Annotated in this window: 114 protein-coding genes and 1 tRNA gene (2 of these 115 only partly in view); 66 read left to right on the top strand and 49 right to left on the bottom strand. The window is 58.8% G+C overall.

What is annotated here, in order from left to right:
* Window positions 1-997 carry the 3' portion of an MFS transporter gene (locus tag AB8880_09355; GenBank protein ID XDZ65130.1) on the top strand. It extends 185 nt beyond the left edge of the window, so only the last 997 of its 1,182 coding nucleotides appear in the window; its start codon lies off the left edge, out of view; it ends in the stop codon at window positions 995-997.
* A gap of 19 nt (window positions 998-1,016) precedes the next feature.
* Here AB8880_09355 and moaA read toward each other — a convergent pair whose 3' ends face one another.
* Window positions 1,017-2,024 carry a GTP 3',8-cyclase MoaA gene (gene moaA, locus AB8880_09350; GenBank protein ID XDZ65129.1) on the bottom strand — a complete coding sequence of 336 codons (1,008 nt, stop codon included), beginning with the start codon at window positions 2,022-2,024 and terminating at the stop codon, window positions 1,017-1,019.
* Between the two features lie 336 nt (window positions 2,025-2,360).
* Window positions 2,361-3,215, bottom strand: a complete 855-nt coding sequence (gene gluQRS / locus AB8880_09345; GenBank protein ID XDZ65128.1) for a tRNA glutamyl-Q(34) synthetase GluQRS — start codon at window positions 3,213-3,215, stop codon at window positions 2,361-2,363.
* Between the two features lie 111 nt (window positions 3,216-3,326).
* On the opposite strand from gluQRS, the gene AB8880_09340 reads away from it, so the two are divergent.
* Entirely contained in the window at window positions 3,327-4,001 is a 675-nt protein-coding gene (locus AB8880_09340) for an alpha/beta hydrolase (protein ID XDZ65127.1), read from the top strand.
* Window positions 4,002-4,124: 123 nt separating this feature from the next.
* The gene (locus AB8880_09335; GenBank protein XDZ65126.1) at window positions 4,125-4,757 is read left to right on the top strand and encodes an HNH endonuclease; all 633 of its coding nucleotides are present in this window, start codon (window positions 4,125-4,127) and stop codon (window positions 4,755-4,757) included.
* Here the strand turns inward: AB8880_09335 and AB8880_09330 are convergent.
* From AB8880_09330 to AB8880_09320, 3 genes are read right to left on the bottom strand one after another with little or no spacing between them, the layout of a single operon-like run.
* On the bottom strand, window positions 4,754-5,275 hold the full coding sequence (locus tag AB8880_09330; protein ID XDZ65125.1) for a demethoxyubiquinone hydroxylase family protein: 522 nt from the start codon (window positions 5,273-5,275) through the stop codon (window positions 4,754-4,756). The two genes, AB8880_09335 and AB8880_09330, sit on opposite strands and share 4 nt — an antisense overlap.
* 7 nt (window positions 5,276-5,282) lie before the next feature.
* The gene (locus AB8880_09325) at window positions 5,283-5,804 is read right to left on the bottom strand and encodes a disulfide bond formation protein B (protein XDZ65124.1); all 522 of its coding nucleotides are present in this window, start codon (window positions 5,802-5,804) and stop codon (window positions 5,283-5,285) included.
* Window positions 5,801-6,400: a YqaA family protein gene (locus tag AB8880_09320; protein XDZ65123.1), complete on the bottom strand. Its 600-nt coding sequence runs from the start codon at window positions 6,398-6,400 to the stop codon at window positions 5,801-5,803. Before AB8880_09320 ends, AB8880_09325 begins: the two co-directional genes overlap by 4 nt.
* Before the next feature lie 266 nt (window positions 6,401-6,666).
* On the opposite strand from AB8880_09320, the gene AB8880_09315 reads away from it, so the two are divergent.
* Both AB8880_09315 and AB8880_09310 read left to right on the top strand, forming a co-directional pair.
* Window positions 6,667-6,888: a hypothetical protein gene (locus AB8880_09315; GenBank protein ID XDZ65122.1), complete on the top strand. Its 222-nt coding sequence runs from the start codon at window positions 6,667-6,669 to the stop codon at window positions 6,886-6,888.
* Window positions 6,863-7,309, top strand: a complete 447-nt coding sequence (locus AB8880_09310; protein XDZ65121.1) for a hypothetical protein — start codon at window positions 6,863-6,865, stop codon at window positions 7,307-7,309. The genes AB8880_09315 and AB8880_09310 overlap by 26 nt, the downstream gene beginning before the upstream one ends.
* Before the next feature lie 93 nt (window positions 7,310-7,402).
* Here AB8880_09310 and AB8880_09305 read toward each other — a convergent pair.
* The 3 genes from AB8880_09305 to AB8880_09295 form a co-directional block, all read right to left on the bottom strand.
* Window positions 7,403-7,489, bottom strand: a tRNA-Leu gene (locus tag AB8880_09305).
* Window positions 7,490-7,547: 58 nt separating this feature from the next.
* Window positions 7,548-8,225 carry a gamma-glutamylcyclotransferase gene (locus AB8880_09300; GenBank protein ID XDZ65120.1) on the bottom strand — a complete coding sequence of 226 codons (678 nt, stop codon included), beginning with the start codon at window positions 8,223-8,225 and terminating at the stop codon, window positions 7,548-7,550.
* Between the two features lie 9 nt (window positions 8,226-8,234).
* Window positions 8,235-9,059, bottom strand: coding sequence for a mechanosensitive ion channel family protein (locus AB8880_09295; GenBank protein ID XDZ65119.1), 825 nt, complete (start codon window positions 9,057-9,059; stop codon window positions 8,235-8,237).
* A gap of 183 nt (window positions 9,060-9,242) precedes the next feature.
* Between AB8880_09295 and ribF the strand changes: the two genes are divergently transcribed.
* From ribF to mutL, 5 genes are read left to right on the top strand one after another with little or no spacing between them, the layout of a single operon-like run.
* Complete coding sequence (gene ribF, locus AB8880_09290) at window positions 9,243-10,232, top strand: riboflavin biosynthesis protein RibF (protein XDZ65118.1); 990 nt, start codon at window positions 9,243-9,245, stop codon at window positions 10,230-10,232.
* A gap of 2 nt (window positions 10,233-10,234) precedes the next feature.
* Window positions 10,235-13,042: an isoleucine--tRNA ligase gene (gene ileS / locus AB8880_09285; protein XDZ65117.1), complete on the top strand. Its 2,808-nt coding sequence runs from the start codon at window positions 10,235-10,237 to the stop codon at window positions 13,040-13,042.
* Window positions 13,042-13,572 carry a signal peptidase II gene (gene lspA, locus AB8880_09280; protein ID XDZ65116.1) on the top strand — a complete coding sequence of 177 codons (531 nt, stop codon included), beginning with the start codon at window positions 13,042-13,044 and terminating at the stop codon, window positions 13,570-13,572. Before ileS ends, lspA begins: the two co-directional genes overlap by 1 nt.
* Window positions 13,569-14,096, top strand: a complete 528-nt coding sequence (locus AB8880_09275) for a DUF3035 domain-containing protein (GenBank protein XDZ65115.1) — start codon at window positions 13,569-13,571, stop codon at window positions 14,094-14,096. Before lspA ends, AB8880_09275 begins: the two co-directional genes overlap by 4 nt.
* A gap of 3 nt (window positions 14,097-14,099) precedes the next feature.
* Window positions 14,100-15,941, top strand: a complete 1,842-nt coding sequence (gene mutL / locus AB8880_09270) for a DNA mismatch repair endonuclease MutL (protein ID XDZ65114.1) — start codon at window positions 14,100-14,102, stop codon at window positions 15,939-15,941.
* 4 nt (window positions 15,942-15,945) lie between these two features.
* On the opposite strand, the gene AB8880_09265 is transcribed toward mutL, so the two are convergent.
* Together AB8880_09265 and AB8880_09260 are read right to left on the bottom strand one after the other, a co-directional pair.
* Complete coding sequence (locus AB8880_09265; GenBank protein XDZ65113.1) at window positions 15,946-16,518, bottom strand: RsmD family RNA methyltransferase; 573 nt, start codon at window positions 16,516-16,518, stop codon at window positions 15,946-15,948.
* Window positions 16,469-17,506 (bottom strand): pseudouridine synthase, encoded by a 1,038-nt coding sequence (locus tag AB8880_09260; GenBank protein ID XDZ65112.1) that lies wholly within the window; start codon window positions 17,504-17,506, stop codon window positions 16,469-16,471. Before AB8880_09260 ends, AB8880_09265 begins: the two co-directional genes overlap by 50 nt.
* A gap of 114 nt (window positions 17,507-17,620) precedes the next feature.
* Between AB8880_09260 and AB8880_09255 the strand changes: the two genes are divergently transcribed.
* Window positions 17,621-18,082, top strand: coding sequence for a nucleoside deaminase (locus AB8880_09255; GenBank protein ID XDZ65111.1), 462 nt, complete (start codon window positions 17,621-17,623; stop codon window positions 18,080-18,082).
* On the opposite strand, the gene purD is transcribed toward AB8880_09255, so the two are convergent.
* On the bottom strand, window positions 18,079-19,341 hold the full coding sequence (gene purD / locus AB8880_09250) for a phosphoribosylamine--glycine ligase (GenBank protein ID XDZ65110.1): 1,263 nt from the start codon (window positions 19,339-19,341) through the stop codon (window positions 18,079-18,081). The genes AB8880_09255 and purD overlap by 4 nt on opposite strands.
* A 54-nt stretch (window positions 19,342-19,395) precedes the next feature.
* On the opposite strand from purD, the gene xseA reads away from it, so the two are divergent.
* Window positions 19,396-21,000, top strand: coding sequence for an exodeoxyribonuclease VII large subunit (xseA, locus tag AB8880_09245; protein XDZ65109.1), 1,605 nt, complete (start codon window positions 19,396-19,398; stop codon window positions 20,998-21,000).
* 9 nt (window positions 21,001-21,009) lie between these two features.
* Here xseA and AB8880_09240 read toward each other — a convergent pair whose 3' ends face one another.
* The 4 genes from AB8880_09240 to AB8880_09225 are packed head-to-tail and all read right to left on the bottom strand — an operon-like array spanning window position 21,010 to window position 24,916.
* Window positions 21,010-21,906 carry a lysophospholipid acyltransferase family protein gene (locus AB8880_09240; GenBank protein XDZ65108.1) on the bottom strand — a complete coding sequence of 299 codons (897 nt, stop codon included), beginning with the start codon at window positions 21,904-21,906 and terminating at the stop codon, window positions 21,010-21,012.
* Between the two features lie 9 nt (window positions 21,907-21,915).
* Window positions 21,916-22,905: a tetraacyldisaccharide 4'-kinase gene (lpxK, locus tag AB8880_09235; protein ID XDZ65107.1), complete on the bottom strand. Its 990-nt coding sequence runs from the start codon at window positions 22,903-22,905 to the stop codon at window positions 21,916-21,918.
* On the bottom strand, window positions 22,902-24,203 hold the full coding sequence (locus tag AB8880_09230; protein ID XDZ65106.1) for a 3-deoxy-D-manno-octulosonic acid transferase: 1,302 nt from the start codon (window positions 24,201-24,203) through the stop codon (window positions 22,902-22,904). The genes lpxK and AB8880_09230 overlap by 4 nt, the downstream gene beginning before the upstream one ends.
* Window positions 24,200-24,916 (bottom strand): lysophospholipid acyltransferase family protein, encoded by a 717-nt coding sequence (locus tag AB8880_09225; protein XDZ65105.1) that lies wholly within the window; start codon window positions 24,914-24,916, stop codon window positions 24,200-24,202. Before AB8880_09225 ends, AB8880_09230 begins: the two co-directional genes overlap by 4 nt.
* Before the next feature lie 170 nt (window positions 24,917-25,086).
* Between AB8880_09225 and AB8880_09220 the strand changes: the two genes are divergently transcribed.
* From AB8880_09220 to AB8880_09210, 3 genes are all read left to right on the top strand, one after another.
* A complete protein-coding gene (locus AB8880_09220) occupies window positions 25,087-25,866 on the top strand; it encodes a glycosyltransferase family 25 protein (protein XDZ65104.1) in 780 nt (259 codons plus the stop codon).
* A 222-nt stretch (window positions 25,867-26,088) separates the two neighbouring features.
* Complete coding sequence (locus tag AB8880_09215; GenBank protein ID XDZ65103.1) at window positions 26,089-27,102, top strand: glycosyltransferase family 9 protein; 1,014 nt, start codon at window positions 26,089-26,091, stop codon at window positions 27,100-27,102.
* A complete protein-coding gene (locus AB8880_09210; protein ID XDZ65102.1) occupies window positions 27,099-28,853 on the top strand; it encodes an ABC transporter ATP-binding protein in 1,755 nt (584 codons plus the stop codon). Before AB8880_09215 ends, AB8880_09210 begins: the two co-directional genes overlap by 4 nt.
* Here the strand turns inward: AB8880_09210 and AB8880_09205 are convergent, their stop codons facing one another.
* Entirely contained in the window at window positions 28,854-29,504 is a 651-nt protein-coding gene (locus AB8880_09205; GenBank protein ID XDZ65101.1) for a sulfur transferase domain-containing protein, read from the bottom strand.
* A gap of 4 nt (window positions 29,505-29,508) precedes the next feature.
* Window positions 29,509-30,846, bottom strand: a complete 1,338-nt coding sequence (locus AB8880_09200; protein XDZ65100.1) for a TldD/PmbA family protein — start codon at window positions 30,844-30,846, stop codon at window positions 29,509-29,511.
* A gap of 114 nt (window positions 30,847-30,960) precedes the next feature.
* On the opposite strand from AB8880_09200, the gene argC reads away from it, so the two are divergent.
* Together argC and AB8880_09190 are read left to right on the top strand one after the other, a co-directional pair.
* Complete coding sequence (argC, locus tag AB8880_09195) at window positions 30,961-31,932, top strand: N-acetyl-gamma-glutamyl-phosphate reductase (GenBank protein XDZ65099.1); 972 nt, start codon at window positions 30,961-30,963, stop codon at window positions 31,930-31,932.
* A gap of 2 nt (window positions 31,933-31,934) precedes the next feature.
* Window positions 31,935-32,735, top strand: a complete 801-nt coding sequence (locus AB8880_09190; protein XDZ65098.1) for a hypothetical protein — start codon at window positions 31,935-31,937, stop codon at window positions 32,733-32,735.
* 34 nt (window positions 32,736-32,769) lie between these two features.
* Here AB8880_09190 and ubiA read toward each other — a convergent pair whose 3' ends face one another.
* Entirely contained in the window at window positions 32,770-33,711 is a 942-nt protein-coding gene (gene ubiA / locus AB8880_09185) for a 4-hydroxybenzoate octaprenyltransferase (protein ID XDZ65097.1), read from the bottom strand.
* A 123-nt stretch (window positions 33,712-33,834) separates the two neighbouring features.
* Between ubiA and AB8880_09180 the strand changes: the two genes are divergently transcribed.
* The 4 genes from AB8880_09180 to AB8880_09165 all read left to right on the top strand — a co-directional run bounded on the left by AB8880_09180 (window position 33,835) and on the right by AB8880_09165 (window position 37,800).
* Window positions 33,835-34,593 (top strand): 16S rRNA (uracil(1498)-N(3))-methyltransferase, encoded by a 759-nt coding sequence (locus AB8880_09180; protein XDZ65096.1) that lies wholly within the window; start codon window positions 33,835-33,837, stop codon window positions 34,591-34,593.
* Complete coding sequence (locus AB8880_09175) at window positions 34,583-35,944, top strand: glutamate--cysteine ligase (protein XDZ65095.1); 1,362 nt, start codon at window positions 34,583-34,585, stop codon at window positions 35,942-35,944. The genes AB8880_09180 and AB8880_09175 overlap by 11 nt, the downstream gene beginning before the upstream one ends.
* Before the next feature lie 24 nt (window positions 35,945-35,968).
* Complete coding sequence (locus tag AB8880_09170; GenBank protein XDZ65094.1) at window positions 35,969-37,159, top strand: MFS transporter; 1,191 nt, start codon at window positions 35,969-35,971, stop codon at window positions 37,157-37,159.
* Between the two features lie 119 nt (window positions 37,160-37,278).
* Window positions 37,279-37,800, top strand: coding sequence for a thermonuclease family protein (locus AB8880_09165; GenBank protein XDZ65093.1), 522 nt, complete (start codon window positions 37,279-37,281; stop codon window positions 37,798-37,800).
* 8 nt (window positions 37,801-37,808) lie between these two features.
* Here the strand turns inward: AB8880_09165 and tldD are convergent, their stop codons facing one another.
* Complete coding sequence (gene tldD, locus AB8880_09160; GenBank protein ID XDZ65092.1) at window positions 37,809-39,251, bottom strand: metalloprotease TldD; 1,443 nt, start codon at window positions 39,249-39,251, stop codon at window positions 37,809-37,811.
* Between the two features lie 260 nt (window positions 39,252-39,511).
* On the opposite strand from tldD, the gene coxB reads away from it, so the two are divergent.
* Genes coxB through AB8880_09110 form a run of 10 tightly spaced genes read left to right on the top strand, consistent with a single transcriptional unit; the run spans window position 39,512 to window position 48,324 of the window.
* The gene (coxB, locus tag AB8880_09155; GenBank protein XDZ65091.1) at window positions 39,512-40,378 is read left to right on the top strand and encodes a cytochrome c oxidase subunit II; all 867 of its coding nucleotides are present in this window, start codon (window positions 39,512-39,514) and stop codon (window positions 40,376-40,378) included.
* Window positions 40,379-40,406: 28 nt separating this feature from the next.
* The gene (gene ctaD, locus AB8880_09150; protein XDZ65090.1) at window positions 40,407-42,002 is read left to right on the top strand and encodes a cytochrome c oxidase subunit I; all 1,596 of its coding nucleotides are present in this window, start codon (window positions 40,407-40,409) and stop codon (window positions 42,000-42,002) included.
* A gap of 24 nt (window positions 42,003-42,026) precedes the next feature.
* Window positions 42,027-42,941 (top strand): heme o synthase, encoded by a 915-nt coding sequence (cyoE, locus tag AB8880_09145; protein ID XDZ65089.1) that lies wholly within the window; start codon window positions 42,027-42,029, stop codon window positions 42,939-42,941.
* A complete protein-coding gene (locus AB8880_09140) occupies window positions 42,941-43,096 on the top strand; it encodes a hypothetical protein (protein XDZ65088.1) in 156 nt (51 codons plus the stop codon). Before cyoE ends, AB8880_09140 begins: the two co-directional genes overlap by 1 nt.
* Window positions 43,093-43,662, top strand: a complete 570-nt coding sequence (locus tag AB8880_09135; GenBank protein ID XDZ65087.1) for a cytochrome c oxidase assembly protein — start codon at window positions 43,093-43,095, stop codon at window positions 43,660-43,662. Before AB8880_09140 ends, AB8880_09135 begins: the two co-directional genes overlap by 4 nt.
* 48 nt (window positions 43,663-43,710) lie before the next feature.
* Entirely contained in the window at window positions 43,711-44,496 is a 786-nt protein-coding gene (locus AB8880_09130; protein ID XDZ65086.1) for a cytochrome c oxidase subunit 3, read from the top strand.
* A gap of 6 nt (window positions 44,497-44,502) precedes the next feature.
* The gene (locus AB8880_09125; GenBank protein ID XDZ65085.1) at window positions 44,503-44,862 is read left to right on the top strand and encodes a DUF983 domain-containing protein; all 360 of its coding nucleotides are present in this window, start codon (window positions 44,503-44,505) and stop codon (window positions 44,860-44,862) included.
* A 28-nt stretch (window positions 44,863-44,890) separates the two neighbouring features.
* Window positions 44,891-45,628, top strand: coding sequence for an SURF1 family protein (locus AB8880_09120; GenBank protein ID XDZ65084.1), 738 nt, complete (start codon window positions 44,891-44,893; stop codon window positions 45,626-45,628).
* A complete protein-coding gene (gene thrC, locus AB8880_09115; protein ID XDZ65083.1) occupies window positions 45,625-47,031 on the top strand; it encodes a threonine synthase in 1,407 nt (468 codons plus the stop codon). The genes AB8880_09120 and thrC overlap by 4 nt, the downstream gene beginning before the upstream one ends.
* Window positions 47,032-47,034: 3 nt before the next feature.
* Window positions 47,035-48,324 (top strand): M16 family metallopeptidase, encoded by a 1,290-nt coding sequence (locus AB8880_09110; protein ID XDZ65082.1) that lies wholly within the window; start codon window positions 47,035-47,037, stop codon window positions 48,322-48,324.
* Between the two features lie 56 nt (window positions 48,325-48,380).
* Here the strand turns inward: AB8880_09110 and AB8880_09105 are convergent, their stop codons facing one another.
* Window positions 48,381-48,866, bottom strand: a complete 486-nt coding sequence (locus AB8880_09105; protein XDZ65081.1) for a YqgE/AlgH family protein — start codon at window positions 48,864-48,866, stop codon at window positions 48,381-48,383.
* 207 nt (window positions 48,867-49,073) lie between these two features.
* On the opposite strand from AB8880_09105, the gene AB8880_09100 reads away from it, so the two are divergent.
* Together AB8880_09100 and AB8880_09095 are read left to right on the top strand one after the other, a co-directional pair.
* Window positions 49,074-50,966, top strand: coding sequence for a protein-disulfide reductase DsbD family protein (locus tag AB8880_09100; GenBank protein XDZ65080.1), 1,893 nt, complete (start codon window positions 49,074-49,076; stop codon window positions 50,964-50,966).
* 73 nt (window positions 50,967-51,039) lie between these two features.
* On the top strand, window positions 51,040-51,522 hold the full coding sequence (locus AB8880_09095; protein ID XDZ65079.1) for a peroxiredoxin: 483 nt from the start codon (window positions 51,040-51,042) through the stop codon (window positions 51,520-51,522).
* Here the strand turns inward: AB8880_09095 and rnhA are convergent.
* Genes rnhA through ispH form a run of 3 tightly spaced genes read right to left on the bottom strand, consistent with a single transcriptional unit; the run spans window position 51,519 to window position 53,893 of the window.
* Entirely contained in the window at window positions 51,519-51,959 is a 441-nt protein-coding gene (gene rnhA, locus AB8880_09090; protein ID XDZ65078.1) for a ribonuclease HI, read from the bottom strand. The two genes, AB8880_09095 and rnhA, sit on opposite strands and share 4 nt — an antisense overlap.
* On the bottom strand, window positions 51,959-52,924 hold the full coding sequence (locus AB8880_09085) for a homoserine kinase (protein ID XDZ65077.1): 966 nt from the start codon (window positions 52,922-52,924) through the stop codon (window positions 51,959-51,961). The genes rnhA and AB8880_09085 overlap by 1 nt, the downstream gene beginning before the upstream one ends.
* A gap of 3 nt (window positions 52,925-52,927) precedes the next feature.
* On the bottom strand, window positions 52,928-53,893 hold the full coding sequence (gene ispH / locus AB8880_09080) for a 4-hydroxy-3-methylbut-2-enyl diphosphate reductase (protein XDZ65076.1): 966 nt from the start codon (window positions 53,891-53,893) through the stop codon (window positions 52,928-52,930).
* 98 nt (window positions 53,894-53,991) lie between these two features.
* Between ispH and AB8880_09075 the strand changes: the two genes are divergently transcribed.
* Complete coding sequence (locus tag AB8880_09075) at window positions 53,992-54,492, top strand: hypothetical protein (GenBank protein XDZ65075.1); 501 nt, start codon at window positions 53,992-53,994, stop codon at window positions 54,490-54,492.
* Window positions 54,493-54,575: 83 nt separating this feature from the next.
* On the opposite strand, the gene AB8880_09070 is transcribed toward AB8880_09075, so the two are convergent.
* The 8 genes from AB8880_09070 to AB8880_09035 form a co-directional block, all read right to left on the bottom strand.
* Entirely contained in the window at window positions 54,576-55,073 is a 498-nt protein-coding gene (locus tag AB8880_09070; GenBank protein XDZ65074.1) for an ATP synthase F0 subunit B, read from the bottom strand.
* A gap of 1 nt (window position 55,074) precedes the next feature.
* On the bottom strand, window positions 55,075-55,692 hold the full coding sequence (locus AB8880_09065) for a F0F1 ATP synthase subunit B' (GenBank protein ID XDZ65073.1): 618 nt from the start codon (window positions 55,690-55,692) through the stop codon (window positions 55,075-55,077).
* Between the two features lie 92 nt (window positions 55,693-55,784).
* Window positions 55,785-56,012, bottom strand: a complete 228-nt coding sequence (locus AB8880_09060; protein XDZ65072.1) for a F0F1 ATP synthase subunit C — start codon at window positions 56,010-56,012, stop codon at window positions 55,785-55,787.
* Between the two features lie 67 nt (window positions 56,013-56,079).
* The gene (locus AB8880_09055) at window positions 56,080-56,823 is read right to left on the bottom strand and encodes a F0F1 ATP synthase subunit A (protein ID XDZ65071.1); all 744 of its coding nucleotides are present in this window, start codon (window positions 56,821-56,823) and stop codon (window positions 56,080-56,082) included.
* The gene (locus AB8880_09050) at window positions 56,823-57,290 is read right to left on the bottom strand and encodes an AtpZ/AtpI family protein (GenBank protein XDZ65070.1); all 468 of its coding nucleotides are present in this window, start codon (window positions 57,288-57,290) and stop codon (window positions 56,823-56,825) included. The genes AB8880_09055 and AB8880_09050 overlap by 1 nt, the downstream gene beginning before the upstream one ends.
* 115 nt (window positions 57,291-57,405) lie before the next feature.
* On the bottom strand, window positions 57,406-60,831 hold the full coding sequence (gene smc / locus AB8880_09045; protein ID XDZ65069.1) for a chromosome segregation protein SMC: 3,426 nt from the start codon (window positions 60,829-60,831) through the stop codon (window positions 57,406-57,408).
* A 17-nt stretch (window positions 60,832-60,848) separates the two neighbouring features.
* The gene (locus AB8880_09040) at window positions 60,849-61,526 is read right to left on the bottom strand and encodes a thioredoxin domain-containing protein (GenBank protein XDZ65068.1); all 678 of its coding nucleotides are present in this window, start codon (window positions 61,524-61,526) and stop codon (window positions 60,849-60,851) included.
* Window positions 61,527-61,617: 91 nt separating this feature from the next.
* Window positions 61,618-62,133, bottom strand: a complete 516-nt coding sequence (locus AB8880_09035; GenBank protein ID XDZ65067.1) for a DUF721 domain-containing protein — start codon at window positions 62,131-62,133, stop codon at window positions 61,618-61,620.
* Between the two features lie 111 nt (window positions 62,134-62,244).
* Here AB8880_09035 and AB8880_09030 point away from each other — a divergent pair, with 111 nt between their 5' ends.
* Window positions 62,245-63,381, top strand: coding sequence for an A/G-specific adenine glycosylase (locus AB8880_09030; protein ID XDZ65066.1), 1,137 nt, complete (start codon window positions 62,245-62,247; stop codon window positions 63,379-63,381).
* Here the strand turns inward: AB8880_09030 and purH are convergent.
* The 3 genes from purH to AB8880_09015 are packed head-to-tail and all read right to left on the bottom strand — an operon-like array spanning window position 63,378 to window position 68,028.
* Window positions 63,378-64,961, bottom strand: coding sequence for a bifunctional phosphoribosylaminoimidazolecarboxamide formyltransferase/IMP cyclohydrolase (gene purH / locus AB8880_09025; protein XDZ65065.1), 1,584 nt, complete (start codon window positions 64,959-64,961; stop codon window positions 63,378-63,380). The two genes, AB8880_09030 and purH, sit on opposite strands and share 4 nt — an antisense overlap.
* Window positions 64,962-65,008: 47 nt before the next feature.
* Complete coding sequence (locus AB8880_09020) at window positions 65,009-66,688, bottom strand: heparinase II/III family protein (GenBank protein ID XDZ65064.1); 1,680 nt, start codon at window positions 66,686-66,688, stop codon at window positions 65,009-65,011.
* A 2-nt stretch (window positions 66,689-66,690) separates the two neighbouring features.
* Complete coding sequence (locus AB8880_09015; protein ID XDZ65063.1) at window positions 66,691-68,028, bottom strand: RsmB/NOP family class I SAM-dependent RNA methyltransferase; 1,338 nt, start codon at window positions 68,026-68,028, stop codon at window positions 66,691-66,693.
* Between AB8880_09015 and AB8880_09010 the strand changes: the two genes are divergently transcribed.
* The 3 genes from AB8880_09010 to AB8880_09000 are packed head-to-tail and all read left to right on the top strand — an operon-like array spanning window position 68,027 to window position 68,973.
* Window positions 68,027-68,368, top strand: a complete 342-nt coding sequence (locus AB8880_09010) for a DUF1674 domain-containing protein (protein XDZ65062.1) — start codon at window positions 68,027-68,029, stop codon at window positions 68,366-68,368. The genes AB8880_09015 and AB8880_09010 overlap by 2 nt on opposite strands.
* 7 nt (window positions 68,369-68,375) lie before the next feature.
* Window positions 68,376-68,711: a DUF1491 family protein gene (locus tag AB8880_09005; protein XDZ65061.1), complete on the top strand. Its 336-nt coding sequence runs from the start codon at window positions 68,376-68,378 to the stop codon at window positions 68,709-68,711.
* 16 nt (window positions 68,712-68,727) lie between these two features.
* A complete protein-coding gene (locus AB8880_09000; protein ID XDZ65060.1) occupies window positions 68,728-68,973 on the top strand; it encodes a hypothetical protein in 246 nt (81 codons plus the stop codon).
* Window positions 68,974-68,992: 19 nt separating this feature from the next.
* Here AB8880_09000 and AB8880_08995 read toward each other — a convergent pair whose 3' ends face one another.
* Window positions 68,993-69,208: a hypothetical protein gene (locus AB8880_08995; GenBank protein XDZ65059.1), complete on the bottom strand. Its 216-nt coding sequence runs from the start codon at window positions 69,206-69,208 to the stop codon at window positions 68,993-68,995.
* Between the two features lie 140 nt (window positions 69,209-69,348).
* Between AB8880_08995 and dusA the strand changes: the two genes are divergently transcribed.
* From dusA to AB8880_08960, 7 genes are all read left to right on the top strand, one after another.
* The gene (gene dusA, locus AB8880_08990) at window positions 69,349-70,359 is read left to right on the top strand and encodes a tRNA dihydrouridine(20/20a) synthase DusA (protein ID XDZ65058.1); all 1,011 of its coding nucleotides are present in this window, start codon (window positions 69,349-69,351) and stop codon (window positions 70,357-70,359) included.
* A gap of 3 nt (window positions 70,360-70,362) precedes the next feature.
* Window positions 70,363-70,944, top strand: coding sequence for an inner membrane-spanning protein YciB (locus tag AB8880_08985; GenBank protein XDZ65057.1), 582 nt, complete (start codon window positions 70,363-70,365; stop codon window positions 70,942-70,944).
* A 147-nt stretch (window positions 70,945-71,091) separates the two neighbouring features.
* Window positions 71,092-71,781 (top strand): corrinoid protein, encoded by a 690-nt coding sequence (locus tag AB8880_08980; GenBank protein XDZ65056.1) that lies wholly within the window; start codon window positions 71,092-71,094, stop codon window positions 71,779-71,781.
* An 8-nt stretch (window positions 71,782-71,789) separates the two neighbouring features.
* Window positions 71,790-72,104, top strand: coding sequence for a virulence factor (locus AB8880_08975; protein XDZ65055.1), 315 nt, complete (start codon window positions 71,790-71,792; stop codon window positions 72,102-72,104).
* 96 nt (window positions 72,105-72,200) lie between these two features.
* Window positions 72,201-73,100, top strand: a complete 900-nt coding sequence (locus tag AB8880_08970; protein ID XDZ65054.1) for a metFprotein — start codon at window positions 72,201-72,203, stop codon at window positions 73,098-73,100.
* A gap of 60 nt (window positions 73,101-73,160) precedes the next feature.
* Entirely contained in the window at window positions 73,161-74,060 is a 900-nt protein-coding gene (locus AB8880_08965) for a methyltetrahydrofolate cobalamin methyltransferase (GenBank protein ID XDZ65053.1), read from the top strand.
* Window positions 74,061-74,094: 34 nt separating this feature from the next.
* Window positions 74,095-76,152 carry an ASKHA domain-containing protein gene (locus AB8880_08960; protein ID XDZ65052.1) on the top strand — a complete coding sequence of 686 codons (2,058 nt, stop codon included), beginning with the start codon at window positions 74,095-74,097 and terminating at the stop codon, window positions 76,150-76,152.
* Window positions 76,153-76,170: 18 nt separating this feature from the next.
* On the opposite strand, the gene ccmB is transcribed toward AB8880_08960, so the two are convergent.
* Together ccmB and ccmA are read right to left on the bottom strand one after the other, a co-directional pair.
* Window positions 76,171-76,848, bottom strand: coding sequence for a heme exporter protein CcmB (gene ccmB / locus AB8880_08955; protein ID XDZ65051.1), 678 nt, complete (start codon window positions 76,846-76,848; stop codon window positions 76,171-76,173).
* Window positions 76,845-77,516: a heme ABC exporter ATP-binding protein CcmA gene (ccmA, locus tag AB8880_08950; GenBank protein ID XDZ65050.1), complete on the bottom strand. Its 672-nt coding sequence runs from the start codon at window positions 77,514-77,516 to the stop codon at window positions 76,845-76,847. Before ccmA ends, ccmB begins: the two co-directional genes overlap by 4 nt.
* A 15-nt stretch (window positions 77,517-77,531) precedes the next feature.
* Between ccmA and AB8880_08945 the strand changes: the two genes are divergently transcribed.
* A complete protein-coding gene (locus AB8880_08945) occupies window positions 77,532-77,672 on the top strand; it encodes a hypothetical protein (GenBank protein XDZ65049.1) in 141 nt (46 codons plus the stop codon).
* On the opposite strand, the gene AB8880_08940 is transcribed toward AB8880_08945, so the two are convergent.
* Window positions 77,651-77,875, bottom strand: a complete 225-nt coding sequence (locus AB8880_08940) for a BrnA antitoxin family protein (protein XDZ65048.1) — start codon at window positions 77,873-77,875, stop codon at window positions 77,651-77,653. The genes AB8880_08945 and AB8880_08940 overlap by 22 nt on opposite strands.
* Window positions 77,853-78,089 carry a BrnT family toxin gene (locus AB8880_08935; GenBank protein XDZ67052.1) on the bottom strand — a complete coding sequence of 79 codons (237 nt, stop codon included), beginning with the start codon at window positions 78,087-78,089 and terminating at the stop codon, window positions 77,853-77,855. The genes AB8880_08940 and AB8880_08935 overlap by 23 nt, the downstream gene beginning before the upstream one ends.
* Before the next feature lie 323 nt (window positions 78,090-78,412).
* On the opposite strand from AB8880_08935, the gene acnA reads away from it, so the two are divergent.
* The 14 genes from acnA to AB8880_08865 all read left to right on the top strand — a co-directional run bounded on the left by acnA (window position 78,413) and on the right by AB8880_08865 (window position 93,597).
* A complete protein-coding gene (gene acnA, locus AB8880_08930) occupies window positions 78,413-81,091 on the top strand; it encodes an aconitate hydratase AcnA (protein XDZ65047.1) in 2,679 nt (892 codons plus the stop codon).
* Between the two features lie 212 nt (window positions 81,092-81,303).
* On the top strand, window positions 81,304-82,164 hold the full coding sequence (locus tag AB8880_08925; protein XDZ65046.1) for a site-specific DNA-methyltransferase: 861 nt from the start codon (window positions 81,304-81,306) through the stop codon (window positions 82,162-82,164).
* A complete protein-coding gene (locus AB8880_08920) occupies window positions 82,161-82,994 on the top strand; it encodes a DUF3883 domain-containing protein (protein XDZ65045.1) in 834 nt (277 codons plus the stop codon). The genes AB8880_08925 and AB8880_08920 overlap by 4 nt, the downstream gene beginning before the upstream one ends.
* Before the next feature lie 62 nt (window positions 82,995-83,056).
* Entirely contained in the window at window positions 83,057-85,663 is a 2,607-nt protein-coding gene (locus tag AB8880_08915) for a helicase-related protein (protein XDZ65044.1), read from the top strand.
* Window positions 85,664-85,666: 3 nt separating this feature from the next.
* The gene (locus AB8880_08910) at window positions 85,667-86,062 is read left to right on the top strand and encodes an RNA-binding S4 domain-containing protein (GenBank protein ID XDZ65043.1); all 396 of its coding nucleotides are present in this window, start codon (window positions 85,667-85,669) and stop codon (window positions 86,060-86,062) included.
* 67 nt (window positions 86,063-86,129) lie between these two features.
* The gene (fdxA, locus tag AB8880_08905) at window positions 86,130-86,468 is read left to right on the top strand and encodes a ferredoxin FdxA (GenBank protein ID XDZ65042.1); all 339 of its coding nucleotides are present in this window, start codon (window positions 86,130-86,132) and stop codon (window positions 86,466-86,468) included.
* 213 nt (window positions 86,469-86,681) lie between these two features.
* Complete coding sequence (locus AB8880_08900; protein XDZ65041.1) at window positions 86,682-87,188, top strand: CarD family transcriptional regulator; 507 nt, start codon at window positions 86,682-86,684, stop codon at window positions 87,186-87,188.
* A gap of 111 nt (window positions 87,189-87,299) precedes the next feature.
* Complete coding sequence (locus tag AB8880_08895) at window positions 87,300-88,178, top strand: RNA polymerase factor sigma-32 (GenBank protein ID XDZ65040.1); 879 nt, start codon at window positions 87,300-87,302, stop codon at window positions 88,176-88,178.
* A gap of 9 nt (window positions 88,179-88,187) precedes the next feature.
* A complete protein-coding gene (pip, locus tag AB8880_08890; protein XDZ65039.1) occupies window positions 88,188-89,144 on the top strand; it encodes a prolyl aminopeptidase in 957 nt (318 codons plus the stop codon).
* A gap of 77 nt (window positions 89,145-89,221) precedes the next feature.
* Window positions 89,222-89,686 carry a helix-turn-helix domain-containing protein gene (locus tag AB8880_08885; protein XDZ65038.1) on the top strand — a complete coding sequence of 155 codons (465 nt, stop codon included), beginning with the start codon at window positions 89,222-89,224 and terminating at the stop codon, window positions 89,684-89,686.
* Window positions 89,687-89,703: 17 nt separating this feature from the next.
* Window positions 89,704-89,958 (top strand): exodeoxyribonuclease VII small subunit, encoded by a 255-nt coding sequence (gene xseB / locus AB8880_08880; protein XDZ65037.1) that lies wholly within the window; start codon window positions 89,704-89,706, stop codon window positions 89,956-89,958.
* Window positions 89,959-90,867 carry a polyprenyl synthetase family protein gene (locus AB8880_08875; GenBank protein XDZ65036.1) on the top strand — a complete coding sequence of 303 codons (909 nt, stop codon included), beginning with the start codon at window positions 89,959-89,961 and terminating at the stop codon, window positions 90,865-90,867.
* 49 nt (window positions 90,868-90,916) lie between these two features.
* A complete protein-coding gene (gene dxs / locus AB8880_08870) occupies window positions 90,917-92,833 on the top strand; it encodes a 1-deoxy-D-xylulose-5-phosphate synthase (protein ID XDZ65035.1) in 1,917 nt (638 codons plus the stop codon).
* Window positions 92,834-92,847: 14 nt separating this feature from the next.
* The gene (locus tag AB8880_08865; protein XDZ65034.1) at window positions 92,848-93,597 is read left to right on the top strand and encodes a TlyA family RNA methyltransferase; all 750 of its coding nucleotides are present in this window, start codon (window positions 92,848-92,850) and stop codon (window positions 93,595-93,597) included.
* Here AB8880_08865 and aroC read toward each other — a convergent pair.
* The 3 genes from aroC to AB8880_08850 all read right to left on the bottom strand — a co-directional run bounded on the left by aroC (window position 93,587) and on the right by AB8880_08850 (window position 96,147).
* Entirely contained in the window at window positions 93,587-94,684 is a 1,098-nt protein-coding gene (aroC, locus tag AB8880_08860) for a chorismate synthase (GenBank protein ID XDZ65033.1), read from the bottom strand. The two genes, AB8880_08865 and aroC, sit on opposite strands and share 11 nt — an antisense overlap.
* A 3-nt stretch (window positions 94,685-94,687) precedes the next feature.
* Entirely contained in the window at window positions 94,688-95,500 is an 813-nt protein-coding gene (gene fabI / locus AB8880_08855; GenBank protein ID XDZ65032.1) for an enoyl-ACP reductase FabI, read from the bottom strand.
* A 101-nt stretch (window positions 95,501-95,601) separates the two neighbouring features.
* On the bottom strand, window positions 95,602-96,147 hold the full coding sequence (locus AB8880_08850; GenBank protein ID XDZ65031.1) for a hypothetical protein: 546 nt from the start codon (window positions 96,145-96,147) through the stop codon (window positions 95,602-95,604).
* 214 nt (window positions 96,148-96,361) lie between these two features.
* On the opposite strand from AB8880_08850, the gene pdxH reads away from it, so the two are divergent.
* From pdxH to AB8880_08835, 3 genes are all read left to right on the top strand, one after another.
* Window positions 96,362-96,949: a pyridoxamine 5'-phosphate oxidase gene (gene pdxH / locus AB8880_08845; GenBank protein ID XDZ65030.1), complete on the top strand. Its 588-nt coding sequence runs from the start codon at window positions 96,362-96,364 to the stop codon at window positions 96,947-96,949.
* A 212-nt stretch (window positions 96,950-97,161) separates the two neighbouring features.
* On the top strand, window positions 97,162-99,600 hold the full coding sequence (locus AB8880_08840; GenBank protein ID XDZ65029.1) for an FAD-dependent oxidoreductase: 2,439 nt from the start codon (window positions 97,162-97,164) through the stop codon (window positions 99,598-99,600).
* Between the two features lie 37 nt (window positions 99,601-99,637).
* Window positions 99,638-101,188, top strand: a complete 1,551-nt coding sequence (locus tag AB8880_08835) for a trimethylamine methyltransferase family protein (protein XDZ65028.1) — start codon at window positions 99,638-99,640, stop codon at window positions 101,186-101,188.
* A gap of 84 nt (window positions 101,189-101,272) precedes the next feature.
* On the opposite strand, the gene AB8880_08830 is transcribed toward AB8880_08835, so the two are convergent.
* The 4 genes from AB8880_08830 to AB8880_08815 are packed head-to-tail and all read right to left on the bottom strand — an operon-like array spanning window position 101,273 to window position 106,600.
* Window positions 101,273-101,884, bottom strand: a complete 612-nt coding sequence (locus AB8880_08830; protein ID XDZ65027.1) for a sarcosine oxidase subunit gamma — start codon at window positions 101,882-101,884, stop codon at window positions 101,273-101,275.
* On the bottom strand, window positions 101,877-104,918 hold the full coding sequence (locus AB8880_08825) for a sarcosine oxidase subunit alpha family protein (GenBank protein XDZ65026.1): 3,042 nt from the start codon (window positions 104,916-104,918) through the stop codon (window positions 101,877-101,879). The genes AB8880_08830 and AB8880_08825 overlap by 8 nt, the downstream gene beginning before the upstream one ends.
* Entirely contained in the window at window positions 104,915-105,277 is a 363-nt protein-coding gene (locus tag AB8880_08820; protein ID XDZ65025.1) for a sarcosine oxidase subunit delta, read from the bottom strand. Before AB8880_08820 ends, AB8880_08825 begins: the two co-directional genes overlap by 4 nt.
* A 27-nt stretch (window positions 105,278-105,304) precedes the next feature.
* Complete coding sequence (locus AB8880_08815; protein ID XDZ65024.1) at window positions 105,305-106,600, bottom strand: sarcosine oxidase subunit beta family protein; 1,296 nt, start codon at window positions 106,598-106,600, stop codon at window positions 105,305-105,307.
* Between the two features lie 270 nt (window positions 106,601-106,870).
* Here AB8880_08815 and AB8880_08810 point away from each other — a divergent pair, with 270 nt between their 5' ends.
* Window positions 106,871-108,043: a M20 aminoacylase family protein gene (locus AB8880_08810; protein XDZ65023.1), complete on the top strand. Its 1,173-nt coding sequence runs from the start codon at window positions 106,871-106,873 to the stop codon at window positions 108,041-108,043.
* A 21-nt stretch (window positions 108,044-108,064) separates the two neighbouring features.
* Here AB8880_08810 and AB8880_08805 read toward each other — a convergent pair whose 3' ends face one another.
* The 3 genes from AB8880_08805 to AB8880_08795 form a co-directional block, all read right to left on the bottom strand.
* Window positions 108,065-109,402 (bottom strand): Y-family DNA polymerase, encoded by a 1,338-nt coding sequence (locus AB8880_08805; GenBank protein ID XDZ65022.1) that lies wholly within the window; start codon window positions 109,400-109,402, stop codon window positions 108,065-108,067.
* A 51-nt stretch (window positions 109,403-109,453) separates the two neighbouring features.
* Window positions 109,454-110,011: a LexA family protein gene (locus AB8880_08800; protein XDZ65021.1), complete on the bottom strand. Its 558-nt coding sequence runs from the start codon at window positions 110,009-110,011 to the stop codon at window positions 109,454-109,456.
* A gap of 194 nt (window positions 110,012-110,205) precedes the next feature.
* On the bottom strand, window positions 110,206-111,453 hold the full coding sequence (locus tag AB8880_08795; protein ID XDZ65020.1) for a D-alanyl-D-alanine carboxypeptidase: 1,248 nt from the start codon (window positions 111,451-111,453) through the stop codon (window positions 110,206-110,208).
* Window positions 111,454-111,725: 272 nt separating this feature from the next.
* Here AB8880_08795 and clpS point away from each other — a divergent pair, with 272 nt between their 5' ends.
* Together clpS and clpA are read left to right on the top strand one after the other, a co-directional pair.
* Window positions 111,726-112,052 carry an ATP-dependent Clp protease adapter ClpS gene (clpS, locus tag AB8880_08790; GenBank protein XDZ65019.1) on the top strand — a complete coding sequence of 109 codons (327 nt, stop codon included), beginning with the start codon at window positions 111,726-111,728 and terminating at the stop codon, window positions 112,050-112,052.
* Between the two features lie 4 nt (window positions 112,053-112,056).
* Window positions 112,057-114,221: the 5' portion of an ATP-dependent Clp protease ATP-binding subunit ClpA gene (gene clpA / locus AB8880_08785; GenBank protein ID XDZ65018.1), read on the top strand. The gene runs 193 nt beyond the window's last position; 2,165 of the gene's 2,358 nt are visible here — the first part of the coding sequence; it begins with the start codon at window positions 112,057-112,059; its stop codon lies beyond the right edge, outside the window.

Genomic DNA, 114,221 nt, shown 5'->3' with positions numbered 1-114,221 from the left:
ATCTCTCGCCATGGGGAGATTCGGCCGCAAGCCTGTCTTCATCACGGGGGTGTTTTTCGCGGCCCTGGGCATGTTTGGCCAGGGGATTTCGCTCATGGCCGGGAAATTCATCTGGTTTGTCGTCTCGGCGGTGTTCATCGGGATGGCGCATGGGATTGCCCAGTTCTACCGCTACGCTGCCGCGGACAGCGTGGCGAATGAGAAAAAACCGGTGGTGGTCTCGCTGGTGCTGGCAGGCGGTCTGATTGCCGCTGTTTTCGGCGCCACCATCGTCAAGGAGACAATCGGGCTTGCCTCCACCATCTATGTCGGATCCTTTTTCGCGGCAGGTCTGCTTCAGATTCTTCTTCTTGGCGTGCTGCTCTCGCTCAGGATGCCGGCTTTCGTCCGGCCGGAAGCCTCGGGTCGCCCGCTTGCCACGTTTTTCCGCATGCCCCGGTTCCAGACCGGGCTGGTGGGGGCGGCGCTCGGATATGGCGTGATGACCTTTCTGATGACGGCAACCCCGCTCCAGATCGTCAATGTCAGCAAACTTGGCGATGCCGCCAACGCGACGGTGATCCAGTGGCATGTGATCGCCATGTTTGCCCCTTCCTTTATCACCGGGCCTCTCATCCGCCGTTTCGGGGTGGAAAAAGTGATGGCGACAGGATTGCTGCTGTATCTGGTGGCGGTGCTTTTCCTGATCAATGGCAGCGGGTTCTGGAATTATTTCACCGTGCTGCTGCTGGTGGGACTGGGGTGGAATACGCTTTATGTGGGCGGCTCATCGATTGTGGCGGCGGTGGCCGAGCCGGATGAACGGCCAAAAGTGCAGGGCATTACCGATTTCATCATCACCTTTATCGTGGCGCTGGCCTCGCTTTCCGCCGGGGCGATGCATTACCTGATCGGCTGGCATGCCATGGGGATTGCCGTGCTCTTGCCCGTGGGGATTATCGCGGGGTTCATCATCATGATGATACTGGCCGAAAAACGGGATGCCCGCCTCGCCTGACACACCGGGTTAAAGCTGCTTAGCCGCCGGTCACGTTCATGTGCCGTTCCACGGCAGGCCCTTTGTTGCGGCGGTCGATGATGAAATCATGTCCCTTGGGCTTGCGGCCGATAGCCTCGAGAATGGCGTCATTGAGCCCGGCTTCGCCCCCCTGCCGCAGGGCCTTGCAGAGATCAGCGCTGTCATCCTGGCCAAGGCACATATACAGCATGCCGGTGCAGGTCAGCCGCACCCGGTTGCAGCTTTCGCAGAAATTATGGGTCAGCGGCGTGATAAATCCCAGTTTGCGGCCGGTTTCCTCAACCCGGACATAGCGGGCAGGCCCGCCGCTGGAATAATCGAGATCGGTAAGGGTGAATCTCCTGGCCAGACCGGCGCGGACAAGTGAGACCGGCAGATACTGATCCACCCGGTTCTCACTGCCGATATCCCCCATGGGCATGACCTCGATGATGGTCATGTCAAAGCCTTCGCGGCCGCACCAGGAGACCATATCGGCAAGTTCGAGATCGTTGAAGCCTTTGAGCGCCACCGCGTTGATCTTGATATCAAGCCCGGCTGATCTGGCGGCATCAAGACCGTCCATCACCTTGCCGAGATCCCCCCAGCGGGTGATCTCCCGGAACTTTTCCGTGTCCAGCGTGTCGATGGAGACATTGACCCGGCGCACCCCAGCACGATAGAGATCATCGGCCATCTTGTGAAGCTGACTGCCATTGGTTGTGATGGTGAGCTCATCAAGATTGCCGCGGCCGACCTCCGCCCCGAGATTGCCGATCAGCTGCATGATGTTGCGCCGCACCAGCGGCTCACCACCGGTGAGGCGAATCTTGCGTGTCCCCACCGCCATGAAGCGGCGGCACACCGTTTCCAGCTCTTCCAGCGTCAACAGATCGGCCTTGGGCAGAAAGGTCATCTCTTCGGCCATGCAGTAAACACAGCGAAAATCGCAGCGATCCGTTACCGAGACGCGCAAATATGTAATCGGCCGGCCATAAGGGTCAACAAGCGGCGAAGGCGTGGCCATGGAAATCCTCAACGTATCAAATATATCAACCCTGATTAGACGCGATCCAAACTGCCCGCGTCAAGATATTAACCTCATCTGTCCGGTTGATTGCCGCAGCGCCGGTCCCGGGGCACAAAACTGGGGGCACAAAACTGGGGGCAAAAAAAAGGCCGCGGGCGAACCGCGACCGAGTTTAGGGAGGAAACGTGCGCCATATGGGCGCAACACGCGTGTAATGCTCCTTTTTGCTTAATGTGTCAACAAGGCTGACCTAAATTTCGATTGAAAATTCTGTGGCAGAATGACGCAACATCATCTGCCGCCTTTCCCCGCTGATCTCGGCCTGAAAAAAGATCAGCCAGCGCTTTGTTTCGGGCCAAGTCTGGGCTGGTCCTGCATCAGGGAGATTACAGCCTCTTTTGTCATGCCGGTGGCGCGCAAATGGCGGATGGCCAGCGCATCATCACGTTTGGCGAGCCGCTTGCCGGCAGCATCGGCAAGAAGGGGATGATGTAGCCAGCGGGTTTCCGGCAATTCCAGCAGCACGCCAAGCACCCGATGTAGCGGTGTCGATGCCAGCAGATCAGCCCCGCGGGTGACCAGCGTTACCCCCTGGGCGGCATCATCCAGCACCACGGCAAGGTGATAGCTTGTACCGATATCTTTGCGCGCGATGACCGCATCACCGATCTGGTCCGGATCGATGCGCTGATCGCCAAGATGGATATCGTGAAAGTGAAGGTCACGGATCAGCGGGCGGACGGTTTCCATGCGCAGCCGCCAGGCCGGCGCATCCCCGCGCGCAATCCTCTCGGCCTTGAGGGACGGGTTGATCATGGTATCGGTATTGGCCGGTACCGCATGGGGAGCAGAAAGAAGCCCGTCAAGTTCAGCCCTGCTCAGATAGCATGGGTAGACCAGCTCCCGCCGTTCAAGCTCGGCAAGGGCCTCGCGGTATGAAGGCAGGCGTTCCGACTGGATGAGGACAGACCCGTCAACCCGGATACCCAGGAAATCGAGATCCTCGAGAATGGCAGACCTCAATTCCACCCGGCAGCGGGTATGGTCGATATCCTCAATCCTGAGGCGCATTTCACCGCCATGTGCATCGGCGATGCGCCTCGCTTCAAGGGCCGAGAAAACATGCCCGAGATGCAGAAACCCGGTCGGGCTCGGGGCAAAACGGGTGATGACATCGGGGGCACTCATCTGATCTGGATCTTCTGATGGCTCATTCGGCTGATGCGAGGTTGCGCTTACATGATCTTAGACCCAATATAAGAAGAAGGAACAGACTTTTGCACGCGAAAGGAACATCGCATGACGACAATCATCCGCGAAACAAAAGGCGGGCTTTCCACGCTTGTTCGCCAGCCGCAGGAAGAAGGTGATCCCAAGGGCGTGATCATCTTCCTGCATGGATGGGGGGCTGATGGCGCCGATCTGATGGATCTGGCGCCGGTGATGGCGCGCCGTTTTCCGCATCACATCTTCGCATCACCAGACGCGCCTGCGCCATGTTCCGCCAACCCGATGGGCCGCCAGTGGTTTGACCTCAATCAGGATCAGGCCGGGCTGGATAACGGGCCGGATGAGGCCCAGGGCCATATCAGGGACCTGATCGACGAGCTCTGCCGGGATCATGGCGTCGGGCTTGAGCGGGTTGCGCTGATCGGTTTTTCCCAGGGCGGGATGATGGCGCTTCACACCGGGATGCGCCTTTCATCACCGATTGCGGGTATTGTCAGTTTTTCCGGCGCGCTGCTGGCGCCCGACAGGCTTGAGCGCGAAAAGACCGCCGCGCCGCCGGTGCTGCTGGTTCATGGCCGGGAAGATCAGGTCGTGCCCTATCAGGCGCTGACGATCGCCGAAGCCGTGTTGAAACAGGCTGAAATCAAGGTCACCAGCGTAACCCGGGATGGCCTCGGGCACGGTATCGATGGCGAGGGCCTTGAAGCTGCGATGAGCTTCCTCGGTGAGATATTCCCCGAATAAATCAGGATTTGCTGATATTTTTTGTCTCACCCACAAGATCTTGTGGTTAAAGCCGCGCCCCGGGGTTGATTAGCGCCGGGTTTCGTGGTTTCATGCTTCCATGATGAGACGAAGGTTGAAATAATGACCAGCGGTTCCTGCCCAACCCCCTATGACGGATTGGCGCCGGCGCTGGCACTCAATGCAGATTTCAGGCCTTTGAGCTATTTTCCGCTGTCGCTGTGGTCCTGGCAGGATACCGTCAAGGCGGTCTTTCTTGATCGCGTGACCATCATCTCCGAATACGACAGTTATATCCATTCCCCCAGCCTGACCATGCGGCTGCCGAGCGTCATCGCGCTCAAGGATTATGTCCAGCAGAGCCCCAACCCGGCATTTACGCGGTTTAACGTCTTTTTGCGGGACCGGTTCAACTGCCAGTACTGCATGCAGGAATTTCAGGCCCAGGACCTGACTTTCGATCACGTCATCCCGAGGTCAAGAGGCGGGCGTACCACCTGGGAAAATGTTGTTGCCGCCTGTTCGAGATGCAACCTGCAGAAGGCCAATAAACTGCCCCGGGAATGCGGTATGCATCCTCGCAGGAGACCCGCGCAGCCGACGACATGGCAGTTGCAGGAAAACGGCCGCAGATTTCCGCCCAACCACCTGCATCACAGCTGGCGCGATTATCTCTACTGGGATAGCGAGCTTGAAAATGACGGCAGTCCGGACCCTGAGGATATCGTTGTTCCGGCAACTGCGCTTTCGATCTAGTAGCGTTCGGCAATCCGGATCGCTGTCCGGCACCCGGCCTGGATGATTTTTCGCATCACCGGATAACCGATGGCTTTTTCCCCATCATGGTCACGGGCGGTGTCACGATGTTCGAGTTCCTCATCACGGAACCGGGCAAGGGTGGCCTTGAGCTCGGCGTGGCTGTCATCAAGGGTCTTGACCTGCCTGTCGTAATGCTCCCCGATCACTTCCTCGACCGCGATGGTGCAGGCCATGGCAGCTTTCGGCCCCATGGCGGCGGTCACCGCGCCAAGGATGAAGCCCGCGCCATTCCAGAAAGGCGAGAAAACCGATGGCCGGACTTCGTGATCCCGAAGGAGGTTTTCAAACGTATCCAGATGATGCTGTTCCTGATCTTTCATATGTTCGATTTCAGGCGCAACAGGATGATTGCCAAGGACGGCAAGCTGGCCTTCGTAAATGCGTCTTGCCCCGACTTCGCCGGCATGGTCAACCCGAAGAATTCGATCAATTTGGCTTTCCTTGATATCCGTCATGGTATGTTCAGCTTCCCTGTGGTTTCCTGCCCGCAAAATGGCCAGGCTGTAAGGCAATGGCGATAAACCCTGCCAGACCGAGACTTGCGATACCGTTCCAGTTTGCCATCGAAAGGCCGAAGAGAGACCATGGCACCTCGTCGCACCGCACCGGCTCCGATGCCAGCAGGGCATCGAGGGCCGCGGCGGGATCGCCATCAAGCGGAACACCGCCACTGCAGGCGCTGGGACCCGGGAGAAGGCCCCATTCCACCCCGCTATGCCAGAAAGCGACGCCCGCACCGGCCAGCAGAACCACAAGGCCGCCGATCATCATGAGGCGAGCCCCGCCCGAAGGCAGAAGAAGCCCGGCCAGGCCAAGGCCCGCCATGATCCCGTGCGGCCAGCGCTGCCAGATGCACAAGGTGCAGGGCTCAAGACCCATGACATATTCAAAAAAGAAGGCCGCGCCAAGAAGAAAGGTCGAGCCTGCGGCGGCCATACCAAGGGTGATTCTCGGATCAGCACAGAAGATAGATGAAAAGTTCATGCTTTGATGTACCACCAGAAGAAGGCAAAAAGAACAAGCAGAAGGGAAAGGATCGACATGGCCTTGCCGGTATCCTGCCGATAACGGACAAGGGCGGCGATCAGCACGAATCTGCAGGTCCGGCCAATCAGGGAGGTGATGATCAGGGGAATGACCCCGATCCCGAGGAAGCCGGCACTCACCACCACCACTTTATAGGGAAGAGGGGTGAAGGCACCGACCAGCATCAACAGCCAGCCATGCCGGGCAAAGGCGGCCGCAACCTCGGCAAAGGCGCCCTCTTCACCGATCCAGCCAAGCCCGATCACCGCCTGGCCAAGCCAGAGCCCGATAGCCCAGCCCGCTACGCCGCCAAGGGTCGAGGCCAGCGCCGTCAGGACGCCAAGGCGGATATATTCACGCGGGCGCGCCAGCACAAGGCCGGCGAGAAGGGGATCGATGGGGACAGGAAAGATGATCGATTCCAGAAACGACAGACCCATCAGCCAGGGCAGGGCCGCCCGGTGGCTTCCCAGCCGGATCACCCAGTCCTGCAGCCGTGCCAGAAATGGGATGGCCGTGAGAACTCGATCATAAAGACCAGGGCGCTCGTTCACTTAAAGGTACTCCGGTTTTTGGGAACATGAATAGTTGAATTATACGTAAAGTCAGCAGAAAAGTCACATAAATCAATCTAGAACAAGTGATCACATCTGACGTATCCCTGATTTAGCCATAAAGAGTGTGTATTTATGTCACCATATTTCTGCCCCAGATATATCTTATAGCGTTTCTTTATTGACATTTTGTTTTCTGGGGAAAAAATGAAACTTAAAGAGGAATTGTGCGGTTTTACGATTTCTCAGTATAGGGAGCATGTGTTATGGGCATTCAATCCTTCTGGACTGATGATGCACGCTATGTAACTCTTGACCCAATGCGGGCCACGGAGGGCATGAAGATCCGCCCTGAACATTCATGGCTTTCGCAAATTGATGAGCTGCCTGCCACCATTGTCATCTCACTACTTGATTCCATTAATCAATCAGACGCTCTTCGGAAAATGAAAGTTGCGTCTGATGGCAAAAGCAAAGCATCGAACTGACAAAAAGATCATAGAAAATGCTGATATCCCGGCGCAGTCCGTGCGGGATATCTATGTAAACACCCAGAATATTCTTGCTCAATATCAGGAGAGGTCAGATTTGCTGATCGAAGCACTGGAAAAGCATGACCCTGGCTTTGTGCAACGCATGAACAAGATGACGGAAGAAAAAACCGCACGAAGTCATGAGTCAATCTTGAGATTTCATGAGCGTCAAGCTTACGTGATTATTGTACTTTCAGTTGTTGGGGTTGTTTTTCTTCTCGGTTTGTTTGCTGTTCTTGCGCTTCAGGGAAATATCGATTTCACCGTGGGATTATTGATCATCATTTTAATTTCGGTCATTCAATCAGGGCCAGGCGGATTAATGGCCATTGCCAGTGCCGTTGTCAGGTTGATCGACAGGATCAGAAAAGAATAGATAGCCGCAATTTGTTAAAGTGATCCACGCCCGGTTTTAAATTTGAGCACAATGGCGGTTAGTTATCTTTAGTATAGATAGAAAAACTGGAGATGGTGCGAGTGGAGAGACTCGAACTCTCAAGATGTTGCCATCGGTGGATTTTGAGTCCACTGCGTCTACCGATTCCGCCACACTCGCTTACTGCTGCACCTTAAGGCCAAAGCCGCTTGTGTTCCAGTTTTTTTTCCGCGCCTCTTCAGGACCCGGTATTGCCCTTGATGATGGCGCATAACTCGGCAAGATACCGATCACGTATCCCCAGCTCCTCGAGGCTTTCGCAGGTCAGTTCCAGATATTCGCGGCTGGTGCCGACAAACCCGCTTGCATTGGTGATCATCCGGGCCTTTTCATCGAGCGGCATGGCGGCAACATAGCTCGGGCTTTCCTCATTCATCACAAAGGTGATGGCGCTGATCTGTTTTGCCCCGCAATGCACCTGAACCCGTTTCGGATGATAGGACGCGTTCAGCATCTCCCGTTTCCAGAGCAGATCAAGCTCCCGAACCGCGATGGAACCGTCAATGCAGAGGGCAACCCCCATGCAGGAACCGCCACGCGCAAGGCCCAGGACAAGGCCGGGGTTTTCCGGTGTCCCCCTGCCGATGCGTGTCTTGAGGCAGAACCGGCGGTGATAGCCGTAAATCCGCCCCAGAACTTGCGTCTTGATTTCAACCACCGGATTCCAGATCAGCGAGCCGTATCCGAACAGCCACACATCATCCTTATTGTCATCCGCCACAAGGTTGCGCCGGGAAGATTTGAGCTGCTCTTCGTTCAGGATATCGGCACGGTCCCCGTCGCGTTGAAGCACCATCTGCTGAATGGTGCCATCTTCCAGCGTCTGGCGAGAGATCGTGTATTTCTGATCCGCCATGGCCCGGGTTTATCCTGAAATCTGCCTGTATTCACGCTGCGGGAAGGGAATCTCGATCGAGGCACGGTCGAGAACAGGTTTGACTTTGCGCATCAGATCCCAATAAAGCTGCCAGTACACGTCGTTGCGGGCATAAAGACGCAGCCGCACGACGATCGCGCTGTCCTCAAACCGGACCACCAGAAACTGCGCGGCGGGTTCCTTCAGCACCCGTTCATCTTCCGCAAGGCTGAGCAGGGTCTTTTCCGCAAGGTCAAGATCGGTGTTGTAGGCGATGCCGATATCGATATCCATGCGCCTTGTATCGTTGCGCGAATGATTGATGATCGTGTCGCTCCAGATCGTGGAATTCGGCACCGAGATGAACACATTGTCAAAGGTGGTGATAACCGTGGTGAAAAGCCCGACTTCGGTCACCGTCCCCGAATGGCTGGCGCTCTCGATCCAGTCCCCCACCTGGAAGGGCCGCAGCAGGATCAGCATGACGCCTGATGCGACGTTCGAAAGCGTCCCCTGGATGGCAAGGCCAATGGCAAGACCGGCGGCGCCGAGGACGGCGATGATCGATGTTGTCTGGATGCCGAAACTGCCGAGGGCAGCAACCAGCGCGACCAGCAGAATGGCATATCGCGTCACCGATGCCGCAAGCGGGATGAGGGTTTTGTCAAAGCCCTTGATCCGGCCCAGATTCTTTCTGAGTGCCTGATTGATCCGGCGGCTGATGAAAATCCCGATGGCCAGAATCAGAAAACCCGACAGAGCATTGCCTGTCCATCCCATCAGGGTACTGAAATCCAGCCGGTCCAAAACTCTTAAAAAAATATCCATATCCATGGGATTCTCCATTTCAATACCATGCCAGAGCATTAATCCCTGTCAACAGGTATCCCGGGAAAGGTTGGCGCCATGGCCTTACGGGAAATTCAGGGATGGGCGAGGTGAGGTATAGTCAAGCCGGTTCAATTTTGCTACATGATCTTTGCTTCTGCTACGGGTTTTTTCTCAATGGATCACGCGATGTCCAAGCCTTTTCTGTTCCCTGCCACCGATCAGGTGAACGCCATCCCGGTGATTGACTGGGCGGTGGGTGATGCGCCCCTTGCCGCAGATCGGGGCAGGGCGGCGGCCATCGGCAATTTCGACGGCGTGCATCGGGGCCATCAGGCCCTGATTGCCCGCGCCTGCGACATGGCAGGGCTTGATCCGGTGGTGATCACCTTTGCCCCGCATCCGCGGCTCTATTTTCGCCCGGATCAGCCGGGGTTTTTCCTGGCCGATGAGATCGATAAACACGCATTCCTCGCCATGACCGGAATTTCGGCGATCATCCGGCTCAGATTTGATGATGCCATGCGCGGGACCAGCGCGGAAGACTTCATCACCTCGATCCTGCCCGCGCTCGGCGTCAAGACCCTGCTGGCCGGGGCGGATTTCGCCTTTGGCAATGACCGCAGCGGTGACATGGAGATGATCCGCGAAATCGGTGCGCCGGTCGGCATTTCCGCCCGTTCGGTTGATCTGCTGGCCGAAGATGGTGATGCGGTATCCTCCACCCGTATCCGAAAAGCGCTGGCGCTCGGCGATGTCCCTTTGGCCGGGGCGATGCTTGGCCGCCCCTATGTGATCAGCGCCACGGTTGAAAAAGGAGATCAGCGCGGCCGGACAATCGGCTTTCCCACCGCCAATATCCGCCTCGGGATGATGCAGGAACCTGCCTTCGGGGTCTATACGGTGCTGGTGCGCCTTGCGGATATCCCGGGGACGCCGCTGGTGGCGGGTATTGCCAATATCGGACGCCGCCCTACCGTGGAAGACAGGGGTGTCTTGTTGGAAGTGCATCTTTTTGACTATGATGGGGATCTTTACGGGCAACGGCTTAATGTCATGCTGCTCGATTTTATTCGCCCCGAACAGGCCTTTGACGGTCTGGACGCCTTGAAGGACCAGATTGCCCGGGATGTGGAAAGTGCGCGCGCCTTCCATGCCCAGAACACAGGAATGATGTGATCATGACAAAGGATCTCAAAGCCACGGTATTTCTGCCGAAGACTGATTTTCCCATGCGTGCCGGCCTGCCCAGGAAAGAGCCGGAAATCCAGGCCATGTGGGATGAGATCGGATTCTTTGATAAACTCAGGCAGAAACGTCAGGGATGCCCCAAGTTCATCCTTCATGACGGCCCGCCCTATGCCAACGGCAATCTTCATATCGGCCATGCGCTCAACAAGATCCTGAAGGATCTGATCAACCGGTTTCAATCCGCCATCGGCAAGGATGCCAATTACGTCCCGGGGTGGGATTGCCACGGCCTGCCCATCGAATGGAAGATCGAGGAAAGCTATCGCAAGAAAGGCCTTGATAAGGATGAGGTGCCCATCGTCGAATTCCGCAAGGAATGCCGCGATTTCGCCGCCCATTGGCTCAATATCCAGTCCGAGGAATTCCAGCGACTGGGGGTGATGGGCAACTGGGCTGATCCCTATACGACCATGGCGCATTCTTCCGAAGCCGTCATTGCCCGCGAGATCGGCAAGTTTCTGATGAACGGCTCGCTTTTCCGCGGCTCCAAGCCGGTGATGTGGTCGGCGGTGGAGAAAACCGCGCTGGCCGAAGCTGAAATCGAATATTTTGACCGTACTTCGACGACGATTTTTGCCCGCTTCCCGGTGAAGACCGCAGGGCATGCTCTTCTTGAGGGGGCCAGCATTGTCATCTGGACGACCACCCCCTGGACGATGCCGGGCAACCGCGCCACCGCCTATGGTGAGGATATCGCCTACGGCGTTTATCGCGTCACCGGCATTGCCGACGGGTCTCTTGCAAGGGAAGGTGAGCGTCTTGTCTTGGCCGATGCGCTCAAGGACAGCCTGATGGATGAATGCGGGATCACCAGCCTTGAACATGAAGGCAGCGTGCCGCCTGCCGCTTTTGCGGAAACGGTGCTCATGCATCCGCTCCATGGCGAGGGCTATACCCATGAGGTGCCGATGCTGGCCGCGGATTACGTCACCACCGATCAGGGAACAGGGATTGTCCATATCGCGCCGGGCCATGGCGCCGAAGACTACCTGCTCGGCATTGCCAATGGCGTGCCGGTGCCGGAAACAGTCGGGGCAGATGGCCGGATCATGGAGCATCTGCCGCTATTTGCCGGCATGTCGGCGCTCAAGGATAATGAAGCCATCGCCGATATTCTGGCGGAAAAGGGCGGGCTGGTCGGGCGCGGCAAGATCACCCATTCCTACCCCCATTCCTGGCGGAGTCACGCGCCGCTGATTTTCCGCAATACGCCGCAATGGTTCATTTCGATGGAAAGCCACGGGTTGCGTGATACGGCGCTCAAAGCTCTTTCCGAAACCGTTTTCTACCCGCCGGCGGGGCAGAGCCGGCTGACCAGCATGATTGCCGGCCGTCCGGACTGGTGCATCAGCCGCCAGCGTGCCTGGGGCGTGCCTATTCCTGTCTTTGTCCATAAGGCCAGCGGTGAGCCGCTGCGTGATCAGGGCGTCATTGACCGGGTGGCTGAAGCCTTTGAACTGGAAGGCGCCGATGCCTGGTTCAGCAGCCCGCCTGAGCGTTTCCTCGGCCCGGATCATGATCCGGCCGAATACGAGCAGGTGACCGATATCGTCGATGTCTGGTTCGACAGCGGCTCAACCCACGCGTTTCTCCTCGAAGGCAACGAGGATATGTCCTGGCCCGCGGATATGTATCTCGAAGGCTCGGACCAGCATCGCGGCTGGTTCCATTCCTCGCTGCTCGAATCCTGCGGAACCCGCGGCCGGGCGCCGTATAACAGCGTGCTGACACATGGCTTTGTTCTCGATGAGCAGGGCAGGAAAATGTCCAAATCCCTTGGCAACACCGTCACCCCGCAGGAGGTGATCAAGGAGAACGGGGCCGATATCCTGCGCATCTGGGTGGCCAATTCCGATTATTACGATGATCTCCGGATCGGGAAGGAAATCCTGCAGCGGCAGGTGGATCATTACCGCCGTCTGCGCAACACTTTCCGCTATATTCTGGGCAGCCTTGACGGGTTCACCGAAGCCGAGCGGGTTGAACCCGAAGCCATGCCTGAACTGGAACGCTGGGTGCTCGATCGTCTTTATCAGACCGACAAGACCATCCGCAAGGCAATCGAAGGCCATGACTACCATCAGGTATTCACCACCCTGCATCATTTCTGCAATACCGATCTGTCGGCTTTCTATTTCGATATCCGCAAGGACATGCTCTATTGCGATGCAGATGACAGTATCGAGCGCCGGTCCTGTCGCACGGTCATGGACCATCTGTTCCATTGCCTGGTGCCGTGGCTGGCCCCGATCCTGTGTTTCACGGCGGAAGAAGCCTGGCAGACGCGATATGGCGACCCTGAAAGATCAGTCCATTTCGAGATCTGGCCCGTTCTGCCCGATAGCTGGGCAAGCCCGGATCTGGCCGAACGCTGGTCCCGGATCAGGGCCGCCCGTCTGGTGGTGACCGGCGCGATTGAAAAGATGCGCGCGGCAGGGGAAGTGAAATCCTCGCTCCAGGCCCATCCAAGGCTTTATGCTCCGGCTGAAATCATCGAGGCGTTTGCCGGGCTTGATGCGGCGGATATCTTCATCACTTCGGCGGCGGAACTGGTGGCAGGCCCGCCACCTCTGGAAGCTTTCCTTGCCGAAGATGATGCCCTGATCGGGGTGGTTGTCGATCTTGCCGAAGGTGAAAAATGCCAGCGCTGCTGGAAGATCCTGCCCGAAGTGCCGGCCGAAGAGGATGGACTTTGCGGCCGTTGCGCGGATGTTATCGACACCATGGATGCGGCCTGATGCCGGAACGGGGCGGAAGCCTTGCCCGGCTTTTTGTGCCGGTGGCGGCGATTGTCCTTGTTGATGTGCTGACCAAACAGCTTGCGCTCAATCACCTTTTCTTCCCGCCCCGAAGCATCGAGGTTCTGCCTTTCCTCAATCTGGTGCCGGTATGGAATCCGGGGATCAGTTTCGGCATGCTTCAGCATGAAGGCGGGTTCGTGCCTGTTCTGCTGGCGGCTTTCGCCTTTGCGATCGGGATCGGGCTGCCGTTTTACGCGCGGAACTGGGAGCGCCTTGCACGTCTCGGTGCCCAAGGGATGGCAGGAGGTGCTTTCGGAAATGCTCTTGATCGGGTATTCTATGGAAAAGTTGTCGATTTTATTGATCTTTATGCTGGCCAATGGCACTGGCCAGCCTTTAATGTAGCGGATATGGCTATCACCGGCGGGGCTGGGTTGATCCTGCTGGCAAGCCTGCTGGAAAGACGGCGCGATCATACCGGCACCAATGCCGGTGACGGGGCCAGCGAAGGAGATGGTAAGGAATGAAAATGCCACATGGATTCCTCGTTATGCCAGTGCTTGGTGCAAGCCTGATGCTGGCGGGATGCACAAGCTTTGATGAAGCGATCGGCAAGGCCAAGAAGTCACCGGATGAATTTCAGGTTGTCGTTCGCCCGCCGCTGACCCTGCCGCCCAATTTCAATCTTCGTCCCGGCGATGAAGAGATCGAAACCGCGGGCCCCGCCACCAATGATGCGGTGAGCCAGACCGACAAGATCTTCACCAGCACCGCCCGGGCAGATGCCTCTTCGTTTGATGCGCTCTTCGGTACCGACGGGGTGGATCCCGATATCCGGGAGAAGATCGATGAGGAAACCCTCGGCGTTCAGCTTGATCGCCGCCTGCCGATACAGATTCTCTTCGGTGGCCAGCCCAATGTCGGGCCCAATCTTTCGGCCGCCCAGGAAGCGGAGCGTATCCGCAAGGCCATCGAGGCAGGGGAATCGGTAACCGCCACGCCGACGCCTGCGGTTGATCCGGTGGAAAAGACCCCGATTGCCATTGAGTAGGTGATGGAATCCCTGATCCGATTGCTGCCTGACACGATCGTCAACCAGATAGCCGCCGGTGAGGTGGTCGAACGTCCGGCAAGCGCGGTCAAGGAACTGGTCGAAAATGCCATCGATGCCGGGGCCAGCCGGATTGAGATCCATCTGCGCAATGGCGGGCTCGACGGGGTCAGTGTTGACGATAACGGCATGGGGATGGATCAGGAGGCGCTCAGCCTGGCGGTGCAGCGCCATGCCACGTCCAAACTGCCTGAAGATGATATTGCCAAGATCGCGTTCTTCGGTTTCCGGGGGGAGGCGCTGCCATCGATCGGCTCGGTGAGCACCATGACGCTGATCAGCCGTGCCACTGCCAGTGATCAGGGATGGATGATCACCGTGGATAACGGCACGGTGCAACGCCCGGAGCCGGCCTCGCGATCCGCCGGAACACGGGTTGAAATCCGCCATCTCTTTGCCGCCGTGCCGGCGCGGCTCAAGTTTCTCAAATCCGCCCGCGCCGAAGGGGCGCATTGCGCCGATATGATCAAGCGGCTGGGCATGGCGCATCCGGGTATTGCTTTTATGCTGCTTGAATCCGGCCGCACGGTGCTTGACCTGCCCGCCCGGACCAATCTTGATCCGGCCGAAGCCTCCCGGCTGCGCATGCGTGATATCATGGGGGCGGTTTTCGCCGATGAAGCGGTGCGTATCGATGCCAGGCGGGATGAGGTGAGGCTCCAAGGTTTTGCCGGTCTGCCGACGTTCAACCGCCCCACCACGGCGGCGATGCATCTTTTCGTCAACGGGCGTCCGGTCCGGGATCGCCAGTGGCTGGGGGCGGTGCGCGCCGCCTATGGAGATACCCTGCCCCGGGGCAGGCATCCGGCGGTGGTGCTTTTTCTTGATCTGCCGCCGGGTGATGTGGATGTCAACGTGCATCCGGCCAAGAGCGAGGTTCGCTTTCGTGATGCCGGGCATATTCGCGGGCTTGTCATCGGGGCGCTTCAGGCGGCGCTTGCCGGGGCAAGCCAGCAGGCGACGGCGGCGGGTGGCGGCGAGATGCTCGAACGTCTCCGCGCCGGGACCACGCGGCCGTTTCCATCCTGGGGAGGCGGAGGGGCGCGATCTGGCGGGTCGGCCGGATCATGGCAATCCTGGAATCCCGCGAGAGCGGAGAGTTCCGGCCAGACTTCAGGGCTTGCCGAAGGCATGCAGGCCATGCCCGGTGCTCGCCCGCCCGCGGTTCCAGATGCAGGTGATGAACATCTCACAGATCAAGGGAAATACCCGCTTGGCGCTGCCCGGGCCCAGATTCACAAGACCTATATCGTGGCGGAAACCGGCGACGGGATTGTGCTGGTCGATCAGCACGCCGCCCATGAAAGACTGGTGCTGGAAAAGATGAAAACAGCACGGGCCGAGGAAGGAATTGCCCGCCAGATTCTGCTCCTGCCTGAAGTGGTGGAACCGGGCCGGGCGGAAGCCGCCTTGATCCTTGATCATCAGGAGATGCTGGCTGATCTCGGCCTGGTGGTGGAAGCCTTTGGTGATGGCGCGGTGCTGGTTCGTGAAGTGCCGGCCCTCCTGGGGGAGGGCAGCGCCAGCGCCATGCTCCTTGATATCGCCGAAGAACTCGCGGAACTCGGCAGCAGCACCATCCTTGAAGAGAAGATCAACCATGTGCTTGCCACCATGTCCTGTTATGGCTCGGTGCGGGCGGGACGTGTTCTCACGGCAGATGAAATGAACGCCCTGCTCCGGGAAATGGAAATCACGCCACGTTCAGGCCAGTGCAATCACGGCCGGCCGACGTGGATTTCCCTCAGCCTTGGTGAGATTGAGACGCTGTTCCGCCGCCGCTAGATCTCTAGCCGTCATAGCGGGCGATGGTGCAGGCGGATTTCCCCCATTTCCGGGTTTCAAGCAGGCTTATCCTTGCGGGCAGATCCGGCGGGGAGCGATGATCATGCTCAATGCTGATCAGGGCCGCAGGCGCAACCAGTCCGAGCTGGATGAAATTTTCAAGCGCCAGCCTCGCCAGATCCGGATCATCCGGGGTTTTTCGCCAGGGGGGGTCAAGAAACAGAAGCCCGGCAGGCGCGGCGGGCCAGGCCAGTTTCCGCGTCGCATCCCGGGGGAGGACAAAGGTCGCGTCGTTCGTGTTGCATTTCTCGATATTGCGCCGCAATGCTGCCAGCGCTTCGGTGTTGTTCTCAACGAACATGACCTGCCTTGCGCCACGGGACCAGGCTTCAAGCCCCATGGTGCCGGCGCCGGCAAAGATATCCGCGACCACGGGAACATCAAGGGGTTTGCCGAAGCGTCCGCCGAGAAGGGTGTTGAAAAGACCTTCACGCACGCGATCCGCCGTCGGCCGGACCGCCCCGCCTTCAGGTGCCGCGAGGATGGCGCCGCGGCGCTTTCCGCTGATGATCCGCATTGCTGCGATCTCCTCTTTGGGGGTTTCCGGGCTTGTTCCGTCTTGAACCGGGCCCTGATCCGGATGATGATCCGGCAGATGACCGCCCCGGTGCTTTTGCCGGTGATCCTTTATCTGGTCTGGAAGGGGAGTTTTTTTCAGCTTCGGTGATGCGCGGCAGGCCGAGCTGATCCCGGAGTATCGCCGGACGCACCTCTTCAAGGCTGCCTTCTTCGAGCGTGTTGAGCGTGAACGGCCCGTAGGAAATCCGAATGAGGCGGCTGACACTGTATCCCAGATGGTCCATGATGCGCCGGATTTCCCTGTTCTTGCCTTCCTTGAGCGCGATGGTCAGCCAGGCATTGCTCGCGGCCTGCCGGTCCAGCTGGGCCAGTACCCCGCGATAGGACACCCCGTCAATCGTGATCCCGTCCCTGAGGGCGGCAAGCTTTGTGCTGTCAACCTGCCCCCGGACCCGGACCCGGTATTTCCGTGTCCATCCGGTATCGGGCAATTCAAGATGGCGGGCAAGATCGCCGTTATTGGTCAGAAGGATCAGGCCTTCGGAATCAAGATCAAGCCGCCCGATGCTGATGAGCCGGGGCAGATGATCCGGCAGATGTTCAAAAATAGTCTTCCGCCCCTGTTCGTCCCGGTGGCTGACAATCAGCCCGCGTGGTTTGTAATATCGCCACAGACGCGGCGTGTCGGGAGGATTGATCGGGGTGCCGTCAACACGGATTTCATCATCGGCCGTGACGTTCAACGCCGGCGACAGTTGCTGCCTGCCATTGACTTCAACCCTGCCGGCGGCGATCCAGCTTTCTGCATCCCGGCGTGAGCAAAGCCCGGCGGCGGCCATCGCCTTGGCCAGCCGTTGCGGGCCGGCATCTTCGCTTCCGAACAGACGCGCCAGTAAAGACGGGACCGGTGTGCGCGGGGATCGGGCAGATTTGCCGGATGTTCTGGTCTTTGGCTTGCGGCCGCGTGAAATATTCTCGCTCATCATGATATCCTTGCCTTGACCACAGCCCTTTGACCATAGTTCCCCGACATAGCCCCCCCGACCATAGCCCAGGTTGAAAAAATATGCGATGATCTTTGTTCTCGAAAGGGGCCTTTCATGACCGGCAGCCAGTATCAGAACAACGCCATGGCCACCGCGCTTGACCTCGCGCGTCAGGCTGCATTGAGCGGTGAAGTGCCGGTGGCGGCGGTGATCACCGCAACGGATGGGGCCATTCTTGCCGCCGAGGCAAACCGTGTCGAACGTGACAAGGACCCGACCGCCCATGCCGAGATTCTCGCCATCCGGGCTGCGGCTCATGCCCTGGGTTCAACGCGGCTGGCTGAATGTGATCTCTGGGTGACGCTCGAACCCTGCCCGATGTGCGCCGGGGCAATCGCCCAGGCCAGACTCCGGCGTCTCTATTACGGCGCCGATGATCCGAAATCCGGCGGTGTTGCCCATGGGCCCCGTGTTTTCAGCCATCCCACCTGTCATCATGAACCGGAGATCTATGGCGGCATCAAGGCAGAGGATTCTGCCCGGCTCTTGCGTGAATTTTTCAGGGCGCGCCGCTAGCCTGCGGCGATGTCGCGGCGATACATGACCCTGTCCCAGGTGATCTGGCCGAGCCGGTCATAGGCGTTCTGTCTTGCTTCTGCCGCATCCCCGCCAAGCCCTGTTACCGCCAGCACCCGTCCACCTGTTGCGATGATCTGGCCTTCCTCATCTCTATCGGTGCCGGCATGAAAGACCATGGTATTTGCCATCTCGGCCTCAAGACCATGGATCACGGCGCCCTTGTCGGTATGGCCGGGATAGCCGCCATTGGCCATGATCACGGTCACCGCCACCTTGTCTTCAAAGCGGAGATCGGCATGCCTCAGGCCGGCTTCCATGGCCGTCAGCATGGCCGACAGCAGATCAGATTTGAGCCGCGGCAGTATCACTTCGGCTTCGGGATCACCGAAACGGCAATTGAATTCGATGACTTGCGGGCCTTTATCCGTCAGCATCAGCCCGGCATAGAGAAAGCCGCGATAGGGCCTGCCTTCGGCTTCCATGCCCCGGACCACCGGCAGGACGATCTTCTCCCACGCTTCCTGCTGCAGGGCAGGGGTCAGTCTGGGGGCAGGTGAAATCGCCCCCATCCCGCCGGTATTGGGCCCCTTGTCGCCGTCATAAGCGCGTTTGTAATCCTGGGCGCTGCCGAGAAAAACCGCATCATGCCCATCGACAAGGGCAAAGAGGGAAGCTTCGGTGCCGGCAATACGCTCTTCGATGAGGATGGCGCTTCCGGCATCGCCAAAACCCGCATCATCGAGCATCATCCGCACGGCATCCTCGGCCTCTTTCAGGGTATCAGCCACCACGACGCCCTTGCCCGCGGCAAGGCCATCGGCCTTGATCACGACCCCCTGGTCCGGACAGGTCTCCTGCAGATGGGCGAGGGCGGCGGCGCTGTCCGTGAACCGGGCAAATCGTGGCTGGGGGATGTTGTGGCGGGCGCAGAATTCCCGTGAAAAGGCTTTTGAGCCTTCTAGTTTTGCGGCCTCGGCGCTTGGCCCGAATGTCGGGATCCCGGCCGTGTTGAGCGTATCGGCGAGACCCGCCACCAGGGGCGCTTCGGGGCCGATGACCACGAGATCGACGGCTTCGGCACGGGCAAAGGAGATGATGGCCTCAGGATCATCTGCCTTGAGATCCGGCCGTTCAGCCATGGAAATCATCCCCGGATTGCCCGGGGCAACACTGATCCGGCTGGTGAGGGGGGAACGGTCGATCGCATCCACCAGCGCATGTTCACGTCCGCCAGAACCGATAACAAGCACATGCATAATTTTCACTTTCCTGTCGTTTACCCTGGGCCTGTCGTTGACCTTGGGCTGGAATTGCCTATTCTTCATATCATGCAGGACGATGCGCTTCCACCCACACCGGACAATCAGGCCGTTTTTTCGCTGAGCGAGCTTTCCCGGTCTCTCAAGCAGACGATCGAGAGTGTCTTTGACCATGTTCGTGTGCGGGCAGAAATATCACGTCCCACAAGGGCGGCCTCTGGTCATGTCTATTTCACCCTCAAGGACGATACCGCAACCCTTGATGCGGTCTGCTGGAAAACCATGGCAGGACGGCTCAGGGTCGAGCCTGAAGAAGGGCTTGAAGTGATTGTGACGGGCAAACTCACCACCTATCCCGGGCGCTCGAAATACCAGATCATCGTTCAGGATATCGAGCTTGCCGGGGAAGGGGCCCTGCTCAAGCAGCTTGAAGAACGCCGCCGGCGTCTCGCCGCCGAAGGGCTGTTCGATGACGGGCTGAAAAAACCCGTGCCGTCCCTGCCCGGGGTGATCGGGGTGGTCACCAGCCCGACCGGGGCGGTGATTCGCGATATTCTGCATCGTCTGGAAGAGAGGTTTCCGGTGCGGGTGCTGGTCTGGCCGGTGCTGGTGCAGGGCCAGCGTGCTGAAGAGGAAATCACCGCCGCCATCAACGGGTTTGACGCGCTCATCGATACACCGCGGGCTGATATTCCCCTGCCGGATCTGCTGATTGTCGCAAGGGGAGGCGGGTCGCTTGAGGATCTCATGGCATTTAACGCCGAAAGTGTTGTCCGTGCCGTTGCCGCCTGCCGCCTGCCGGTGATTTCCGCGGTCGGGCATGAAACCGACACAACCCTGATAGATTTTGCCGCCGACAGGCGGGCTCCGACGCCGACGGCGGCGGCCGAAATGGCAACCCCGGTGGCATCCGAACTCCGCGCCCGCCTGAGCGACAGCGAAGCACGCCTTTACCGCTCCATGGGGCAGATCATCGAACGTGCGCGTGAACGGACGCAAAGCCTAAATCGCGCGCTTGGTGATCCGGATATGCTTTTGTCAACGAAAAGCCAGCAGCTTGACCTTGCGCTGGCGGCGCTTGACCGGACCATGATGGCGCAGCTTGCCGATCGCAAGGCCGCGCTTGACCGTCTCGGCGAAAGGCTCATCTCGCCTGAACGTCTGCTTGCTTCGGCGGCAGACCGGCTGGCGCGGCTTGATGACCGGTCCATCGATGCCATGGGGCGGCGGCTCACCTCTCTTCAGGCGCGGTTGACGAATATGGCGGAACGCCTGCCGGCTCCGGCGGTGCAGATTGCGGCGGCAAATACAAGGCTTGATCTTGCTGCCCAGAAAATCGATACCCTGATCGCCAGCACCCTGAGCCGTGCCGAATCACGTCTTGGCCAGGCCAGCCGCCTGCTCGACGCGTCATCCTTCCAGAAAGTGCTTGATCGGGGATTTGCGCTGGTCACCGGCCCGGATGCCCAGGTCATGAAATCCTCAAGCCAGTATGAAGACGGAACGGAAGTTACGCTCCGGCTCGGGGATGGGCAACGTCAGGCGGTGCTGGGCGGCGATATCTCCGCCCCGTCTCCGGAAGGTGACCTCGGGAAAAAACCGAAGCCGCGGCCGAAAGGCGGCAAGGATGATGGCGGCCAGCAGGATCTTTTCTAGCCGCCCGGGTTATTCCGTCATGTCCGGTGTTTCGCCCTTGCTGGCGGGCCAGCGGCGATGTGGCCACAGCCATTGATCCGGGCATTGCCTGATCCAGTTTTCTATCTCGGTATTGATGCGGGTGGCGATGGAGGCGACGTCATCGCCGGGCATGACCTCAAACGGGGAGACGATCACCCGGAACCGGCATCCGTTGCCGCGCACCACCCGGACAAGATAGATCGGTGCCTTTTCCTTGAGCGCGATCTTGACATGGGCCACCGGCGTCGAGGCTTTATGGCCGAAAAAATCAAGCATCATGCCTTCGCGGAGTTTCTGGTCCACCAGGATCGCGAAAAAGGCTTTCTGCCGGATGGTTGCGTTGATGCCGCGGGCCCCGGGGCGGCCTTTTTCATACATCCTGTGATAGACCGCGTTCCGTTGCCGGAGCAGGCGGGCCACCAGCGGGTTGTTGGTTGGCCTGAAAACCGCGCTCACCGGCAGGCCCAGTTTCATCGGCGGGGTGCCGACGAGCTCCCAGTTGGCGAGATGGGCACCGATCAGAAGCCCGCCCCTGTCCTTGTTGGCCTCGATATGCTCAAGCCCTTCATAGATGACGCGGGGTGAATGGATCAGATGATGGATATGGAAAAATTCCCCGACCACGCGGCCGAGATTGACCCACATCTTCCGGTTGATCTGGCGGCGTTCTTCCGCGGTCATCTCCGGCATGGCGTAGCTGAGGTTGAAAAGACTGCGCCAGGACCAGGATGAAACAGGCCCGAAAATACCGGCGATCGCGCCGCCTAATGCCGAGGCAACCTGCGCCGGCAGCAACCGTATCACCCCGGCAAGGGTGTAGACAAAAACCGCCTCGATGGGCCAGCCAATCCATTGCCGAAATCGTTTGATCAGATCATGACGCATGATGTTGTTCTAGCGGCGCGGCAGCAGCTTGTCTATCAGTTGCGGATCAGGCCGTGTTTCAAGGCGGACAGAGCGGATGTTCTGCCGGGCCGGTGGCGGCAGCCGCATGAAATCCTTTTCCGTGGTTGCCAATATGCCCCCGTGCTCTTTCGCCAAGGCTTTGAGACGGGTGATGTCATCGTCAGGGAAAGGATGGTGATCGGGAAAGCTTCGGGTTGCCGCAAGCTCAATGCCAGCCGCGGCAAGCATGTCAAAAAACCCGTCGGGATCGCCGATGCCGGCAAAGGCGATAACCTTGCGGCCCGTAAGCGCGGCGCAATCCCCGGCGCATAAGGAACGGGTGATGGTGAATAAGGGAAGATCAGGGGCAATTTCGCGGATTCTGCCGATAAGTCCGGTTTCATCCGGGCCGGTCATGGCGACGGCATCGACGCGGGCAAGCCCGGCGCGCAGCGTCTCGCGCAACGGACCTGCCGGGATGATCTGCCCGTTCCCGACCCCGAGACTGCCCTTGAAGACAAGCACGGCGGCGCGGGGCCTGATCGAGGGGTTCTGAAGACCGTCATCCATCAGGATCAGATCACCGAGGGCCTGATCTTCGATCAGCCTTGCGCCTGCGGTGCGGTCACGGGCAATAACAACAGGCGCGAGTTCACTCAGCATCCGTGCCTCATCCCCGATCTCGGTGGCGGTGTGGCGTCGGCCCGCAAGCACCGGCCCGATGAGAGTTCCGCCATGCCCGCGGGTCAGGATGACCGGCCGGTATCGACGTTTGCGGGCCGCAACGGCAAGAGCTGCCACGAGGGGGGTTTTGCCGGTGCCGCCTGCGGTAATATTTCCAATGGCAATCACCGGCAGCGGGGAGGTGTAGGGATGTCTTCCGGCGCGCCGCAACAACGAGGCTGCCCGGAAGAGGAGGGCCGCGGGCATGAAAAAGAAGCTCACCAGCCGGGCCGCCAAGTCCCCGCGATACCAGAAGAAAGGTGTTTTCGGCATCATTCGTCCCCCTTCCGGACAAGTTGGAGGATTTGCCCCGCCAGTTCATCGGCCTTTCCCGCCACCATACGGTAGGCGTTTACAGCCCCTTTATTGAGGCTGGACCGGCGGGTTGCCGATGAGGTGAGGTCGGTAATAGCGGCGGCGATATCCTTTGCCGTATCCGCAAAGATCACGCCGCCACGGTCTTTGAGAAGACGGAAGGCAGCGGTGTTCTTGAACACATGCGTCCCGCTGATCACGCCTTTGCCGAGGGCTGCCGCCTCCATCGGGTTATGCCCGCCAAGCCGGGCAAAGGCGCCGCCCAGCACGATCACGTCGGCTGCCCGGAACAATCCTCCCATCTCGCCCATCTGGTCGGCGATCCAGAAGCGGTGATCACGTTCAGGCCAGCGCTGCTGTGAGCGAAGATTTGCCGCCTCGCCCCGGGCAGTGATCTCGGCATGGATGGCTTTGGCGCGGTCAATATGACGAGGCGCAATAATGCCGAGAAACTGATCTGGCCCGCCAAGCCTTTCCATGACCTCAAGAAAGAGGGTTTCCTCACCTTCATGACTGGATGCAAGCAGGATGATCTGTCGTCCGTCAGCGCATCTGTTGAGCGCATCCTGAAGGAGAGGGATATCCGGCAGCGGCCCGGCGGCGGTTTTCATCGATCCCATGACCTGCACCCGCTGCGGCGGATTTTCAAGGGATGAAAACTTGCTTGCATGATGCGGATCGACGGCAAAAACCGTATGAATTTTCGGGAAAATCACCCGCGCAAGCCGTCGCCCCGCCCCCGACCACAGACGGAAGGATCTGGCGGAAAGCTGGGCCGAGGCGAGCAGAACAGGAATACCGGCATTGTCGGTTTCGACAATCAGCGAAGGCCAGATTTCGGTTTCAAGGATAATGGCAATGTCAGGACGCCAATGGCGCAGAAACCGCCGGACCCAATGGGGCACATCAAGCGGAATATATTGATGGATGACCTGCGCCTCCATGCCCATCTGGTGGAGTCTTTCCTCAACCATTTCAGCCGAGGTAACCGTCCCTGAGGTGATGAGGATCATGGCGTCCGGCCTTGCTTTCAGCACGGCCCGGGCAAGGGCAAGGGAGGAGACGGTTTCACCGACGCTGGCGCCATGGAGCCAGAGCAAAACCCCGTCGGGGCGCGGCTGCGAAGCTTTGCCAAACCGTTCCTGAAGCCGCGATTTATCTTCCTTGCCCTTGAGGGACCGCAGCCACAGATAGATCGGCAGCAGCGGGCTGATCAGCGTCACCAGAAAGCGATAGCCATGAAGGGCAATTGCATTCATCCACGTTTTTCCTTGCTGATACCATAGCGGTGTTCCGCATCATCCCGGGGGTGCCCGAAATGGGCATCGGCGCTTGCCGTGATGTCGTTGAGCCTGTTTTCAAGATCGAGTCTGGCATCCTCAAGCCTGGCGGGTGATGCGTCTTCCGGCAGGCGGAATGCCTCCCCCCAGCATTGCACGCCGGAACTGAAAGCTCCGGGGATCGCCAGCCTGTCCCAGGTGTCGAGCCGCCGCATCCGCCGGGTGGACCAGGCGACAGGGATGATCGGCGCCCCGCTTGCATGGGCAAGGGTGATGGCACCGGCGGCAGCTTCCCGGGCCGGACCGCGTGGGCCATCCGGGGTGATGCCGACATGTTTTCCCGAAGCCAGCCGCCGCCGCATCTCCCGGTAGCCGGTGATCGCCCCCTTGCTGCGTGAGCCCCAGATCGTCTCAATGCCGAGGCCTGAAACCGTGCCGGAGATCAGCTGGCCGTCGTTCGAGGCTGAGATGATATAGGCGGTGGGAAAGCGGTGGCCAAGCATCGACGGAATGGCCAGAAGCCGGCAATGCCAGTTGACGATGATCGCCGCCTCGCCGGAGGTTTCAAGGAAAGCAAGCCCGCCCTGATCAATCTTCTGCCAGCGGATGGTTTTCAGCAGCATCCCAAGCGCAAGACCACTGACGCGGGACGTTGTTCTGATACCCTGGGGGCTTTTCAACCATGATGCCATCAGCGAACCTGCTCGACCAAAACAGGGCGTAATCTGCCCGGATCAGGCAAACCTAGCACGAATTCCCCCAAAGCTTGAAAAGAATTGCCGCCTTCGGCCGCATGAGATAGAAAAACAGAAATACGAGTGATTTTTCAATCTATTTGTTGCTGAGATGGATAATTTGCTCCATGCATGTTCAGGCTTTTATCATATGTTTCAAAGAGAACAGCGACCGCCGCAACCTGTTGAAAGAGAGGTTTCTTGGCATAGGCTTTGATCCTGTCTTCATTGACGCCGTGCGGGGATCAACCTTAAGCGACGCCGAAAAATCACCCTTTCTGAATTCCGGGCGTCAATATATCACCGCCTCGATGATGCAGGATAATGCGATGGGATGTACGCTCAGCCATTTCAAGGCATGGGAAGCGCTTCTGGCCGGTGATGCGCCCTTCGCGTTCATTTTCGAAGATGATGCCGGGCCGATACAAGACGATATCATGCCTCGCATTAGGGGGGTGGTGGAGATGGCCGATCAGCTCGATGTGGTCATCCTCTCAAACCGGCGCGAAAACCTCAAACGTGTCAAGGTGAAGGATATGGCCGGGGATGCGGGATTGTATGCCATGCGGTATAACGATTTTGGTCTGGAAAGCTATTTTATCACGAAAGAAGCCGCCCGGACTTTTCTTGATCATCCCCACCGCTTCAGCACGGAAGTGGATTTCCTGATACATCACTGGTGGCACCATGACCGTCAGGTCCTTCACCTCCTGCCGCCTCTTTTTGCCGAAGATGGAAGGACCTCAACCATCGGATATTCAAATGTCCCCCTCTGGCCCGATGACCGGATCCGGCACCGGATCTCCCGACGTTTCATCCGGGCCAGCGACTCGATGCGAAAGCGACTTTGCTTCCCGGGTTATGTCTCCCGCATCAAGGCGCGGCTGGCTCATGGAGGAAGCGCATGAACACATGACCAAAGAATAGTCCCCCTCAGGGTAAAAATGGAATAGGGTATCTATCACGTCTGATCAGGTTTAATTCAGTTTTTGCAGTTTTTGATGCGTTTGTTTCAAGTATCACATTGGTTTTCGTTGCTGTTTGCGCCCGCCCGTCTTTTTTTCAGGCGATCTTCCGCAGGTCAATCACCCCGTCTTCTTATCCTTCAGCCCATGGTGGGGATTGGTGACATGGTCTGGCACAAGCCCTGGCTTGATGCCGCCATCACCCGCCTTCCCGGGAAAGTGATGCTGATGGCCAAACCGTCATCGCAGGCTGGAATGGTGCTGGCGGAACATGCGGGGCTTGAGATTTTTCCGCTGCTCCGGTCCGAACGTGGCCGCAAAGGCCGGCATGATGGCGTGATCGGGTTTTTCCGGCTGGTGCTGGCCTTGCGGTCAACCCGGGCCGATGCCGTCTGGATTCTGCACCGCAGCTGGCGTTATGGCGCCGCGGCCTGGCTTGCCGGAATCCCCGAACGGTCCGGGTATGGTCTGGGCAAGCAGCGCTGGTTTCTCAATAAGGGTGAGGGCCTTGACGACTCGTTTCGGGGCGCACATCCCCGGGCGTCGGCGTCGGCATTTTTTGCTGAACAAGGCATGGTGCTGACAGATACGCATCCCCGGATCGTCCCTGTCGATGCCGCCATCGCCCGGGCTTCCCGGATTCTTGAAGGGGCGGGGCCGCTGATCATTTTCGGCGTTGGCGCGGCGGATGCCCCCCGCCGCTGGTCGCCGCTTCATTTCGCCGCCCTTCTGGACAAGCTTGCCCGGCGATATCCCGGCTACAGTTTTGCGCTCTGCGGCAGTCCGGCCGAAGCCGGTATCGGCGATGAAATTTGCGCCGCGTTATCTTCCGCAACCCCTTCACCCATGATGGTTTTTGACCAGAAGATTGACACGGTGATTGCGCTCCATGCTGCCGCGAGGCTCTATGTCGGCAATGATACCAGCCTGATCAATATCGCTGCCGCCGCGGGGACGCCCGCGGTGCGGATCTTTGCCAGTACGCTTTCGGTGCTGGACTCGCCGCTGATCCGGACGGTTCTTCCGGCGGATAGAGCGAGGCTTGATATCCCCGGCAGTATCAATGACATTCTGCCCGATGAGGTCATGCCCGAAATCGCGCATGTGCTTGAGGCATCTGCACCTCACATGTCTGCTCGATTGTCGAAATCCAAAAAACGGCGTAAAACAGACGCATGACGATTGCATCGCATCAAGCCGCCGCCACGGGCCCCGTTCTCTCGCGCTTGTGGCGTGACTGGGTACGTCCCCACTTAAAGGCGCTTGTGGTGGCGCTCATCCTTATGGCGGTGGTGTCGGCGACGGCTTCGGCCTATCCGGCGCTGATCCGCCATGTGTTTGACGGGCTCGGCGCTGCCGATCCCGACCTGATCTGGCAGATCCCTCCCCTGATCATCGCGATTACCCTCATCAAAGGGCTGGCGATGTATTTTCAGGTCCGGCAGGTGACGAGACTTGCGCTCCGGATCACCACATCGATCCAGAAAAAGATGGCCGCGCATCTGATCGGCGCTGACCTGGCCCTGATACAGGCGGCGCCTGTCGGGGAATATGTCAGCCGCGTGATGAACGATATTCTGGTCATCCGCGAAGCCCTGACGCGTCTGGCCAACAATCTTGTGCGCGATACGCTGATGATCGTGGCCATGATCGGCATGATGATCTGGTTTGACTGGCTGCTGACGGTGGTGGTGCTTCTTGTCTATCCGCTAGCCATGCAGCCGATCCTTTCCATCGGGCGTCGCCAGCGCAGGCAGACAGGGGCGCTGCAGGAACATATGGCGGATGTCACCGCGCTGATGAACGAAACCCTCCAGGGAAGCAGGATGGTGCGGGCCTATTCGCTGGAAGATCACGAAAAACGGCGGGTATCGATTGCCTTTGACGATCTCTTTGAGAAACTGTTTCAGCTGGCGCTCGGACGGGCGCGGATTGATCCTATTCTTGAAGTCCTGGGCGGCGTTGCCGTTGCGGGGGTGATCGCCCTTGCCGGCTGGCGCGTGGCCAATGGCGACATGCAGGTCGGTGATGTGGCCGGGTTCATCACGGCCCTCCTGATGCTGGTCCAGCCGATCCGCGGGCTGGGGACGCTGAACGCCGTGGTGCAGGAAGCCGTGGCCGCGGCCAGCCGTATTTTCGCACTGCTCGATATCACCCCGGCGATTGCCAGCCCGGCGCAAGCCCTGCCGCTGCCCGCCCCGAAGGGGGACGTTGTCTTTGACAGGGTTTCCTTCCGCTACGGCGATACCGTTGCCGTTGACGAGGTGAGTTTCACCGCCCGCCCCGGTGAGGTGGTGGCGCTGGTCGGGCCAAGCGGTGCCGGCAAGACAACCGTCATCAATCTCCTGCCCCGGTTTTATGATTGTTCAGCCGGTGAGATCACCATTGATGGCCAGCCTGTTTCGGCAACACGGCTTGAGGACGTGAGGGCTGCCATCGCGCTGGTCGGGCAGGATCAGGTCCTGTTCAATGACACGATCCGCAACAATATCCGCCTTGGTCGGCTGGATGCCGATGATGCGGCCGTGGAAGATGCCGCGAGGGCGGCGGCGGCCGATACCTTCATCCGCAACCAGCCCCAGGGGTATGATACGGTGGTGGGTGAGGGCGGCGGACGCCTTTCCGGCGGCCAGCGGCAACGCATTGCCATTGCCCGGGCCATCCTGAAGGATGCGCCGGTGCTGCTGCTGGATGAGGCGACAAGTGCCCTTGATGCCGAGGCAGAAAGCCAGATTCAGGAGGCGCTGGAGGGGCTGGCCCGGGGCCGGACAACCCTGGTGGTGGCGCATCGTCTTGCCACCGTCCAGAAAGCCGACCGGATTCTGGTCATGGAAAAGGGACGGATCGTGGAAACCGGAACCCATGCCGAACTCATCCGTCAGGATGGTCTTTACGCCCGGCTCTGCGCGCTCCAGCATTTCACGGAATAGCTACTCCCGCCTGAGCAGCTGATCAACAAGACGTTCGGCCCATGTCGAGGAATGGAAATTTGCTGCAATGGCCTCAGGATCAAGGTCATGTCTTGCCCAGTCAAGAAAAGAGGTGCCGCTGGCAGCGGCAGGTGCATAGGCCGCAACAAACGCATCGAGAAGCCCTGTCTTGGCCTGCCGGACATGCAGATATCTTAAGGACAGCATCTCCGCCGCCGTCGCGGGGTCAGCGTCTTCCATCAGCAAGAGATAGAGGGCGGACATGATCCCGGCACGATCAGCCCCGGATTTGCAATGCATCAGGATCGGGTATTCCACGGACTGAAACAGCTCACGCGCGGCCAGCACAGTTTCACGATCAGGCACGGCGCGGGACCGGATGGTGAAATCTACGAGCGTGATACCAGCGGCATCACAGGCCTCTTTTTCCAGCCGCCAGCCACCATCGCTGCGGGGCCCCCTGAGGTTGATGATGGTCTTTATTCCTTGCGCCGCCGCCACCTTTACCCGGCCGGGGGTGGGCTGATTGCTGCGCCATATGCCGGGGCGGAATTCATCAAGGTTATGCCACCACAGACGCAGAAACCCGTGATCTTTCAGCATCAGATCCAGCCAGTCCCTAAGACCGCGGCGTGGATGCTGGGCCGTCATTGGGTCAGGCTCCTGCCACGGTCATGCCATCGATACGGAGGCTCGGCGCGGCGGTGGATTTGGTCAGGTCCAGATCATCGGCAAGGGTGATATGCATGAGCATATCCTTGAGATTGCCGGCGATGGTCGCTTCGGTGACCGGATGGCTGATCTTGCCGTCCCTGATCCAGAAACCGGCAGCACCACGGCTGTAATCCCCGGTAATGAGGCTGACGGAAGACCCGATCATCTCGGTGACGAGAAACCCTTCTTTAACCCCGGCGATAAGCTCATCCCGGCTGATCTCACCTGGCTCCATGATCCAGTTGGACGGGCCGGGTGCGGGGGGGCTGCCCACCCCGCGTCCGGCATTTCCTGTCGGCTCAAGCCCGAGCTGACGTGCCGCGGCAAGATCGAGAAACCAGCCTTTGAGGACGCCTCCTTCCACCATCACCCGCCGTCGCCGCGCCAGACCTTCGCCATCAAAAGGGGATGACCCCATGCCGCGGGGGCGGAGCGGATCATCCACCAGCGTGACACCGCTTGCGGCAATCACCCCTTGCATCCTGTCTTTGAGGAAACTGGTGCCGCGGGCGATGGCGCTGCCATTGATCGCGGATGCCACATGGCCTGCGATTGAGCGTGACACCCGGGCATCATAGATCACCGGATAACTGCCGGTTGGCGGCCTGGTTGCGCCAATGCGGCTGAGGGTGCGTTCGGCGGCACGGCGGCCAATGGTGGCCGGAGATTCGAGATCCTCCCGCCAGACCGCGGCGGTGTAATCGTAATCACGTTCCATCACGCCGTTTTTTTCAGCCAGAACCATGGCGGAAATGCCGTTTGTGCTGCGCTGGTATCGCCCGGAGAAACCGGTCGAGGTTGCTATCATGACATCAACCATGCCATGGGACGCGCTGCCGCCTTCGGAATTGGAAATACCGGGCACGGCCCTTGCCGTATCCTCGGCTTCGAGGGCGGCGGCCTTGAGGGTTTCGGCATCCGGCTCATCTGGATCGCAGATATCGAGATCAGGTATCCGGGTGGCCAGCTGATCTTTATCGGCAAGACCGGCATAGGGATCTTCGGGGGCGCATCGGGCCATGGCAACCGCACGTTGCGCGAGACCGGCAATGCTGTCTTCGTCGAGACGACTGGTCGAGATGCTCGCATTGCGGCGGCCGACAAAAACCCTGAGGCCGATATCATGATCTTCGGACCGTTCTATCGATTCCACTTCGCCAAGCCGGACCGAAACCGAATGACCAAAGCCGCCCGCAACCACCGCATCAGCCGCATCAGCGCCAGCCTTCTGCGCCCGGTCGAGCAGCATATCCATTAATTTTGGTAATGTATCAGACATGATTTTCACATAGCGTTTTGAGCGGCAAAGTACAACCTCAACCACGGGAAAAGATGCGTCCGGGGCAAAAAAACCGTTTGCCCGCTGCCCGGGGGCGGGAGTAAAACTCCTAGAATGACTTATCAGGTTTTCATCGATGGCGAGGCGGGGACGACGGGATTGCAGGTCCATGCCAGACTTCAGGCCCGGGACGAGATCCGTCTCATCCGTCTTGACGATGCAAGGCGCAAGGACAGATCTGCCCGCCGGGAGGCGATGGCGGCGGCTGATGCCGTCATTCTCTGCCTGCCCGATGACGCCGCCATCGAGGCGGTTGATCTGGCCGAAGGACTTGACTGCACCATCATCGATGCATCAACGGCGCATCGCGTGGCCGAAGGCTGGGTCTATGGCTTCCCTGAACTTGCCCCCGGCCAGCGTGAACGTATCAGCTCCGCGAGGCGGATTGCCAATGTCGGCTGCTATGCGACGGCGATGATCGCGCTTCTGCGGCCGCTCATCGATGCAGGTGTGCTTGATCCGGATCAGGTGCTGTCGATCCCGGCTGTCAGCGGCTATACCGGCGGTGGCAAGGCCCTGATCGAGTATATGGAGAAAGATGCCGGGCCGAAACATTTCGGCTATGCGCTTGATCTTGCCCATAAACATATCCCCGAAGTGATGCATCACGCCGGGCTTTTGCGCAAACCTCTGTTCATGCCGATGGTCGGGAATTTCCCCTGCGGCATGCTGGTTGAACTTCCGCTCGCCGCCGATCAGCTGAAAGGCGGCACCAGCGCGGCGGATCTTCACGCGATTTATGCCGCGCACTATGAGGGCGAGACCTTCATCGATGTCCATGCGCCTTTCTCTTCTCTGGGCCTGACGGACAAGGGATATCTTGCCGCCGACGCGCTCCGGGGAACAAACCGGCTTGAGATATTCATTTTCGGCCATGAAGGCACGTCCGGTGAGCCCGGCCAGTATCTTTGCGCTGCCCGGCTTGATAATCTCGGCAAAGGCGCATCCGGCGCGGCGGTGCAGAATCTCAACCTCTGCCTCGGCCTTGACGAGACGGCCGGGCTGATGACAGCGCCGGAGGCCTGATCTTGCTGCCAGACCAGTGGTTTCCAGACCATATTGATGGTACGATTGCCCCGTTGTCCCAGGCCAAACTGTACCCGTATCCGGCGCCGGAGGGGGATTTCTTCATGCGGGAAGGGCTGCCCCGACTTGCGGCAGAAGGGATCACCGCCGATCATCTCAACGGCCGGATTCCCGTCCTTTCGGTGGGGTCGAACCGGGCGCCGCTTCAGTTGCGCCGTAAATTCGGTACCGATGCCCTCATTCCGGTCACGGCCTGCATTCTCAAGGATTGCGATATCGTCTTTGCCGCGGCGATCTCCTATTACGGGGCGGTGCCGGCCACCGCCTGCCCGTCTCCCGGCACGCGGGTTCGGCTCAATGTCGCCTGGCTTGACCCGGTGCAGCTCCGCCATATGCATGATACCGAAGCGCTCGGCATTGCCTATGATTTCATCTGCCTTGATCCCGGGCAGGTCGATCACGGCCCGCGGGCGGATGGTGATGATCCGGTCTTTGCTGCCCCTGTTTACGGCTATCAGTCACGGGCAGGGCTGATTGACGGAAAGCATGGCCCCGTCGCCCATGCCGATATCCCCGCAACCGGCCGCAGGTTTGAAGACATGAACGAGGCGGCGATGCTGGCAGAGGTCATGAAACGCAACTCAGGCGGGGATGATCTGGATGCCTGGATCATGCGCATGCGAGAGGAACGCCCGGCCCGGGAAGAAGTGGCAAGGACGCTTGCCGAAAGTTCGATTTCAATGCCCGAAGGGCCATGGCAGCAGGTGCCGGCGACGGCTGAAAATGCCCAGACCTATCTCTGATGGGAATTGATCCATGGATCATTTAAGATGATGCCTAGAGCAGGGTTCGTTCGATATAGAAAGCCAGCGCCGCCCCGGTCAGTATCAGGCCCGTATCACGATTTGATCTGAAAATCCGCCCCGCGAGGCCGGGGTTTTCAGGGTCGAGCCTTGAGATCTGCCAGCGGCAATGGATCGCTGCGATCGCGACGCCGGCCATCCATCCCCAGCCGGCGTCGATCAGGGCGCCGAGCGTCAGCAGCAAGAGGATCATTGCTCCGTAGACGAAGGCCACCACGGGCCGGACCATCCCGCCGAGCGTCAGGGCAGAGGAACCTATCCCCAGTTTTGTGTCATCGGCCATGTCCTGCACCGCGTAGATGGTATCATAGCCGAAAACCCAGAAGGCCGAGGCGATGTAAAGAAGCCCGGCTTCCCAGCCCGGCCATGTACCCACCGCCGCCCAGCCAAGCAGCGCGCCCCAGCTGAACGTCAGGCTCAGGGCCAGTTGCGGCAGCCCCATCACCCGCTTGGCCAATGGGTAGACAACAATCAACGGGAGCGAGAACAGGCCGGTGATGATCGCTTCACGGGGCAGGAGGAAAAGGACGCCCGCGCCGATGGAGGCGAGACCGGCAAGAAAGATCAGCGCCCCGCGCATCGATACCTGCCCCGAAGCAAGAGGCCGGTTGCGCGTGCGTTCAACGGATTTATCAAGATCACGATCCCACCAGTCATTGATGACGCATCCCGCCCCCCGCATCACCACGGCCCCGATGAGGAAGAGCAGCATCAGGAAGAGAAGGTGAAGAAATTCTTTCTGCTGGAGCGTGCCGGCGATAAGGATGGCCTGCCATCCCGGCAGCAGCAAAAGCCACCAGCCGATGGGACGGTCAAGCCGGGCCAGGGTGACAAAAGGATGCCAGCGCACCGGCAGGGCAGCCCAGATACCATCAAGGCCGATATCATCAAGGTCGGTGTTGGATGTGTCTGCCATGCCCCAAGCGATACCGTGTTGACCGCAAGCTTGCAAGCCTCCTGATCCTCGCGGGATTTATGCAGGGGCATGGCATCGGGTTTTTGCCTTGCGAAGGTTACCCCCGGGGAGTATGGAGAAAGAATGAATACCCGTGCACGACATCGTCTTTTTGTCCCCGATGATCTGAAATCTGATGCCGACCTGATCGTATCGCATGATCAGGCGCATTATCTGTTGCAGGTTCTCCGGCTCGGGGCGGGGGATAAGGTGCGCCTTTTCAACGGCCGCGATGGCGAATGGCTGGCCGAGATCACCGAGGCGGGACGCAAGCAGGCCGTGCTGACGCCGCGGGAGCAGACCCGCGCGCAGGACAAGGCGCCTGATCTGATGCTCATATTTGCCCCGATCAAGAAGGCGCGTATCGATTATCTGGCCGAAAAGGCGGCTGAACTCGGGGTCGGGATCCTGCAGCCGGTGATCACTGCCCATACCCAGATGACCCGCGTCAACACCAGCCGAATGCGGGCCAACACGATCGAAGCGGTCGAGCAGACCGGCCGGACAACGCTGGTGGATGTGCGCGAGCCGATTCCGCTTGAGAGATTGCTTGATGAATGGCCCGGGATGCGTCATATCATTTTCTGTGACGAAAGCTCAGCCGGTATACCCGGGCATGCCATGGCCGAGAAGGTGGCCGGGCTCAAGGGGGCGGCGGCGATCGTCATTGGCCCGGAAGGCGGGTTCTCGCCGGTTGAGCGAGCACGTCTTTCTGCCATGCCTGGTGCTGTTGCCGTGTCGCTCGGGCAGAATGTGTTGCGCGCGGATACCGCGATGGTGGCGGCGTTGGCCATCTGGCAGGCGGTGGCTGGCGAATGGAAAGGGAATCAACATGGCGCATGATCCATCACCGCAAATCACCGGCAAGGAAGATCTGGTCGCCTGGTTTGAATCCGGCGAAACACCGGCAGATCAATGGCGGATCGGCACCGAGCATGAAAAGCTGCTTTTTGCCCAAGACACTTTCCGGCGTCCTTCCTATGAAGGGGAAAAGGGCATCGGCGCGCTGTTGAGCGGCCTTGCCGAAAGCCATCACTGGACGCCGATCCTTGAAGGTGATGTCATCATCGGCCTCAAGGACAGCCATGGCGGGTCGATCACGCTTGAGCCGGGGGGGCAGTTCGAGCTCTCCGGGGCGCCGCTTGAAAACCTGCATCAGACCTGCCAGGAGACCAACCGGCATCTCAAGGATATGCGCAAGGCAACAAACACGCTTGGGCTTGGCATGCTGGGGGTGGGGTTTGACCCGGTCTGGCGACGTGAGGATATCCCGTGGATGCCAAAGGGCCGCTACGCCATCATGCGCCGCCATATGCCGAAAGTGGGCAGCCTTGGCCTTGATATGATGCAGCGGACGACGACCATTCAGGTCAATCTCGATTACGCGTCTGAACGTGACATGGCACGGAAATTCCGTGTCTCTCTTGCGCTTCAGCCTCTGGCCACGGCGCTTTTTGCCAATTCCCCCTTTCGTGAGGGCAGGCCGACGGGGCTGCTCTCGACACGGGCCGAAGCCTGGACCGATACCGATCCTGCCCGCTGCGGGATTCCGGCTTGTGTTTTTGATGCCGGGTTCGGCTATGAACAATGGGTGGATTATCTACTTGATGTGCCGATGTATTTTCTCCATCGCGGCGACAGTTATGTCGATGTGGCGGGCCATTCTTTCCGGGATTTCATGTCCGGGCGGCTGCCTGGCCATGAAGGCGAGTTCCCCACCATGGCGGATTGGGAAGATCACGTGACCACGGCCTTTCCGGAAGTCCGCCTCAAGCAGTATCTGGAAATGCGCGGTGCTGATGGCGGGCCCTGGAACATGATCTGTGCCCTGCCGGCATTATGGACCGGGCTTCTCTATGATGCGGATGCGCTGGACGCGGCGGAAGAACTGGCCGGAGGCCTTGAGGCCGTGGATGTTGCCGCCGCCCGGATGTCGGTGGCCCGGCATGGGCTGAAAGGCCGGCTCGGCAAAAGGGATGTCGGGGAGATGGCACGATCGATGGTGGATATCGCCCGCCAGGGCCTGCATCGCCGCCGTATCACGGACAGCGCCGGAAATGATGAAACCGGCTTCCTTGATCCGATCCACGCCATTGCCCAAAGCGGAACCACCCGGGCTGAGGCCATGCTTGAGCTCTTCCATGGCAAATGGGGGGAAGAGATGACCCGCATTTATCCGGAATTTCAGTTTTAACATGTTGTTTTATATAGGTGCCGAATGAAGGGCCTGCTGCTTGTTGTCTTTGTGAATTTTGTTGGCGTCGGTGCGCTTATCCCTGTTCTGCCCTATGCGGTGATTGATGAGGCAGGGGGCAGCGAGTTCAGCATGGCCATGCTGATGGCATCCTTTGCGCTGGCCATGTTCGTGGGCTCCCCTATCCTTGGCAGCCTGTCGGACAGAATAGGCCGCAAGAAAGTGCTGATCACCTCCATCCTCATCACCACGATCGGGTATATGATCTTTGCGCTGACAACAAATCTTGCCCTGATGTTTGTCGCCCGGATCATCTCCGGCCTCGCTTCGGGGAATATCAGCGTGGTCCATGCTATTATCACCGACAACACAGAGGCCGATCAACGCGCCCGCTGGATGGGGCTGATGGGGGCATCGGTGGGGCTTGGATTTGTCGCCGGACCCGCCCTTGGCGGGCTGCTTTCGGGGGTTGGCGGTGCCGTGCATACAGCACCTTTTCTGGTCGCGGCGGCGCTGGCTTTCCTCGGGATGATGCTGTGTCAGTTCTTTGTTGAGGAAAGCATCAGGCCTGATCCGAAAATGCGCCTTCCCTTTGCCGAAAGATGGCGTGATTTCATCGCAAGCGGGCTTGGCGGTTTTGCGGTGGCGGTCTTTCTGCTCAACCTCGCCTTTGCCCAGGTGGAGGTGTCCTTTGTGCTGGTCATGAAGGATGTGCTGGGCTTTACCAGCATGAATACGGGCTGGGTCTTTACCTGGATCGGGGTGCTGATCGTCATTATTCAGGGAGGACTGATCGGCCCGATCACCAGCCGGATCGGGGATATGGGGGCGGCACTTGCGGGATCGGTCTTCCTCGGGGCGGGCCAGTTGATGACCATGGTGATGATACCGCTGGGCTTTCTCGTGGCAGGCTCTTCCATCGCCGGAATCCTTCTGGCAACAACCTTTGTCTGTGTCGGTTTTGCGCTGACCAACCCGACCCTTGCTTCGGCCTCCAGCAAACGTGCCCGTCAGGGCAAGATCGGCGGCAGTATCGGCCTTGTCCAGGGATTCGGCTCGCTCGGCCAGGTCAGCGGGTTGATCCTCGCCGGCCCGCTTTATGAGATCGGCGGCGGCGGCCTGACCTTTGGGGCAGGTAGCCTTATCTGTTCGGGTCTTGTCCTGTCCAACCTTTGGATCATGCTGCGCGGAAAACCGGCCCATTCGGGCGGGTGATTTTCCCCGATGGATCCGGAATAATGGGGATATCAGCCGCCATATCCGCAGAACTATTTAATTAAATTTTTATAATATATCATGCGGGATACCTCAGAACCGGTACAGGAAGGTATGATATGTTGAGATTTGGCCTGATTGCGAGCATCCTGCTGCTTGTTTCAGCGAATGCAGCGATAGCATCGGAAAACTTTGTTCTGATCAGCGAGAAGATCCGGATAGTGGATGGCGATACGATCACCCTTGATGGAAAAAAGATCAGGCTTCTGGGGATTGATGCGCCGGAACTGCAACAGCAATGTCAGGATGCAGAAGGCAACCCCTGGCATTGCGGGGCGCGGGCGCGGGACATGCTGGTCGGCATGCTCGCCGCAGCGCCGTCCCCGGTTTCGTGCCGGATTACAGGACAGGATCGATACAAGCGTCTGCTGGGCCGGTGCTATGCCGGCAGCGAAGATGCCGGCCTCGATGTGCAGCGGGCGCTGGTGCGATCAGGTCTGGCGGTGGCGGAATACACCAGAGATTATCTCACCGAGGAAGATCAGGCGCAAACCGGGAAACTCGGGCTCTGGGCGGGAAAATTCGACCGGCCGAAAGACTGGCGCCAGTCCCGGCGGCAGAAGAACGAAAGCGGCGGCTAGGGTTCCGTTCAGGCAGCTTCGGTGCCGCCGATGGTGATGCCCCCCATCTTGAGCGTGGGCTGGCCGACACCAACCGGCACGCCCTGACCGGCCTTGCCGCAGGTGCCGATCCCGTTATCGAGCGCCAGATCATCGCCGATCATGGTGATCTTGCCCATGGCATCGGGGCCGTTGCCGATCAGCGTTGCGCCTTTGACCGGCGCGCCTATCCGGCCATGTTCAACCATATAGGCTTCGGAGGCCGAAAAGACGAATTTGCCGCTGGTGATATCCACCTGTCCGCCACCAAAGTTGACGGCATAGATCCCTTTCCTGACGCTGGCGAGAATTTCTTCATTGCTGTGCGAGCCATTGAGCATGAAAGTATTGGTCATGCGCGGCATCGGGGTATGGGCATAGGACTCGCGGCGGCCGTTTCCGGTAGGGTCAACGCCCATCAGGCGGGCGTTCTGGCGGTCCTGCATATAGCCTTTGAGAATACCGTCTTCGATCAGGACATTGCGCCGCGACGGCGTGCCTTCGTCGTCAATCGTGATGGAACCGCGGCGGTCATCCATGGTGCCGTCATCCACCACGGTCACGCCTTTTGCGGCAACCCGCTCACCTACCTTGCCGGAAAAGAGCGATGTGCCCTTGCGGTTGAAATCTCCCTCAAGCCCGTGGCCCACCGCCTCATGAAGCATGACCCCGGGCCAGCCCGGCCCAAGCACGACTTCAAGCTCCCCGGCCGGGGCGGGGATCGATTCAAGGTTGACGCGCGCGACCCGGATCGCTTCGTTGACCTCAGCTTTCCAGATCTGCGGGTCAAGCCATTTGTCGAGCATGACCCGGCCGCCTGCGCCGCTGGAGCCGGATTCCATGCGTCCGTCCTTTTGCATCACCACCGAAACATTCAGCCGTACCAGTGGCCGGATATCGGCAACCTGATACCCGTCAGGCCGCATGATACGGATCGCCTGCCAGGACGCGGCCAGCGATACGCTGACCTGGGAGACAGCCGGATCGGCGGCGCGGGCATAGGCGTCGATTTCCTGCATCAGGGTGACTTTATCGGCAAAGGCCGTTGCCTCAAGCGGGTTGGCGGAGGTGTAGAGCGCCCGGTTGTTGCCGGCAGCGGGAGGCAGGGCAAGATGGCCATCATGCCCTGACGTGACCGCGCGGACGGTGTTTCCGGCACGGCGGATGGCATCAAGGGTCATTTCGCCGGAATGGGCGTAGCCATGGGCTTCGCCTGCAATGGCGCGCAGCCCGAAGCCGCTGGAATTATCGTAGCTCGCGGATTTCATCCGGCCGTCATCAAACACCATCATCTCGCTGTGGCGTTCTTCGAGAAAGAGCTCACCATCATCGCTTCCGGCGAGGGCATCGCGGATCGTGGACAGGACCGTATCCTCATCAAGGCCTGCCCGGACGAAGAAAAGATCGCGGGTGATATCCAGTGGATCCGACATGTGCTTGCTCCGAAAGATGGCGGGGTTGGCGATTTGCCTTATGATACAAGACATGGCACAAGAGGCGGTGGACTTCAAGATCGCGGCGCAATATTCAAAACCGGCCCCGCCGTTCCTGCGACCACCTGCCGCAAGATTCTGCCAAGAGGTCTGGTTCAGGTACGAGATCTTTATGTTATAAGGATATGGCAGTGATTCTGCGTCAAGATTGCTGTGCCGCAAGGGTATAGCCACGTCGACTCTTTAAGGGGGAGTAATTCATGAATCCGTCCCGACTGGCCGAAAAAGCCAAAAGTCTGTTTGCCACCCTGGGAATTTCTGTCTTGGGATTCGTCCTGCCGCTGCTGGCCGGGGTGAACGCCGCTTCCGCCGCTGAGCCTGCTCCATGGCAGATGGGGCTGCAGCCTGCCGCCGGAACCGTTGCCCAGAAGGCAGCCGACCTGCACAACCTTCTCCTGGTGATCATAACAGCGATCTCACTCTTTGTGCTGGCGCTTCTGATCTATACCTGCATCCGGTTCCGCGCCTCCCGCAACCCGAACCCTTCCCGGACGACGCATAACACCATCATCGAGGTGCTGTGGACGGTGATCCCGGTGGTCATTCTGGTGGTGATTGCCGTACCATCGTTCAAACTGCTCTATTACATGGACCGGACCGACGAAACCGACATGGTGATCAAGGTCACCGGTGCCCAGTGGTACTGGAACTACGAATATCCGGAAGAAGAGATTGTCTTTGACAGTTACATGATTGCCCAGGAAGATCTGCAACCTGGCCAGAAGCGTCTTCTCGATGTTGACAATCCGCTGGTGGTGCCAGCGGGGACTCGCATCAAACTGCTGATCCAGGCAAACGACGTGATGCATTCCTTCTTCGTTCCGTCGCTGGCCGTGCAGGTCTACACGGTTGCCGGGCGCACCAATGAGGCATGGATCGACGTGCCGGAAGGTGAGCAGACCTATTATGGTCAGTGCAACCAGATCTGCGGGATCAACCATTCCTTCATGCCGATTGTCATCAAGGCGGTGTCAAAGGAAAACTATCAAGAATGGCTGAAAACTGCGCGCGACAAATTCGCCAGCGCAGACAGCGCGCAACCCATCAAGCTGGCACAAGCACAGTAAGCCAGGTCAATACGTGAGGAGCGATAAGATGTCAGCACAAGCAACAGATCATCACGATCACCACGGCGCCCCAAGCGGGTTTGTCAAAAGGTGGCTCTATTCGACCAACCACAAGGACATTGGCACGATGTACCTTGTCTTTGCCATTCTGGCGGCGTTTATCGGCGGCGGGATGTCGGTCTTCATGCGGATGGAACTGATGGAGCCCGGCATCCAGTATATGGAAAGTGGTCATGTCTGGAACGTCTTCACCACCGCCCATGGACTCATCATGGTCTTCTTCGTGGTGATGCCGGGCCTGATCGGCGGATTTGGCAACTGGTTTGTGCCGATCATGATCGGTGCGCCGGACATGGCGTTCCCGCGGATGAACAATATCAGCTTCTGGCTGCTGCCGCCGGCGTTTCTGCTGCTTCTTCTTTCAGCGGTATCTGATGGCGGCGCCGGTGTTGGCTGGACGGTCTACCCGCCGCTTTCCGGCAAGGAAGGCACGCCGGGCATGTCGATGGATCTGGCGATTTTCTCGCTTCACCTTGCCGGTGTCTCCTCCATCCTCGGGGCGGCGAATTTCATCACCACGATCTTCAACATGCGGACGCCTGGCATGACGCTGCACAAGATGCCGCTCTTTGCCTGGGCCATGCTGATCACGGCTTTCCTGCTGCTGCTGGCGGTGCCGGTGCTGGCCGGGGCGATCACCATGCTGCTGACCGACCGGAATTTTGATACGGCCTTCTTCGTGGCCGCGGAAGGCGGGGACCCGATCCTCTTCCTGCATCTGTTCTGGTTCTTCGGCCATCCGGAAGTGTATATCATGATCCTGCCGGCCTTCGGGATTGTCAGCCATATCATCTCCACCTTCAGCCGCAAGCCGATCTTCGGGTATCTCGGCATGGTCTATGCGATGGTGGCGATCGGTTTCGTCGGCTTCATCGTCTGGGCCCACCACATGTATACGGTGGGGATGGACGTGGATACGCGGGCGTATTTCACCGCCGCTACCATGGTCATTGCTGTTCCGACCGGGGTGAAGATCTTTTCCTGGATCGCCACCATGTGGGGCGGTTCCATCAAGTTCGAAGTGCCGATGCTCTGGGCCATCGGGTTCATCTTCCTCTTCACGGTAGGGGGAGTGACCGGTGTTGTTCTTTCGAATGCCGGGCTCGATCAGGTGCTGCATAACACCTATTATGTGATTGCGCATTTCCATTACGTGCTGTCGCTTGGGGCGGTCTTCGGGCTGTTTGCCGGGTTCTATTACTGGTTCTCCAAGATGACCGGGTATGAATACAACCGCGGCCTTGCCTACCTGCATTTCTGGATCACCTTTATCGGGGTCAACCTGACCTTCTTCCCGATGCATTTCCTCGGCCTTGCCGGCATGCCGCGCCGGTATGTCGACTACCCCGATGCCTTTGCCGGCTGGAACATGGTCGCTTCCATCGGCTCTTATATCGGGGCTCTTGGTGCGGTGCTGTTCCTGGTGGTGATCCTTGAAGCGTTCATTGCCCGCCGCCGTGCCGCGATGAACCCCTGGGGTGAAGGCGCCAATACGCTGGAATGGACGGTCGCATCACCGCCGCCGCATCACACGTTTGACGAGCTGCCCAAAGTCAAGCTTTAGGGCAGAAGGAAGGAACAAAGGCTGATGGCTCAGACTCTGGTGACATCACCGCCAATGGCGGCGCCGGGCGATTTCATCGCCCTGATGAAGCCACGAGTCATGAGTCTGGTGATCTTCACCAGTTTCATCGGCATGGCCCTTGTTCCATCCGCACCGCACCCGCTGCTGGCGATGATTGCGCTTATTGCGATTGCCGCCGGTGCCGGTGCTTCAGGTGCCATCAACCAGTGGTATGACCGCGATATCGATGCGGTGATGATGCGGACATCCCGGCGGCCAATTCCCGCTGGCAAGGTGCTCGCCGAAGAGGCGCTCAGCCTCGGGATTGTGATATCTGTTCTGTCTGTTCTGGTGCTGTGGTTTGCAGGCGGCATGATGGCGGCGCTGCTGCTGGCCTTCACGATTTTCTTTTATGGCGTGATCTATACCATCTGGCTCAAGAGATCGACGCCGCAGAATATCGTCATCGGCGGGGCGGCCGGGGCATTTCCTCCGGCCATCGGCTGGCTTGCGGCAGGCGGCGGGCTGACGCTTGAACCGTTGCTTCTCTTTGCCATCATCTTCATCTGGACCCCGCCGCATTTCTGGGCGCTGGCGCTGGTCAAGAATGAGGATTACACCAAGGCAGGTATCCCGATGCTGCCGGTGGTGGCGGGGCGCAAGGCGACCCGTAACCAGATCCTTGCCTATAGCCTTATCCTGGCGCCTCTGGCCGTGATGCCTGCTTTTATCGGCATGGCAGGCATGGTCTATGGGATGGTGGCCGGGGTGCTCGGGCTCATGTTTGTTTTCCATGCCGTGCGGTTGTGGCAAGATGACCATGATGCCAGCGCCATGCGGCTTTTCCGGTTTTCCATTATTTATCTTTTCCTGATCTTTCTGGCGCTCGGCCTCGATGCACTTGCCGGGCCGGTGGCCAAATCGCTGGGGATTGGCTGATGGCAGATGATATGAAAAACACATCAGACCAGCCGACGCCGGAACAGTTCATCGCCCTGCGTCGACGCCGGAATCTGGCGGTCTTTGGCGGGATTGTCCTCTTGTGCGTGATCTTCTATCTGATCACCATCATCCGGCTCGGGGGTGCGTCATGACGGTTGCGCCAACTAGCTATGACGTATCGCTCCACCAGAAGAACCGGCGGATCGGGATCATCGCCGCGATGGTGGTGGCGGGGATGGTCGGGCTTGCTTACGCATCGGTGCCGCTCTACAAGCTCTTTTGCCAGGTGACAGGTTTTGGCGGCACCACCCAGGTGAGCGACGCCGCCCCCGGGGCCAGCGCCGGGGCAAGCATCAGGGAAGTTCGTTTCAACGGGCATGTCGTGCCCGGGCTGGACTGGCGGTTCTCGCCACCGGCAGAACCGGTCCGGATCAGCCCCGGTGAAGAAATCCGCATCATCTATACCGCAACCAATCTTTCGGACCGGCCAACCACCGGCACGTCGACATTCAACGTGACGCCGAACAAGATCGGCCCGTATTTCATGAAGATTGACTGTTTCTGTTTTGTCGAGCAGACACTGGAGCCCGGGCAGACCGTGGAAATGCCGGTGCTGTTCTATCTTGATCCGGAGATTGACGACGATATTAACACAAGGGCAACGCCGGAAATCACGTTGTCCTACACATTTTTCCCCGTTAAAACAGACAGGGAATAAGACAGCCGATACCATCGGCTTACCGGATGGGAGATCAGGGAGAAGACTATGAGTGGGGAACAAAAACATCCGTTTCATCTTGTGGAGCCCAGCCCATGGCCGGCCCTGGGCGCGCTTAGTGCCTTTGTGCTGACCGTCGGTGCGGTTCTGTTCATGCATGATCATCAATATGGCAACGCATCCATGATTGTGGGCCTTGCCCTGGTGATGGTTACCATGTTCTTCTGGTGGCGTGACGTCATTCGCGAGGCGGAATATCAGGGGCATCACACCCCGGTTGTCCAGATCGGCATGCGCTACGGGATGATGCTTTTCATCAGTTCAGAAGTCATGTTCTTTGTGGCGTTTTTCTGGGCCTTCTTTGATCGGGCGCTGTTTCCGGCAGGTGGTATCTGGCCGCCGGAAGGAATTATCACCTTTGATCCTTTTGATCTGCCGCTGATCAACACCCTTGTTCTCCTGCTTTCAGGATGTACCGTGACCTGGGCGCATCACGCGCTGGTCCATGGCAATCGTCGAGATTTCATGCTTGGGCTGGCGATTACCATCGGCCTCGGGGCGCTGTTCACCCTTCTGCAAGCGATCGAATACAGCCACGCACCTTTCGGGTTTACCGATGGGATTTATCCGTCGGTCTTCTTCATGGCAACGGGCTTTCACGGCTTTCATGTGATCATCGGAACGCTGTTCCTTGCGGTCTGCCTGTGGCGTGGGTCAAAAGGTCATTTCACCCCGCAGCAGCATTTCGGCTTTGAAGCGGCGGCCTGGTACTGGCATTTTGTTGACGTTGTCTGGCTGTTCCTTTTCGTCGCTGTCTATATCTGGGGACGCTAGGAAAGCATGGGGCAATCCCGATCAGACCACGGCCCGCTTCGCCGGGCGCTCAATAACACTTGCCCTGGCTGCGGTCAGGGCAAGCTTTTTCAGGGCCGGATTGCGCTGGTGGCGGAATGCGATACCTGCGGTCTTGATATCGGCCGCTACAATGCGGGGGACGGGCCGGCAACCCTGCTGATTTTCGTCTATGGCGCGCTGATCGTTCCGCTTGCCTTTGTGCTTGAATCCCTCCTGTCGCCCCCGCTCTGGGTTCATGCGGTTCTTTGGGGGCTTGTCATGCTGGCCGCGACCTTGCTATCACTCAGGCCGGCGAAGGCCTTCATGGTGGCGCTGCAGTATCGTTTCCAGACACCTGAAATCTGATCAGGATAACGCAATATAGGATGAAAAGATGACGTTTCGCCCTGCATTATGGATGACGGTTGCGGCCGTCCCGGCTCTGTTGATCCTCTTATGGCTTGGGACATGGCAGGTGATGCGCATGCAATGGAAAGACGCGCTGATCGAGGAGTTCACTTCCCGTGCCATGGCCGAGGCGATCACGCCACCTGCGGCCCAAGAGGCCTCATCCTATCAGTTCCAGCGTATCGCCCTCAGCGGCACATGGATGCATGATGCCGAAACCCAGCTCATCGGCCGTACATTTGAAGGCACGGCGGGATATCATGTGATCACGCCGATGCAGCTTGCGGATGGTCGCCTTCTTCTGGTGAACAGGGGATGGGTTGCCGAAGATTACCGCAAGCCCTCGGCGCGGCCATCCACCCTCACCCAAGGGGAGGTGACGATGGAGGCTGTTCTCCGCCTGCCGGTCAGGAAAGGCCGGTTCGTGCCGGATAACGCGCCATCAACAGATGACTGGTTCACGCTCTCGATCGAGGATATCGCCGCCCATCATCAGCTTGGCGAGACCCTGATCACCACCTATACCGCCGATGTCCTGCGGCCTGAAGGGCCATATGTACTGCCCATTGGTGCCGCGGTTGAAATCGACATCCCCAACGATCACTGGCATTATGCCATGACCTGGTATGGACTTGCGCTCGGCCTGGTCGGGGTGTATGCGTCCTGGCATCACCAGGCCGGCCGGCTAAGTTTCGGCAGGGGACAGAGAGGGGATGCGGCATGAAGTATATCAGCACCCGGGGCAAGGACAGCCCGATCGGTTTTGAAGATGCGCTGCTGTCCGGGCTGGCCCGGGATGGCGGGCTTTATCTGCCCCGGACCTGGCCACGGCTGGATGACGCCACCTTTCGGGCGCTCAAGGGCAAGCCCTATGCCGAGGTTGCCGCCCGCATCATGGCTGAATTCACGGATGGCGAAATCTCGCTTGAAGAGATGATGGCGCTCACCACCGATACCTATGCCGGGTTTGCCCATCCCGAGGTCGCCCCGCTGGTTGAGATCGACGGCAATATCCATGTCTGTGAGCTGTTTCACGGCCCGACCATCGCGTTCAAGGATTACGCCATGCAGTTTCTTTCCCGGGCGTTTGACCGGGCGCTGAAAGCGAGGGGAAAGCGGGCGGTTATTCTCGGGGCGACCAGCGGCGATACCGGCTCGGCGGCCCTCGAAGCCTTTCAGGGCAGGGATTTTGTCGATATCTTCATTCTTTTCCCGGATGGACGTGTGTCGCCAATCCAGCAACGCCAGATGACCTCGGTCATTGCCGATGGTGCCCATGCGATTGCCGTTGAAGGTGATTTCGATGCCTGTCAGGATGCCGTCAAGGCGCTGTTCCGTGATCTTGAATTCAGGGACAGGATGGGTCTTTCGGCGATCAATTCGATCAACTGGGCACGGCTGATGCCGCAGATTGTCTATTATGTGACGAGTGCGCTCGCCCTTGGTGCGCCTGAACGTGAAATTGCCTTTGCGGTGCCGACGGGTAATTTCGGCAATATCTTTGCCGGATATGTCGCGCAAGAGATGGGTCTGCCCATCAAAACGCTCATCTGTGCCTCCAACCGCAATGATATTCTGGCCCGTTTCTTTACGTCAGGCCGGATGGAACGCCGCGAGGTGGAACCGTCCTTCAGCCCGTCGATGGATATCCAGATCTCAAGCAATTTCGAACGTCTGCTGTTTGAGCTGCTTGAGCGTGATGGTGAAGCCGTCAGCGCCCAGATGCAGCGGTTCAGCGAAAGAGGCGAGTTTGACGTGAGCCAGGATGTTCTGGCCAGGGCCCGCAAACTGTTCCATCCCTTCCGCCTCGATGATGCAGGAACGCTGCAGGAAATCGAACGAAGCTATAAGGCAACCGGCATGGTGCTGGACCCGCATTCGGCCATCGGCGTTGCCGCGGCCCGCGCGGCCCGGGCTGATGATACGATCCCGGCGGATACCCCGATTGTCGCGCTGGCCTGCGCGCACCCCGCCAAATTCCCGGCCGTGGTTGAAAAGGCGATTGGCCTCAGCCCCGCCTTGCCGCCGCATCTTGCCGATCTGATGGATCGCGACGAGCGGATGCACCATGTCAGAAGCGAGCCTGCCGCGATTGCCGCGTTGCTGGAAGCGGAAAGGCGGCTCTGAGCCATGGCTGACCCCGTTGTCGAGCAGACGGTTCTGCCTGGTGGCCTTACGGTTGTCTCGGCCCGGATGGCGGGGGTGGAAAGTGTTTCCATCGGCACCTGGATCAATGCCGGGGCAAGAGATGAAGCCCCCGAAGAACATGGCATGGCCCATATGCTTGAACATATGGCTTTCAAGGGGACATCCACCCGGAGCGCGGCGGATATCGCCCGTGAGGTGGAAGATATCGGCGGATATATCAACGCCCATACAAGTTCAGAGGAAACCGCCTATTACCTGCGCATTCTGCCCGAGGATCTCGATTTCGGAACGGAACTGCTGGCGGATATCCTGATCCGTTCCACCTTCCCTGAAGACGAGATTGCCCGGGAGAAAGGCGTGATCATTCAGGAAATCGGCCAGGCCAATGATACACCGGACGATATCGTCTTCGATCTTTCACGAGAGGTCAGCTTTCCCCTGCATACGCTTGGCCGGCCCATTCTGGGCACGGTATCAAGCGTCGGCGGTTTCGGGCAGGCGGATATTCATGGGTTCAGAGACAAGCACTACCACGCGCCGAATATCATCATCTCGGCGGCGGGGGCGCTTGATCACGGCGCCCTCGTTCGTGCGGTTGAAAGGCATTTCACCGGCCTTGGTGAAGGGGCAATGGCCGACCGCCGCATGAAGCCTTCCTGGCCGGGACATGCCGCCAGCCGCTGCCGGACCATCACAAGGGATCTTGAGCAGACGCATCTGGTGATCGGCTTTGCCGGATTGCCCGCCGCCCATGAAGATGCGCCTATCCTGTCGGCGCTTTCGGTGCTCTATGGCGGCGGTATGTCATCACGTCTCTTTCAGGAAGCACGCGAAAAGCAGGGGCTTTGCTACAGCGTCTTTTCCTTCCCTCAGGGATTCAGCGACAGCGGGTATTTCGGGATCTATGCCGGCACGTCCCGGGAAGATGCCGCGCGGATGATCCGCCTTGCCGGCAATCAGCTGATGGACGTTGCCTGCGCTGCAACCGAAGACGAAACCAGACGCGCCATTGCCCAGATCTCCGCCAATCTGCGGATGCGGCAGGAAAGCGTCGCCGTGGTGGGCGAAACCCTGCCGCGGCATCTGCGGCTTTATGGTGAGGTGCGGCCAACATCATCCCTGCTTGAGCAGATCCAGCGGATTTCATCTGCGGATATCCGCCGTATTGCCGGAATGCTGATCCAGCAGCCGCCATCGCTGGCGGCAATCGGGCCGGATGGCGTTGCTGAACTTGAAGATCCGGCAATTCTTGATGGTGCCTTTGGCCGCTGACACCTGCTTCAGGCGTGACCTGTTTCAGGCGTGACCTGCTTCAGGCGTGGCCTGCCTCAGGCGTGGCCTGCGGTTGAGGAGATATGCGCCGCTGAAATCCCGAGGCGAGAGAAGCAGCTTGCCCAGACTGTATCAATCGACTGGCTGAATACGAGATCTTTCTGGAATGGCATGGTCAGCCAGACATTGCTGTGGATTTCACGTTCCAGCTGCCCTGCCGACCAGCTGGCATGGCCGAGGGTGACGATATACTCCCCCGGTCCATAGCCGTTTGCAATCTCGGTGATGATCTTGATATTCGATGTCATGGCCATGGAATGGGTGATGGAAATACTGTCCGGAAGCATATGTTCCGATGAATGGATGACCATGCCGCGGGATTGTTCCACCGGGCCGCCGTTATAGACAGGTGCATTGCCGGCAAAGAGCGGGGTGCCTATGCCGATCTGTTCGGCCAGTCCTTCAAGAGAGAGATTTTCCACAGGCTGGTTGACGATCACGCCCATGGCGGCATCGCTGTCATGGCTGCAGATAAGTATCACGGTATTTCTAAACCGTTGGTCATCCATTTGCGGCATTGCAATAAGCAATTGGCCGGTCAGGTAATTTGCCAAGGCAAAACACCCCCTTTCTGGCTGTGTCTAGAAGCCTAAACTCAATTCGTGATCTTGACCAGATAAATTATCGTTGCCCTAAAATTGCCGCAACGGGGTGCTGGAATTTATGTGAGGGAAAGGTATAGTGCTGCCATGTCGATGATACGCACCATCATGCTGCTGATCTCGAGCCTCCTTGCCGGGATTTTCTGGGCGGGCGGGGCCTGGGCTGCTGCCGGCCCCTGGCAGGGGGATGAGGTCATGCAGGCCCGGCTTGTGACCGCCACCGATGCGGCCGGAAAGAAAGCCTATCTTGATGCGGGTCTTGAATTCAGGCTTGAGCCGGGATGGAAAGTCTATTGGCGCAGTCCGGGGGATGCCGGTCTGCCGCCGGTGCTTGATTTCTCCGCCTCTCCGGCCATCCGTCATCACCAGATTGATTTTCCGGCACCGGAGCGATTCAGCATTCTCGGCTTTGACAGTTTTGGCTATAGCGAACATGTGATCCTGCCGCTGACGCTCGAGCTTGAAAACCCCGGCGCCGGATTTGCTGCAAGTGCGCTGCTTGAAGGGCTGGTCTGCAGTGATGTCTGCATCCCCGTACGCGAGACCCTGTCGCTGGTGCTGCCGGCAGGGGAGGAGGTTCTGTCTGCCGAGGCGAGAAAGATGGCCGAGTTCAGGGCCCGGGTGCCAGGTCCGGGGACCACGGCCGGTATCAGCCTCAAGACCGCTGCGATCCGGGGTGAGCATCTTGAGGTGCGACTTGAACGTGGCGGCCAGCCTCTGCCGCTTGAGGAAGGTGATATCCTGATCGAAGCACCTTCCGGGTTCAGTTTTGCCCGGCCCCGGCCCGGCCCGGAATATTCCAGCCTCAAGATCAGGGGCAGGCCGGCGGGGGAGCTGGTCGGCGAGGAGATCACCGTCACCGTCATCGCCCCCTGGTTCATGCTGGAAAGCCGTGCCGAGGTCGGTGTTGCCGAGGGCAGGCCTTCGGTGCTTGAAGGCGGGCTTCTGGCCATGATGTTTCTTGCCTTTCTGGGCGGGGTGATCCTTAACGCGATGCCATGTGTCCTGCCGGTGCTGTCGCTCAAACTGGCGGCGGTGATCGGCCATGGCGGCAGCGAGGAAACCGCCATCAGATGGTCTTTCCTTGCCACCGCCGCAGGGGTGATGACGTCTTTCATCCTGCTTGGTCTTGCGCTATATGCCTTGCGCAGCGCCGGTGTGGCAATCGGCTGGGGAATCCAGTTCCAGGAGCCGTTGTTCCTGATCATGGCGGCGCTTGCCATCGGATTTTTCGGCCTCGTCATGCTGGATCTGGCGATACTTCCCGTGCCGGGTTTTGTTCAGGCATGGGCAAGAGGTCTGCCTTCAGGGCGAGTTGGCGATTTCTTCTCCGGGGCGCTGGCCACCTTGCTGGCGACGCCTTGCTCAGCCCCTTTTGTCGGCACGGCGGTCGCCTTTGCGCTGACTTCCCCCGGCAATGTGCTGATGCTCATTTTCATCATGATGGGGGCGGGGCTTGCCTTGCCCTGGATTGCGGTGGCGGTCTGGCCGTCGCTGGTGGCTTTCCTGCCCCGGCCCGGGCGCTGGCTTGTCGTGCTCAAACGCGGGCTTGCCGCCGGTCTTTTTGTAACCTCAATCTGGCTTGTGACCGTGCTGGCAACCCATGTTTCGGGCAAGGATGCCCCGGATGGGCGATGGCAGGCATGGGCGCCGGGCCTGGCGATGGAAAAAGCCGCCCTCGGGCAGGTTGTCCTTGTCGACGTCACCGCCGACTGGTGCATTACCTGCCAGACCAACAAGGCCTTTGTGCTCAACACTGACCCGGTCATCAAGGTGATCGAGGAAAAAGGCGTCGTTCTCCTGCGCGCGGACTGGACACAGCCGGATGAGGAGATCAGCCGGTATCTTGCTTCGCATGGACGTTATGGGATCCCGTTCAACATGGTCTATGGCCCGGGCGCACCTCAAGGCATTGCGCTTGGCGAGATCCTGACCACATCCATGGTGCTTGATGCGATCACCCGGGCGAGTGGGAATTGATCCTCCCTTGCAAGTGCATCAATCTGGCCTAAATTGTTCGAAAGAGAAATCAATCCTGAATGGAGCCCCCGCAATGTCTATTTCTGCTGGCGAAACGCTGCCCGATACGCTCATCCATATCAAGACGGATGAAGGGATCAAGGAAACCTCGTTAAAAGACTGGGGGCAAGGGCGCAAGGTGGTGCTGATCGCCGTGCCGGGTGCCTTTACGCCTACCTGCTCGGCGCGTCACCTTCCGGGGTTCGTCGAAATGGCGGTATCGTTCCATGACAAGGGGGTTGACGCTATCGGCTGCCTTGCGGTGAACGATGCGCATGTCATGCAGGCCTGGGGGCGTGACAGCAACGCCGAGGGCAGGATCGACATGCTGGCAGACCCGGAGGGGATGGCGGCAGAGGCGATGGGGATACTGGTGGTGAAAACGCCGGTGCTCGGCAATATCCGGGCTGGCCGCATGGCGCTGATCGCCGAAGATGGCGTCGTCACCCATATCTTTATCGAAGAGCCGGGGGCGTTTGAAATCTCATCCGCCGAACATGTGCTGAAGCATCTCTAGCCCTTGATACGCTCGGCTTCAGCCCGGGCAAGGGTATCGCAACGCTCGTTCATGGGGTGACCGGCATGGCCCTTGACCCATGCCCAGCTGACGTCATGCCGCGCCAGCGCTTCATCCAGCCGTTCCCAGAGATCCCTGTTCTTGACGGGTTTCCTTGCCGCCGTCATCCAGCCGTTCTTCTTCCAGCCGTTGATCCATCTGGTGATGCCATCTTTAAGATAGACACTGTCGGAGGTGATGGTGCAGGCCACCGGCCGCTTCAGCGCCTCAAGCGCGGCAATGGCCGCCATCAGCTCCATCCTGTTATTGGTGGTATCGGCCTCCCCGCCGCTGAGCTCTTTTTCGGCCTCCCCATAGACGAGGATTGCCGCCCAGCCGCCAGGACCCGGGTTGCCGAGGCAGGATCCGTCGGTATAGATCATCACCGGCGCTGCCATTATCTTACGCCATATCCTTGATGTGTCTTGACCTGCTGATGGAAATTAAGCCGCTTCCAGTAGGCCATCGGATCATGGGGACGGACCTGCGCATCCGGCGGCGTGTGTATCCAGTCATAAAGCCGGGTCAGGAAAAACCGCATGGCCGAGCCGCGGCAAAGAACCGGAATGGAAGCGATCTCGCCGGCGCTGAGCGGCCGTATGGACTGATATCCATCGATCAGTTGACGTGATTTGGTGATGTTGAAACTGCCATCGGCTTCAAAGCACCAGGCGTTGAGCATGATGGCAAGGTCATAGGCGAGCATGTCGTTGCAGGCAAAATAGAAATCAATCACCCCGGTTACGTCATCGCCGACAAAAAGCACGTTATCGGGGAAGAGATCGGCATGGAGCACCCCCCGGGGCAGATCATCAGGCCAGTCGGCGAGGATCGCATCGAGTCTGCTGCTTGCCTCATCGTACAGCCCCTGCCGCACGGTATTCACCGCATCACGGCCGGCGGATTGAAGAAGCGGCTGCCAGGCGCCGGCATTGAGCGCGTTCTGACGCTCAAGGGAGAAATCCCCGCCCGCCAGATGCATCCGGGCAAGCATTGTCCCCGCCGCCCGGCATCGCGCGGCGGAAGGGCTGGCATTCCATGTGCCACTCAGAAAGGTCACGATCGCAGCGGCTTTGCCGTTGAGCTCTTTGAGCACCTGTCCATCCCGGTCGGCCACCGGCTCCGGGCAGGTGATCCCGGCTTTTGCCATATGCGCCATCAGCCCGATGAAAAACGGCAGATCTTCTGTCCTGACACGCTTTTCGTAAAGGGTGAGAATAAAGGCGCCTTTCGTGGTGATCAGCCGGTAGTTGGAATTCTCAACCCCTTCGGTGATCCCTGAAAAGCTGGTGGCCTCACCAATATCATAGGTGTTGAGGAAAGCGGTGAGGTCGTTTTCATCAACGCGGGTGTAAACAGCCATCTGTCAATCCCGGAGCGCGGCTGGAAGGTTGAAGATGATGTCTTCACGGACGGTTTCGACTTCCCTGACCGAAGCCCCGTATCTCAACGTGAGATGCGCGATCACCTCTTCGACGAGGATTTCAGGCGCGGACGCACCTGCCGATACGCCGATGATGCGCGCGCCGTCCAGTCTGTCATGGTCGATTTCCATGGCCGAGGCGATGAGCATGGCATCCTTTGCGCCGGCACGCAGCGCGACTTCAACAAGGCGCCTTGAGTTCGATGAATTCGACGCCCCGACAACAAGCACCATATCCGCGCCATCGGCAATGGCTTTGACCGCCTGCTGGCGATTGGTGGTCGCGTAACAGATATCCTCGCCACGCGGCCCCCTGATCTCCGGGAACCGCCGCCTGAGGATGCCGATAATCTCCGCCGTGTCATCCACCGAAAGTGTCGTCTGGGTGGCAAAGGCAGGAAAAGTGCCATCGGGGATGGTAACTGTTTCAGCATCCTCCGGCGTCTCGATCAGCGTCATGGTGCCTTCGGGGACCTGGCCAAGCGTGCCTTCGACTTCCGGATGGCCGTGATGGCCGATCAGCAGGATATGGGCGCCGTCACGTTCATGCCGGTGGGCTTCGATATGTACCTTGGTCACCAGCGGGCAGGTGGCGTCAACAGCGATCATCTGCCGGCGTTCGGCTTCGGCCACCACCTTTTTGGCAACGCCATGGGCGGAAAATACAACCGGTGCACCTTCGGGCACTTCATCAAGGTCTTTCACGAAGACGGCCCCCATCCCGGCAAGGCGATCCACGACATGGCGATTATGCACGATCTCATGCCGGACATAGACAGGCGCGCCGAATTTTTCAAGCGCAACCTCCACGATCCGGACGGCGCGGTCAACACCGGCGCAGAAACCGCGCGGCGCGGCAAGGCGTATCTGGACGGGCTGGGACGGGATATGATGTACTGTCATGGCCATGCCCTGTTCTGCTTCAAGTTTGGCGTAAGGTCAACTTGAAACCGCCCTGAAAACCGTCTACTGTCATACCCGTTCCGAAGATTTGAGTGGCAGACCCCATGATGAAGATTTCCCGCCCGCCTTTCTCCCTATTCCGCACCGCTGCTGTCTTGCCGACATGCCTGGTGGCCGGGTTGATGGCCGGATGCTCGGCTTTTCAGCCAGAAATCGTTGCCTGCCCGGATATCGCTGTGGCCGGGGGGGCGGAAAAGGTGGTGACGATCGGTGCCGATCTCCAGCATCCGGTCACCATCAGATTCAACGGGGTCAGCGCCGAATGCACCCCGCGCCGCGATGGCTATGCGATGAAAGTGGATCTCGGGTTGATGCTCAAACGTGCCCCGGAAAACTGGAACAAGACCGAGCGGGTTCCGTTTGATGTCACGCTTGCCTTTGTTGATGACAAGGATGAGGTGGTCTCCCGTTATGTGTTCAGCGAAGAAGCTTTCATTGCTGACCGTTCGGTCAAATCCCGGCCAACCTTTGTTTTCAGGACAAATGTGCCTTCGGGAACGCGTGTTGTCATGGGGCTGGGGCGGGCTGTGTCCGCCGCAGAATGATCAGGCCTCCCGGATTTCAATCATAACATGAGGCATGAAAAAACCCGCCATCCGGCGGGTTGTTTCGGCATGGGCCCGGCCTGTCAGCCGAGTTTCTTGATACGGTCGATATCGGATGAGACCAGTTTGAGGGATGTTTTTTCATCCATCTTGCTGGTGATGAGATCGGTGGCCGCGCGGGTGGCGAGTTCAGCCGCCCTGTTGCGCAGGCTGGCAACGACTTCAGCTTCCATGGCCTTGATCTTGGCCGTGGCCTGTTCTTCCTTGCGCCTGATCGCCGATTCTGCCGCCTTTTCGGCGTTGGCGCGGATCATTTCTGCGGCTGCCATGGCATTGGCCGTGATTTTTTCAGCTTCTTCGGCGGCTTCCCTGTTCATGCGCTGATATTTCTTGAGTTCGGCCTGGGCCTCTTCGCGGAGACGCTGGGCTTCTTCAAGATTGGCGCGGATTTCGCTTGCGCGCTTGTCAAACATTTCCGCCATGGCTGATCCGGCACGTTTCCAGATCAGGGCCACGAAAACCACAAAGGATATGGCAACCCATACACCTTCATTGATCAAGGGAGCGTGTGAGGCATCCATGTTACTGCTCCATCATGGCTGGCATGGATTTAGCTGCCGCCTTGACCGCTTTTTTCGCATCGGTCTTGGTGATCTTGATCCCGGTCAGGGCGGCGGCGGCGTCTATGGCACTGCTGGCAGCAATGTCATCCAGTTCGTTGAGCGCGGTATCGCGTGCTTCCATGATCCGGGTTTCCGCCTTGCTGATTTTGGTGGCAAGTTTCCGGGCGACAGCCGCGTTCTTTTTATCCGCTTCGGCCTGGGCTTCGGCAAGGGTGGTCCGTGTCTTCTCGCTGGCATTGGCGCGTGCATCAGCCAGCTGCTTTTCATAGGAAAGACGCATCTCTTCGGCTTCATCTGCGGCGGTGCGTGCCCGCTGCATATCACCATCGAGACGCGCATGTCTGTCTTCAAGCACCGAAGCAATGCGGGGGGTAACGATCCGCCACATCAGCACATAGGCAAGCGCAAATGTCACGATGAGCCAGAAAATCTGTGTCGGCCAGGTTGTCAGGTCAAGCTGCGGCAGGCCGCCGCTTTCCTCGCCGCCAGCCGCCCGGGCAGGCAGGGAAACTCCTGCCATCACCAGGCTTGCGCCCAGATGACCAAGCCATTTGCCGGATTTTGCCGATCTTGCCATATCAAGCATCCTGTTCGTGCGTCTGTTCAACGTTCATCCCCCGAAAGGGGGTGCTGGAGGCGCGGAAGAAATTCCCGCGCCCGGCAGCAATCCTAGAATACGAACAGAAGCAGCAGTGCAACAACAAGAGCGAACAGCGCGATCGCTTCGGTCAGGGCAAAGCCCAGAATGCCGATCCCGAAGACGTCGTTACGAGCCGACGGGTTGCGGGCGATGGAGTTCACCAGCGAGGAGAAGATGTTCCCGATACCGATACCAACCCCAAGCAGCGGGAGTACGGCGATACCAGCACCAATCAGTTTTGCAGCTTCAGCTTCCATGATACAGATCCTTCCTAGATTGTCATGTTGGTCAATTCCCGCCAGATGGCGGATTCGGATGCGCCCCCTAGTGCAGGTGCAACGCGTCGTTCAGATACATACAGGTCAAAATGGTGAAAACATAGGCTTGCAGCCCGGCGACAAGCACTTCAAGCCCGGTAAGGCCGATGAGCGCGAGAAATGGCAGAACGGAACCGGCCATGGCAACACCGCCTGCGCCGGTGATCATCACGGCGAGACCGGCAAAGACTTTCAGCATCGTGTGGCCGGCGAGCATATTGGCGAAAAGTCGAACCGAAAGGCTGACCGGACGAACAAAATAGGAGATCACCTCAATGATGATGAGGAACGGGACCAGCGCTTTCGGCGCGCCCGGCGGAATGAAGAAGCTGAAGAAATGGGTGCCATGCTTGATCAGGGCAACAAGCGTCACCCCGACGAAAACCACCGCCGCCAGAACAAAGGTCACGACGATCTGGCTGGTGAATGTGTAGGAATACGGGATCAGGCCCAGCATGTTTCCGAAAAGCAGAAACACGAACAGCGTGAAGATGAAGGGGAAATAGGGGCGGCCTTCGTTGCCGACATTGCTGCGCACCATCTCGGAAATGAATTCATAGAGCATTTCCGCCGAAGCCTGCAGACGCCCCGGCACCATTTCCCGGCGGCGCATGGCAAAGGTGAGGTAAGCAACGCTCACCATCACGGCCAGCAGCATGAACAGCGCGGAATTGGTAAAGGAAACATCAAAGCCGAAAAGCTGAAGATGAAAAAGAGCCTTGATCGTAAACTGTTCAACCGGTGAATGCATCAGTCGCTTTTCCTGTCTTCATCCGTTTCCGGGGAGTTTTTCCCCATGCGATCGACCGGCATATCCTTTTCCGGGTCAACCTGATCAAAATACCCAACTTTAAGCCCATGGCCGGTGGCCATACGCCAGATGTTCAGCATGCCAGCCCCGGCACCGAGGAAGAACAAGACGATCATGAAGATCGGCGATGTTCCAAGCCAGGTGTCCAGCATCCACCCGAGAAACCCGCCTACCGCAACTCCGGCAACGATCTCCGTTGCTATCCGGCCTACAAGCGCCATGGCTTCGGCTGGCAATGCGGCTCGATTACGTCTGCTCTCGGTGGTGGCTTTCCTGGCTTTTTCAGCGCGGTCAAGGCGTGAACGCAGATCATTAAGCTCTGCCTCATCTTGCCGTTTGCTGGAACGGCCTTCCTTGGCGTCTGGCTGACTGGACCGGGAAATTTTCGTGCCACCCCTTTCAAGCACTAATCAAGGCTTATGTTTCAGGCTTGCCAAAACGCCGTCAAATTAGGGATAGCGGCTCACCCTGTCAAGCCTTAGGTGCCCCCTTTGTGGGGCATAGTGTCTCATATTGATGAGGTCAGGCAGATTTATCAAACTTTTCAGCGTGTTGCAGATCAACGGAGACGACTCTGCTCACTCCTTTCTGTTCCATGGTAACGCCATAAAGACGATCCATCCGGGCCATGGTCAGGCGATGGTGGGTGACGATGATGAATCGCGTGCCTGTTTTGTCGGAAATCTGCTCAAGAATATCGCAGAAACGCGCGACATTGCTGTCATCGAGCGGGGCGTCAACCTCATCCAGAATACAGATCGGTGAAGGGTTGGTCATGAAGACCGCAAAAATCAGCGCGATGGCGGTCAGCGCTTTCTCGCCACCGGAAAGCAGCGAGAGCGACTGCAGTTTCTTCCCGGGGGGGCTTGCCAGGATTTCCAGCCCCGCTTCGAGGGGATCTTCTTCTTCGGTCAGGCTGAGCTCGGCGGTGCCGCCGTTAAAAAGGGTGTTGAAGAGCGTGCCGAAATAACGGTTCACGTCAGCAAAGCTTTTCAAGAGACGTTCGCGGCCTTCACGGTTCAGCTGATTGATGGCGGTACGCAGTTTGGCAATGGCGGCGATAAGGTCATCACGCTCGGTCTCAATGCCGGCGATGCGTTCTTCGACCTCTTTCATCTCGTCTTCGGCGCGAAGATTGACCGGGCCGACATTCTCGCGCTCCCGGATCAGCCGCTCATGGCGCTGTTCGAGCACGGCGATGGCATCATCGGTGGTGTCGATCATCTCATCGGGCTTGAGCCCGGCGATCTCCGCCAGCGCATCGGGGCTTGCGTTGAGCCTTTCCCTGATCCGGTCGACCAGTGTTGCCTGTTCCTGGAGATGAAGATTGCGCTGGGATTCGCAGCGGATGGTTTCCTCGCGGGCCTGGGCATGGGCCGATTCCGCCCCGCGCACGGCTTCATCCGCAAGGCGAAGCCGGGTTTCCGCTTCGGCAAGGAGATCCGCCGCCTTGCGCCGCGCGTCTTCGGCTTTTTCGATCAGGTCGGCCAGATCTTCACGTTTGCGGCGGATCTCTTCGGGCATTCCGGCCAGCGTTTCGGCTTCGGCTACGGCGCTGGATTGACGCCGGGCAAGTTCTTCGAGCTGCTTGCCTGCGCCCTGCTGGCGTTCGGTCCAGGAGGCGGTTTCGCGCATGATTTCATTGCGGCGTGTCTCGCGCATGGATCTTGCGTTGCGGATGCTGCGTTCAGCGCCCATGGCATCGGCGAGTTGCTGGCGTTTTTCTTCGGCCGTTTGCGTGGCCCGGGCAACCGCCTCGGCCAGCGCGGCGACATCGCGGATATCCTGCGCTTCCTTTTCCACTTCGGCGAGGGCGTGCTTGGCTTCACGATGGGCATTTTCAAGTTCGTCGATTCGCTGGCGCGCCGCGGCAAGGGCCGAGCCTGCTTTTTCATCGTCGCGTACCGCGTTCAGCAGGTGCTGATCCAGCCGGCGTTCGTCATCGCGAAGACGCAGGCTTTCCGCTTCGCTTGCCTTGCGGGCCTCAATGGCGGCGTCGAGTTGCTGCTGCGCGGTCTCGGCCTTCGCCTCGATTCCTGGCAGGATATCTTCGAGTTCGCGGAGTCTGGCTTCCTGGCGAAGCCGCTGGGCGGCGGCGGTTTCCGATCCGACGGGCTGAACAAATCCATCCCATCTCCAGAGTCCTCCCTCGCGTGTGGTGAGCGCCTGGCCGGGTTTCAGCCCGGGTTGAAGTTTTTCAGCCTCGGCGGCATCACGGGCGATCCCGATCCCGGACAGCGCCGCATCAAGTGCTTTCGGTGCCGAAAGGTGATCTGTCAGCGGCGATGCCCCGAGAGGGCAACCGGCATCCTGGCTGGTGCCAGCCTCAAGCCAATATCCGTTCCGGTCCTGTCCCCGGGGGGCGGCAAGACCATCCCCGAGGGCGGCGGCCAGCGCATCCTCAAAGCCCTTATCCACTTTGACATCCTGAGATACGGGTGTTTTTTCGGACACTTCACCGACCGCGAGAAGCGACTTGAGCGCCTGGGCCTCGGCTCTGGTCCGGGCCAGCACTTCTGTATCGTTGCTGCGGCTGTCCATGGTGGTGGCCGCGGTGATGCGCGCCGCCTCGGTGCGGGTTTCGGCTTCGGCCAGCAGGGCCTTGATCGAACCTGCATCTTCTTCGGCCTTGCGGCGGATTTCCGATGCGGAAGCGGCGTCGCGCTCAAGCCGGGGGATGTCAATTTCAGCCTGATTCTCTTCGATCTGGCCAAGACGGCGGGAAAGTTCCTCTATCCTGCGGTTGATGTTTTCTGTCTCACGTTCGACGGCGCGGTTTTTCGCGGCGGCATCGGCAAGGGCACGTTCCGCCTCATCGGCTTCGCTGCGCGCCGTTTTCAGGGCTTCGGCGGCGTCGGCAAGCCGGGGGGCATCGGTTTGATCATCGGCGGTGATGCGTTCAGCTTCGGCGCGGAGAGAGGCAAGGGCTTCCTCGGCATCGGCAAGAAGCTGGTTCTCACGGCTGATATCGGTCGTGATCTGGGTCTGCCGCCGCTCAACATCTTCCATTGCCCTGAGCGCGCGGGCTTCTTCATTGTCAAGTTCGGTCCGGGCAAGGGTAAGGCGCTGCAATTCGGCGGCTTTCTCGGCTTCGGTCTGGCGCAGGGGCGGCAGGGCATCGGCGGCATCATTGCGCAAACGGGCCCTGGCCGCGGCATCTTCGGCTGCCTGCGCGGCCAGACGTTCGGCTTCACGAAGCAGCGTTTCGGTCTGGTCGACGCGTCCTAGGGTTGCGGTAAATCTGGCCAGCAGCAGATGGGCATCGGCCTTGCGGATCCGGTCGGCAACGGAACGATATCGTGCCGCCTGCCGTGCCTGTTTGATGAGCGATGCTTTCTGCTCGTCCAGTTGAATGAGAATATCCTCAAGCCGGTCGAGATTGGTTTCGGCGGTATTGAGGCGCAGTTCGGCCTCATGGCGGCGCTGATGCAGCCCCCGGATATTGGCGGCTTCTTCAAGCAGGCTTCGCCGGTCACGGGGCTTGGCGTTGATCAGCGCGTCCACCTTGCCCTGGCTGACAATACCGCTCGAACGTGGTCCGGTTGCCATATCGGCAAAGAGCAGCTGCACGTCCTTGGCCCGGGCAATCTTGCCATTGATGCGGAACTGCGAGCCCTTGCCGCGATCAATCCGGCGCGTGACTTCAATCTCATCTGAATCGTTCAGCGAGGCCGGCGCTTTGCGCGAGGAATTATCGATGGTCAGGGTGACTTCGGCAAAATTTCGTGACGGGCGGCTGGCGGTGCCGTCGAAAATGACATCTTCAAGCTCGCCGCCGCGCATGGATTTGGCGGAGCTTTCCCCCATCAGCCAGCGCAGGCTTTCCACAATGTTGGATTTGCCGCAGCCATTCGGGCCGACAATACCGGTCAGCCCGTCCTCAATGCTGATATGCTCTGGTTCAGCAAAGGATTTAAACCCGGTCATTTTCAGGTGGGTGAATATCAAGGCTGTAATCCTGGTATTTAGGTGGAAAACCCGCGCAGAGCGGATACGAAATCATCATATCCCTTATCGCCGCGGATCACGTCCTGATCATTGATGACAAAGCTTGGTGTGGAATTGATCTCCCAGGTTTCATAACCTTTCTGGGCAATGGCAACAATGCCTTCGAGGAAGGGTCTGTTCTGGATAATCTCAACAAAGGCGTCGTTGCCGATCCCGGCGATCCGGGCAATCCGGGCAAGGGCGGATACCGGATCATCGGCGCCGGCCCATGTCTGCTGCTGCCGGAGCAGAATATCGATCATGTTCTCATAGGCTTCGGCGGGGACAGAACGGGCCAGCGCATGGGCGTAGATTGCAGGCCCGCGCAAGGGGAAGTCTCTATACTCAAATCTTGCCTTGCCGGTATCGATCCATTCGGCTTTCAGTTTCGGATAGGTCTGGAGATGAAAATTGGCGCAATGACCGCAGGACATCGAAAAATATTCGGCAATATGGATCGGCGCATCAGGATTGCCGTAGATGCGTGGTGCCAGCGCCGCCTCAAGGTCAATGGCGGCATGTGCCCCGCCGGTTCCTGTACCGGCAAAGATGAGCGCGGCCCCGCCCATGGCCAGGATCTGGCGGCGGGAAAGGGAGATATCCGGCCCGCGGTGGTCCTTGGCGGTAATTCTATATGCTGTAGGTGTTTTCATCATGGCCACATCATAGAGTATGGGTATCCGCCCTGTCCATGGAATTGATCAGGTGCCTGGTCGCTATTTCGGAAGCGCTGTTTCCGGCGGCGGTTCACCCATTGTCTTTCGGCGCGTCACCGGTGAGCGACTTGCCAAGGTTATCAAGGGCTTTACGCAGGCCATCGTCGCGGATTCCGGCAATGGCAGGGGCGGTTTCAGCGACGCTTGAAGCATCTTCGGGGGAAAGCCTGCGGGGCGGTTCTGTTGCAGTTGCGGGCTTTCCTTTATCAAATCTTCCCTGTGTCATCGTGATTCGCTCAAGCGCGGCATAGCCGAAGACCGCGTTGCAGTTGCGGATGATCTCGGGGATCTGCATCTGGATTTCAGGCCCACGCCCCGGGACCACCGCCAAGGTGAGCGTGCCTTTGCTGGACTGCCCCCTGGGAAACTGAATTGTCATGGGATCGCACCATTCCGCGCATGGGCCGGCGATCTTCTTCCATTCCGTGACGATTCGGCCCATGGTGATCCCGCGGGACCGCAGGGCCGGGCTGAGCAGGCGAGAGGTGATGGTGTTCAACCGGGCGGCTCTGTTGCCACGTTTTGAGTTGTTCCGGCCTTGCTCCATGCCAGGTCTTCCTCCGGGGGGGTGTTTTCAAGGTCGCATGCCTGTTGTGCTGCCACTGGTGGGATTGTAGCATGACAGCGCATCTTTCCAGACCAGAAAATTGATCCGCACATGCCAGTACCGAGCGCCGCAACCCTTGAAGATCGAAGCCCTGAAGCGGCGGGCCGTCTTCTTGACTGGTATGACAAGGAAAGGCGTGATCTGCCCTGGCGGGCAGCGCCGGGCAAGCAGGCAGATCCCTATGAGGTCTGGCTTTCCGAGACCATGCTTCAGCAGACGACGGTGGCGACCGTGAAGGGATATTTCCGGCTTTTCACCGATCGCTGGCCTGATATCCACGCTCTTGCCGCCGCCCCGCGGGATGAGGTGATGGCTGCCTGGGCCGGTCTCGGCTATTACGCCCGGGCCCGCAACCTCCACAAGACGGCGGGTATGGTCTCAAGGGAATTAGGCGGTGTCTTTCCGGATACCGAAGAAGGCTTGCGCACACTGCCCGGCATCGGGCCTTATACGGCGGCGGCGATTGCGGCCATTGCCTTTGGCCGCCGCGCGGTCGTGGTGGATGCAAATATCGAGCGGGTGGTGGCACGCTGGCAGGCCATCGCAACGCCGCTGCCCGGGGCAAAGAAGGAAATTGCCGCTGTCATGGACCACCTCACCCCTGAGACGAGAGCAGGTGATTTTGCCCAGGCCATGATGGACCTCGGCGCCATGATCTGCACCCCGGCCCGGAAAAAGGCGGATTTACTGTCGCGCCCGGACTGCCAGTCCTGCCCGATTGCCGCAACCTGCCTCGGGCGGGATCAACATCCCGAAGGATATCCGGTCAAGCCGGCAAAAGCCCCGCGGCCCGAGAGATATGGCACGGCGGTGCTGGTGCTAGATGGCAAAGGCCATGTGCTGGTGGAAACCCGGGCCGATCAAGGCATGCTTGGCGGGATGGACATGTTCCCCGGCACGAACTGGCCCGATGGCACATCATCGATACGGGATTATCCTCTTTCGGCGGACAATTCCGCCGGCCGGCTTATAGCGGCGCTGGGGCAGGGGCGGCGGCTCAACACAAATGTCGAGCATGTGTTCAGCCATTTTCGCGTCATCCTCACGATCCATTGCCTTGACGCGGACCCCGGGGGGCTGAAACTTGCGCCGGCCCAGCGCTGGGTGCCGCTGGCCGAGCTTTCGGATATTGCGCTGCCGACGGTGATGCGCAAGGTCGCCCGGGCAGGCGGAATTCTCAAGTCTTAATGCCGGAAATGCCGCATCCCGGTGAAAACCATGGCAAGCCCGGCCTCATCGGCGGCGGCGATGACCTCATCATCCTTCATCGATCCGCCTGGCTGGATAACCGCCGTAGCCCCGGCGCTGGCCGCGGCGAGCAAGCCATCCGGGAAGGGAAAGAAGGCATCGGACGCGACCACGGAGCCGATGATCGGCGATACGTCAAACCCGGCCTCGCGGGCAAGATCGGCAGCTTTCTGGGCGGCGATCCGGCTTGAATCAAGCCGCGACATCTGGCCCGCGCCCACGGCAACCGTGGCGCTGTCCCTGGCATAGACGATGGCGTTCGATTTGACATGCTTGGCCACGCGCATGGCAAACAGCATATCGGTGATCTGCCCGGGGCTGGGCTTGAGTCGGGTCACGCATTCAAGGTCAGTTTCGCTTATCTGGCCTGTATCGGCGCTCTGGGCGAGGAAGCCGCCGCTGACCGAACGGATCATCAGCCGCGCCTCGGCCGGGTCCGGCATGCCATCGGTGACAAGCAGCCTGAGATTGGGTTTGGCGGCCATGACGGCTTTTGCATCCGCGGTTGCGCCGGGGGCAATCACCACTTCGGTGAAGAGACGGGTGATGTCTTCGGCAAGATCGGCTTCGAGCGGGCGGTTCAGCGCGATAATCCCGCCAAAGGCGCTGACCGGGTCGCAGGCAAGCGCGCGCTGCCAGGCCGTTCGGATATCATCGTGGCTGGCCACGCCTGAAGGGTTGGCGTGTTTGATGATCGCAACGCTCGGGGCGTCAAATTCCGCCACCAGTTCAAACGCCGCATCGGTGTCGTTGATGTTGTTGTAGCTGAGCGGCTTGCCCTGAATCTGGCTTGCGGTCAGCACCCCGGCCCGGGAGGTGCGGCCGGGGAGATGATAGAGCGCTGCTTCCTGATGCGGGTTTTCACCATAGCGGAGGGTTTCAATCCTCATCCCGCCCATGGCCAGTGATTGCGGCAGCGTATCATCATGGCCGTCGTTTCGCATCCAGGCGGCGATGGCGGCGTCGTAACAGGCGGTATGGGCATAGGCACGGGCAGCGAGACATTGCCGGGTTGCCTCTGTAACGCCGCCATCCCGGAGCTCATTGAGGACGATCTGATAGGCATCGGCATCGGTGACAACCGTGACGAAATCATGGTTCTTGGCGGCGGCGCGGATCATGGCAGGGCCGCCGATATCGATATTTTCCACCAGCTCTTCCCTCGTGGCATCGGCTCGGGTGAGCACCGATCCGAACGGGTAGAGATTTACCACCACAAGATCAATTTCGGGGATCTGGTGTTCCTCCATGGCGGCGAGATGATCCTTCATGTCGCGGCGCGCCAGAATACCGCCATGAATGATCGGGTTGAGGGTCTTGACCCGGCCATCCATCATTTCAGGCGCCCCGGTCACGTCGCTCACCGGCGTGACGGCAATCCCCTCTTTTTCCAGGAGCGCCGCGGTTCCGCCGGTTGAGATGATCCGTACCCCCATGGCGTCAAGTTCACGGGCAAAATCGGCGATGCCGGTCTTGTCTGAAACCGAGATCAGGGCATTGGCGATGGATGTTCTGGTCATGATCCTGCTTTCTTTTTCGCGTGTCTTGCCTTCATGCGTCTTCCGGGTCAAGTCTGTTCCGCGGCTTTGCGGCGTCCGGTCTGGCGACGCAGGGCCCATTTCACCACTTTCGTGCTCACCGACCGGATATCGCTGAGCGGCAGTGTTGCGGTGATCTGCCGGGTTTTTTCGATGCCGCGCTGGCCGAGCATGATGCTTTCCTCGATATTGAGTCTCGCCCCGGACATCCTGAAAACCCAGGATGCCGACGCCCCGGGCACGCGCAGCAGCACATCGCCGCCAATGGAAAGGCTGGCCGATATCCGTGGATGAAGATGAAAGCGGATGACGGCTTCGGTGGGGATGGCGCGCGGCGAGCCTGTATAGACCAGCGTATCCTCACCGCGCAGATCATGGCCGCCGGTGGCCAGAAAAATCCGCCGCCGATGCCGTATCCCGTGAGTCATCTCATAGCCGTCATGGGAGGCTTCGGCGAGCAACCCCCCGGGTGCCGGGCCCATTTCCACATCACGGGCCATGGCCCGGCGGGCTGCCTCCCCCGGATCGGACGTGTCGCCCGAATTGGTCTTGTCGAGGGTCAGGGTTGAATGGGCGGCGGTTCCGGCAAGTGCCGTGGCCAGTTCCGGCCGGTCACGATAAAGCCCCCGGCTCTGGCCTGCATTGATGAAAATACGTTGCTGGTTGTTGGAAAACTCAACGGCCAGCGCGCCGGCATCGTTGTGGCTTCCATGGTCGATGGCGGTGCTGAGTGCCCAGGAGGGGATGCCGGTATTCATCAGCAGAACCGACCGGCCACTTGTCAGGCGGATAAAACCGGAATCCGAGGCGTTATGCGTCACTTTCCCGCTTGGTGCCGCACGCTGCAGGATCTGCTCGACTTCATCAAGGGAGGTGTCAAGACTGCCCAGAATATTCATCAGCGATCCATCCGCGTGCCGCCACATCCGGCCAATTGCCCCCATGCGGAGGATCGTATCGTCGATGGATTCAAGGCAGTTTCTGGCCGCTGAAAGGCTGGCATGGCCGGTTTCATCGCCGGTCAGGCTGATCCGTGCCCCGAGGGCTGTTCGGACATCAATGAGGGATCTTAAATGCGCGAAATGGCGATCAGGCTGGCGGCTGGCATGGCACCCGTCACCCAGCAGATGCTGATGCAAAAGGTCGGTATATCTTGAAGCAAGCGGGGTGATATCTTCGTCCTGATCGAGAAAGAGAATACCCGGTATCACCGCCGAGAGGGCATGAAGCTGATCATCCTGATCCGGAATGCGATGCCAGTCCCGCCGCAGGCAGGCCAGTTGCGTTGCCAGCGACAGGACCATGGATTGCTGCTGCGATTCCGATGCCGATGCCGCAAACCAGCCCCAGGTGAAGATCCATGCCTTGATCCGGCTTCCCATCGGCTTGGGATGCCAGACCTCCTTGTGCCAGCGGCCATCACGCTTGATCCAGTCAAGCACCAGTCGCCGGGTCAGCGTTCGGGACTGGCTGCCGCCGAATTCCCGCATGTCTCTAAGCCAGTTGAAATGGTGCCAGGCCGGGCCGACCCGCTCAACCGGATGGAGGCCGCTTGCAAGAACCTGCCCTATGGTCGCATCGCCGCGCCATATGTCGGCAGGCTGCCAGTGCGATGGCAGGGTCCGTGTCTTTGGCCGGATCCGCCATTCAAACAGGGCGGAGCGCCGGTAAAGCCTCTCAGGAAAAGATAAGGACCAGGTATCAGGCAAGGTCAGGCCCTCTCAGGCGTTCGGGTGAAACGGGCGATGAAAAAACCATCATTACCTTGCGGGATATTCGCCGATGTGTCCAGACGCAGCGCATCGGGATGAAGACGCATCATATGAGGCTGATCAGATGGAGCGCGGACAAACCCCGGGGCCTCATGTGGCTCAATGCCCCATGGCTCAAGGACAGGCGGGGCCGTGCCTGCGATATCCTCGCCTTCGCGCTTAAGAAGGGAGCAGGTGGCATAGACACAAACCCCGCCCGGGGCAAGATATCCTGCCGAGTTTTCAAGAAGCCCCTGTTGAACATGCTTGAGGTGGTCAAGGTCCGGGGCTTTGTCATGGGTCCAGATATCCGGCCGGCGGCGCAGGGTTCCGGTCGCCGAACAGGGGGCGTCGATCAGCACCGCATCCACCGGCTGATCCGGCGTCCAGCTCATCCCGTCCGCCTGGATGATCTGAGGCGAGAAGCCAAGCCTGTTCATGTTCTCGCGCAGACGCTCAAGCCGATCAGCCGACGCATCAACCGCGATGACATGGGCGCCCTCAGCGCAGAGCTGGGCGGTTTTGCCTCCCGGCGCGGCGCAGAGATCCACCACGGTCTTGCCCCGGATATCGCCAAGCAATGTGGCGGGCAGGCTTGCGGCGGCATCCTGCACCCACCAGTGACCTTCGCGATATCCTTCGAGTTCCGGCACATGACCATCGCCAAGACGGACAGATCCGTGGCTGAGCCGGGTGCCGCCAAGCAGTTCGGCCCAATGCGCCGCATCCTTTACGGGCCGGATATCGAGGGATGGCGGCGCCATCAGGCTTGCGATGATCTGATGATGATATCCGGGCCAATCGGTGCGGAGTGCCGCCATCAGCCAATCCGGAACATTGCAGGACGGATCTGTTCCGGCGGCAAGTTCTGCTGCATCCTCGACAACCCGGCGCAGGACGGCGTTGGCCATGCCGGTGAGATGGTCCATCCGGTGATCACGCATCAAGCGTACCGCCTGATCAACACTGGCATGGGGCTCTGCCTGCCCCCAGACAAGTTCCGCCGCCGCCATGGCCAGAATCACCATGGCCATCTGGTCACGGCCCTTGGGAGGGCGCGAAAGATATTTTTCAAGGATGGTTCTGGCCTGACCGTGATGCCTGAGACTCAAGGTCACCAGACGGCGCACAAACCGCCGGTCGCGGCCGTCCAGTTTCTGGTAGGAATCGGAGGTTTCAAGGCATTGCTGGAGCGGCAGGCCGCGCTGCAACACATCCCTCAGGATGGCGGCGGCAAGCTGGCGTGCGGGCATGGCGGGATGATGGTTGCGGCGATGATACCGGGATGATCTGGTCATGAGGCTGTATACCTTTGCCCCGGAGCTCTTGTCCAGCGTCATGACCCCCCTTTCGGGGCGCCGCAACCACCCCTCGGGCGAGACCGGAAATATAGGGCAGATCACCTTGAAAAAGGCCCGCATGCTTGCCTTTTGCCCCGCCCTTGCCCATATTCTTCCCATGATCCGAAGCAACCCTGACACACCCGATTTTCAGTTTGATGATGAAGGCCTGCCGCCGCCATCGACTCCTGCCCCTGATCCAGCCGAGGCAGAACCGAACGAACATGGGGGGCGCAAGGGGCCCGAGCCCACCCGTTTCGGCGATTGGGAAAAGGGCGGGCGATGCACGGATTTCTGATCGTGTCATGATGCCGCCGCCGCAGCTCAATTCCGATATGGCCGTCAAGGCGGCGCTGGCGCTTGCCAACCGGCTCTTGGTCACCGCGGTTCTGGTGCGAAGGGGCAATGCCGAGGCCGGGTCAATTCTGGTGCGGCTGGATTACCCCGACGGCACGGCACGGATCGAACAGCGCCAGCTTGATCTCGACGGCTCCTATCAATGGCAGGATGTGACCGGCACCGAACCGCTTGCCCCGGAAGAGGCCGAAGCCAGGCTTGATCGCGAACAGCGCTATGATCCCGATCTCTGGGTGATTGCCGTTGATGCGGTCAATGGAAGCAACCCGTTTCGCGATATCTGAGGGAGGAGGGATGGCCATGGATAACCGGACCGCCTGCGAGATCATCGGCGCCTCCGGGCAGGCATCGGAAATGAAAAAGAACTTCATCTGTGCCCAGGACGGATTGCACCAGACCATGCTCGGCAGTCCCTGGCCGGTGCTGTTTTATGCGGTTGCTGTCCTTTTCGGGATGTTTCTTGTCTACCGGGCGGCCAATGTTCCCCATCGCCAGCCGCCGCAAGGCCGCAAGGAGAACGGGGGCGGAAAACAGCCCCCGCGATGATGTTTCAGGCCCCGCGACTTCAGCTCAGGCGGCCATCCTCATGGGCTTTCCAGACTTCGAGCAGGATTTCCTCGCATTCGTCGTTGGAAAGGAACTGGGGCTTGTTTTCAAACGTGTCGAACACTTTTGCCACGAACTCATCTCCCGACGAACATTCCGGCAGGAACTTTTCGGCCTTGTAGAGAAAGATATGCAGGTCGGTCGCCCATTTCTTGACTTCCTGATTGATTTGCATGGCGGGTACTCCTGTATTAAGGCGGTTGCTTCTCCCTCTCCTGTATCAGCCTAGGCGATCCTGAACCGATCGTAAAGCATCTGGTCCGGCTTGATGCCGCGGGGCCCATGCTTTATGGTGCACCCACAGGAGCCGAGCTGATGAACCTTGCCAACGCCCAGCATCACAGATTAGCCGTCGCGCCGATGATGGACTGGACGGACAGGCATTGCCGCGTCTTTCACCGGATGCTGGCGCCATCGGCCATGCTTTACACCGAAATGGTGACCGCCGACGCCATCCTCCATGGTGATCGTGATCGCCTGCTCTGCGGCCATCATCAGGAGGCAGGTGATGCGGTGGTCCTGCAACTTGGCGGCGCGGATCCCGAAGCGCTTGCCGCCGCCATCAGACTGGCCCGGCCTTACGGGTATATGGAATACAATCTCAATGTCGGCTGTCCATCCGACCGGGTGAAATCCGGACGTTTCGGCGCCTGCCTGATGGCTGAACCTGCGCTGGTTGCGGCCTTGACCGCGGCCATGATCGACGCGGCAGAAGGCCGGCCGGTGAGCGTCAAATGCCGGATCGGCATTGACGACATGGACCCCGAAGAGGGGCTGGACCGATTTATCGAAACCGTGGCGTCGAGCGGTGTTCGCCATTTCATCATCCACGCGCGCAAAGCCTGGTTGAACGGTCTCAGCCCCAAGGAAAACCGGACAATACCGCCGCTCGATTACGATCGCGTCGCCCGCCTTGCCAAAAGCTTTCCTGAACTCAGTTTCTCGCTTAATGGCGGAATTACCAGAGCCGATGCGGCGCGCGACCTCGGCGAAGGTTTTGCCGGGGTGATGATCGGCCGCGCCGCCTACCAGACGCCGCATGAACTCGCCCTCATGGCAGCGGCGATACAGGGCGATGGCAGGGCCGATCGTTTTGCCATCGCCCGGGCCATGGCGGATTATGCCGAAATGGAACAGGAAAAGGGCACCCGCCTGATTGCGATCAGCCGCCATATGCTGGGGCTGATGTCAGGCTTGCCGGGGGCACGGGCCTGGCGCCGCACCCTTTCCGAAGACGCCCGCGAGGAGACCGCGGATGCGGGGGTGATCCGTGAGGCAACCGACCGGCTTGAAGCCAGAATTCACGCGCAACAGGATGCCGCCTAGATCATGACCGACACCTCATCCTCGACATCGAAATCACGCCTTCTCGTTGAATACGGCCCGCTGGTGCTGTTTTTCCTCGTCAACGCGAAATTCGGGATTTTTTACGGCACCGCCGCCCTTGTTGCCGCGACCGTGCTGGCGCTGGGCTATTCCTGGGCGACAACCCGGCGGATCCCGAAGATTCTGGCCTTCGGCTGCGCGGCGGTGGTGTTGTTCGGGGCGCTGACGCTGATTTTCGAAGATGATACCTTTATCAAGATCAAACCCACCGTGGTCAGCGCTGCTATTGCCGCTGTTCTGCTTGGCGGGCTGCTTCTTGGCCGCAACCCCCTCAAGGCCGTGATGGGGGAGGCGACCGGCATGTCGATGAACCAGAAGGCCTGGAGGACGCTGACCTGGATCTGGATCATCATGTTCAGCACCATGGCGCTGGCCAATGAATGGGCCTGGCGCAATCTTTCCACCGATGGCTGGGTGAATTTCAAGGTCTTCGGCCTGACAGGTATCTCCCTTGGCTTTGCCGTGGTCATGGCGGTTTTTCTTGCCCGTCACGGAGGTGATGCGGCGGATGATGCGGGCGGATAAGCGGAAAAACATCCTAAAAACCCTGTCCATGCCGAAACTGGAACAATAAAAGTCGCGGCGATTGCATCGGCAGGTCTTGAAGCGGCGCAGATTTAATACAGTTTTGGAAATATGCCCGGCCGGGCCCCTTTTCTGGAGGAAAAAACCATGGCAGACGAAGACGATATCATCCTGTCCGAACTTGATGATGATGAACTCGTTCAGCAGATCCATGATGATCTCTATGACGGACTTCAGGACGAGGTTGTTGAAGCGGTCAATATCTTCCTTGAGCGCGGCTGGGAGCCATATCGCGTTCTGACCGAAGCGCTGGTGGAAGGCATGACCATCGTCGGGATTGATTTCCGCGACGGTATTCTCTTCGTCCCTGAAGTGCTGATGGCGGCCAATGCGATGAAAGCCGGCATGGTTATCCTGCGGCCGCTGCTGGCGGAGACAGGTGCACCGCAGCAGGGCAAGATGGTGATCGGTACCGTGAAGGGCGATATCCACGATATCGGCAAGAACCTTGTTTCCATGATGATGGAAGGGGCAGGGTTCGAGGTGATCGATCTCGGGATCAACAACCCGGTTGAAAACTATATCGAGGCGCTTGAAAAACATAAGCCTGATATTCTCGGCATGTCGGCGCTGCTGACAACCACCATGCCCTATATGAAAGTCGTGATCGATGCGCTGGTCGAAAAAGGCATGCGCGATGATTTCATCATTCTGGTGGGTGGCGCCCCGCTTAATGAGGCGTTTGCGGATTCCATCGGGGCTGATGCCTATTGCCGTGATGCCGCGGTTGCGGTCGAGATGGCAAAATCCATGGTCGCCGAACGTAACGCTGCCTGAGGCGGGTGATGGCCAGTATTACCGTTATCTACTGGCGGGACATCCCGGCCCAGGTGGTTGCCGAAGAAGGACGCGGACGCAATCGCCAGCAGGCGAAGGTGGAAATGCCACGCCGATTTGCTCTTGCGATTGACGAGGCCGCCATGCGCGACGGCGCGGACAGCACCGATGATTATCTCGCCGAATGGCGCAAGGCCGAACCTGAGCCATGTGAAGGTGATCTTGATGTCGCGGCCAAGGCCAGAGCGGCGGAACTCGACCGGCAATATGATCAGAAGATGCTGGCAGAGCTTGTTGCAAATGGCGGCAAAGCCGACGCCTGATCCGGGTGTCGGAAATGGAAGAGTGTGTGCCGCCATCTGGCCAGAGCCGGATGCAATTAAAGGCCAAAGTGCAGCGTTTTCTGTTGGAGTATATCCATGACCGCACTGAACGATGCTATCATCCGGGCCGGCCAGCACTGGTCGATTGAAGTCACCCCTCCCGGCGCCGGCAAGATTGAGAGTTTTGCCGATGTTCTGGCTGAAAATACGACGGTGAATGTCACCTTCCTGCCCGGCACCGACCCGAAGGATACCGTGGATGTTGCGGTGCGCCTGCGTGAAGAAGGGATGAATCCCGTCCCTCATATCGCGGCCCGGTCGCTCAGATCACGTGACCAGCTCGGCGATCTTGTCAAGGATATGGTGGGCCGCGCCAAGGTAGATGAGGTTCTCGTCATCGGCGGCGGTGTTGACAATCCCGTGGGTGAATTTTCGGACAGTATGCAGGTGCTGGCAACAGGTATCCTGCAAGAAAACGGCATCCGCCGGATCGGTGTATCCGGCCATCCCGAAGGCAGCCCGGATATCTCCCCTTCCGAACTTGCCGATGCGCTGGCCTGGAAAAACGATTTTGCCCGCAAAGAAGGGCTGGATCTTTATATCGAAACACAGTTCTGCTTCGAAGCAGCGCCGGTCATCGCCTGGGAGAATTCCATCCGTGCGGCCGGGAATTCGCTGCCGATCCGTATCGGTATTCCGGGGCCGGCAACCATCAAGACACTGCTTCGTTTTGCCCAGATTTCCGGTATTGGTCCATCCATGCGGATGATCACCAAACAGGCACGGAATGTCACCAAACTCCTGACCGTGCAGTCGCCGCATCTGCTCATTGCCGGTCTTGCCGAGGCCATGGCATCGGATGAGGCAAGCTGCATCCAGCATTTCCATTACTATCCCTTTGGCGGTTTTGCCCGGACGGCCCGCTGGGCGGATGCGGTTGCCACCGGTAATTTTGACCTGCTGCCCAAGGGCGGTTTCCAGGTCAACGAAGAATAGACACCCAGGATAATACCGGGACTGGAACATGCCCGGACAGATCAAGCGAGGACATAACTGATGACCCAGACCAAAATTTCATCCGACAAGAAGGAAATCATCATCGGGTTTGAACAGCCGTTTTGCATCATCGGCGAGCGCATCAACCCGACCGGTCGCAAGCTTCTGGCCGCCGAGATGGCCGAAGGCGATTACAGCCGGGTTGTATCCGATGCGGTTGCCCAGGTTGAGGCCGGTGCCACCATGCTTGACGTGAATGCCGGCATCCCCATGGCGGATGAGCCGCGGATTCTGGCGGAATGCATCCAGCTGGTCCAGAACACGGTTGATGTCCCGCTGGCGATTGACAGTTCCATCGTCGAGGCGCTTGAGGCCGGTCTTTCCGTCTATAAGGGCAAGCCGCTGGTGAACTCGGTCACCGGCGAGGAAGAGCGGCTTGAAGTCGTCCTGCCGCTGGTGAAGAAATACAACGCCGCCGTGGTGGCGATCTCGAATGATGAAACCGGCATTTCCGAAGACCCGAATGTCCGTTACGAGGTGGCCAGGAAAATCGTGGAGCGGGCAGAAGATTTCGGCATCCCCCGTGAAGACGTGGTTGTCGACCCGCTGATCATGCCGGTTGGCGCGATCAATCTTGCCGGCCGCTCGGCGCTTGATCTCATCCGCCGTCTCAGGGAAGAGCTCAAGGTCAACACAACCTGCGGGGCGTCGAACATTTCCTTTGGCCTGCCGAACCGTCATGGCATGAATGCCGCCTTTCTCTCGATGGCGGTGGGTGCCGGCATGACCTCGGCGATCATGAACCCTCTTCATGCCGAAGAAATGTCGGCGATCATGGGGGCCGATGTCATGATGGGGGCTGACCCGGAATGCCGCCGCTGGATCAAGAAATATCGTGAACCGGTAGCCGAAGGTGCAGGTCGCGCCGGGCGGGAAACCCGCCGCCGTCGCCGCGCCTGATCTGTGCCACCTTTCCTGAGGAAACAGGCGGATCATGGCCAGCGATAACGAAAAAATCCAGGAGCCGAAAGGGGAAATCCGGATTGTCTTCACGCCGTCGGGACGTCAGGGCAAGGTTGCGGCCGGAACAACGGTATTGCAGGCCGCCCGGACCCTTGGGGTGGATATCGACAGTGTCTGCGGCGGCAGGGCCATGTGTGGCCGATGCCAGGTGGTTGTCGGCGAAGGTGATTTCGCCAAACACGGGATCAGGTCATCTTCCGCCTCGGTGACCCCGCGCTCGAAAGTGGAGGATCGCTACGCTGAAAAACGCGGCCTTCACCATGGACGCCGGCTGTCCTGCCAGGCCATTCTCGCCGCTGATGTGGTGATTGATGTCCCGGCCGAAAGCCAGGTCCATGACCAGGTGATCCGGAAAGCTGCCGATGACAGGGTGATCGAGGTTGACGCGCCAACCCGGCTCTGTTTCATCGAGGTACGAGAGCCGGATATGCATGAGCCTTCGGGGGATCTGCGCCGGGTCATCGAAGCACTCCGCGATCAATGGCCTGATCGCGTCACCGATGAAGACATCACCGCTGATCTGCATGTGCTGAAAGGTCTGCAGGTCGCGCTCCGCAAGGGGAAATGGCAGGTTACCGTGGCTTTGCGCGGGGGCAGCCGGATCATCGGCGTCTGGCCGGGGCTCAAGGAGCAGATTGTCGGTGCGGCCATCGATATCGGCTCCACCACCATGTCGGCGCATCTCTGCGATATGAATTCCGGGCTTGTGCTGGCGTCTTCGGGCGCGATGAACCCGCAGATACGCTTTGGTGAAGATCTGATGAGCCGGGTCTCTTATGGGTTTCTCAATCAGGGCGGGGCGGAAGAGATGACCGATGCCGTCCGCAAGGGCCTGCAGGGGCTGCTGGAAGGCGCGGCGCGCCAGGCGGATGTTCCGGTTGAAGATATTGTTGAAGTGGTGCTGGTGGGCAATCCGGTCATGCATCATCTGGTGCTGGGGATTGATCCGATCGAACTTGGGGGCGCGCCTTTTGCGCTTGCCATGGATGAAAGCTGCGAGCTGCTGGCGCGGGAACTCGACCTTGAGATTCATCCCGGCGGGCGTGTCTATGTTCTGCCATGTATCGCAGGTCACGTCGGCGCCGATGCTGCTGCTGTCGCGCTTGCCGAAAGCCCGGATGAGTCCCAGGCCATGACCCTTCTGGTGGATGTCGGCACGAATGCGGAGATTATCTGCGGCAATTCAGATCGTCTGCTGGCGGCGTCTTCGCCCACCGGACCTGCCTTTGAAGGCGCGCAGATTTCAAGCGGTCAGCGCGCGGCCCCGGGGGCGATCGAGCGGATCAGGGTAAATCCCGAAACGCTTGAGCCCCGGTTCCGGGTCATCGGCGTCGACGCCTGGTCGGATGAGGAAGGTTTTGATGAAGCCGTGGCCGCAACCGGCATTACCGGCATCTGCGGTTCAGGCATTATCGAGGTCCTGGCGGAGATGTATCTGGCCGAAATCATCACCGAAGACGGGGTGATCAATGGCGATAAGGCCGCGATCTCACCCCGGATCGAGGCGGATGGACGGACCTTCCGCTACCGTGTTTCGGATACGGTTCTCATCACCCAGAATGATGTCCGGGCCATTCAGCTGGCCAAGGCCGCGCTCTATGCCGGGTTTCGCCTGCTGATGGATAAAATCGGGATTGACCAGGTGGACAAGGTTGTCCTTGCCGGGGCGTTCGGCACCCATATCGAGCCGAAATACGCCATGGTCCTTGGCATGATTCCCGATTGTCTTTTTGATAATGTGCGTTCGGCTGGCAATGCCGCCGGCACGGGTGCGCGGATCTGCCTGCTCAACAAGGGTGCCCGCCACCGTGTTGGGGAGATGGTGCGCAAGATCGAGAAGATCGAAACCGCCATCGAGCCGTCGTTCCAGAATCATTTCGTGAAAGCCATGGCAATCCCCCACAAGACCGATCCTTACCCGAGGCTGAGCGAGGCGGTTCAACTGCCGGAACGGACGCTTGGCATGGGTGAGCCCAGCCTTGAAAACCCCTCGAATGCGCGTCGTCGCGGCCGCCGCCGGCGCGACTGATCTGCTAGGCTGATCTCTTTATTCCACTGCATGCCGCAAGCCCGCGGCCGTGGCAAAGGGGATGATTGCGAGCAAGGCCAGCACCACCGCCGTCAGGAAGAGAAGCGAGGCTGAACAGGGCTCGCCCAGCGAGGCGGCGCTGGTGGTGGCGGCCCCGAAGATCAGGATCGGCATGGCCAGAGGCAGGATAAGCACCGCCATCAGCACCGCCCCGCGGCGGGCACCGATGGTGATGGCGGCAGCCAGGGAGCCCAGCAGGATCAGCCCGATGCTCCCGATGGCAACGGTTGCCGTGATGATGCCCAGCGATGATAAGGGAATCCCGAGCAGGACCCCCATCACCGGCGTCATGAGCACAAGCGGCAGGCCGATGATGATCCATCCCGCCGCAACTTTTGCCAGAATGACCAGAGGAAGCGGCAACGGGATGAGGATAAGGTGATCAAGCGAGCCATCCGCCGCGTCACGCTGAAACAACCGGTCGAGCTGCGGCAGGGCGGCAATCAGCGCCGCAATCCAGATCATGGCCGGTGCCAGCATCCGCAGGGTTTCCGGCGCCGGCCCGAGGGCAAGCGGCACCAGCGCGACAATAACAGCAAAGAAACTGACCCCGGCGAGACTGTCGCTAAGCCCGCGCCAGCCGATCAGAAGATCACGCGTCATCACGGCTTTAAGGATGCGGCCTGAAGTCATCATGTGTTGCGCCTTCCCAGAAGCGTGAGGGTTTCCGCACCAATTATTCCCGGATCATGGTGGGTGGTCAGCACCGCTGCTCCGCCGGCTTCGGCATGGGCATGCATCAGGGCGGCAAACGCTTTGGTTGCCGTGCTGTCCATGGCGGTGGTCGGCTCATCGAGAAGCCAGAGCGGGGTTTCGCGGGTCAGGCCAAGCCTGGTGATGAGGGCAAGCCGTGTCATGCTCACCCGCCGCTGCTGGCCCTGGGAAAGCGTGCGTAGAGGCTGATCCATCACCTCGCCCATCCCGAGGGCGGCAAAACTTTCCTTCAGATCGTCAGGCCCGGGGCAGAGCCCGCGGCTTGCCGCCCAGAGATTGAGCGTTTCTTCGGAGGTGAGTTCAGCCGCCAGCCCGTCGCGGTGACCGATATAGATGGTTCGGCGGGCGGCGTGAAGGCGATCTGCCGCAAGAGGCGTGCCGGTGATCATGATCCTGCCCGCAAGCGGGGGCAGGAGCCCGGCACAGCAGCGCAGAAGTGTTGTCTTGCCGCTTCCGTTCATCCCCTTGATCAGGAGAATCATGCCTGGGGATATTTCGAGACTGAACCCCTGAAGCACCGGCATGCCGCTATACCCGGCGGCAAGGTCGGCAACGCTGAGGATCGGCATCTTGGTAATGGTATCGGACATGTTAATTCAGGGACTATGGACGATCTTACCCGTTTTCTTGCTGAACAGGGAATACCTGAGCAGGAAATGATCGACAAGATGAAAGACAAAAAAACCCATCCTCATCATCAGGCGAGGGAGCATGATGGTACTATCTACCGGGAATCAGGTAATTGACTGCGCAAAACCGCGTTTACGCGGGATTGCCAGCCTTTGCCCGTTTGCCGATAATACGCCAGAATATCACGATCAAGCCAGATACTGATCTTTTCCTTGGTCTGTTCCGGCAGAAATCGCGGACGTCCTCGCTTTGCTTTGGCAAAGAATTCATCATCCAGTTCACGCGTTTCACCGTTTTTATCTGTGTATGGTTTGTCCATATCTGGTCCTTTCCCTGCTGTTGGCCTTTCGTAAACTGATAATACGAACGCGATCTTTGCGCTGAACCCAGGCCATAACATACAAATCATCATCAATCGGGGCTATGGTGATAAAACGCGTTTCCCCATAATCACCCCGATCATCTATACCTGTCATGGCTTGATCCCAATCAAGACGTTCCGCATCGGCAAAATCGATTCCACGCTGATCCAATGTCTGTTGACGCTTGTTTTCATCCCATTCGTATTGCAATCACATTTAATGTATATACATTAAATGTGATTGCAAGAGAAAAGGGGCAAGGCCTTATATGGATCCCTTTCTTCACTATACTTCTTTCGGGCTGAAAACCAGCCTCGGATTGCGCGCGAAATCCCAGTCCGGCCGGAGTTGCCGGTTGAAAATTCCGTCCTGATCAGGTATTTCATACTCATTCCAAGACTTGAACAGGGGCGCACCCCTGCTAGCCGCTGGATTTCCCATGATACGCATCACGGATGCGCGGAACCTTTATTGATCGCTGAAGGGAGCTCTCCATGGCTGAAAACCTCAAGGACAAGTGTTATCGCAGTCTTGCTGTTGATGGTAAGACCTATGGCTATTACTCGCTTGCGGCGTTGAGCGAGACCTGCCCGGGTATCGCCCGGCTGCCCTATTCGCTGAAAGTGCTGCTTGAAAACCTCATCCGCAATCAGGATGGGGCTTCGGTTACCGATGACGACATCATGCGGCTTGCCCGCCGCGCCGAAACCGGCGGTAATGAGCATGAGATAGCCTATCGCCCGGCCCGGGTGCTGATGCAGGATTTCACCGGCGTCCCGGCGGTGGTGGATCTGGCGGCCATGCGTGATGCCATGGTCAGGCTCGGGGGTGATCCGGAAAAGATCAATCCGCTCTCGCCGGTTGATCTGGTGATTGACCATTCGGTCATGGTGGATCATTTCGCGGGCAAGGACAGTTTTGCCAAGAACGTCGCCCTTGAAATGGCCCGCAACGGCGAGCGATACACTTTCCTGCGCTGGGGCAGTCAGGCGTTTGAAAATTTCCGTGTTGTCCCGCCGGGCACCGGGATCTGCCATCAGGTCAATGTCGAATATCTCGCCCAGACGATCTGGACCGCGGAAAAGGATGGCGAAACGATCTCCTATCCCGATACTTGTGTCGGCACCGACAGCCACACCACCATGGTGGGCGGTATGGCGGTGCTCGGCTGGGGGGTCGGCGGGATCGAAGCCGAGGCGGCCATGCTCGGCCAGCCGATTTCCATGCTGGTGCCGGATGTCATCGGCTTTGAGCTGAAGGGCCGTCTGCCCGAAGGCGCAACCGCGACCGATCTGGTGCTGCGGGTGACCGAAATGCTCCGAAAGAAGGGTGTTGTCGGCAAGTTTGTTGAATTTTTCGGTGACGGGCTTGATCAGCTTTCACTTGCTGACCGGGCAACGATTGCCAATATGGCACCGGAATATGGCGCGACATGCGGCTTTTTCCCGATCGATTCGGAAACCATTGCCTATCTTGAACTGACGGCGCGTGCGCCGGAGCGGGTTGCGCTTGTCGAGGCCTATGCCAAAGCCCAGGGCATGTGGCGTGATGCTTCTTCCGAAACGCCGCTTTTCACCTATACGCTCAGCCTTGATCTTGGCGGGATCGTGCCGGCGCTGGCTGGCCCGAAACGGCCCCAGGATCGCGTGCCGCTGGATATGGCGGCCGACAGTTTTGGCAAGGTGCTGGCTGATCTCGGCCGCAGTGAGCCCAGGGCCGTTGACGTCGCCGGACGTGAAGAGAAGCTGAGCGATGGGGACGTGACCATCGCCGCGATCACCTCCTGCACCAATACGTCCAATCCGTCGGTGCTGATCGCCGCCGGGCTTGTGGCGAAAGCGGCCAATGCAAGGGGGATGAAAGTCAAACCATGGGTCAAGACGTCGCTTGCGCCGGGCTCCCAGGTGGTGACCGATTACCTTGAAAAAGCCGGACTTCAGGATGAGCTTGATGCGCTCGGCTTCAATCTGGTCGGCTATGGCTGCACCACCTGCATCGGCAATTCCGGCCCGCTCCCCGAAGAGATTTCCGACGCCATCAATTCAAATGATCTGGTGGTCACCTCGGTGCTTTCCGGCAACCGCAATTTTGAAGGCCGGGTCAGCCCCGATGTTCGCGCGAACTATCTTGCCAGCCCGCCGCTGGTGGTGGCCTATGCGCTGGCAGGCTCGATGCTGGTGGATATCACGACACAGCCGCTTGGCGAGGATGCCGACGGCAACCCGGTGATGCTCAAGGATATCTGGCCAAGCAATGAGGAGATCCGCGCGGTGGTCGATCAGGTCGTGACGCCGAACATGTATGCCTCACGTTACGCCAATGTGTTTGACGGCACGCCGGAATGGCAGGAAATCAGCGCCGGTGCCAGCCAGACATTCGACTGGGATGATGGTTCCACCTATGTCCGCAACCCGCCGTATTTCAACGGCATGAGCATGGAGGTTGATCCGTCTCGTGTTGCCGATATCCATGGTGCGCGGATGCTCGCGCTTCTTGGGGATTCGATCACCACCGACCATATTTCCCCTGCCGGCAGTATCAACCGCGATGGTCCGGCGGGAGAATATCTCATCAGCCATCAGGTGCGGCCCGTGGATTTCAATTCCTATGGCTCACGCCGTGGCAATCATGAGGTGATGATGCGCGGAACCTTCGGCAATATTCGTCTGGCCAATGAAATGGTGGCGGGTACATCGGGCGGGGTTACCCGTCATATGCCGTCAGGTGAAAAAATGTCGATCTATGATGCGGCGATGAAATACGCCGCTGAAAATGTTCCGCTGATCGTCTTTGGTGGCAAGGAATACGGCACCGGATCCAGCCGCGACTGGGCCGCGAAAGGAACGACACTGCTCGGGATCAAGGCCGTGGTTGCCGAAAGCTTTGAGCGTATCCACCGCTCGAACCTGATCGGGATGGGCGTGCTGCCGCTTCAGTTTGCCGAAGGGGTCAGCCGCGAAAGCCTTGGTCTTGACGGCAGCGAGGTCTTCGATCTTGCGGGTATTGCCGGCGGCATCACCCCGGGCATGACCATCACGCTCACCATCACGAAGACCGATGGCAGTGCCATGGACGTTCCGCTCCTCTGCCGGATCGATACGGCAGGCGAGGCCGAATACTACCGCCATGGCGGTATTCTGCCCTTCGTGTTGCGGAGCCTTGCCGCCGCCTGACCCCGGGCCTCGGCGCGCCTCATTGCGGGCGTTCCCCTGGCTCCGGCGTGATGCGCATATATCGTCTCCCCCGCCATTCTCCATCCGGCGGGGGATTTTTTTGTCCGATTAATTATTAATTAACCTTTCTGCGATAGGATGCTTTCAGTCAAAGCTGAAAGCACCGCAGAACTATGACAAATTATAATTTTTATCATCACTCATCAGAAAAAATGGTTGATGTTGAATCCAATAGCGTAGCGCTTACGGTTACATCTCCCCCCTATTGGAATGCAATTGATTACGATACGTTCAGCGAACATGGTACGAAGAAGAATTATCGCACCAGAAAATATGCAAATGGATTCCAGTCATCAGATGACGATGGATATATTGAATATCTGAATTGGTGCAATTCAATTTTTGATGAAGTGTACCGGGTGACAAAACCTGGTGGTTTTTGTGCAATTGTCATTGGTACAATTTTATTGAAAGGCAGGTATTTCGCAACGCCCCACGATCTTCTTGGAAAACTTATCGGGGAAGAACCAAGATGGATTTTTCACCAGGATATTATTTGGAACAAGGTTACGGCAGGGATACGCCGTGCAGGAGTTGCTATTCAAAAGCCTTATCCCGGGTATTTCTATCCAAATATCATGACCGAATATATTCATATTCTTCGTAAGCCTGGTGAGCCAATCTATAAAGAGATCAATGGGCACAAAAAATCGAGCGCTTATCCGATAGATGAACTGTTCAAGAAGGATATAGCAAATAATATTTGGCATATCGCACCTGTTCCTCCAGGTATCATTGATCACCCTTGTCCATTTCCGGAAGAAATTCCTGATCGCATTATCAGGCTTTATTCCTATAAGGGTGATACAATTCTGGACCCGTTTCTCGGCTCTGGCCAGACAGCTAAAGTCGCAGTTGAATTGGGCCGCAAAGCAATAGGGTATGAAGTCGAAAAAAAATATATCGAACTTTCGGAACAGCGTATCCTTGAACCCAGCAAAATTCGCAAACAACAGCTTGTAATGACTCCACGGTTTTCCAAAGTCAGCGTTAACCGTGGAGAACTGTTTTGAAATTAAATATTCCGGCGGATGTTCAAAAGCGATTGAATGCTCAGTTAAGAAGATTTCATAACTTCCATGAGCTATCGATTAATTATACCCAGCCGACAAAACAAACATTAGCGGCAATTTCACTTGATGCAGTAGGGCTTCCCTTAAAACAGGAATATTTTTCAAGAGGTGGAACGGTAACCGCAAATGCAATACTTGATATATTGGCTACCCTCTCACCGGCAGAGAAGGACCTAAAGAACCTTGGAAAGCATGAGGCCGTCTTGGCAATTTTGAAGTTGCTCGATTTGGATAGCCGAGATGCACTTTCTGAAGGTAGCACGGTGACCGCCAATGCATGGAAGTTAATTGCCGAAAAATTATGCACCTTTTCAGAAACACAATTGAGAGAAATTGAAAGTATAAAAAATTTACGCACACCGACCAGAGCAGACAGAAAACTCGGCAGGCTTGGTGAGAAATTTGTCATTCGGTATGAGAAAAAGAGGTTGATCAGCGCGGGACTGCCTCAACTTGCCGAACAGGTCGAGGATGTAAGTAAACAAAATCTCGGTTATGATATTTATTCCTTTGATGTTTCAGAAAGAAAAAGGCTGATAGAAGTCAAAACAACTTCAATGTCTCTAGATCATCCCTTTTATCTGACTAAAAATGAATTAATGGCTTCGAATAAATTTCGTTCCAGTTACTGGTTATATCGTGTGTACGAATTCAGAAAAGATTATGGAAAAATAAAATGTTTGAGAGGTGATCTGTTGCCAATTTTGAATCTTAATCCAATTCAATTTTCAGCAAATAAACTAGATAATATAGATTGGATCTCCCCTTAATCTCTTCCCCCTTCGGGTTGTCTTGGGCATAATCTTCTTTTGATATTCCCCTGAGGTCTGCCATGCCTCCCTTTGACCCACAGCGTGACCCTTTGCCGACGGCGGTGCTCGGCCCGACCAATACCGGCAAGACCTGGTATGCCATGGAACGGATGCTGGGGCATTCTTCGGGCATGTTCGGCTTCCCTTTGCGTCTTCTGGCCCGGGAGAATTACGATCGCGCCGTGGCCCGGGCAGGACGCGAGCAGGTTGCGCTGATCACCGGCGAGGAGAAGATCATCCCGCCGCGGGCAAGATATTTCCTCTGCACCGTGGAGGCGATGCCGCTGGACCGGCGGGTCGATTTTCTTGCCATTGACGAAATTCAGCTCGCCGCCGATCCTGAACGCGGCCATGTCTTCACCGATCGCATACTCCATGCCCGCGGGAGGGAGGAGACGCTACTGCTTGGGGCGGAGACCATCCGCCGGGTGCTGGAGCAGATCATCCCGGGGATCGCCGTCACCACCCGCCAGCGTCTCTCACGCCTGAGCTGGGCCGGGCAGAAGAAAGTCACGCGCCTGCCGCGCCGGTCTGCCGTCGTCGCGTTTTCGGCCGCCGATGTCTACAAACTCGCGGAACTGATCCGGGCGCAGCGCGGCGGTACGGCGATTGTCATGGGGGCGCTCAGCCCGCGGACGCGCAACGCCCAGGTTGAACTCTTTCAATCCGGTGATGTGGATTACATGGTTGCCACCGATGCCATCGGCATGGGGCTCAATATGGATATTGATCACATTGCGCTGGCCGATGATGTCAAATTCGATGGCCGCCGCGCACGTCGGCTGTCGCCGGCTGAACTGGGGCAGATCGCCGGCCGTGCCGGCCGCTACACAAGCGATGGCACTTTTGGCATCACCGATCATTGCTCCATGTTCGAAGATGAGCTGATAGCGGCGATAGAGAATCACCGTTTCCGTTACCTTTCCGGTGTCTATTGGCGCAACAGCCAGCTTGATTTTTCATCGCCCGATGCGCTTTTGCGCAGTCTTGAGGCAAATCCGCCATCACCCCTGATGTCACGGAAAGCGGATGCCGATGATCACCTCACCCTTGCAAGTCTTCTTTCCCGGGACGAGATCCGCGTTCTTGCCCATGGGGAGGATCAGGTCAGGCGGCTTTACGATGTTTGCCAAATCCCTGATTATCAACGAGAATTTACCGACAGCCATGCCCAGTTGCTGGCCCGGATCTTTCAGCACCTGGCGGCGGGGGAAGTCCTGCCGAAGGACTGGGTTTCGGCCCAGATGCAGCGATATAACCGGCCTGATGGGGATATCGATACGCTCATGCAGCGCCTGTCCCGCATCCGCACCTGGAGCTATATTACCCAGCGCCGCGACTGGCTTGATGATGCCGAAAGCTTTCAGGGGCTTGCAAGGGACATCGAGGACAGGGTATCAGATAGTCTTAATAATGTGCTGACCCAGCGTTTTGTTGATCGTCGGGCAGCGGTTCTGTCGCGGCGCCTGAAGGAAAATACATCTCTTATGTCATCTGTTAAACCTGATGGGACTGTTATTGTTGAAGGCGAAGACGTCGGCCGGCTCGATGGGTTTGTCTTCACCCCTTCCATTTCGGAAAGCGATGAGAAAGGGCCGGTGCTTGCCGCCGCCCGCAAGGCGCTTCCCGAAGAGATTTCCCAGCGCGTGCGTGCGCTTGCGGCATCGGCGGATACGGCGTTTCAGCTTGACCCGGCTGGCCGGATTTTCTGGCGTGAATCACATATCGGCAACCTGATCAAGGGGGATCAGCTCTATCAGCCCCGGGCGGAAGTCCGGCCCTCGACCATGCTTGAGGGGGATCAGCTCAAAACCGTGCAGGACCGGCTCAACGCCTTTGCCGCCGAATGGCCGAAGACCGTGCTGGAAAAGGCGGTTGCGCTGACGGGTGATACGCTCACCGGCCCGGCCCGGGGTATCGCTTATCAGGTCTATGAAAATCTCGGCACGCTTCCAAGCCAGGTGGTGGGCGGCATGATCAAGGAACTCGACGACGATGGCCGCCGCCTGCTGGCCCAGCACGGGATCAGGCTCGGGGTGGACATGATCTATATGGCGGATCTGCTCAAACCGGCGCAGATAGCGGCAAAAGCTCTTCTCTTCAGCCTCAATACCGGGGAATTCCCCGAAGATGGACCGCCGCCGGCAGGACGGGTGGCGATTGACCATAAAGAAGGGGTCAGCGACGCCTACTGGCTTGCCACCGGATATCGCCGGCTCGGTGATCGCGTCATGCGCGTTGACATGGCAGAGCGTCTTTCCGCCGTCATTCGTGCCGCCGCCCGTGAAGGCAGGTTCCAGATCAGCGAGGAAATGCTTTCGCTTGCCGGGGCAACACGCCCGCAGATGGAAAAGATCCTTGCCGATCTCGGTTATCGCAAGGTGGATGAAATTCCCTCCGAGGACCCGGAGAAACCGCCCGCCGGTGTTTTTGAACGTCCTGCCCGGCCACGCAAGGGCAAGCCCGGTGAAGGCAAACAGCCAGGCAAAGAAGGTCAGCCGCGGCGCAGGAAAAAGGGTGGCAGGCCCGGAAAGCCGCATCAATCAGGGGGAAGGACAAAACCCCCTGCCGTCAATCCCGATTCCCCCTTTGCGGTGCTGGCAAGGCTCAAGGAAGGGCATTCCTGAGCCATGGCCTCGCCGGTGGACTCCCTCGATACGATGCGCATCGATAAATGGCTTTGGGTGGCGCGGTTTTTCAAGACACGCAGCGATGCCAACCGGCTTGTGGCCAGCGGCAGGCTGCGCCTTGATGGCGAGCCGATGTCAAAGCCGCATCGCCAGGTCAGCGAAGGCCATGTACTGACCTTTCCAAAAGGTGAAGATATCCGGGTGATCCGTGTTCTGGCCATGTCGCCGCGTCGCCGCCCTGTGACTGAAGCCCGGCTTCTCTATGATGATCTGGCGCCGCCGGAGCCGAGGGAGCGGCGGCCGAAAGACACGCCTCCTCCCTTTGAGCAGCGTGACAAGGGGGCAGGCAGGCCCACCAAAAGGGAGCGGCGACAAATTGACAGCCTCAAAAGCTGAATTCGTTTCTTGAAGTCTTTATTGCCTTCGGCTAGACATAGCCGTTGCCTACCCCCAGGAGATATCGATGACCTATATCGTGAACGACAAATGCATCCGGTGCAAATACACGGATTGTGTTGAAGTCTGTCCTGTTGACTGTTTTTACGAAGGTGAAAACATGCTGGTTATTCATCCCGATGAATGTATCGACTGCGGGGTCTGTGAGCCGGAATGCCCGCCCGAAGCCATCCTTCCCGATACCGACCCGGGCGCCGAAGCCTGGCTCAAGCTCAATGCCGACATGGCTGAAATCTGGCCGAACATCACCCGCCAGATCGAGGCTCCGACCGATGCCGACGACTTCAAGGATATGGAAGGCAAGTTTGAGAAATACTTCTCCGACAAGCCGGGTAAAGGCGCCTGATCCGGGGGCAGATGCCACAGGGTTGGCATTTTCGGCCAGTTTATGCTATAGTCATGTTTCACTAGGTCATCGTTCATGCGTGCCGGCGGTTGGGGCGCGGGATTCCACGCTTCATGACCTTGTTCTATGGAGACAGAAAAGTCTTTGGTATCGGCTCGTTCGGGGCGGATGCTTGGCTTTTTCGCTTTTCGCAGGAAAGTGATGGTAGGATCAATGGCTAAACAGAAAACAGAAACCGAATTCAACACCGATGACTTTGTTGTCTACCCGACCCATGGCGTTGGCCGTATTCTGGGCACGGAACAGAACAGCATTGCCGGGATGGAAATCGACATGCTCATTGTCCGGTTTGAACAGGACCGGATGACCTTGCGTGTTCCGCTTGAAAAGGCCCGCAGCCTCGGCCTGCGGACGCTCTCGTCGCGCAAGCAGATGGATGAAGCGATCACCACCCTCAAGGGCAAGGCCCGGGTCCGCCGGGACATGTGGTCAAAGCGTGCCAAGCAGTATGATGACAAGATCCGTTCGGGTGATCCTGTATCCATTGCCGAAGTCGTTCGTGACCTCAGGAAGCGGAACAACCAGACCGAACAGTCCTACAGCGAAAGACAGATGTATCAGGCAGCACTTGAGCGTCTCGCCCGGGAATTTGCGGCGATCGAAAAAATCGATCAATCCGCGGCGGCAATCAAGCTTGAAAACCTGATGGACGCGGCGTGATTGCAAAAAAATAAAAAATATTTAAAATATGCCTTGAAACAGATGTTTCGCACTCCAGTTTATCAGATAACCACCAAAAGTATTTTGCAATTGGCGGCAGGGGAGTGAAAAATGGATGACCGCAACGAGACGCTCAGGGCCGACAACAGGTTTATTCGCCGGATCATGCGGCAGTCTCTGCTTGAACGTGATGACGAGTTGAAACTGGCCAAATCATGGCGTGACAACGAAGATGAGCGAGCTCTGCATCAGCTTGTCCTTGCCTATTCCCGGCTTGTGGTGAGCATTGCTTCGAAATTCCGACATTACGGTCTGCCTCTCGGGGATCTGATCCAGGAAGGCAATATCGGCATCATGCAGGCGGCCAGCCGTTTCGATCCGGAACGTGAAGTCCGGTTTTCAACCTATTCCGTCTGGTGGATTCGCGCCTCAATCCAGGATTATGTCCTGCGCAACTGGTCGATTGTGCGCACCGGCACGACATCGGCGCATAAATCCCTTTTCTTCAAACTCCGCCGTCTGCGGGCCCGAATCGGGGAAGCCGAAGGCGGGATGCTGACCGATGAAGGACGCCAGCAGATCGCCGATACGATCGGCGTCAGCCTCGGCGATGTCACCCATATGGAACAGCGTCTTTCCGGCGCGGATTCCTCGCTCAACGCCCCGCTTGGTGAGCAAAATGAACATGCCGCCCAGGATTTCCTCGTTGATGATCGCCCAACACCTGAAATGTCGGTGGCAACAAGCCGCGATGTGACCAAGCTTTCGGCATGGCTTGCCGATGCGCTCGAAGATCTCAGCCCGCGGGAGAAGATGATCATCATGCGTCGGCGGCTTGAGGAAGACGGAGCGACGCTGGACGAGCTTGGCCGTGATTTCGGGGTCAGCAAGGAGCGGGTCCGCCAGCTTGAAGCCCGCGCGATGAGCAAACTTCGCACCAATCTTGAAGCCCGGGTCGAGGATATCAACGATCTTCCCTATCTTGCGTAAGCTTGCGGGATGAGGTCCTATTCGGAAGTCCAGCACCTTTTCCCACCCATAGCCCCGCGGCGGCATTATCGCCTTGATACCGGCGACGGGCATACGCTTTATGCCGAAGAATGCGGCAATCCAGAAGGTATTCCCGTTGTGTTTCTGCATGGCGGGCCGGGGGCGGGCATTTCGGCTACCCATCGACGTATTTTTGATCCCGAACTCTTTCGGGTCGTCCTTTTTGATCAGCGTGGATCCGGCCAGTCCATGCCTTTCGCTGCAACGGAAAACAACACCACCTGGCATCTGGTCGCGGATATGGAAATGATTCGCGAGCATCTCGGGATTGACCGATGGATTGTTTTTGGCGGCTCCTGGGGGTCGACTCTCGGGCTTTCATACGGCATCACTCATCCTGAACGGTGCCTTGGTTTTATCTTGCGCGGGGTGTTTCTCGGCTCGGATGCCGAAGTGGACTGGTTCCTCTATGGGATGGGCAAATTCTACACCGAAGCCTGGGACAGATTCATCCATTTTCTGCCCGAAGACGAGCGCGGGGATCTGCTTGCCGGTTACGGCAAGAGGCTGATGAGTTCGAGCCCGGCCATCTCAATACCCGCAGCAGAAGCCTGGTCATCCTATGAAAATTCCTGCGCTACCCTCAGGGCGGAAACACGCGGCGGCGGCGGCAAGATGGCGCTGAGCCTCGCGAGGATGGAAGCACATTATTTCATCAACCGATGCTTTCTTGAAGAAGGGCAGCTCATCAGGGGTATTGCCGCCATTGCCGAAAAACCCGGTCTTATCGTTCAGGGGAGGATGGATGTCATCTGCCCGCCACGGGTTGCGACCGAGCTTGCGAAAGCCTGGCCGAAGGCCGAGCTGAAGATGGTTGAAGCGGCCGGGCATTCGGCCTTTGAGCCGGGGATTTTGCAGGCATTGATTTCAGGGCTTGCAACTATGGCCAATCAGGTCAACGAATAGTTCTTGCTATTTATTGCAAGTTTCCTTCATAATAGAACAACCTCTAATTGTGTTGTTACTTTTCCTGAGGTGGAGGGATGAGCAAAAACGAAAACCTGAACACAGACAGAAATTTCATGATTACGAACAACAACGCTGTTGATGTGCATGTAGGCCAGCGTATCAGGCGGCGTCGTACCCTGCTCGGGATGAGCCAGGAGCAGCTGGGCAAAGAGCTGAACGTCACGTTTCAGCAGGTCCAGAAATACGAGCGCGGCTCCAACCGTGTCAGCGCTTCCCGCCTGTGGGATATAAGCCAGATCCTTGATGTTGATATCAGTTTCTTCTTTGATGAGATGACCAGTGAGACCAAAGCCAGATCCCCGCGCCGGGTCAGCCTTGGTGGAAGTGAGGCCGAATCAGGCCCGAAGGTCAGGGATCCGATGGCACGTCGTGAGACGCTGGAACTTGTGCGCAACTACTATTCGATCGAGGATGCGCGTACCCGAAAGAAGGTCGCGGAACTGCTCAAATCCATTGCCGCTACTATTCGTGGTAAATGAATTGAAAAGAGAACAGGATGACCACTTCGCCAGACAAAATGAGTTTCGAAGACGCTCTCAAAGAACTTGAACAGATTGTCGATCGTCTGGAGCGTGGTGAGATTTTGCTCGATGATGCGGTCAGTGCTTACGAACGTGGGGCCCGGCTCAGGCAGCATTGCCAGCAGCGCCTGGATGAAGCACGGCTCAAAGTCGAACAGATCAGGTCTTCCAAAACTGCGGGATCATCTCTCCCCGAAGGTGTTGAACCTTTCCCGGGTGGTGATGCATAAGTGACCCCTGTTCCAGCGCAGATACGGGCTGATGCAGATATCGCCGAGGCCACGCTTCGGTCGATTTTTGCCGAGCTTGAAAAAGGTCCGGCGCCAAAACTCATAGAGGCCATGGCCTATTCCGTGCTGGGTGGCGGCAAGCGAATCCGTGCCGCGCTGGTTCTTGGTGCCGCACGGCTGGCGCGGGGCAGGCCGGAAGATGAAGGCGCCTGCCGGGTGGCGGCGGCCTATGAATGCCTGCATGCCTATTCACTGATCCATGACGATCTCCCGGCGATGGATGATGCCGCTACTCGCCGCGGCAAGCCGTCCTGCCATATTGCGTTTGATGAAGCGACCGCCATCCTTGCCGGTGATTCGCTGCAGACACTGGCGTTTGATCTTCTGGCGGACCCACTGACCCATGCCGACGGCAATATCCGTGCCGGGCTGGTTGCCGATCTTGCCCGTGCTTCGGGTGCAGGGGGGATGGCCGGCGGGCAGATGCTTGATCTTGAAGCGGAAAGGCGCCCGTTCAGTCTCGATGAGACGACCTCGATGCAGGCACTCAAGACCGGGGCGCTGATAAGGGCGGCGGCGGTTTCGGGAGGGCGGGTTGGCGGCGCCGCACCAGAACTGCTGGCGGCGCTTGATGCCTATGCGGACAATCTCGGTCTGGCCTTTCAGATCGCCGATGACTTGCTTGATCGCAAGGCCGAAGCAGGAACCCTCGGCAAGCCGTCCCAACAGGATGATCAGGCTGGCAAGGCAAGCTATGTCACCATCCTCGGCATGGATGGAGCCGAAAAAGAGGCCGAAAGGCTCATTGCCGAAGCGGCAGACCATTTGACAAAAGCGGTCACGAAAACTAGCCCATGGCTTGACTATATGCTAGATCTTTCCAGTTTTATAATAAGGCGTGAATATTAGGGTGAAGGTATTCAGCCTGATATGACCGTAAAGGGGGCATGGGCTTAAGATGAAAACGCCGTTACTGGACAAGGTGGTTGTACCGGAGCAGTTGCGTCAACTGCCGGAGAAAAGCCTGAAGGCACTGGCCCAGGAACTCCGGGGAGAAACCATCGATGCGGTCTCGCGTACCGGCGGGCATCTCGGCGCGGGTCTTGGCGTTGTCGAGCTGACCGTGGCGCTCCATTATGTCTTCAACACGCCTGCCGACAAGGTGATCTGGGATGTCGGCCATCAGGCCTATCCCCATAAGATCCTGACGGGCCGTCGCGACCGGATCCGGAGCTTGCGTCAGCCTGGCGGCCTTTCGGGTTTCACCAAGCGCGACGAGTCGGAATATGACCCGTTTGGTGCGGCGCATTCCTCGACGTCGATTTCCGCTGGCCTCGGCATGGCCGTGGCGCGGGATCTGAAAGGCAAGGATTTCAATGTCATCTCGGTGATCGGCGATGGCGCCATGAGCGCCGGCATGGCCTATGAAGCCATGAACAACGCCGGGGCGATGAATTCCAAGATGATCGTGGTCCTCAATGACAACGACATGTCGATTGCGCCGGCGGTGGGGGCGTTGTCGTCGTATCTCAGCCAGTTGATCTCCTCACGTCCGTTCCATTCCATCCGCGAGCTGGCCAAGCAGGTTGCAAGCCGCTTTCCGGCTGAGATCGAGCGCACCGCCAAACGTGCTGAAGAAATGGCCCGGGGGCTTGTCGGCAGCAGCACGATTTTCTCCCAGCTTGGCTTTTTCTATATCGGGCCGGTTGATGGACATGATCTCGACCAGCTGGTGCCGATCCTGAAAAATCTCCGTGACGGGCCGAACCGTGGGCCTGTTCTGCTCCATGTCGTCACCGAAAAGGGCAAAGGGCATCCCTTCGGCCGCGAAAGCGGGGAGAAATATCACGCCGTGCCGAAATTCGACGTCATCACCGGCACCCAGAAGAAACCGGTGTCAAATGCGGTCAGCTATACCGCGGCGTTCGCCAATCAGCTGATTCGTGAAGCGGAAAAAGACCCGGATATCGTCGCGGTGACGGCCGCCATGCCTTCCGGTACCGGCATCGATAAATTTGCCGAACGGTTTCCCGGCCGGAGTTTCGATGTCGGCATTGCCGAGCAGCACGCCGTGACCTTTGCCGCCGGTCTTGCCACCGAAGGCATGAAACCCTTTACCGCGATCTATTCGACCTTTCTGCAACGCGGCTATGATCAGGTTGTGCATGATGTGGCCCTGCAGCGCCTGCCTGTGCGGTTTGCGATTGATCGCGCCGGTCTTGTCGGTGCCGATGGCGCCACCCATGCCGGGGCCTATGATATCGCCTATATGTCCTGCCTGCCTGGCATGGTGGTGATGGCACCTTCGGATGAAGCGGAGTTGAGCCGTGCCGTGGCTACCGCTGCGGTGATTGACGATTCGCCTTCGGCCTTCCGCTACCCCCGCGGTGAAGGCATTGGCTGCCCGATCCCGGACGTGGCTGAAATTTTTGAAATCGGCAAAGGAAGGGTGGTGCGTGAAGGCGAAAGGCTCGCCGTCCTGTCGCTCGGCACCCGGTTGATGGCAGCGCTTGAGGCGGCCGAAACTCTGGCCGATGCCGGGGTGAATATCACCGTGGCCGATGCCCGTTTTGCCAAACCGATTGACACCGATCTGATCACAAGGCTGCTGCGCGATCACGACAGCCTCATCCTCATCGAAGAGGGGAGCGCGGGTGGTTTCGCCGCCCATGTGATGCAGTTTATGGCCAATGAAGGGCTGCTTGACCGCGGCAAATCTGTCCGCGTGCTGACGATGCCGGACAAGCTCATCGATCACAACAGCCAGGACGGCCAGCTCAAAGAGGCGGGGCTCGATGCAGGCGGAATTCTGGCGGCGGCATCATCCCTGCTCGGGCTTGACGAGACAAAGCTGGCGGCCCTGTCCCGGCGCTGAGCAATGGGCGAGGCGTGAAACCCAACCGCAAAGAGAGGCTTGACGTGCTGTTGGTGGAGCGCGGACTTGCCCCCAGTCGTGAAAAGGCCCAGGCCATGATTCTGGCGGGACTCGTCCTCAGCGATGACCGGCGGCTCGACAAACCCGGAACCAGAATTGATCACAACGCGCCCTTGCGCCTCAAAGGCAAGGATCATCCTTATGTCTCCCGCGGCGGGCTGAAACTGGCCGCGGCGTTTGAACATTTTGACGATTTCACCGCCAACGGCGCCATTGCCATCGATGTCGGGGCCAGCACGGGCGGGTTTACCGATGTGCTTCTTCGTGAGGGCGCCGAGCTTGTCTATGCGGTCGATGTCGGCCATGGCCAGCTGGACTGGTCCTTGCGTCAGGATGACCGGGTGGTGGTGCTGGAGAAAACCAACGCCCGCCACCTGACCGCTGAAATCATCCCGCATGCACCGGATATCATTGTCTGTGATGCCTCGTTCATCTCCCTCAGGAAAGTGCTTCCGGCCAGCATGGCGCTGGCGCGGCCCGGGGCGTGGCTGGCGGCGTTGATCAAGCCTCAGTTCGAGGTAGGCCGCGGCCAGGTCGGCAAGGGCGGTGTTGTTCGTGATCCGGCCCTCCATCAGGCGGTGCAGGATGATATTTCCGGCTGGCTGGAGCAAGAGATGGGCTGGCAGGTGAGGGGGATTGTCCCCTCGCCGATTACCGGCCCCGAAGGCAACAGGGAGTTCGTGATCGTGGCGGTCAGCCCCTGATCGGGCCGCATTGCGCCTCATGCCGCATCAGCTGATCGAGGAGAACAATCGCCATCATCGCTTCGCCGATCGGCACCGCGCGAATGCCGACGCAAGGATCATGACGACCTTTGGTCACGACATCGGTTTCCCGTCCATCTTCGGTGATGGTCTGGCGCGGTGTCAGGATCGAGCTTGTGGGCTTGACGACAAACCGGCAGATCACCGGCTGGCCACTTGAAATACCGCCGAGGATGCCGCCCGCATGATTTGAGGAAAACACCGGCCGGCCATCGTCATTGAGTCGCATCTCGTCGCCGGCTTCCGTCCCGGGGATATGGGCGAGGTCAAATCCGCTGCCGATCTCCACCCCCTTGACGGCGTTGATCGACATCATGGCAGAAGCGAGTTCGGCATCAAGTTTGTTGTAGACAGGCCCCCCGAGCCCGGCCGGAACACCATCAGCAACCACTTCGATGACCGCGCCGGCCGATGATCCTGATTTGCGCGTTTTATCAAGGAAATTCTCCCATACCGGAACAATCTCGGGATCAGGGGAGAAAAAGGGGTTGCGGCTGCATTCATCCCAGGACCAGTTGGCGCGATTAATCTCATGCGGGCCGATTTTCACCACCGCGCCGTTGATCCTGAACCCGCTGCCGAGTTTAAGCGCGAGGATCTTGCGTGCAAGAGCGCCCGCGGCAACCCGTGAGGCGGTTTCCCGGGCCGAAGAGCGGCCGCCGCCGCGATAATCACGGATGCCGTATTTGGCGATATAGGTGTAATCGGCATGGCCGGGCCGGTAGGTGTTGGCAATCTCGCCATAATCCCTGGAGCGCTGGTCGGTATTCTCGATCATGAGCATGATCGGCGTGCCGGTGGTTGCGCCTTCGAACACGCCGGAGAGAATCCGGACCTGATCGGCCTCTTTGCGCTGGGTGACGAAACGGGAAGTGCCGGGCTTGCGGCGATCAAGGAAAGGCTGGATATCGGTTTCATCCAGCGGGATTTGCGGCGGCACCCCGTCAACGATACAGCCGATGGCCGGGCCGTGGCTTTCCCCGAATGTCGTAATGCGGAAAAGCGTGCCGAAACTGTTATCTGCCATGATCTAGACCACTGATATGTCCGGGGCATCCACCGCCTTCATGCCGACGACATGATAGCCGCAATCCACATGATGGGTTTCGCCCGACACACCGCTTGAAAGATCGGAAAGCAGGTACACTCCTGCGCCGCCGACATCGTCAAGCGTGACGTTTCTTTTCAGGGGGGAGTTGTACTCGTTCCATTTCAGGATATAGCGGAAATCGCCGATCCCCGAGGCGGCAAGAGTCTTGATGGGGCCTGCCGAAAGCCCGTTGACCCGGATGTTGCGGCCGCCGAGATCCACCGCCAGATACCGCACCGAAGCTTCGAGCGCGGCCTTGGCCACGCCCATGACATTGTAATGCGGCATGACCCGTTCGGCGCCATAATAGGTCAGGGTCAGCATGGAGCCGCCATCGTTCATGATCGCCGCTGCCCGCCGCGCTACGGCAGTGAAGGAATAGACCGAAATATCCATGGTATTGATGAAATTGGAGCGGGTGGTTTCCACATACTGGCCCTTGAGTTCATCCTTGTCGGAATAGGCGATGGCATGGACGACGAAATCGATCTTGCCCCAGGCGTCGCCGATCTTCTCGAACACGTCGTCGACGCTGGCCTCGTCGGTCACATCGCAAGGCAGGACAAGGGAAGATCCAACGGATTCCGCAAGCGGGATAACACGTTTCCCCAGCGCTTCGCCCTGATAGGTGAAGGCCAGTTCCGCCCCGGCAAGATGCGCGGCATGAGCAATGCCCCAGCCGATCGACCGGTCATTGGCCACCCCCATGATCAGTCCTTTTTTCCCCTGCAGAAGATTTGATTCCTGTGCCATGTCGCCCTCAAAAATCCATCGTGACGATGTATCGATAATTTCACAAAATCAATCTACACCGCCCCGGCGGTGTCAGCAAGGGTCAGCTTTCCCCCCCTATTCTAGTTGATCGAATAGGTGGTCTGCTTGCGAATGCTGATGCTGTCGCCGGCGTTGTAGCTGCGGCTGCTTTTCAGGGTCAGATGTTCGCCATCGACGCTGATCTTCAGCCGGTAGCCGCTGATCTCTTCGATCCGTTCTTCACGGACAACCTGGCGGATGGTACAGACGTCCTGCTGTTTATAGCCGACGATCTTTCCCTTCTTGGAGTTCTTTTTGGCCTGATCATGGCCGATCAGCGCCCCGGTTACGGCACCGAAGGTGCCAGCCCCATCCTTGTCGCTGGCAGCATTCCCCACCGCCGAGCCGATCAGCCCGCCGATGATGAGCCCGCCAATGCCGCTATCTTCTTCCTGGCCGGCATAGATCGGCACCTCTTCAACCCCGCAGACCTTTTCTTCGGCCGGGGTTTTGCGGATATAAGAAGAGGTCAGCACCTCAACACTGTCAACATATCCGACAACCGTGGTCACGGTTGTCTGGTTTGCCGCGGCAATGCCGGGCAAGCAAAGCATGGCGCAAGTCATTGCAGCAAGTGTCCGTCGCATGGTTTTCTCCACTGTTAGAAGCCATCTTTATTATGCATTATGTCCGGGGATTATGGCAATCATAAGACAATATCCTTAAGGATAGGTTTAAGGCATCTTTGTCGCGTCAAGCGGTTGCCTTGCGTCCTTTTGCCATTTCAGGAAAGCCGGAACCGATGGTGCTATCCTGATCTTCGGCTATTATGTATATAAGAGGAAGAAGAGAGGCAGTATCATGTTCGACCCAAGCGGAAAAAACCCCTTTGAGCTCCTGGACAGCTGGATGAAGGATGCCGAAGCATCCGAGGCGAATGATGCGAACGCCGTGGCGCTGGCGTCGGTTTCCGATAAGGGCTGGCCCTCGGTGCGGATGGTGCTGATGAAGGGCCGTGATGATCATTCGGTCCATTTCTATACCAATTATACCAGCCGCAAGGCTGGAGAGCTTGACGCAACCGGCAAGGCGGCGATGTGTTTTCACTGGAAATCCCTGCGCCGGCAGATCAGGCTGGTGGGTGCGGTCAGCCGTCTTCAAGAGGCGCTTTCGGATGAATATTACCATTCGCGCCCCTATGGCAGCCGCATCGGGGCATGGGCATCGGATCAGTCAAAACCCCTTGAAAGCCGGGAGGTGCTTGCGGGCCGTGTTGAGGAATTCGGCAACACCTATCCTGAGGCCCCGCCGCGGCCGCCCTATTGGGGCGGGTACAGGCTGACCCCCCATGAATTCGAGTTCTGGATGGATGGGGAATCAAGGCTGCATGACCGTTTCCGGATGCTGAAAGAAGGCGATGGCTGGACCTCGGCGCGCCTCTATCCCTGAAGGAAGGTTGACCGGGACCTGGCCGCCCAACGCCATCTCTCTGGTCAAATGGTCCGGAATGTCGGCAATCGGCAGGCGGGTGATGCTTTTTTAGGCCGGATTTGGTCGCTTGATGGACGCTTTTTAAGGCCTGAAATTTATAAAATAGGCTCAATTCAGATATATTCGCTGTGGGGTTCCACGGCCATGTTTTGGCATCAGGGAGATGATTGATGAAAACGCAGGCTCGTGCTGTTGTGATCGGTGGCGGTGTCGTCGGGGTATCCATGCTCTACCATCTGGCAAAGAAAGGCTGGACGGACAGTATCCTCATTGAGCGCAAGGAATTGACATCAGGCTCGACCTGGCATGCGGCCGGTCTGTTGCCCTTGTTCAACATGTCCTATTCCGTCGGTCAGGTGCATAAGTATTCGGTCAGGTTCTATCAGGAACTGGAAAAAGAGACCGGCATGAATGTCGGCTTCCGCAATGTCAGCAATATCCGTCTTGCCTCCACCCCCGACCGGTGGGACGAATATATGCAATATGCCGGGGTGGCTGATACGATCGGGGTTGAGGTCAGGCGGCTCACGCCTGATCAGGTCAAGGAAGTCTGGCCCCTCTGCAACACCGAAGGCCTTCTTGGCGCGATCCAGCATCCCGGCGATGGATATATCCAGCCGGCGGATCTGACCCAGGCCATGGCAAAAGGAGCCCGGGATCGCGGCGCCACGATCTACCGTAACACCACCGTGACCGCCATCAACCAGACACCATCCGGTGAGTGGGAAGTCGTCACCGACAAGGGCACGGTGACCTGTGAGCATATTGTCTCCTGCACCGGCAATTTCGCCCGCAAGACCGGCGCCATGGTGGGGCTCAATGTGCCGGTCATTCCGGTTGAGCACCAGTATATCGTCACCGAACCTCACCCCGAGATCAAGGCACGCCACGCCGCGGGTGAGCCGGAAATGGGGGTTCTGCGTGACAGCGATAACGGCTGGTACCTGCGCGAGGAAGCCGGCGGGCTGATCCTCGGCCCCTATGAAAGCGGCGCGCCTGCCTGTTACATCGACGGGCCGAGCGAGGATTCCGAATACGAACTTTTCCAGGAAGATCTTGAGCGGATCGAACAGCATATCGAAAGCGCGATGATGCGGGTGCCGGTTTTCGGTGAGGTCGGGGTGAAACGTGTCTATAACGGGGCGATAGCCTATACCCCGGACGGCAACCCGATCATCGGTCCGGCGCCGGGCCTGCGCAATTTCTGGCTTTCAGAGGGCCATTCCTTCGGCGTGACCGCCGCCGGCGGTGCTGGCTGGCAGCTGGCGGAATGGATGGTGGAAGGCGAGCCCACCATCGACATGACCGGGGTGGACCCGCGCCGTTTCGGCTCCTACGCCACCGAAAGCTATCTCATCACCAAGAACGAGGAAGCTTACGCCAATGTCTTCACCATCCATTATCCGGATGAAGAGCGTGAAGCCGCCCGTCCGCTGCGGACAGCACCCTCTTATGACCGGCTGAAGGATCTTGGCGCGGTATTCGGGCAGAAATTCGGCTGGGAACGTGCCAACTGGTTTGCGCCCGAAGGTGTTGCCCGGGAAGATCACTGGTCCTTCCGGCGGTCCAACTGGTTTGAACATGTCGGCAATGAAGTCCGCAACACCACCGAAAATGTCGGCCTTCTCGATATGTCCGCCTTTGCCAAGGCGCGCATTTCAGGCCCCGGCGCGGAAGCCTTCCTTGACCATCTCATCGCCAATCGCGTGCCGAAAAAGGTTGGCCGGGTCAATCTCTGCCATGCGCTGGCGCCATCGGGCGGAGTGCATTCCGAGTTCACCATCATCCGCGAAAACGACCAGTCCTTCTATGTCGTTTCCGCCGGTGCGCTACAGAGCGTGGACCATGACTGGATCCGCAAGCACATGCCCGAAGACGGTTCGGTTCAATTCCAGAATCTGACCAATTCCATGGGCGTGCTGGTGGTGGCAGGGCCAAAGGCAAGGACGCTGATGGAGCGGGTATCGCCGCGCTTTGATTACTCGAACGAGGCCTTCCCCTGGCTTTCATCGCAATGGGTCAATGTCGGCCATGCCCCGAGCCTTGCCGCACGGGTCAATTTCGTCGGTGAGCTTGGCTGGGAGCTCCATCACCCGATCGAGTGCCAGAATCATATTTTCGATACCCTCATGGCAGCGGGGGGTGATCTGGGGCTGAAGCCGTTTGGCATCAGGGCCATGGACTGCATGCGGATAGAAAAATCCTACCGCATGGTCGGCACCGAACTTTCGATCGAATACGCCGCCCTTGAATCCCATCTTGAACGCTTTGTTCATCCCAACAAGGGTGATTTCATCGGCCGGGATAATCTGGTGTCCTGGCAGCAGAAAGGTTTTGCCAACAGCCTCGTGACGCTTGAGGTCAGGGGTGTTGATGACGCCGATGCCATTGGCGGCAACCCGATCTATCACAATGGGGAGATGGTCGGCCGGGCGACATCCGGCAATTACGGGTTCCGGATCGGCAAATCGCTTGCCATGGCCATGGTGCCGCCCGCCCTTGATGCGGAAGGCACCCGGTTTGAGATTGATATTCTCGGCAAAAGGTATGAAGCGGAAATAATTCCTGAAAGCCCGTTTGACCCTGAAAACGAGCGGCTGAAAGCCTGAAGCAGTCTAACAGAAAACGATCAGACAGGATCATATCATGACCGAAGCAAAAGAAACTGAACGTCGTTCCCGCCGTGGAGGTGGTCGAGATGCCCGCCGTGCCATCCGTGCTGCATCAGGGGCCATGTCCAGGCCTTATATCACCCGCAACATGCCGGTGTTTGATGTGCTTTCCGATGAAGGCGCCGAGATCATTGAAAACAACGCCGAGACCATCCTCGAAGAGATCGGCATTGATTTCAAGGATGATCCCGAAGCTCTTGCCATCCTCAAAGATGCCGGGGCGGATGTCCAAGGTGAGCGCGTCCATTTCCCGCGCGGCATGTGCCGGGAATTATGCAAAAGAGCTCCGTCCGAGTTCACCCAGCATGCCCGCAACCCTGAAAGATCGGTGGTGATCGGCGGAAACAACACGGTTTTCGCCCCGGTTTATGGCCCGCCCTTCATCCGTGATCTTGAAGGTGAGCGCCGCTATGCAACGATCGAGGATTTCCGCAATATCGTGAAAATCGTCTATATGCATCCCGGCCTGCATCATTCCGGCGGCACGGTCTGTGAGCCGGTGGATCTGCCGGTGCCGAAACGTCACCTCGAGATGATCTATACGCATATGAAATATTCCGACAAACCCTATATGGGATCGGTGACCTCGGCGGAGAGGGCCAAAGACAGCATCGCCATGTCGAAGATTCTCTTCGGGGAGGATTTCGTCAATCAGAACGCGGTGATGACCAGCCTGATCAACGCCAATTCCCCGATGACCTGGGATGAGACGATGCTTGGCGCCCTCAAGGCCTATGCCCGGACCGGGCAGGCGGTGATCACCGCGCCGTTCATCCTGGCCGGGGCGATGTCGCCTGTATCGGTTGCCGGCACGCTGGCCCAGACACTGGCCGAAGCCATGAGCGGAATTGCCTTTGCCCAGCTCATCAATCCCGGCACGCCGGTGATATTCGGCTCTTTTGCCTCATCGATGTCGATGCAGACAGGCGCGCCGACCTTCGGCACCCCCGAACCTGCCATGGTGCTCTATGGATGCGCCAAGCTTGCCCGCCGTCTCGGGGTGCCTTTCCGTTCCGGCGGATCGCTGACAGCAGCCAAGACCGCCGATGCCCAGGCCGCGTATGAAAGCGCGCATACGATCACGCCGACGGTCCTTGGCGGGGTGAATTTCGTGCTCCATGCGGCAGGCTGGATGGAAGGCGGGCTTGTTTCTGACTTCCGCAAACTCATCCTTGATGCCGATCAGCTGACCATGATGGGACGCATGGTGGGCGGTATTGATATCTCTGAAAACGGCCAGGCAATGGATGCTATCCGTGAAACCGGCCCGGGCAAGCATTTCCTCGGTTCAAGCCATACCCAGGCCAATTTTGAAAACGCTTTCTGGCGGTCGGAAATGGCGGATAACAACACCTTTGAGCAATGGAGTTCCGAAGGCTATATCGAAAGCGCGAAAAGGGCGGAAAACAAGGCAAGGCAGATGCTGGCCGAATACGAGGCCCCGGCGCTTGACCCGGCAATCGATGAGGCCCTGCAGGCGTTCAAGGCCAAGCGCATGGAAGAGTTGCCTGACGCCGAATATTGATCTGCCGATAATCGCGGCCACAAAAAACCGGGGTCATTGCCCCGGTTTTTTTCTGATATGGGCCAGAATCCGGGCTGGCCCCATTCAGGCGGCGTGATAATCAAAACCAAATTCGATGGAGGCATCCTGCATCAGCGCCACGATATAGGGCATGAAGCTTGACCGCCCGATGACAAGAAAACAATCTGTCTTGAGACATGCAATCGTCACCCCGGCATGGGAAAGCAGGCTCTGCTGCGCCATGCCCGGCGTGAAGGCTTCGTGGTGAAAATCCAGCCCGCAATGCTTGGCCAGCACCGCCCGCACATGCGGGCCTTTCATGGTCACCGCACCGATCGCATCGCTGACATCGGTCGCGGCAACGTGCCCGGCCTCGGGCGTGTCGCATTCGGCGATGATCGATGGCGCCGCCCCGTTTTCCGCCATGATCATCCATTCATCCGGGCCGAGCCAGATCACCATGCGGTCACCGGCGGCGGCAAAGGTGTTTGCATCAAGGGGCAGATCGGTGCCGACGCTGCGCTTGACGGCGCGACGAAGAGCCATGTTATCCGGCGAGGCCCGCAGGTTGATCTTGTCGCTCACCCCGGTATCGCGGATGATCGTTGCGCCAGCCGAGCCGTCCAGGCAAGGCGCGCTCGTTTCTGGCAGGCCGCGCAGGGCGGATTGCCCGGGAATATTCCTGAGGTTAGCCATTGATCTTTTCTCCTTTGGGGTCATAGAAAACCGTATCGGTAATCCTGGCCTTGATAGGTGGACGTCCATCAATCATCGGGAACCAGACGGTCTGGCCTTTCATCGCATGGCCGCCCTTGAGCATGGCCATTGCGATCGAATGCCCGAGATTGGGGGAGTAGTAGGATGACGTCACCTGCCCGAGCATGGTCATGGGCATGGGCTCGTTCGGGTCAAGCACGGCATGGGCACCTTCGGGTATGACCTCTTCGGGGTTTTCGGTAACCAGTCCCACCAGCTGTTTTCTGTTGGTGAAACTCATGCTTTGACGTTCCAGCGCGCGTTTGCCGATGAAGTCGGCCTTGGCCTTGGAAATGATCCAGTCCATGCCGAGATCATGGGGGGTAACCGATCCATCGGTTTCCTGCCCCACAATGATGAAGCCCTTTTCCGCCCGCAATACATGCATCGCTTCGGTGCCGTAAGCGGTCAGGCCATGGTCCTCGCCGGCGGCCATGAGATTTTTCCACAAGGCAAGGCCGAGCCGGGCCGGGGTGTTGATCTCAAAACTGAGCTCGCCGGTAAAGGAAATGCGGAAGATCCGTACCGGCAGGCCCGAGATTGTCCCTTCACGGAAGGACATGAACGGGAAAGCTTCATCGCTGAGAGGGACGGAACATCCGGCTTTCTCGAGGATCAATCTTGCGTTCGGCCCTGAGACCGTGGCCACCGACCATTGTTCGGTTACGCTGGTCATATAGACTTCAAGTTCCGGCCATTCCGTCTGGTGCCATTCCTCAAGCCAGTCCAGCATCCTTGCGGCCCCGCCGGTGGTGGTGGTCATATGGAAATGAGTTTCCCCGAGCCGGGATGTCACCCCGTCATCCATGACCATGCCGTCATCTTTCAGCATCAGGCCATAGCGGCACTTGCCCACGGGCAGTTTAAGCCAGGCGTTGGTATAGACGCGATTGAGGAATTCGGCGGCATCCTTGCCGCGGATATCGATCTTGCCGAGGGTCGAGGCATCGAGGATGCCGGCGGTGGTGCGGGCGGCCTTCACCTCTCTGTTGACGGCAGCCTTCATGTCTTCCCCGGGCTTGGGGTAGTACCAGGCCCGCATCCACTGACCGACATGCTCAAACCTCGCGCCTTGGGCTTCGTGCCATTCATTCATGCGGGTGAGGCGGATGGGATCGAACAGATTCTTGATATCCCGCCCGGCAATCGCCCCGAGGGACGATGGCGTGTAGGGAAGACGGAAGGTGGTCGTGCCGACATTGGGGATCTCGTCATCCAGCTGATCGGCGATAATCCCGAGGGCATTGATATTCGAGGTCTTGCCCTGATCGGTGGCCATCCCGTTGGTGGTGTAGCGCTTGACATGCTCCACCGAATGATATCCTTCGCGGACAGCCAGTTTGATATCGTTGGCGGTGACATCGTTCTGGAAGTCGATGAAGGCTTTGGGCCCGGCGCCCGGACTGGCATCGGTCGGAACTTTCCAGAGCGCTTGCGGCGTGTATTCCTGCGCCGGAGCTTCAACCGCAGGGCAGGCAGGAACATGGCCGGAAAATCCCCGGTTTTCCGCGGCCGCGGCACCGGCTTTGGCGCCTTCATCCATCGCCCGGGCAAGGTCGAACGTGCCGTTGCATGCCCCCACGGACTGCGCGGCTTCATGGTAGGTCGACGGCACAAAGCAGAGATGCTTTTCGTTCCAGGAAAGCTTGCCGCGGGCCTGGCTGTGCAGGTTGACAATCGGGGTGAACCCGCCGGACATGGCGAGCAGATCGCAGTCAATATAGAACATGTCCCCGTCCACTTCGGCGGTGCGGGGGTTGATGCGGGCAGCCTTGATGCGGCTGACCCGATGATTGCCCACCGCTTCCAGCACGGCATGGCCGGTATGAACATCGATCCCGCGACGGATCGCTTCGGTAACGAGCGACGTGCCGGGCGCCGGGCGCATGTCGATGATGGCGCGGATATAGACCCCGGCATCAGCCAGCGCAAGGGCAGTGCGATACGCATCATCGTTATTCGTCACCACCACCGCGCGCCGCCCCGGGGCAACAGCGTAGCGGTTGACATAACTGCGGACAGCACCCGAAAGCATCACCCCGGGCAGATCATTGCCGCCGAAAACAAGCGGCCGTTCATGGCAGCCCTGGGCCAGCACGACATTTCCGGCCCGCACCTTCCAAAGGCGCTGCCGCGGCAGATGCGCCGGGGTTGCGCCGAGATGGTCGGTCACCCGTTCCATCAGCGTCAGGTAGTTGTGGTCCATATAGGCAAAGACCGTCGTCCGTGGCAGCAGGGTGACATTTGGCAGGGAGGAAAGCTCGGCGGTGATTTCCTGAACCCAGTCCGCGCCCGGCTTGCCGTCAACCGCGGTGTCGGTTTCAGAAAGAAGCCAGCCGCCGAACTCGTTCTGCTCATCGGCGAGAATGACGCGCGCCCCCGCCCGCCCCGCTGCCAGTGCAGCCATCAATCCGCTTGCGCCGCCACCGGCAACAAGCACATCGGCATGGGCGTGGGTTTTCTCATACCTGTCCGGATCGTCGTGATCGGTTGCCGCCTTGCCGAGGCCGGCCGCCCGGCGGATGAAATGCTCATAGGTCATCCACATATTGGCGGGCCACATGAAGGTCTTGTAATAGAAAGCGGCCGGAAGCAGGCGATGGAAAAACGAATTGATCGCACCGATATCGAAATGCAGCGATGGCCATCTGTTCTGGCTTTCGCTTTTCAGATCGGGGTAGAGCTCAATCTGGGTGGCGCGGAGGTTTGGTTCAATCCGTGCCCCTTCGCCGAGACGGATAAGCGCGTTCGGCTCTTCGCTGCCCGCCGACATGATCCCCCGCGGGCGATGATATTTGAAACTGCGCCCGACCAGATGCACGTCATGGGCAAGCAGGGCCGAGGCGAGGGTATCGCCCTCGAAACCGGCATAGGTCCTGCCATCGAATGTAAAGGGGATCAGCCGATCACGATTGATCCGCCCACCGGATTGAAGGCGCATGGAACCCGCGTTCAGTGTTGATCTCTTCATCATGCTTTCTTCCCTTTGCCGGAAGGTCTTGCGGCAGCTTCCGCCGCGGTCTTGCGGCGCCAGTTGATCTCATAGGCTTTTTTGCCAGCTTCGCTTTGAGGCAGCGCCCCCATGGGATAGATCTCGATGATCTCATGGGTCACGGTATCTCTTGCCATGTTGAACCAGCGGCGGCATCCGGCGGCATGGCGCCAGCGTTCCAGAAACACGCCTTTGGTGTTTTCCCGGAGGAACAGATAATCCGCAAATTCGGCATCGGTGATGGCGTTTTCAGCCAGAGGCCGGAGGATATGGGCCTCCCCGCCACAGGTAAATTCAACTTCGTCGCGTTCGCCACAGTGAGGGCACGTGATCAGCAGCATCGCAAACTCCCTTCAAGCCATCAGGTTCTAATGGGCCACACCGGCCGCGCCATGTTCATCGATCAGGAGCCCGGTCTGGAACCGGTCCAGCGAATAGGGCGCCGCAATCGCGTTGGGGCGGTCATTGGCAATGAGATCGGCAAAGACATGACCGGAGCCAGGCGTCGCCTTGAAGCCGCCGGTCCCCCAGCCGCAGTTGAAATAGAGCCCGTTCACCTCTGTTCTGGAAATGATGGGCGAGGCATCCGGGCATGTATCGACGATACCGCCCCAGTGACGCAGCATCCTGAGGCGCGACAGAATGGGGAAGAGCTCAACCGCGGCCGCGATCATGTGTTCCGGCACCGGGAAGGAGCCGCGCTGGGCGTAGGAATTGTATTTGTCCACCCCGGCGCCGAGCACCATTTCGCCCTTGTCGGACTGGCTGATATACATATGCACGGCGTTCGACATGATCACCGTATCAAGCACCGGCTTGATCGGCTCGGATACAAGGGCCTGCAGCGGGCGGCTGGCAATCGGCAGGCGGATATCCGCCATCGCCGCCAGCACCGAGCAATGCCCGGCGACGACGCATCCCACCTTGGGTGTCTTGATGAACCCGCGTGTTGTTTCAATGCCTTCGATCCGTCCGGCTTTGCGGCGGAGGCCGGTGACCTCGCAGTTCTGGATGATATCGACACCCAGATCATCGGCCGCCCGGGCATAACCCCAGGCAACGGCGTCGTGACGCGCGGTGCCGCCCCGGCGCTGGAGGAAGCCGCCCATCACCGGATAACGGATCGTCGGGTCGATATTGATCGTCGGCACAAAGGCCTTGATCTCGGCGGGGCCGAGCACATCGCTGTCGATGCCGTTGAGCCGGATCGCATGCACCCGCCGCGACATTTCGCGCAACTCGTGTTCGCTATGGGCGATGGTCAGCACGCCGCGCTGGCTGAACATGACGTTGAAGTTCAGGTCCTGCGACATGCCTTCCCAGAGTTTGAGCGCGTGATCATAGATGGCCGCGCTTTCATCCCACATGTAGTTGGAACGGATGATGGTGGTGTTCCGGCCGGTATTGCCGCCGCCGAGCCAGCCCTTTTCCACCACGGCGATATTGGTCATGCCATGTACCGCGGCAAGGTAATAGGCCGTGGCAAGGCCGTGGCCGCCGCCGCCCACAATCACGGCATCATATTCCGCCTTGGGTTCAGGGGCGCGCCATGCCCGCTGCCAGTCCTGATGATAGGAGGCGGCGTTGCGCGCCAGCGAGAAAATCGAATATTTCGGCTTGCCACCCGGAAGACCGCGTGCACCCCTGTTCGGTGTTTCAGCCATGAAGCCATCTCCCCTGTTGATCCGGCTCCTGCCGGAATATGGACGTAATGTGACCGAAAGCCGGAATTTTCCCTATCTTGGCAACGACACGGGTTTTCATGCTTCCGACATATATTTTGCATGTTTTAGCACAGCTTGCCAGATGGTGGCAGTATTGCGACAATTTGGCCAGATCAGGAAGGTGCGGCAGCGGCTTGGACAAGATCATCCGGGAGGAGTATATTATCCCGTGCCAGCTATCCGGCATGCCACCGTATCAGAGGAGCGTTTATGCCTGTTCTCAATACCCTCGCGGATCGCCACGATGAAATGACCGCCTGGCGGCGTGAGCTGCATCAGCACCCGGAACTCGGGTATGAGGAGCAATGGACCTCGGATTTCATTGCTGAAAAACTTGCCTCTTTCGGGATTGAAGTCCATCGGGGCATGGGTAAAACCGGCGTGATCGGGATTATCCGGGGGCAGGGAAGCTCGTCGGGCATGATCGGCCTGCGCGCGGATATCGATGCCTTGCCGATGACCGAAGAAAACAGTTTTGAACACGTCTCGCAGAACCCGGGACGGATGCATGCCTGCGGCCATGACGGTCATACGGCGATGCTTCTGGGGGCGGCGGAATACCTCGCTGAAACCCGGAATTTCGACGGCACGGTTGCGCTTATCTTTCAGCCTGCCGAAGAAGGCGGCGCCGGCGGCAAGGCCATGATTGACGATGGGATATTTCAGCAGTTCAAGATGGAAACGGTCTGGGGCATGCATAACTGGCCTGGTCTTGATGTCGGCAAGATGGTGGTGCAGCGCGGGCCTTCGATGGCGGCGGCGGATATGTTCACCATCACCTTGACAGGCCGGGGTGGTCACGCCGCCATGCCGCATACAACGCTTGATGCGATCGTCACCGGCACTGCCCTCGTGCAGGCGATGCAGACACTGGTCTCACGCCGGATAGACCCGATTGATCCGGCCGTTGTTTCGGTCACGCAGTTTCACGCCGGCTCCACCCATAACGTGATTCCCGATACAGCAGAGATAGTCGGCACGGCACGCTATGTCCGCCACGAAACCGGGGCCTTCATCCAGAATAAGCTCCGTCATCTCGCGGCAAGCATCGCCGCCGCCCATGACTGCAGCATGACCTTTGACTGGGAGGCCGGCTACCCGCCCACGATCAATCATCCGGCCGAAGCCGAGCGCGCGGCCCGGATCGCCGAAGAAGTGCTTGGCCCTGATGCCGTGATTTTCGATGCGCCGCCGTCCATGGCTTCCGAAGATTTCTCCTATATGCTTGAAGAAAAGCCCGGGGCCTATATCTGGCTTGGCGCTGGCGGCGGTGGCGAAGGCGCGATGCTGCATAACACCGGCTATGACTTCAATGATGAACTGCTGCCACTTGGCGCCAGCTACTGGGTGCGTCTGGTGGAAACCGAACTGCCCCGCGGATAGCCGCGCCCCTGCCGCCGCGCCCTAGCGGACACGGACAAGATCACTCCACCGGGTGGTGTAGGCAGGTGACTTGAACCGCGATCGCATGCGCCAGCGTTCGGCTTTCGGCATGAGGTGGTGGCGGGTTTTATCGTGACGGCCCCTGGGGGTGAGGCCTTCGGCGGCATGGAACAGCGTTCCCTGACCCATGGCGGTATTGATCTGGTCAAGGGCCGCCATGCGGCGATCGCTGGCCTGGCGTTCGGCCGCCATGTCCCGTCCGCTGGCATAGAGGCTTGTCCGGAAGAGACTTGCCTGATCGCCGTGATCATCCACCAGTTCGGTCAGCATGACACCGGCTTTATGATAGCGATAACCGGGCCGCCACAGATGCCGGAGCGCGCCCATCGCTGCCTGGATAAGCCGGGCCGTGTCGCTCGTGGCTTCATCCATCCCCACCATGGCGGCGTTGCTGTATTGCGGATCCTGCTGGCGGAAGCGGTTGGTGCGGATGAAGACGTAAATGCCCCCGGCACGGGAGCGTTGTCGCCGGAGCTTTTCCGCCGCCCGTGCGGTATGGCTTGCAACAGCCTGCTCGAGACTGGCCTTATCGCTGATCATGGTGCCGAAACTGCGTGAGGACATGATGGTCTTGCGTGGCTGAACCTCTTCAAGCTCGAGGCAGGACCGGCCGTTGAGTTCATGCACGATGCGTTCCCCCACCACCGACAGTGCCTGCCGGATCTGGCGTGGGCTGGCCTGCCTGAGCTGGAGCGCGGTGCCGATGCCCATCTGCCGGAGCCGTGCCCCCCAGCGTTTCGATATCCCCCAGATATCCTCAACGTCGATATCCCCGAGGATTCGGGTCATCAACCCGGGGTCGTCCATGACATAAACGCCATCGGAGGTGTATTTCTTGGCAATCCGGTTGGCGAGTTTGGCCAGCGTCTTGGTCGGCGCCACCCCGACGGATACCGGGATGCCCGTCCACTGCCGGATTGACCGGCGGAGATGACGCATGTGATCCGGCAGCATGGCCGGGGCGAACCCGTCAAGGCCGAGAAAGGCCTCATCGATCGAGTAGACTTCCACATCCGGGGTGAAGAAGGTGAGCTGATCCATCACCCGGGCCGATATATCCCCGTAAAGCGCGTAATTCGATGAGAACACCGCCACCTGGTGACGCTTCAGCAACGACTCGTATTCATGGAGCGGGGCACCCATGGGCACGCCCAGCGCCTTGGCTTCATCGGATCGGGCGATGATACAGCCATCGTTGTTCGACAGCACCACCACCGGCCGGCCGATGAGCCGGGGCTGAAACACCCGCTCACAGGAAGCGTAGAAGTTGTTGCAGTCAACAAGAGCGTAGCAGGGCATGGCGCAATCCGGCGCAGTGAGTGAAGATGAAACCCGGAAGAACGGGGCAGATCAGACCTGATGGATGACGCTGGTCACCACCCCCCAGATCACCATGTCGTTGTCATCGGCAACGGCGATCGGGGCATAGGCATCGTTTTCCGGCATGAGCAGGGTCTGGCTGCCCTTGCGATGAAGCCGCTTGACGGTGAGCTGGCCATCGATGGCGGCGATGACAATCTTGCCATGCCGCGGCTCAAGACTGCGGTCCACCACCAGGATATCATCTTCATGAATGCCTGCCTTGATCATGGAATCGCCGCTGACCCGGACAAAGAAGGTCGCCGACGGACGCTTGATCAGATGCTCATTCAGGTCGAGGCTGCCTTCGAGGTGATCATCCGCCGGTGAAGGGAACCCGGCCGCCACCGCACAACTGAACAACGGCAGGGCATGACTGCCCTTGTTGATATAGTTCAGCACATTATCCACCATGCTGATGGGGATGCGGACAGGTTTGGTGGCTTCGCCGTAAGGCCCCTGGCCCTTCGGCCGCCCGGCGCCGGGGCGGGCACCGCCTCTCTTGCTCTTGCGGGGGGCTGACGGATCAGCGGAAGAAGAAATGGTCATGACAGACTCCGTATGCTAATCGTAGGAAAAGACCATGGGTAAGGTCTGCGTATAAACAATTTCTAATAGAATACCGAACAGTATTCATCTTGCAAGAAGATTCTGTCGTTGCGGCAGAAAAAATCAGGCGGGATGCCAGCCGGATGAGATCAGCCGATGAGGGATCAGCAGGTTGAAGATCGTCACCGTCTGTTTCAGGCAAGCGAGGACGGCACCACGATACAGGCCATGCCCGAACGATGCAGGATCACGCAGGCGGCCCGGGCGTCGTTTTCATCAAACCCGACAAACTGCACCTGCCAGAAAGTCACTTCCCCGTAGCGGACTTCACTTAATCGCGCGGGCTGGAGGGGAATGATCTCATCAGCCACGCGGCGGGCATTGCGGGCGGCGACATGCGCGCTGTAGCGCTTTGAAAAACTGCCGATCTGAATACCCCAGGAGCTTGGCTCGGCGGTGGCTTCGGTCGGGGCCGGGTCGATCAGGGGCGGTAAATCCGTTTCAGGTTTGCGGGCAGGAACAGAAACACTGGCTTTCGTCTCTTTCACCTCGGCCAGCGCAACAATGGTCGGCTTTGGCGGCGGTGCAGGCAGTTTAGGCCTCGCCGGAGCCCGGGCCTGCCGGATAACAGGCTTTTCGAAACGCGGCAGGGCATCGAACTCTTTCGTGAGCAGGTATTTCATGTGCTTGTCGCGGCTTGGGCCGGTGCGTCCACCAAAGACAACGCCGACAAGCCGCGTGCCGTTTCGTTCCGCTGTCGCGATCAGGTTGAATCCGGATGCCCGTGTGTAGCCTGTCTTGATTCCATCCGCGCCTTTGAAGCTGCGCAAGAGGGTATTGTGATTTTTGAACTTCTTGCCCTTCCATGTGTAGGTCTGGGTTTTGAAATAGGGGAAATACTGCGGAAAATCCTTGCGGATGGCGATCGCGAGCCTGGCCATGTCCCGGGCGGTGGAATGTTGCTTGGAATGCGGCAGGCCCGATGCGTTGCGGAAATTTGTCCGTGTCATGCCGAGCGCCTGGGCCTTGCGTGTCATGCGCCTGGCAAATTTTCGTTCCGTGCCCGCCAGATGTTCGGCAATGACGGTAGCCACGTCGTTGGCGGATTTGGTGATCAGCGCAAACATGGCATCTTCGACCCTGATGGTGGAGCCCTCGCGGAGGCCGAGTTTCGACGGCGAACGTCCCGCCGCCACGCCGCTGACCTTCATGCGGGTATTCATCGTGATCCGGCCTTCTTCGAGTTCCTCAAAAAGAAGGTAGAGCGTCATGACCTTGGTGAGCGAGGCGGGAAAAAGTTTCTTGTCGGCGTTGCGGGAATACAGCACCTTGCCGGTGGTCTCATTGACAACAATCGAGGCGTATTTGGCGAAAGAAGGCTGTGGTGTGAGCACCACAGCCAGTAGGAACAAAACAGGGAGGAAGAACAGGTGACGTTTCACGACGACATACCTTGATCGTTCATGGCGCCCCCCGAACATACGCGGAAATGATACACCAATACCATATCATGTGTCAAAGAGATCATCTCAATACCACATCTTTTGTGTCGCACCGCTCCCTTCGGGTATCGCCCGGGCGCGGCATACTGCCGCCGGACAGATAATTTTGACACCTTTAGGGGTTTTAATGATCAAAGAAATACCAATATAATTCAGGTAAGACAAATCATTCGAAGCTCAGGTCAGGACTTTTTGTGTCAGGGAGCACATGCATGGGCAGTGATGACAACGACAAGGCAGGTGGCCCGGAAACCGGCCTTGCCACCAAGGCGAAGCCGAAAACGAAAAAACCGGCCATGTATAAGGTCATCATGTTGAACGATGACTACACGCCCATGGAATTTGTTGTTCTGGTGCTCCAGGAATTCTTCCGCAAATCCCAGGAGGAAGCCACGAATATCATGCTCCATGTTCACCAGCGCGGGGTCGGCGTTTGCGGGGTCTATACCTATGAAGTTGCCGAAACCAAGGCAACGCAGGTGATGGAACTGGCACGCAAGAACCAGCATCCGCTGCAATTGCAGCTTGAAAAGGAATAACACCATGTTATCGCAGGAACTTGAAGAAACCCTCCGCCGCGCCATGGATCTGGCGTCCAGCAATGGCCATGAATTCGCCACGCTTGAGCATCTGCTGATCGCGCTCACCGACGACAGCGACGCGGTTGAAGTGCTGGCCGCCTGTGATGTGGATATCGCCCAGCTCAAGGATGAGCTCAGCCGTCATATTGACGATACCTTGTCCGGAATTGCCGGCAGCAACGGGGAGACACAGCCGACCACGAGTTTCCAGCGGGTGCTGCAGCGGGCGGTGATCCACACCCAGTCCTCCGGCCGGGATGTTGCCACCGGCGCCAATGTTCTGATCGCGCTTTTTGCCGAGCGTGAAAGCCATGCCGTATGGGCCCTGCAGCAGCAGGACATGACCCGGCTTGATGCCGTCAGCTATATCAGCCACGGTATTGCCAAGAACCCCGCTTTCAGTGGCGAGAAATCCGTCCCCGATGGCGCCGAGGCCACCGGTGATGAGATCAACAGCAAGCAGGATGCGCTTTCAACCTATGCCGTCGATCTCAACGCCAAGGCACTTGACGGCAGGATTGACCCGCTCATCGGGCGCAGCGCCGAAGTTGACCGGACCATTCAGGTGCTCTGCCGCCGGACCAAGAACAATCCTCTTCTGGTGGGCGACAGTGGTGTCGGCAAGACCGCGATTGCCGAAGGTCTGGCCAGGAAAATCGCCGAAGGCAACGTGCCGGAAGTTCTGGCTGATGCCCGCATCTATTCCCTCGATATGGGGGCGCTGCTGGCAGGCACGCGCTATCGCGGCGATTTTGAGGAAAGGCTGAAAGCCGTCATGCAGCAGGTGGCTGAAGACGATCAGGCCATTCTCTTCATTGACGAAATTCATACGATTATCGGGGCCGGTGCCACCAGCGGCGGCGCGATGGATGCCTCCAATCTGCTCAAGCCTGCGCTCCAGGAAGGAAGCCTGCGCTGTATCGGCTCCACCACCTATAAGGAATTTCGCGGCTGGTTTGAAAAGGACCGCGCCCTGTCCCGCCGGTTTCAGAAAATCGATGTCAATGAGCCGAGCATCGCCGATACGGTGAAAATTCTTGCCGGCCTCAAATCTCGCTACGAAGAGCATCATGATGTCCGCTTCACCAATGCCGCACTGAAATCGGCGGTGGATCTCTCGGCGCGGTATATCACGGATCGCAAACTTCCCGATAAGGCGATTGACGTCATTGATGAGGCGGCCTCGGCGCAGATGCTGTTGCCGCCTTCGCGCCGCAAGAAGATCATCGGGGCCAAGGAAATCGAAACGACGATTGCCAGCATGGCACGAATCCCGCCACGCAGCGTCAGCCGTGATGATCGTCAGGCGCTGGCCAGTCTTGAAACAGATCTCAAGCGCATGGTCTATGGCCAGGATGCGGCGATCGTGGCGCTGGCTTCGGCCATCAAGCTTTCGCGTGCCGGGCTGCGGGAGCCGGAAAAGCCCGTCGGCAACTACCTCTTCAGCGGGCCGACAGGTGTCGGCAAAACCGAAGTTGCACGCCAGCTGGCCGACAGTCTCGGGATCAATCTGATCCGGTTTGACATGTCCGAATATATGGAACGTCATTCGGTTTCACGCCTCATCGGTGCCCCTCCCGGCTATGTCGGTTTTGATCAGGGCGGCCTTCTCACCGATGCGGTGGACCAGACCCCCCATGCCGTGCTGCTGCTCGATGAGATTGAGAAAGCTCATCCCGATATCTTCAACCTTCTGCTGCAGGTCATGGATAACGGCAGGCTGACCGACCATAACGGCAAGACGATCGATTTCCGCAACGTCATCATCATCATGACGACAAATGCCGGTGCCGCGCAGCTCAGCAAACAGGCCATCGGCTTCAATCGCGGGGTCAATGCCGGGGCTGATACCGAAGCCATCGAAAAGACGTTCTCGCCGGAATTCCGGAACCGTCTCGATGCGATTATTCCCTTTGCCAATCTGGCACCGGAAATCGTCCGGATGGTGGTGGATAAATTCGTCCTTCAGCTCGAAGCCCAGCTCGCGGATCGCGGCGTGACCATCACCTTGAGCGATGGCGCGCGGGACTGGCTGGCGGAACGTGGCTATGATCCGGCGTATGGTGCCCGTCCGCTTGGCCGGGTGGTGCAGGAACATGTCAAGAAGCCGCTGGCCGAAGAGCTGCT

This window comes from Alphaproteobacteria bacterium LSUCC0684 (assembly GCA_041228335.1).
GTDB lineage: Bacteria > Pseudomonadota > Alphaproteobacteria > Puniceispirillales > UBA1172.
This window is presented reverse-complemented; position numbering and strand designations above follow the sequence as displayed.

Coding starts and splice junctions, on each gene's coding strand:
- moaA (XDZ65129.1), bottom strand. CDS start 2,024: ATGGCCACGCCTTCGCCGCTTGTTGACCCTTATGGCCGGCCGATTACA.
- gluQRS (XDZ65128.1), bottom strand. CDS start 3,215: ATGAGTGCCCCCGATGTCATCACCCGTTTTGCCCCGAGCCCGACCGGG.
- AB8880_09340 (XDZ65127.1), top strand. CDS start 3,327: ATGACGACAATCATCCGCGAAACAAAAGGCGGGCTTTCCACGCTTGTT.
- AB8880_09335 (XDZ65126.1), top strand. CDS start 4,125: ATGACCAGCGGTTCCTGCCCAACCCCCTATGACGGATTGGCGCCGGCG.
- AB8880_09330 (XDZ65125.1), bottom strand. CDS start 5,275: ATGACGGATATCAAGGAAAGCCAAATTGATCGAATTCTTCGGGTTGAC.
- AB8880_09325 (XDZ65124.1), bottom strand. CDS start 5,804: ATGAACTTTTCATCTATCTTCTGTGCTGATCCGAGAATCACCCTTGGT.
- AB8880_09315 (XDZ65122.1), top strand. CDS start 6,667: ATGGGCATTCAATCCTTCTGGACTGATGATGCACGCTATGTAACTCTT.
- AB8880_09310 (XDZ65121.1), top strand. CDS start 6,863: ATGGCAAAAGCAAAGCATCGAACTGACAAAAAGATCATAGAAAATGCT.
- AB8880_09300 (XDZ65120.1), bottom strand. CDS start 8,225: ATGGCGGATCAGAAATACACGATCTCTCGCCAGACGCTGGAAGATGGC.
- AB8880_09295 (XDZ65119.1), bottom strand. CDS start 9,059: ATGGATATGGATATTTTTTTAAGAGTTTTGGACCGGCTGGATTTCAGT.
- ribF (XDZ65118.1), top strand. CDS start 9,243: ATGTCCAAGCCTTTTCTGTTCCCTGCCACCGATCAGGTGAACGCCATC.
- ileS (XDZ65117.1), top strand. CDS start 10,235: ATGACAAAGGATCTCAAAGCCACGGTATTTCTGCCGAAGACTGATTTT.
- lspA (XDZ65116.1), top strand. CDS start 13,042: ATGCCGGAACGGGGCGGAAGCCTTGCCCGGCTTTTTGTGCCGGTGGCG.
- AB8880_09275 (XDZ65115.1), top strand. CDS start 13,569: ATGAAAATGCCACATGGATTCCTCGTTATGCCAGTGCTTGGTGCAAGC.
- mutL (XDZ65114.1), top strand. CDS start 14,100: ATGGAATCCCTGATCCGATTGCTGCCTGACACGATCGTCAACCAGATA.
- AB8880_09265 (XDZ65113.1), bottom strand. CDS start 16,518: ATGCGGATCATCAGCGGAAAGCGCCGCGGCGCCATCCTCGCGGCACCT.
- AB8880_09260 (XDZ65112.1), bottom strand. CDS start 17,506: ATGATGAGCGAGAATATTTCACGCGGCCGCAAGCCAAAGACCAGAACA.
- AB8880_09255 (XDZ65111.1), top strand. CDS start 17,621: ATGACCGGCAGCCAGTATCAGAACAACGCCATGGCCACCGCGCTTGAC.
- purD (XDZ65110.1), bottom strand. CDS start 19,341: ATGCATGTGCTTGTTATCGGTTCTGGCGGACGTGAACATGCGCTGGTG.
- AB8880_09240 (XDZ65108.1), bottom strand. CDS start 21,906: ATGCGTCATGATCTGATCAAACGATTTCGGCAATGGATTGGCTGGCCC.
- lpxK (XDZ65107.1), bottom strand. CDS start 22,905: ATGATGCCGAAAACACCTTTCTTCTGGTATCGCGGGGACTTGGCGGCC.
- AB8880_09230 (XDZ65106.1), bottom strand. CDS start 24,203: ATGAATGCAATTGCCCTTCATGGCTATCGCTTTCTGGTGACGCTGATC.
- AB8880_09225 (XDZ65105.1), bottom strand. CDS start 24,916: ATGGCATCATGGTTGAAAAGCCCCCAGGGTATCAGAACAACGTCCCGC.
- AB8880_09220 (XDZ65104.1), top strand. CDS start 25,087: ATGCATGTTCAGGCTTTTATCATATGTTTCAAAGAGAACAGCGACCGC.
- AB8880_09215 (XDZ65103.1), top strand. CDS start 26,089: ATGGTCTGGCACAAGCCCTGGCTTGATGCCGCCATCACCCGCCTTCCC.
- AB8880_09210 (XDZ65102.1), top strand. CDS start 27,099: ATGACGATTGCATCGCATCAAGCCGCCGCCACGGGCCCCGTTCTCTCG.
- AB8880_09205 (XDZ65101.1), bottom strand. CDS start 29,504: ATGACGGCCCAGCATCCACGCCGCGGTCTTAGGGACTGGCTGGATCTG.
- AB8880_09200 (XDZ65100.1), bottom strand. CDS start 30,846: ATGTCTGATACATTACCAAAATTAATGGATATGCTGCTCGACCGGGCG.
- argC (XDZ65099.1), top strand. CDS start 30,961: ATGACTTATCAGGTTTTCATCGATGGCGAGGCGGGGACGACGGGATTG.
- ubiA (XDZ65097.1), bottom strand. CDS start 33,711: ATGGCAGACACATCCAACACCGACCTTGATGATATCGGCCTTGATGGT.
- AB8880_09180 (XDZ65096.1), top strand. CDS start 33,835: ATGAATACCCGTGCACGACATCGTCTTTTTGTCCCCGATGATCTGAAA.
- AB8880_09175 (XDZ65095.1), top strand. CDS start 34,583: ATGGCGCATGATCCATCACCGCAAATCACCGGCAAGGAAGATCTGGTC.
- AB8880_09170 (XDZ65094.1), top strand. CDS start 35,969: ATGAAGGGCCTGCTGCTTGTTGTCTTTGTGAATTTTGTTGGCGTCGGT.
- AB8880_09165 (XDZ65093.1), top strand. CDS start 37,279: ATGTTGAGATTTGGCCTGATTGCGAGCATCCTGCTGCTTGTTTCAGCG.
- tldD (XDZ65092.1), bottom strand. CDS start 39,251: ATGTCGGATCCACTGGATATCACCCGCGATCTTTTCTTCGTCCGGGCA.
- coxB (XDZ65091.1), top strand. CDS start 39,512: ATGAATCCGTCCCGACTGGCCGAAAAAGCCAAAAGTCTGTTTGCCACC.
- ctaD (XDZ65090.1), top strand. CDS start 40,407: ATGTCAGCACAAGCAACAGATCATCACGATCACCACGGCGCCCCAAGC.
- cyoE (XDZ65089.1), top strand. CDS start 42,027: ATGGCTCAGACTCTGGTGACATCACCGCCAATGGCGGCGCCGGGCGAT.
- AB8880_09140 (XDZ65088.1), top strand. CDS start 42,941: ATGGCAGATGATATGAAAAACACATCAGACCAGCCGACGCCGGAACAG.
- AB8880_09135 (XDZ65087.1), top strand. CDS start 43,093: ATGACGGTTGCGCCAACTAGCTATGACGTATCGCTCCACCAGAAGAAC.
- AB8880_09130 (XDZ65086.1), top strand. CDS start 43,711: ATGAGTGGGGAACAAAAACATCCGTTTCATCTTGTGGAGCCCAGCCCA.
- AB8880_09125 (XDZ65085.1), top strand. CDS start 44,503: ATGGGGCAATCCCGATCAGACCACGGCCCGCTTCGCCGGGCGCTCAAT.
- AB8880_09120 (XDZ65084.1), top strand. CDS start 44,891: ATGACGTTTCGCCCTGCATTATGGATGACGGTTGCGGCCGTCCCGGCT.
- thrC (XDZ65083.1), top strand. CDS start 45,625: ATGAAGTATATCAGCACCCGGGGCAAGGACAGCCCGATCGGTTTTGAA.
- AB8880_09110 (XDZ65082.1), top strand. CDS start 47,035: ATGGCTGACCCCGTTGTCGAGCAGACGGTTCTGCCTGGTGGCCTTACG.
- AB8880_09100 (XDZ65080.1), top strand. CDS start 49,074: ATGTCGATGATACGCACCATCATGCTGCTGATCTCGAGCCTCCTTGCC.
- AB8880_09095 (XDZ65079.1), top strand. CDS start 51,040: ATGTCTATTTCTGCTGGCGAAACGCTGCCCGATACGCTCATCCATATC.
- rnhA (XDZ65078.1), bottom strand. CDS start 51,959: ATGGCAGCGCCGGTGATGATCTATACCGACGGATCCTGCCTCGGCAAC.
- AB8880_09085 (XDZ65077.1), bottom strand. CDS start 52,924: ATGGCTGTTTACACCCGCGTTGATGAAAACGACCTCACCGCTTTCCTC.
- ispH (XDZ65076.1), bottom strand. CDS start 53,893: ATGGCCATGACAGTACATCATATCCCGTCCCAGCCCGTCCAGATACGC.
- AB8880_09075 (XDZ65075.1), top strand. CDS start 53,992: ATGATGAAGATTTCCCGCCCGCCTTTCTCCCTATTCCGCACCGCTGCT.
- AB8880_09070 (XDZ65074.1), bottom strand. CDS start 55,073: ATGGATGCCTCACACGCTCCCTTGATCAATGAAGGTGTATGGGTTGCC.
- AB8880_09065 (XDZ65073.1), bottom strand. CDS start 55,692: ATGGCAAGATCGGCAAAATCCGGCAAATGGCTTGGTCATCTGGGCGCA.
- AB8880_09060 (XDZ65072.1), bottom strand. CDS start 56,012: ATGGAAGCTGAAGCTGCAAAACTGATTGGTGCTGGTATCGCCGTACTC.
- AB8880_09055 (XDZ65071.1), bottom strand. CDS start 56,823: ATGCATTCACCGGTTGAACAGTTTACGATCAAGGCTCTTTTTCATCTT.
- AB8880_09040 (XDZ65068.1), bottom strand. CDS start 61,526: ATGATGAAAACACCTACAGCATATAGAATTACCGCCAAGGACCACCGC.
- AB8880_09035 (XDZ65067.1), bottom strand. CDS start 62,133: ATGGAGCAAGGCCGGAACAACTCAAAACGTGGCAACAGAGCCGCCCGG.
- AB8880_09030 (XDZ65066.1), top strand. CDS start 62,245: ATGCCAGTACCGAGCGCCGCAACCCTTGAAGATCGAAGCCCTGAAGCG.
- purH (XDZ65065.1), bottom strand. CDS start 64,961: ATGACCAGAACATCCATCGCCAATGCCCTGATCTCGGTTTCAGACAAG.
- AB8880_09010 (XDZ65062.1), top strand. CDS start 68,027: ATGAGGCTGTATACCTTTGCCCCGGAGCTCTTGTCCAGCGTCATGACC.
- AB8880_09015 (XDZ65063.1), bottom strand. CDS start 68,028: ATGACCAGATCATCCCGGTATCATCGCCGCAACCATCATCCCGCCATG.
- AB8880_09005 (XDZ65061.1), top strand. CDS start 68,376: ATGATGCCGCCGCCGCAGCTCAATTCCGATATGGCCGTCAAGGCGGCG.
- AB8880_09000 (XDZ65060.1), top strand. CDS start 68,728: ATGGATAACCGGACCGCCTGCGAGATCATCGGCGCCTCCGGGCAGGCA.
- AB8880_08995 (XDZ65059.1), bottom strand. CDS start 69,208: ATGCAAATCAATCAGGAAGTCAAGAAATGGGCGACCGACCTGCATATC.
- dusA (XDZ65058.1), top strand. CDS start 69,349: ATGAACCTTGCCAACGCCCAGCATCACAGATTAGCCGTCGCGCCGATG.
- AB8880_08985 (XDZ65057.1), top strand. CDS start 70,363: ATGACCGACACCTCATCCTCGACATCGAAATCACGCCTTCTCGTTGAA.
- AB8880_08980 (XDZ65056.1), top strand. CDS start 71,092: ATGGCAGACGAAGACGATATCATCCTGTCCGAACTTGATGATGATGAA.
- AB8880_08975 (XDZ65055.1), top strand. CDS start 71,790: ATGGCCAGTATTACCGTTATCTACTGGCGGGACATCCCGGCCCAGGTG.
- AB8880_08970 (XDZ65054.1), top strand. CDS start 72,201: ATGACCGCACTGAACGATGCTATCATCCGGGCCGGCCAGCACTGGTCG.
- AB8880_08965 (XDZ65053.1), top strand. CDS start 73,161: ATGACCCAGACCAAAATTTCATCCGACAAGAAGGAAATCATCATCGGG.
- AB8880_08960 (XDZ65052.1), top strand. CDS start 74,095: ATGGCCAGCGATAACGAAAAAATCCAGGAGCCGAAAGGGGAAATCCGG.
- ccmB (XDZ65051.1), bottom strand. CDS start 76,848: ATGATGACTTCAGGCCGCATCCTTAAAGCCGTGATGACGCGTGATCTT.
- ccmA (XDZ65050.1), bottom strand. CDS start 77,516: ATGTCCGATACCATTACCAAGATGCCGATCCTCAGCGTTGCCGACCTT.
- AB8880_08945 (XDZ65049.1), top strand. CDS start 77,532: ATGGACGATCTTACCCGTTTTCTTGCTGAACAGGGAATACCTGAGCAG.
- AB8880_08940 (XDZ65048.1), bottom strand. CDS start 77,875: ATGGACAAACCATACACAGATAAAAACGGTGAAACGCGTGAACTGGAT.
- acnA (XDZ65047.1), top strand. CDS start 78,413: ATGGCTGAAAACCTCAAGGACAAGTGTTATCGCAGTCTTGCTGTTGAT.
- AB8880_08925 (XDZ65046.1), top strand. CDS start 81,304: ATGGTTGATGTTGAATCCAATAGCGTAGCGCTTACGGTTACATCTCCC.
- AB8880_08915 (XDZ65044.1), top strand. CDS start 83,057: ATGCCTCCCTTTGACCCACAGCGTGACCCTTTGCCGACGGCGGTGCTC.
- AB8880_08910 (XDZ65043.1), top strand. CDS start 85,667: ATGGCCTCGCCGGTGGACTCCCTCGATACGATGCGCATCGATAAATGG.
- fdxA (XDZ65042.1), top strand. CDS start 86,130: ATGACCTATATCGTGAACGACAAATGCATCCGGTGCAAATACACGGAT.
- AB8880_08900 (XDZ65041.1), top strand. CDS start 86,682: ATGGCTAAACAGAAAACAGAAACCGAATTCAACACCGATGACTTTGTT.
- AB8880_08895 (XDZ65040.1), top strand. CDS start 87,300: ATGGATGACCGCAACGAGACGCTCAGGGCCGACAACAGGTTTATTCGC.
- pip (XDZ65039.1), top strand. CDS start 88,188: ATGAGGTCCTATTCGGAAGTCCAGCACCTTTTCCCACCCATAGCCCCG.
- AB8880_08885 (XDZ65038.1), top strand. CDS start 89,222: ATGAGCAAAAACGAAAACCTGAACACAGACAGAAATTTCATGATTACG.
- xseB (XDZ65037.1), top strand. CDS start 89,704: ATGACCACTTCGCCAGACAAAATGAGTTTCGAAGACGCTCTCAAAGAA.
- dxs (XDZ65035.1), top strand. CDS start 90,917: ATGAAAACGCCGTTACTGGACAAGGTGGTTGTACCGGAGCAGTTGCGT.
- aroC (XDZ65033.1), bottom strand. CDS start 94,684: ATGGCAGATAACAGTTTCGGCACGCTTTTCCGCATTACGACATTCGGG.
- fabI (XDZ65032.1), bottom strand. CDS start 95,500: ATGGCACAGGAATCAAATCTTCTGCAGGGGAAAAAAGGACTGATCATG.
- AB8880_08850 (XDZ65031.1), bottom strand. CDS start 96,147: ATGCGACGGACACTTGCTGCAATGACTTGCGCCATGCTTTGCTTGCCC.
- pdxH (XDZ65030.1), top strand. CDS start 96,362: ATGTTCGACCCAAGCGGAAAAAACCCCTTTGAGCTCCTGGACAGCTGG.
- AB8880_08840 (XDZ65029.1), top strand. CDS start 97,162: ATGAAAACGCAGGCTCGTGCTGTTGTGATCGGTGGCGGTGTCGTCGGG.
- AB8880_08835 (XDZ65028.1), top strand. CDS start 99,638: ATGACCGAAGCAAAAGAAACTGAACGTCGTTCCCGCCGTGGAGGTGGT.
- AB8880_08830 (XDZ65027.1), bottom strand. CDS start 101,884: ATGGCTAACCTCAGGAATATTCCCGGGCAATCCGCCCTGCGCGGCCTG.
- AB8880_08825 (XDZ65026.1), bottom strand. CDS start 104,918: ATGATGAAGAGATCAACACTGAACGCGGGTTCCATGCGCCTTCAATCC.
- AB8880_08820 (XDZ65025.1), bottom strand. CDS start 105,277: ATGCTGCTGATCACGTGCCCTCACTGTGGCGAACGCGACGAAGTTGAA.
- AB8880_08815 (XDZ65024.1), bottom strand. CDS start 106,600: ATGGCTGAAACACCGAACAGGGGTGCACGCGGTCTTCCGGGTGGCAAG.
- AB8880_08810 (XDZ65023.1), top strand. CDS start 106,871: ATGCCTGTTCTCAATACCCTCGCGGATCGCCACGATGAAATGACCGCC.
- AB8880_08805 (XDZ65022.1), bottom strand. CDS start 109,402: ATGCCCTGCTACGCTCTTGTTGACTGCAACAACTTCTACGCTTCCTGT.
- AB8880_08800 (XDZ65021.1), bottom strand. CDS start 110,011: ATGACCATTTCTTCTTCCGCTGATCCGTCAGCCCCCCGCAAGAGCAAG.
- clpS (XDZ65019.1), top strand. CDS start 111,726: ATGGGCAGTGATGACAACGACAAGGCAGGTGGCCCGGAAACCGGCCTT.